97 protein-coding genes and 1 tRNA gene (2 of these 98 cut by a window edge) are annotated in these 115,343 nt (G+C 52.2%); 56 read left to right on the forward strand and 42 right to left on the reverse strand.

The features are described from left to right. Positions 1 to 303, forward strand: partial view of a U32 family peptidase gene (locus GZZ87_RS00270; protein WP_162026003.1) — the final stretch only. 2,247 nt of this gene lie to the left of the window's left edge; 303 of the gene's 2,550 nt are visible here — the last part of the coding sequence; the start codon falls outside the window, past its left edge; the stop codon is at positions 301 to 303. 120 nt (positions 304 to 423) lie between these two features. Here GZZ87_RS00270 and GZZ87_RS00275 read toward each other — a convergent pair whose 3' ends face one another. Then, the gene (locus tag GZZ87_RS00275; RefSeq protein WP_162028678.1) at positions 424 to 894 is read right to left on the reverse strand and encodes a hypothetical protein; all 471 of its coding nucleotides are present in this window, start codon (positions 892 to 894) and stop codon (positions 424 to 426) included. 206 nt (positions 895 to 1,100) lie between these two features. On the opposite strand from GZZ87_RS00275, the gene GZZ87_RS00280 reads away from it, so the two are divergent. The 10 genes from GZZ87_RS00280 (at position 1,101) to GZZ87_RS00325 (ending at position 11,557) form a co-directional block, all read left to right on the forward strand. Next, complete coding sequence (locus tag GZZ87_RS00280; RefSeq protein ID WP_162026001.1) at positions 1,101 to 2,072, forward strand: COX15/CtaA family protein; 972 nt, start codon at positions 1,101 to 1,103, stop codon at positions 2,070 to 2,072. A gap of 64 nt (positions 2,073 to 2,136) precedes the next feature. Beyond that, on the forward strand, positions 2,137 to 3,060 hold the full coding sequence (gene cyoE / locus GZZ87_RS00285) for a heme o synthase (RefSeq protein WP_244648178.1): 924 nt from the start codon (positions 2,137 to 2,139) through the stop codon (positions 3,058 to 3,060). A 129-nt stretch (positions 3,061 to 3,189) separates the two neighbouring features. Next, positions 3,190 to 3,615 carry a DUF420 domain-containing protein gene (locus GZZ87_RS00290; RefSeq protein ID WP_162026000.1) on the forward strand — a complete coding sequence of 142 codons (426 nt, stop codon included), beginning with the start codon at positions 3,190 to 3,192 and terminating at the stop codon, positions 3,613 to 3,615. A gap of 165 nt (positions 3,616 to 3,780) precedes the next feature. Next, entirely contained in the window at positions 3,781 to 5,103 is a 1,323-nt protein-coding gene (locus tag GZZ87_RS00295; protein ID WP_162025999.1) for a c-type cytochrome, read from the forward strand. A 9-nt stretch (positions 5,104 to 5,112) separates the two neighbouring features. Then, positions 5,113 to 7,098 carry a cbb3-type cytochrome c oxidase subunit I gene (locus GZZ87_RS00300; RefSeq protein ID WP_162025998.1) on the forward strand — a complete coding sequence of 662 codons (1,986 nt, stop codon included), beginning with the start codon at positions 5,113 to 5,115 and terminating at the stop codon, positions 7,096 to 7,098. A 59-nt stretch (positions 7,099 to 7,157) separates the two neighbouring features. Further along, positions 7,158 to 7,763, forward strand: coding sequence for a heme-copper oxidase subunit III (locus GZZ87_RS00305; protein WP_162025997.1), 606 nt, complete (start codon positions 7,158 to 7,160; stop codon positions 7,761 to 7,763). 8 nt (positions 7,764 to 7,771) lie between these two features. Beyond that, positions 7,772 to 8,113, forward strand: a complete 342-nt coding sequence (locus GZZ87_RS00310) for a cytochrome C oxidase subunit IV family protein (protein WP_162025996.1) — start codon at positions 7,772 to 7,774, stop codon at positions 8,111 to 8,113. 94 nt (positions 8,114 to 8,207) lie between these two features. Then, positions 8,208 to 9,014: a cytochrome c oxidase assembly protein gene (locus GZZ87_RS00315; RefSeq protein ID WP_162025995.1), complete on the forward strand. Its 807-nt coding sequence runs from the start codon at positions 8,208 to 8,210 to the stop codon at positions 9,012 to 9,014. 30 nt (positions 9,015 to 9,044) lie between these two features. Then, on the forward strand, positions 9,045 to 10,862 hold the full coding sequence (locus tag GZZ87_RS00320; RefSeq protein WP_162025994.1) for an SLC13 family permease: 1,818 nt from the start codon (positions 9,045 to 9,047) through the stop codon (positions 10,860 to 10,862). 56 nt (positions 10,863 to 10,918) lie between these two features. Then, entirely contained in the window at positions 10,919 to 11,557 is a 639-nt protein-coding gene (locus GZZ87_RS00325; protein ID WP_162025993.1) for a hypothetical protein, read from the forward strand. A 174-nt stretch (positions 11,558 to 11,731) separates the two neighbouring features. Here GZZ87_RS00325 and GZZ87_RS00330 read toward each other — a convergent pair whose 3' ends face one another. Further along, on the reverse strand, positions 11,732 to 12,145 hold the full coding sequence (locus GZZ87_RS00330; protein ID WP_162025992.1) for an Rrf2 family transcriptional regulator: 414 nt from the start codon (positions 12,143 to 12,145) through the stop codon (positions 11,732 to 11,734). 180 nt (positions 12,146 to 12,325) lie between these two features. Between GZZ87_RS00330 and gyrB the strand changes: the two genes are divergently transcribed. Both gyrB and gyrA read left to right on the forward strand, forming a co-directional pair. After that, complete coding sequence (gyrB, locus tag GZZ87_RS00335; protein WP_162025991.1) at positions 12,326 to 14,878, forward strand: DNA topoisomerase (ATP-hydrolyzing) subunit B; 2,553 nt, start codon at positions 12,326 to 12,328, stop codon at positions 14,876 to 14,878. A 208-nt stretch (positions 14,879 to 15,086) separates the two neighbouring features. After that, positions 15,087 to 17,693, forward strand: coding sequence for a DNA gyrase subunit A (gyrA, locus tag GZZ87_RS00340; RefSeq protein WP_162025990.1), 2,607 nt, complete (start codon positions 15,087 to 15,089; stop codon positions 17,691 to 17,693). A gap of 514 nt (positions 17,694 to 18,207) precedes the next feature. On the opposite strand, the gene GZZ87_RS00345 is transcribed toward gyrA, so the two are convergent. From GZZ87_RS00345 to GZZ87_RS00355, 3 genes are all read right to left on the reverse strand, one after another. After that, positions 18,208 to 18,283, reverse strand: a tRNA-Gly gene (locus GZZ87_RS00345). 66 nt (positions 18,284 to 18,349) lie between these two features. Then, a complete protein-coding gene (locus tag GZZ87_RS00350; RefSeq protein WP_162027008.1) occupies positions 18,350 to 19,216 on the reverse strand; it encodes a substrate-binding domain-containing protein in 867 nt (288 codons plus the stop codon). Positions 19,217 to 19,330: 114 nt separating this feature from the next. Further along, positions 19,331 to 20,698 (reverse strand): sigma-54 dependent transcriptional regulator, encoded by a 1,368-nt coding sequence (locus GZZ87_RS00355; protein WP_162027009.1) that lies wholly within the window; start codon positions 20,696 to 20,698, stop codon positions 19,331 to 19,333. A 122-nt stretch (positions 20,699 to 20,820) separates the two neighbouring features. Here GZZ87_RS00355 and GZZ87_RS00360 point away from each other — a divergent pair, with 122 nt between their 5' ends. The 7 genes from GZZ87_RS00360 to GZZ87_RS00390 all read left to right on the forward strand — a co-directional run bounded on the left by GZZ87_RS00360 (position 20,821) and on the right by GZZ87_RS00390 (position 29,096). Continuing rightward, entirely contained in the window at positions 20,821 to 21,819 is a 999-nt protein-coding gene (locus tag GZZ87_RS00360; RefSeq protein WP_162027010.1) for a MoxR family ATPase, read from the forward strand. Positions 21,820 to 21,908: 89 nt separating this feature from the next. Beyond that, positions 21,909 to 22,790 (forward strand): DUF58 domain-containing protein, encoded by an 882-nt coding sequence (locus GZZ87_RS00365; RefSeq protein ID WP_162027011.1) that lies wholly within the window; start codon positions 21,909 to 21,911, stop codon positions 22,788 to 22,790. Positions 22,791 to 22,885: 95 nt separating this feature from the next. After that, on the forward strand, positions 22,886 to 23,446 hold the full coding sequence (locus GZZ87_RS00370) for a hypothetical protein (RefSeq protein WP_162027012.1): 561 nt from the start codon (positions 22,886 to 22,888) through the stop codon (positions 23,444 to 23,446). Beyond that, positions 23,443 to 24,480: a VWA domain-containing protein gene (locus GZZ87_RS00375; RefSeq protein WP_162027013.1), complete on the forward strand. Its 1,038-nt coding sequence runs from the start codon at positions 23,443 to 23,445 to the stop codon at positions 24,478 to 24,480. Before GZZ87_RS00370 ends, GZZ87_RS00375 begins: the two co-directional genes overlap by 4 nt. Continuing rightward, entirely contained in the window at positions 24,477 to 26,537 is a 2,061-nt protein-coding gene (locus GZZ87_RS00380; RefSeq protein ID WP_162027014.1) for a VWA domain-containing protein, read from the forward strand. Before GZZ87_RS00375 ends, GZZ87_RS00380 begins: the two co-directional genes overlap by 4 nt. 19 nt (positions 26,538 to 26,556) lie before the next feature. After that, the gene (locus tag GZZ87_RS00385; protein WP_162027015.1) at positions 26,557 to 28,359 is read left to right on the forward strand and encodes a BatD family protein; all 1,803 of its coding nucleotides are present in this window, start codon (positions 26,557 to 26,559) and stop codon (positions 28,357 to 28,359) included. Then, entirely contained in the window at positions 28,356 to 29,096 is a 741-nt protein-coding gene (locus GZZ87_RS00390; RefSeq protein WP_162027016.1) for a tetratricopeptide repeat protein, read from the forward strand. The genes GZZ87_RS00385 and GZZ87_RS00390 overlap by 4 nt, the downstream gene beginning before the upstream one ends. A 118-nt stretch (positions 29,097 to 29,214) precedes the next feature. On the opposite strand, the gene tsaD is transcribed toward GZZ87_RS00390, so the two are convergent. Together tsaD and GZZ87_RS00400 are read right to left on the reverse strand one after the other, a co-directional pair. After that, the gene (gene tsaD / locus GZZ87_RS00395) at positions 29,215 to 30,237 is read right to left on the reverse strand and encodes a tRNA (adenosine(37)-N6)-threonylcarbamoyltransferase complex transferase subunit TsaD (RefSeq protein WP_162027017.1); all 1,023 of its coding nucleotides are present in this window, start codon (positions 30,235 to 30,237) and stop codon (positions 29,215 to 29,217) included. A gap of 81 nt (positions 30,238 to 30,318) precedes the next feature. Continuing rightward, positions 30,319 to 31,617: a S41 family peptidase gene (locus tag GZZ87_RS00400; protein ID WP_162027018.1), complete on the reverse strand. Its 1,299-nt coding sequence runs from the start codon at positions 31,615 to 31,617 to the stop codon at positions 30,319 to 30,321. Positions 31,618 to 31,792: 175 nt separating this feature from the next. On the opposite strand from GZZ87_RS00400, the gene GZZ87_RS00405 reads away from it, so the two are divergent. The 4 genes from GZZ87_RS00405 to hrpA all read left to right on the forward strand — a co-directional run bounded on the left by GZZ87_RS00405 (position 31,793) and on the right by hrpA (position 38,360). Further along, on the forward strand, positions 31,793 to 32,785 hold the full coding sequence (locus GZZ87_RS00405) for an SAM-dependent methyltransferase (RefSeq protein WP_162027019.1): 993 nt from the start codon (positions 31,793 to 31,795) through the stop codon (positions 32,783 to 32,785). A gap of 81 nt (positions 32,786 to 32,866) precedes the next feature. Further along, the gene (gene rpmB / locus GZZ87_RS00410; protein ID WP_162027020.1) at positions 32,867 to 33,097 is read left to right on the forward strand and encodes a 50S ribosomal protein L28; all 231 of its coding nucleotides are present in this window, start codon (positions 32,867 to 32,869) and stop codon (positions 33,095 to 33,097) included. 131 nt (positions 33,098 to 33,228) lie between these two features. Then, positions 33,229 to 34,200, forward strand: coding sequence for an adenylate/guanylate cyclase domain-containing protein (locus tag GZZ87_RS00415; RefSeq protein WP_162027021.1), 972 nt, complete (start codon positions 33,229 to 33,231; stop codon positions 34,198 to 34,200). Positions 34,201 to 34,388: 188 nt separating this feature from the next. Further along, on the forward strand, positions 34,389 to 38,360 hold the full coding sequence (gene hrpA / locus GZZ87_RS00420; RefSeq protein ID WP_162027022.1) for an ATP-dependent RNA helicase HrpA: 3,972 nt from the start codon (positions 34,389 to 34,391) through the stop codon (positions 38,358 to 38,360). 97 nt (positions 38,361 to 38,457) lie between these two features. Here the strand turns inward: hrpA and GZZ87_RS00425 are convergent, their stop codons facing one another. From GZZ87_RS00425 to GZZ87_RS00435, 3 genes are all read right to left on the reverse strand, one after another. Further along, positions 38,458 to 39,420 carry a transposase gene (locus tag GZZ87_RS00425; RefSeq protein ID WP_244652049.1) on the reverse strand — a complete coding sequence of 321 codons (963 nt, stop codon included), beginning with the start codon at positions 39,418 to 39,420 and terminating at the stop codon, positions 38,458 to 38,460. Between the two features lie 322 nt (positions 39,421 to 39,742). After that, positions 39,743 to 40,594 carry a hypothetical protein gene (locus GZZ87_RS00430; RefSeq protein WP_162027024.1) on the reverse strand — a complete coding sequence of 284 codons (852 nt, stop codon included), beginning with the start codon at positions 40,592 to 40,594 and terminating at the stop codon, positions 39,743 to 39,745. Positions 40,595 to 41,353: 759 nt separating this feature from the next. After that, positions 41,354 to 45,025 (reverse strand): glycoside hydrolase family 9 protein, encoded by a 3,672-nt coding sequence (locus GZZ87_RS00435; protein WP_162027025.1) that lies wholly within the window; start codon positions 45,023 to 45,025, stop codon positions 41,354 to 41,356. Positions 45,026 to 45,210: 185 nt separating this feature from the next. On the opposite strand from GZZ87_RS00435, the gene GZZ87_RS00440 reads away from it, so the two are divergent. Beyond that, positions 45,211 to 45,648: a hypothetical protein gene (locus GZZ87_RS00440; protein WP_162027026.1), complete on the forward strand. Its 438-nt coding sequence runs from the start codon at positions 45,211 to 45,213 to the stop codon at positions 45,646 to 45,648. Here GZZ87_RS00440 and GZZ87_RS00445 read toward each other — a convergent pair. From GZZ87_RS00445 to GZZ87_RS00455, 3 genes are all read right to left on the reverse strand, one after another. After that, positions 45,608 to 46,570 carry a 2-dehydropantoate 2-reductase gene (locus GZZ87_RS00445; RefSeq protein WP_162027027.1) on the reverse strand — a complete coding sequence of 321 codons (963 nt, stop codon included), beginning with the start codon at positions 46,568 to 46,570 and terminating at the stop codon, positions 45,608 to 45,610. The genes GZZ87_RS00440 and GZZ87_RS00445 overlap by 41 nt on opposite strands. A gap of 238 nt (positions 46,571 to 46,808) precedes the next feature. Further along, positions 46,809 to 48,314: an ATP-binding protein gene (locus GZZ87_RS00450; protein ID WP_162027028.1), complete on the reverse strand. Its 1,506-nt coding sequence runs from the start codon at positions 48,312 to 48,314 to the stop codon at positions 46,809 to 46,811. Next, positions 48,311 to 48,985, reverse strand: a complete 675-nt coding sequence (locus tag GZZ87_RS00455) for a response regulator transcription factor (protein ID WP_162027029.1) — start codon at positions 48,983 to 48,985, stop codon at positions 48,311 to 48,313. Before GZZ87_RS00455 ends, GZZ87_RS00450 begins: the two co-directional genes overlap by 4 nt. 156 nt (positions 48,986 to 49,141) lie before the next feature. On the opposite strand from GZZ87_RS00455, the gene GZZ87_RS00460 reads away from it, so the two are divergent. The 3 genes from GZZ87_RS00460 (at position 49,142) to GZZ87_RS00475 (ending at position 52,965) form a co-directional block, all read left to right on the forward strand. Then, positions 49,142 to 49,414, forward strand: coding sequence for a hypothetical protein (locus GZZ87_RS00460; protein WP_162027030.1), 273 nt, complete (start codon positions 49,142 to 49,144; stop codon positions 49,412 to 49,414). A gap of 169 nt (positions 49,415 to 49,583) precedes the next feature. Next, on the forward strand, positions 49,584 to 49,748 hold the full coding sequence (locus GZZ87_RS00470; RefSeq protein WP_162027032.1) for a hypothetical protein: 165 nt from the start codon (positions 49,584 to 49,586) through the stop codon (positions 49,746 to 49,748). Between the two features lie 379 nt (positions 49,749 to 50,127). Continuing rightward, entirely contained in the window at positions 50,128 to 52,965 is a 2,838-nt protein-coding gene (locus GZZ87_RS00475) for a DUF748 domain-containing protein (protein ID WP_162051274.1), read from the forward strand. A gap of 233 nt (positions 52,966 to 53,198) precedes the next feature. Here the strand turns inward: GZZ87_RS00475 and GZZ87_RS00480 are convergent, their stop codons facing one another. Then, entirely contained in the window at positions 53,199 to 54,401 is a 1,203-nt protein-coding gene (locus tag GZZ87_RS00480) for a PDZ domain-containing protein (RefSeq protein ID WP_162027034.1), read from the reverse strand. Between the two features lie 899 nt (positions 54,402 to 55,300). On the opposite strand from GZZ87_RS00480, the gene GZZ87_RS00485 reads away from it, so the two are divergent. Continuing rightward, a complete protein-coding gene (locus GZZ87_RS00485; protein ID WP_162027035.1) occupies positions 55,301 to 56,401 on the forward strand; it encodes a redoxin domain-containing protein in 1,101 nt (366 codons plus the stop codon). A 491-nt stretch (positions 56,402 to 56,892) separates the two neighbouring features. Then, entirely contained in the window at positions 56,893 to 57,138 is a 246-nt protein-coding gene (locus GZZ87_RS00490) for a type II toxin-antitoxin system RelB/DinJ family antitoxin (protein WP_162027036.1), read from the forward strand. A gap of 364 nt (positions 57,139 to 57,502) precedes the next feature. On the opposite strand, the gene GZZ87_RS00495 is transcribed toward GZZ87_RS00490, so the two are convergent. Next, complete coding sequence (locus GZZ87_RS00495) at positions 57,503 to 57,655, reverse strand: hypothetical protein (RefSeq protein ID WP_162027037.1); 153 nt, start codon at positions 57,653 to 57,655, stop codon at positions 57,503 to 57,505. A gap of 1,054 nt (positions 57,656 to 58,709) precedes the next feature. Between GZZ87_RS00495 and GZZ87_RS00500 the strand changes: the two genes are divergently transcribed. The 3 genes from GZZ87_RS00500 (at position 58,710) to GZZ87_RS00510 (ending at position 60,377) form a co-directional block, all read left to right on the forward strand. After that, on the forward strand, positions 58,710 to 59,138 hold the full coding sequence (locus tag GZZ87_RS00500; protein ID WP_162051224.1) for a hypothetical protein: 429 nt from the start codon (positions 58,710 to 58,712) through the stop codon (positions 59,136 to 59,138). Between the two features lie 537 nt (positions 59,139 to 59,675). Further along, on the forward strand, positions 59,676 to 60,128 hold the full coding sequence (locus GZZ87_RS00505) for a hypothetical protein (protein WP_162027038.1): 453 nt from the start codon (positions 59,676 to 59,678) through the stop codon (positions 60,126 to 60,128). Positions 60,129 to 60,155: 27 nt separating this feature from the next. After that, positions 60,156 to 60,377 carry a hypothetical protein gene (locus GZZ87_RS00510; protein ID WP_162027039.1) on the forward strand — a complete coding sequence of 74 codons (222 nt, stop codon included), beginning with the start codon at positions 60,156 to 60,158 and terminating at the stop codon, positions 60,375 to 60,377. Between the two features lie 484 nt (positions 60,378 to 60,861). Here GZZ87_RS00510 and GZZ87_RS00515 read toward each other — a convergent pair whose 3' ends face one another. Genes GZZ87_RS00515 through GZZ87_RS00530 form a run of 4 tightly spaced genes read right to left on the reverse strand, consistent with a single transcriptional unit; the run spans position 60,862 to position 65,962 of the window. Next, entirely contained in the window at positions 60,862 to 61,992 is a 1,131-nt protein-coding gene (locus GZZ87_RS00515) for a lipocalin-like domain-containing protein (protein WP_162027040.1), read from the reverse strand. After that, positions 61,989 to 64,580, reverse strand: coding sequence for an ABC transporter permease (locus tag GZZ87_RS00520; protein ID WP_244648159.1), 2,592 nt, complete (start codon positions 64,578 to 64,580; stop codon positions 61,989 to 61,991). Before GZZ87_RS00520 ends, GZZ87_RS00515 begins: the two co-directional genes overlap by 4 nt. Next, positions 64,577 to 65,245, reverse strand: a complete 669-nt coding sequence (locus GZZ87_RS00525) for an ABC transporter ATP-binding protein (RefSeq protein ID WP_162027041.1) — start codon at positions 65,243 to 65,245, stop codon at positions 64,577 to 64,579. Before GZZ87_RS00525 ends, GZZ87_RS00520 begins: the two co-directional genes overlap by 4 nt. 45 nt (positions 65,246 to 65,290) lie before the next feature. Beyond that, on the reverse strand, positions 65,291 to 65,962 hold the full coding sequence (locus GZZ87_RS00530; RefSeq protein ID WP_162027042.1) for a haloacid dehalogenase type II: 672 nt from the start codon (positions 65,960 to 65,962) through the stop codon (positions 65,291 to 65,293). A 302-nt stretch (positions 65,963 to 66,264) separates the two neighbouring features. On the opposite strand from GZZ87_RS00530, the gene GZZ87_RS00535 reads away from it, so the two are divergent. Together GZZ87_RS00535 and GZZ87_RS00540 are read left to right on the forward strand one after the other, a co-directional pair. Beyond that, complete coding sequence (locus tag GZZ87_RS00535; protein ID WP_162027043.1) at positions 66,265 to 67,005, forward strand: hypothetical protein; 741 nt, start codon at positions 66,265 to 66,267, stop codon at positions 67,003 to 67,005. 81 nt (positions 67,006 to 67,086) lie between these two features. Beyond that, on the forward strand, positions 67,087 to 68,160 hold the full coding sequence (locus tag GZZ87_RS00540; RefSeq protein ID WP_162027044.1) for an alkene reductase: 1,074 nt from the start codon (positions 67,087 to 67,089) through the stop codon (positions 68,158 to 68,160). On the opposite strand, the gene GZZ87_RS00545 is transcribed toward GZZ87_RS00540, so the two are convergent. From GZZ87_RS00545 to GZZ87_RS00570, 6 genes are all read right to left on the reverse strand, one after another. Further along, positions 68,142 to 68,861, reverse strand: a complete 720-nt coding sequence (locus GZZ87_RS00545) for a hypothetical protein (RefSeq protein WP_162027045.1) — start codon at positions 68,859 to 68,861, stop codon at positions 68,142 to 68,144. The genes GZZ87_RS00540 and GZZ87_RS00545 overlap by 19 nt on opposite strands. 12 nt (positions 68,862 to 68,873) lie before the next feature. Beyond that, positions 68,874 to 72,080, reverse strand: coding sequence for an efflux RND transporter permease subunit (locus tag GZZ87_RS00550; protein ID WP_162027046.1), 3,207 nt, complete (start codon positions 72,078 to 72,080; stop codon positions 68,874 to 68,876). Positions 72,081 to 72,099: 19 nt separating this feature from the next. Then, entirely contained in the window at positions 72,100 to 73,290 is a 1,191-nt protein-coding gene (locus GZZ87_RS00555) for an efflux RND transporter periplasmic adaptor subunit (RefSeq protein WP_162027047.1), read from the reverse strand. After that, positions 73,287 to 74,672 (reverse strand): efflux transporter outer membrane subunit, encoded by a 1,386-nt coding sequence (locus GZZ87_RS00560; RefSeq protein ID WP_162027048.1) that lies wholly within the window; start codon positions 74,670 to 74,672, stop codon positions 73,287 to 73,289. Before GZZ87_RS00560 ends, GZZ87_RS00555 begins: the two co-directional genes overlap by 4 nt. Next, entirely contained in the window at positions 74,669 to 75,310 is a 642-nt protein-coding gene (locus GZZ87_RS00565; RefSeq protein WP_162027049.1) for a CerR family C-terminal domain-containing protein, read from the reverse strand. The genes GZZ87_RS00560 and GZZ87_RS00565 overlap by 4 nt, the downstream gene beginning before the upstream one ends. Before the next feature lie 178 nt (positions 75,311 to 75,488). Beyond that, a complete protein-coding gene (locus tag GZZ87_RS00570) occupies positions 75,489 to 76,166 on the reverse strand; it encodes a hypothetical protein (RefSeq protein ID WP_162027050.1) in 678 nt (225 codons plus the stop codon). Between the two features lie 155 nt (positions 76,167 to 76,321). Here GZZ87_RS00570 and moaC point away from each other — a divergent pair, with 155 nt between their 5' ends. From moaC to GZZ87_RS00645, 15 genes are all read left to right on the forward strand, one after another. Next, positions 76,322 to 76,801, forward strand: a complete 480-nt coding sequence (gene moaC / locus GZZ87_RS00575; RefSeq protein WP_162027051.1) for a cyclic pyranopterin monophosphate synthase MoaC — start codon at positions 76,322 to 76,324, stop codon at positions 76,799 to 76,801. Further along, the gene (locus GZZ87_RS00580; protein ID WP_162027052.1) at positions 76,798 to 77,385 is read left to right on the forward strand and encodes an NTP transferase domain-containing protein; all 588 of its coding nucleotides are present in this window, start codon (positions 76,798 to 76,800) and stop codon (positions 77,383 to 77,385) included. Before moaC ends, GZZ87_RS00580 begins: the two co-directional genes overlap by 4 nt. A 71-nt stretch (positions 77,386 to 77,456) precedes the next feature. Further along, on the forward strand, positions 77,457 to 77,696 hold the full coding sequence (locus GZZ87_RS00585) for a MoaD/ThiS family protein (protein WP_162027053.1): 240 nt from the start codon (positions 77,457 to 77,459) through the stop codon (positions 77,694 to 77,696). 77 nt (positions 77,697 to 77,773) lie between these two features. Beyond that, the gene (locus tag GZZ87_RS00590) at positions 77,774 to 78,259 is read left to right on the forward strand and encodes a molybdenum cofactor biosynthesis protein MoaE (protein WP_244648160.1); all 486 of its coding nucleotides are present in this window, start codon (positions 77,774 to 77,776) and stop codon (positions 78,257 to 78,259) included. 143 nt (positions 78,260 to 78,402) lie between these two features. Then, positions 78,403 to 78,864: an MOSC domain-containing protein gene (locus tag GZZ87_RS00595; RefSeq protein ID WP_162027055.1), complete on the forward strand. Its 462-nt coding sequence runs from the start codon at positions 78,403 to 78,405 to the stop codon at positions 78,862 to 78,864. An 18-nt stretch (positions 78,865 to 78,882) separates the two neighbouring features. Then, on the forward strand, positions 78,883 to 79,044 hold the full coding sequence (locus GZZ87_RS00600) for a hypothetical protein (RefSeq protein ID WP_162051226.1): 162 nt from the start codon (positions 78,883 to 78,885) through the stop codon (positions 79,042 to 79,044). Positions 79,045 to 79,229: 185 nt separating this feature from the next. Continuing rightward, positions 79,230 to 81,317, forward strand: coding sequence for a TonB-dependent siderophore receptor (locus GZZ87_RS00605; protein WP_162027057.1), 2,088 nt, complete (start codon positions 79,230 to 79,232; stop codon positions 81,315 to 81,317). A 138-nt stretch (positions 81,318 to 81,455) separates the two neighbouring features. After that, a complete protein-coding gene (locus GZZ87_RS00610) occupies positions 81,456 to 82,517 on the forward strand; it encodes a PepSY-associated TM helix domain-containing protein (protein WP_162027058.1) in 1,062 nt (353 codons plus the stop codon). Between the two features lie 35 nt (positions 82,518 to 82,552). Further along, positions 82,553 to 83,317 carry a DUF3450 family protein gene (locus GZZ87_RS00615; RefSeq protein WP_162027059.1) on the forward strand — a complete coding sequence of 255 codons (765 nt, stop codon included), beginning with the start codon at positions 82,553 to 82,555 and terminating at the stop codon, positions 83,315 to 83,317. After that, a complete protein-coding gene (locus GZZ87_RS00620) occupies positions 83,317 to 84,708 on the forward strand; it encodes a MotA/TolQ/ExbB proton channel family protein (RefSeq protein WP_162027060.1) in 1,392 nt (463 codons plus the stop codon). The genes GZZ87_RS00615 and GZZ87_RS00620 overlap by 1 nt, the downstream gene beginning before the upstream one ends. A gap of 12 nt (positions 84,709 to 84,720) precedes the next feature. Beyond that, positions 84,721 to 85,353 carry a MotA/TolQ/ExbB proton channel family protein gene (locus tag GZZ87_RS00625; protein WP_162027061.1) on the forward strand — a complete coding sequence of 211 codons (633 nt, stop codon included), beginning with the start codon at positions 84,721 to 84,723 and terminating at the stop codon, positions 85,351 to 85,353. 6 nt (positions 85,354 to 85,359) lie between these two features. Then, on the forward strand, positions 85,360 to 85,767 hold the full coding sequence (locus tag GZZ87_RS00630) for a biopolymer transporter ExbD (RefSeq protein WP_162027062.1): 408 nt from the start codon (positions 85,360 to 85,362) through the stop codon (positions 85,765 to 85,767). A gap of 5 nt (positions 85,768 to 85,772) precedes the next feature. Further along, positions 85,773 to 86,441: an energy transducer TonB gene (locus GZZ87_RS00635; RefSeq protein ID WP_162027063.1), complete on the forward strand. Its 669-nt coding sequence runs from the start codon at positions 85,773 to 85,775 to the stop codon at positions 86,439 to 86,441. Positions 86,442 to 86,465: 24 nt separating this feature from the next. Beyond that, positions 86,466 to 87,827 carry a tetratricopeptide repeat protein gene (locus GZZ87_RS00640; RefSeq protein WP_162027064.1) on the forward strand — a complete coding sequence of 454 codons (1,362 nt, stop codon included), beginning with the start codon at positions 86,466 to 86,468 and terminating at the stop codon, positions 87,825 to 87,827. Between the two features lie 22 nt (positions 87,828 to 87,849). Continuing rightward, the gene (locus GZZ87_RS00645) at positions 87,850 to 88,839 is read left to right on the forward strand and encodes an AraC family transcriptional regulator (protein WP_162027065.1); all 990 of its coding nucleotides are present in this window, start codon (positions 87,850 to 87,852) and stop codon (positions 88,837 to 88,839) included. Between the two features lie 150 nt (positions 88,840 to 88,989). Here the strand turns inward: GZZ87_RS00645 and GZZ87_RS00650 are convergent, their stop codons facing one another. From GZZ87_RS00650 to GZZ87_RS00660, 3 genes are all read right to left on the reverse strand, one after another. Then, positions 88,990 to 89,859: a hypothetical protein gene (locus GZZ87_RS00650; protein ID WP_162071421.1), complete on the reverse strand. Its 870-nt coding sequence runs from the start codon at positions 89,857 to 89,859 to the stop codon at positions 88,990 to 88,992. Positions 89,860 to 90,002: 143 nt separating this feature from the next. Beyond that, on the reverse strand, positions 90,003 to 91,958 hold the full coding sequence (locus tag GZZ87_RS00655) for a TonB-dependent receptor (RefSeq protein WP_162027067.1): 1,956 nt from the start codon (positions 91,956 to 91,958) through the stop codon (positions 90,003 to 90,005). A gap of 286 nt (positions 91,959 to 92,244) precedes the next feature. Further along, positions 92,245 to 93,423: a PepSY-associated TM helix domain-containing protein gene (locus tag GZZ87_RS00660; protein WP_162027068.1), complete on the reverse strand. Its 1,179-nt coding sequence runs from the start codon at positions 93,421 to 93,423 to the stop codon at positions 92,245 to 92,247. A 945-nt stretch (positions 93,424 to 94,368) separates the two neighbouring features. Between GZZ87_RS00660 and GZZ87_RS00665 the strand changes: the two genes are divergently transcribed. Continuing rightward, entirely contained in the window at positions 94,369 to 94,563 is a 195-nt protein-coding gene (locus GZZ87_RS00665; RefSeq protein ID WP_162027069.1) for a 4Fe-4S binding protein, read from the forward strand. A gap of 76 nt (positions 94,564 to 94,639) precedes the next feature. On the opposite strand, the gene GZZ87_RS00670 is transcribed toward GZZ87_RS00665, so the two are convergent. The 6 genes from GZZ87_RS00670 to queG form a co-directional block, all read right to left on the reverse strand. Continuing rightward, positions 94,640 to 95,272 carry a DUF3793 family protein gene (locus GZZ87_RS00670; protein WP_162027070.1) on the reverse strand — a complete coding sequence of 211 codons (633 nt, stop codon included), beginning with the start codon at positions 95,270 to 95,272 and terminating at the stop codon, positions 94,640 to 94,642. 243 nt (positions 95,273 to 95,515) lie between these two features. Further along, positions 95,516 to 97,054 carry a methionine--tRNA ligase gene (gene metG, locus GZZ87_RS00675; protein WP_162027071.1) on the reverse strand — a complete coding sequence of 513 codons (1,539 nt, stop codon included), beginning with the start codon at positions 97,052 to 97,054 and terminating at the stop codon, positions 95,516 to 95,518. Positions 97,055 to 97,122: 68 nt separating this feature from the next. Next, positions 97,123 to 98,634: an endonuclease/exonuclease/phosphatase family protein gene (locus GZZ87_RS00680; protein WP_162027072.1), complete on the reverse strand. Its 1,512-nt coding sequence runs from the start codon at positions 98,632 to 98,634 to the stop codon at positions 97,123 to 97,125. Between the two features lie 102 nt (positions 98,635 to 98,736). After that, positions 98,737 to 99,255, reverse strand: a complete 519-nt coding sequence (locus GZZ87_RS00685) for a hypothetical protein (protein WP_162027073.1) — start codon at positions 99,253 to 99,255, stop codon at positions 98,737 to 98,739. 342 nt (positions 99,256 to 99,597) lie between these two features. Then, entirely contained in the window at positions 99,598 to 100,401 is an 804-nt protein-coding gene (locus GZZ87_RS00690; RefSeq protein WP_162027074.1) for a mechanosensitive ion channel domain-containing protein, read from the reverse strand. 174 nt (positions 100,402 to 100,575) lie between these two features. Next, on the reverse strand, positions 100,576 to 101,592 hold the full coding sequence (queG, locus tag GZZ87_RS00695; protein ID WP_162027075.1) for a tRNA epoxyqueuosine(34) reductase QueG: 1,017 nt from the start codon (positions 101,590 to 101,592) through the stop codon (positions 100,576 to 100,578). Between the two features lie 110 nt (positions 101,593 to 101,702). On the opposite strand from queG, the gene GZZ87_RS00700 reads away from it, so the two are divergent. Genes GZZ87_RS00700 through GZZ87_RS00710 form a run of 3 tightly spaced genes read left to right on the forward strand, consistent with a single transcriptional unit; the run spans position 101,703 to position 104,845 of the window. Further along, on the forward strand, positions 101,703 to 102,503 hold the full coding sequence (locus GZZ87_RS00700) for a hypothetical protein (RefSeq protein WP_162027076.1): 801 nt from the start codon (positions 101,703 to 101,705) through the stop codon (positions 102,501 to 102,503). Between the two features lie 18 nt (positions 102,504 to 102,521). Further along, positions 102,522 to 103,661 carry an SPFH domain-containing protein gene (locus tag GZZ87_RS00705; RefSeq protein ID WP_162027077.1) on the forward strand — a complete coding sequence of 380 codons (1,140 nt, stop codon included), beginning with the start codon at positions 102,522 to 102,524 and terminating at the stop codon, positions 103,659 to 103,661. 53 nt (positions 103,662 to 103,714) lie between these two features. Continuing rightward, on the forward strand, positions 103,715 to 104,845 hold the full coding sequence (locus GZZ87_RS00710; protein ID WP_162027078.1) for an SPFH domain-containing protein: 1,131 nt from the start codon (positions 103,715 to 103,717) through the stop codon (positions 104,843 to 104,845). Between the two features lie 70 nt (positions 104,846 to 104,915). On the opposite strand, the gene GZZ87_RS00715 is transcribed toward GZZ87_RS00710, so the two are convergent. The 3 genes from GZZ87_RS00715 to GZZ87_RS00725 form a co-directional block, all read right to left on the reverse strand. Next, positions 104,916 to 105,467: an MOSC domain-containing protein gene (locus GZZ87_RS00715; protein ID WP_162027079.1), complete on the reverse strand. Its 552-nt coding sequence runs from the start codon at positions 105,465 to 105,467 to the stop codon at positions 104,916 to 104,918. Between the two features lie 20 nt (positions 105,468 to 105,487). Continuing rightward, complete coding sequence (locus tag GZZ87_RS00720) at positions 105,488 to 106,414, reverse strand: tyrosine recombinase XerC (RefSeq protein ID WP_162027080.1); 927 nt, start codon at positions 106,412 to 106,414, stop codon at positions 105,488 to 105,490. 64 nt (positions 106,415 to 106,478) lie between these two features. Continuing rightward, positions 106,479 to 107,276 (reverse strand): ParA family protein, encoded by a 798-nt coding sequence (locus GZZ87_RS00725; RefSeq protein WP_162027081.1) that lies wholly within the window; start codon positions 107,274 to 107,276, stop codon positions 106,479 to 106,481. Positions 107,277 to 107,705: 429 nt separating this feature from the next. On the opposite strand from GZZ87_RS00725, the gene GZZ87_RS00730 reads away from it, so the two are divergent. Both GZZ87_RS00730 and GZZ87_RS00735 read left to right on the forward strand, forming a co-directional pair. After that, complete coding sequence (locus tag GZZ87_RS00730) at positions 107,706 to 108,164, forward strand: hypothetical protein (protein ID WP_244648162.1); 459 nt, start codon at positions 107,706 to 107,708, stop codon at positions 108,162 to 108,164. Positions 108,165 to 108,295: 131 nt separating this feature from the next. Then, complete coding sequence (locus GZZ87_RS00735) at positions 108,296 to 109,537, forward strand: pyrophosphate--fructose-6-phosphate 1-phosphotransferase (RefSeq protein ID WP_162027082.1); 1,242 nt, start codon at positions 108,296 to 108,298, stop codon at positions 109,535 to 109,537. A 241-nt stretch (positions 109,538 to 109,778) separates the two neighbouring features. Here GZZ87_RS00735 and GZZ87_RS00740 read toward each other — a convergent pair whose 3' ends face one another. From GZZ87_RS00740 to GZZ87_RS00760, 5 genes are all read right to left on the reverse strand, one after another. After that, complete coding sequence (locus GZZ87_RS00740; protein ID WP_162027083.1) at positions 109,779 to 110,600, reverse strand: ABC transporter ATP-binding protein; 822 nt, start codon at positions 110,598 to 110,600, stop codon at positions 109,779 to 109,781. Positions 110,601 to 110,641: 41 nt separating this feature from the next. Beyond that, positions 110,642 to 111,574, reverse strand: a complete 933-nt coding sequence (locus tag GZZ87_RS00745; protein ID WP_162027084.1) for an ABC transporter ATP-binding protein — start codon at positions 111,572 to 111,574, stop codon at positions 110,642 to 110,644. A gap of 42 nt (positions 111,575 to 111,616) precedes the next feature. Further along, positions 111,617 to 113,245, reverse strand: coding sequence for an ABC transporter permease (locus GZZ87_RS00750; protein WP_162027085.1), 1,629 nt, complete (start codon positions 113,243 to 113,245; stop codon positions 111,617 to 111,619). Between the two features lie 122 nt (positions 113,246 to 113,367). Beyond that, complete coding sequence (locus tag GZZ87_RS00755; protein WP_162027086.1) at positions 113,368 to 114,717, reverse strand: CmpA/NrtA family ABC transporter substrate-binding protein; 1,350 nt, start codon at positions 114,715 to 114,717, stop codon at positions 113,368 to 113,370. 48 nt (positions 114,718 to 114,765) lie between these two features. Beyond that, positions 114,766 to 115,343: the 3' portion of a CmpA/NrtA family ABC transporter substrate-binding protein gene (locus GZZ87_RS00760; protein WP_162027087.1), read on the reverse strand. Its footprint extends 508 nt past the window's final position; 578 of the gene's 1,086 nt are visible here — the last part of the coding sequence; its start codon lies beyond the right edge, outside the window — the gene reads right to left on this strand; its stop codon occupies positions 114,766 to 114,768.

Raw genomic sequence — 115,343 nt, forward strand, 5'->3', positions numbered from 1 at the left:
ACGCATCAAGTGCAGTTGAAAGACCGCGTCGGTGCACTGCATCCATTAAAAGCCGATGCTGGTTGCCGCAATACACTGTTCAATTCCAAAGCCCAGACCGGCGCTGAGTTCGCACATGACATGGCGAAGCATGGCGCAGCCGCGTTCCGCATCGAATTCCTCAACGAAACCGGCGACGAAGTGCGCCGCACGATGGAACACTACGAAGCATTGCTTCGCGGCGAAATGAGCCCCGACACACTGTGGCAGGAATTGAGACTGATCAATCAGCTCGGAGTGACGCGCGGAACGTTGGAGCGGTAGGAATTGAAACGCAGTCGAACGTAGGGTCTGTCGCTTGCGCAGACCGCTGCAGAACCTCGGTGCTTAACCACTGCCAATTGCACCCCTCGGCAACGCGCAAGCGACGAGCCCTACACGAATCTACTCGATCGCCAGGATCTCGCCGAACTTACCTCTGGGCAGGGCAAACGTCTCGCCGACTTTTAATCCGCGTAGCTTTCCGGCTAAAGGAGACTGAGAGGTGATCACAGTGACCTCCATGTTCTCCATTTTAATGACCTGACCACCGGCCACACCTGCAAAGAAATACACCTCTTCGGTGCCACCGAAGTCACACTTAAACAACGCTCCGAGTGACACGGTTGCATTTGGCTTCAATAAATCTTCACGCTCGGACTGTAATTCTTCCACCGCATCGGCCCACTGCTGCGCTTGACCGGCTTGGCCAGCTGCGAGGTATGAGGCTTCAAGCCCTTGCGTGTCCCATTGTGATTCGGCACGCGATTCTTCACTCGTGGCATACTCTGCTGCGTCTTGGGACGCTTTGATAGCATGCATGGCCTCCTCGCGGAGCGTATCGAGTAAAGTATTAAAAAAGAGGGTCTTGTTCATGAGGTAAGCGCGCAGTGTCGCCCCTTGATAGAGAGATTTCAAATCAAATTATACCGATCATAAGCACAGACCAGGCCAGACTTGATTTCACTAGTCGAAAACGACACATACAGTGACGCATGTCCTGCGCCGAACTCTAAAAACAGAATCAAACTTCCGCTTGATCCTACCACCGAACGAGACACAGTCTGCCCTCCTCGACTACCATGACCACTCTTACATCCAAACGCACTGACACGTATCAACCGTGGCTCTTCGCTTTCTGCGTCTTCGCACTTTGCTGGATCACACCGCTACTCTTCGCTGGTGGGTTTACCACCAGTATCCGTGCGGGTATGGCCTTTCTCGATTGGCCCCTCTCCAATGGCTCACTCAACCCGACTGACTGGACCGTGCAATCCGACATGCGCGCGGAACACAGCCACCGCCTACTCGGCATGATCGTGGGCTTTCTCTCGCTCGGACTCTTACTCTTCACCTGGCTGCGTGAAGAGCGCTCATGGATGCGTGTTTGGGCACGCGTGCTGGTGCTGGTCGTCGTTTTGCAGGGAGTGCTCGGCGGCGCGCGCGTGCGATTTGATGCGCTCAATACAATGGCCGATCACAATCTGGTGGCGCAAAGTTTCGCGGTGGCGCACGCCTGTGGCGCAATGATCGTGTTGGGAATCCTCGTGGCACTGACAATCGGCAGTTCACGCAAATGGATCGAGCACAACGGGGGGCTCACTCGAGCGGTGCCAAGCTCAATCAAGCACTGGGGGATTGCCTGCACCGTGACGATTTTCCTACAAATTCTGGTCGGCGCGATCATGCGACATGCCGAGGCGGGACTTGCGATCGCACAATTTCCAATGGCACAACCAGGCAGTTTGCTACCAGCCTATTGGAATTTTGACGTCGCCATTCACTTTGCACACCGTGTCGGAGCGGTCATAGTAACAGGAGTGCTACTGATATTTCTCAGTCAACTTTGGGCCAACAATACGACACGTAAGGCCTTTAAGATTGGGATATTAGCAATTCTTGGGCTGCTCATCCTTCAAGTTTACTTGGGCGCACTCACGATCTGGACAGTAAGAAATCCTTATGTCGCAACAATTCACCACCTAATTGGCGCTTTTCTACTTGCAAGCACGTGGGGCATTACTTTTCTAGCGCATCGTCCAGGAAAAGCATAACGCATACTACCTATCAGTTAAGCTTATCTTGAGCGAGCGTGCCATACTCACTCTCTACTAACCATTGAGTCACTCATCTACACAGTCTTCTAGTATTACCGGTTCTTCGGAGTCGGCGGTTTCATGGCGCGATCGTGCTGAAGATTTTTATGAGTTAACAAAACCACGGCTGAGTTTTCTCTCAGTTGTCACTGCGGTGGCGGGCTACCTTTCCGCCGATCCGGAACGTGACCTTGGGGTGCTGTTCAGCTTGCTGATCGGCACCTCTTTGGCCGCTGGCGGCGCAGCGGTGCTGAACCAATGGCTGGAGCGTGAAGCCGATGCCAAAATGGTGCGCACCAAAGACCGAGCAATCCCTGCCGGTCGTATCGCTCCGATGCATGCATTGATTTACGGCCTCGGGCTGAGCATCCTCGGCTGCTTCCTCTTATATAAAGGGGCGAATCTTTTGGCAGGCACATTGACCGCCGCCACGATCGCCTCCTACGTGCTGCTATATACACCGCTGAAACGGCTGACGACTTGGAACACTTTAATCGGAGCGATCCCAGGCGCATTGCCACCACTCATCGGTTGGGCCGCTGCCGAAGGCCAAATCACGACGCTAGGCTGGATTCTTTTTGCAATTCTCTTCCTTTGGCAGATGCCGCACTTCTTCGCGATCGCATGGACGCACCGCAAAGACTACGCGCAAGGCGGCTTCGTGATGCTCTCCAATGCAGACAGCACAGGCCACAAAGTTGCCGTGCAGTCCTTTGCCTTTTGCCTCGCATTGATCGTCAGCACCTTACTACCCGTGCTCTTGGGCTATGCGACATGGATCTACGGAACCATCGCCATCGCCGCTGGCATCTACATGCTACGCCCTGCGATTGCATTTCTCAAAGCCGAAGAACGCGACGCAGCTGCGCGTAAACTGTTCTTCGCCTCGATTTTCTACCTGCCCGCGCTGCTCTTTCCGCTCGTGCTGGATCTCTGGTTGCTCTAAGCACTCTAAGCGGGGCTTAGAGAATAGCTAATTGTTAATGAATGATGGCTAATCTGAATGTAAATGAGCTATCACTAAATACCGATTAGCCATTACCAATTAGCCATTACCTATTACCCATTTGCATTAATGTCTTTCACCGAAGCACTTCCCACGGTTAACGCACTGCTCAATGGCACTGCGACGGTGCTCCTGACGGCAGGATTCATCTGCATCAAAACCGGCCGCGAACAAGCACATCGCAAGTGCATGCTGAGCGCCTTCTCGGTATCGATCATCTTCCTGATCTTCTACGTGCTGCACAAATACCTAGTGCAAGGCGTGCACACACCGTTCGCCGGCGAAGGCGCATGGCGCACCTTCTACTACATTATGCTTGCGACGCATATCGTGCTAGCCATGGCAATCGTGCCGCTGGTGCTCACGACTCTGACGCTGGCGATCAAGGGTAAACGCGAGCGACATCGCGCTTGGGCGCGCTGGACCTTTCCGATCTGGTATTATGTCTCAGTGACCGGCGTGCTGGTTTACTGCTTCTTATATCAGTGGTTCTGAAACCAGAACTGAATCAAAACGACTGCCTTGTCGTTTTTATCAGATCCGCTAATTTCAGCTATCAGCAAAGATTATCTTGTCAGCTTGTATTAGCACGCGTAACACCTACCCTTTGATTCTCGAATCATACCGCCTTTCTATCTAACTACCTACCAACTACTACTAGTGAAGAACGCATCCAGCGGACTCCGCCGTTTCATCGCACTCGCATCCTCGTTGATCGCAGTCACCCTACTGGGTGGTTGTGATTTCAACACCCGCATGTCGACCTTCGACACCAAGGGACCGATCGCAGAGACTCAATACGACCTTTTCATGGTGACCGTATGGGTGACTGGCTTCATCTTCGTGATTGTTGGAGCCGTCTTCCTCTACGCGACGATCAAATTCCGCGAACGCAAGGACGATGACCGCCCACTACCCGCACAAGGCCACGGCAATCCACTGGTCGAGATCGGCCTGATTGGCGCATCGATCCTGCTACTCGTCATTGTGGCAGTGCCAACACTGAAAGCGATTTGGTATACCCATGACTTCCCCATCACGGAAGAAAGCAAGCTCGGCGCATGGTATGAAGGCGACGACCTCGCCGCTGCCGAAGAGGACAATGTTTTGACCATCCGCGTCGATGGCTACCAGTGGTGGTGGGCATTTGACTACCCGCAACTCGGTATCACCTCTGCCAATGAGATGATCATCCCAGCTGGCAAAGCGATCCGCCTAGAGCTCCGCTCCAAGGATGTGATCCACTCCTTCTGGTTGCCACGTATCGCAGGTAAGGTTGATTTGATCCCAGGTCGCGCCAATGGCATGTGGATTCAAGCCGGCGACTCAATCGAAGACTGGCAGGCAAAGACTGGAGCGGAAGGCACGGACGAAGAACTCCGCGCAGCCTACGCACTTTACCTACAAGAAGAGATCAACGATTACTACTACGGCCAATGTGCTGAGTATTGCGGTGATTCCCACGCGCGCATGTTGTTTCGCGCAACAGTCGTAACCGACAGCGAATTTGCTACATGGGTCTCTGAAATCAAGACCGGCCACAAAGCACCAGGTGGCATGGATTGGGACAAGTGGTATGAGACCAACTCCGAAAACCCAGAACTATTGACTGGCGATGAAAACGAAGGCCTCCAGCTCTTCATGGGACGCGGAAAATGTGCGACTTGCCACACTGTCAATGGCAACCCGCGCGCAATCGGCATGGCTGGCCCGAGCCTCACAAAGGTCGCCGCACGCCACTCCATCGCAGCTGGCTGGCTCAACCACCGCGCCGAAGACGGTTCAGTTGACCTAGAGCAACAATACGAGAACTTCTACAAATGGATCAAAGAGCCCGACGTCGTAAAACCCGGCAACCTGATGTGGAAAGCCAATGGCGGCGGCATCGGTGAACTCACAGATCCAGAAGATCCTGAGAAACTCAAACTACTGACAGACGACGAAGTCCGTAAAATCTCACTTTACCTGCAAACCCTCAAGTAGATCTCTACCATGAGCAGCACACTTACAGAACCTACCGCACCCGCGACCACGCACGACGATCACGCGCTCAAGCCCGAGAAAAGTAATCTCGGACTCAAGCGCCCCGACCATAGCAAGAGCGTCATCATCGACTGGCTCACCACGGTGGACCACAAGAAGATCGGCATCATGTATGGTGCGATCGCACTCTTCTTTCTGCTTGTCGGCGGTGTTGAAGCGCTGATCATTCGCGCACAGCTCATCGTGCCAGAAAATGACCTCGTCTCTGCAGAACGCTACAATCAACTGTTCACCATGCACGGCACCACGATGATTTTCCTCGCGGTCATGCCATTGAATGCCGCGTTCTTCAATTTCCTCGTGCCCCTTCAGATCGGTGCGCGTGACGTGGCATTCCCACGCATCAATAGCTTCAGCCTGTGGACCTTCGTCGCAGGTGCGCTCGTCCTCAACTTCAGTTGGTTGATGCAAGCATTTGGCGAACTCGGCTGGTTCACCGCCTCTGGCCCCACAGCCGGCATGACGGACTTCGTCCCTGGCATGGGTTGGTTCGGCTATGCGCCATTGACCGAGCGCCAATTCACTGGCGTCGGCACCGACTTCTGGATCATGGGTCTGCAAATCCTCGGGATCGCCTCGTTGAGCGCGTCGATGAATTTCATCGCCACGATTATCAACATGCGCGCACCGGGCATGAAGATGATGCGCCTACCAGTCTTCACTTGGATGACCTTGATCGTCTCCCTACTGATCGTGTTCGCATTCCCTGCGATCACCATCGCGCTGGGGCAGCTCATGTTCGACCGCGTCTTTGACACCAGCTTCTTCCAGATCTCCGAAGGTGGGCAGCCGATCCTCTGGCAGCACTTGTTCTGGATTTTCGGTCACCCCGAAGTGTATATCCTCGTGCTCCCTGCCATGGGTATCGTCTCTGAAGTCCTACCAACCTTCTCAAAGAAGCCACTGTTCGGCTATTCCATCGTGGTATTCTCCGGCGCAGTGATCGGCTTCCTTGGATTCGCAGTTTGGTCGCACCACATGTTCACGACTGGCTTGGGCAAGGTCGCAACGGCCGCTTTCTCGCTGTTGACGATGGCCATTGCGGTGCCAACGGGAGTTAAGATTTTCAACTGGATCGGCACGCTCTGGGGTGGTCGCGTCCGTTTCGATGCGCCGATGATTTTCAGTGTCGGTTTCATCTGGATGTTCATGATGGGCGGTTTCTCTGGCATCATGCACTCTGCGGCTCCTGCGGATGCGCAGCAGCAAGACAGTTACTTCGTGATCGCCCACTTCCACTATGTGGCGATTGGCGGCATTTTGTTGGCATCGATCAGCGGTCTATATTTCTGGCTACCGAAGATGCTCGGCAAAATGTGGGCAGGTAAGCTCAGCACATGGGTCGCTATTTTTGCAACGATCGGCTTGAATGTAACCTTCTTCCCGATGCACTTCCTCGGATTGATCGGCATGCCGCGCCGCACACACACGTATCTTTCCGGATTCGGATGGGATGGCTACAACATGATCTGCACCATCGGCGCATTCATCTTGGGCTTCTCCATTCTGCTCTTCGTAATCGACATCATATTACTCATGACAAAGGGCAAGCCAGCCGGCAATGACCCCTGGAATGCACGCACGCTGGAGTGGGCAACCACCTCGCCCCCTCGCTGCTACAACTTTGCCAATACGCCCATCATCCCTGCACGCGATGCACTTTGGGAGCACAAGCACGGCGCGGAGAACCGCAAGATCACATTCCTCGACGAAGCGAAGCACGGCATCCATATGCCAAGCCAGTCATGGATGCCAATGGTCGCCTCATTCGGCTTCATTCCGCTCGGCCTCGGACTCTGCTTAATGCAAGCCGGGGTGCCATACATGGGCTACGTCACGATTAGCGGACTCGTAATCATCACGCTCGGCGCCATCCTATGGGCGATCGAAGGCCCTGGCGGCTATCACCTCCACCCGAAAGAAGACGAGATCTAAGCCACTGATTTTAGTATTTCAGCATCTCAATATTTCAGCATTTCAGCATTTCTTACACAATGAGTGACGCCAAACCCGCCCACAACGACAGCCATCACAAACTGATGGTCGACAACAAGAAACTCTTCATGTGGTTGTTTCTTGGTTCCGACTGCATGTTTTTCGGCACCATGATCTCCACGCACCTGATATATCGTAAGTTATATCCAGAGTCGTTTGATCCGACCTCCCTCTTCAGCCTCGAGCTCACCTCCTTCTCGACTTTCATCCTGTTGATGAGTTCGGCGCTCATGGCATTCGCAGTATCCGCGATGCATAAGGGCAACATGAAGAGCTTCCGCCGCAACACACTCGGCGTGATTTTCTTCGGCCTGATCTTCCTAGCCTGCCAAGTCTATGAGTTCACCGAATTCACCCACGCGGGACTAACACTCAAGAGTGGCACCTTCGGCTCGACCTTCTACATGCTGACTGGCACGCACGGAGTGCACGTTGCAATTGGTGTCTTCTGGCTGATCTGCATGTATTTCTACTCACACACAGGAAAAATGGATCCGCACGAAAGTGCCGTCGATGTTGAAGTCGCGGGGCTTTACTGGCACTTTGTTGATATCGTCTGGATTATCATCTTCACCGTGATCTATCTGATTGAATTCATTCAATAATACGCACCATGTCTGATACACATTCTACAACACACGCCGACCACAGCGGCGAAGCACAAAAGCATCACACCTTTATCAATCTCGCACTCGTGCTAGCCGCGATCACTGGGATCGAGTTGGTGCTCGTTTACTTGCCCATCCACGAAGCCGTCGTCTTCAGCTCGCTGATTGCCCTGTCGCTGTTCAAATTTTTCAGCGTCATCGCATGGTTCATGCACCTGATTTACGATAAGATGTTACTGACACTCGCCTTCGGCACTGGCCTAGCGATCGCCTCCGGCACCGTCGTCGCCTTGATGTTCATCATGGATCGCAGCTTCGTCGACTTTGAAGCAATCTCTGCGTTCTAGCATAAAATCAGAGTTGAGATTTCTAAGGACGACAGGAAACTGTCGTCCTTTCTTTTTGCGACTATCAGCAATTCGCCATTATTCATTAATCACAATGCAACTACACTGGCATACCGAGCCCCTGCTACTGATCACACTCTTGATGGTCGGCTGGCTCTACGCGCTCGGCGTCGGCCCCTTGCGTGAGCGAATTGCCCCCGGCACCCTATTTCCGCGTGGCAAAGTCATCTTATTCTACCTAGGCCTGATCATCGTGTATCTCGCCGTGGGCTCGCCCCTGGATCAAATCGGCGAGCAATTCCTTTTCTGTGCCCATATGACGCAGCACATGCTGCTGATCTACGTGTGCCCCGTGCTCTTCATCTTCGGCACGCCCGCATGGTTCATCGACTGGCTGCTCAAGCCTGAACCGCTGCGCAAACTCATGCATGTGCTCACCCACCCTGCCTGTGGTGGCCTGCTGTTCACCTTCGTCTACACAGCGTGGCACATTCCTGTGCTCTACGAAGCGGCACTTCACGATAAACGTATCCACGTGCTAGAGCACTGGACGATGTTTTCGCTCGGAATACTGATGCTCTGGCCCTACTTGACCAACTCGACACGCGTGCCACGCCGCAGCTACGGCGTTCGCATGCTGGCAATATTCCTGCTCATGGTCGGCCAACTCCCCGTCTTTGCCTTCCTCACTTTCGCAGGTGAAGCCATTTACCCAACCTATGCGTGGGCACCTCGAATCATTGACCTCGACCCACTCAACGACCAGATCCTTGGCGGCATCATAATGAAAGTCGTAAACATGGGTTTTTCCCTTACAATTTTAGCAATATCCTTTTACCTTTGGGCTCGAAGTGAAGAACAGGACGACCTTCCAGCGACTAGCCCAGTCGCGCACTCCTAAGTTCGATCTTCCTTTTTTTCTTTTTACTCAATGACTTGGGAAATTTATTTCGTTTTTGCACTGCTAATCTTCGCGATCGTAAGCTTCATTTGGGAGCGTATCTCGGCGGACCTCACTGCAATCACTGTCTTCGGTGTGCTGATTTTCGTCAGCATGATCAGCAAGAGCGAAGAGCTACCGAACCTAGAATCAATGCTCGGCGTGTTCGGCAACTCAGCACCACTGACCATTGCCGCAATGTTTATTGTCAGCGGCGCCCTCGAGCGCACTGGCGCAATTGACCTGATCACTAGCTACCTGCGTCGCATGGTCAAACTCCCCTACCGGAGCTTCATCTTTATCATGGTGATTGGTGTGGCCGGTGTTTCCGCGTTTATCAATAACACACCCGTCGTGATCGTATTGATGCCCGTCGTGCTCACGCTTTCACGAGAAATGGGAATCGCCTCCTCCAAACTACTGATCCCACTCTCCTACGCCTCGATCTTTGGCGGCACTTGCACCCTACTAGGCACCAGCACCAACCTACTCGCCAGTGGCATCCTCGTGGACTCTGGCCACGAGCCGATTGGTATGTTCGAGCTCGCAGCAGTTGGCCTGCCCATCCTCGCATTCGGCTCCCTCTACCTCGTGCTCTTCGGCAACAAGCTGCTGCCGCACCGCGAAACCCTCACCTCCATCCTCAGCGATGAAGAGCGCAAAGAGTTTATGACCGAAGCCTTCGTCCGCCTCGGCTCCGAACTCAAAGGCCAAACCGCGCTCGAAAGCGGCATGCTCAAAGGCCGCGGCATTCGCCTACTCGAAATCGTGCGCCACGGTGTCGCCGTCAAGGGTGACCCCAAGCGCACTAAACTTGAAATCGGCGACCGACTCGTGCTCGCCTGCCGTCCGTCTGGTGTAGCCGAAGCCAACTCGATCAAAGGCATCGCCCTACATGGCGAGATCTCTGCAGGCCTGGAAACCATTGCGATGGACGAAGGTGCCATCGTCGAAGGCGTCGTCGGCCCGCACGCCACGATCCTGGGCAAGACGCTCGGCGAAATCAACTTCCGCCAACGTTTCCGCATGGTCGTCGTCGCCGTGCACCGCAAAGGGCACAATCAACGCGACCGCCTTGATAGCCTGCGCCTACAACCGGGCGACACTCTACTCATGATGGGCTCCACCAAGGCGATCAACTCCCTCTCGACCAGCGAAGAGATCATTTTACTCGACCGACCGCGCCTCCCCGCCCGCAGCGTCCGCGCAAAGATGCCCATCGCGATCGCGGTCACCACGACCATCGTCACCCTCGCCACACTCAACCTCGTGCCCATTGTCGCAGCCGTCACACTCGGCGTCGCTATTCTGATGCTCACCGGCTGCGTAAAACCGAAAGACGCGTATGCCTCGGTCGAATGGAGTATCTTGATGATCATCTTCGGCATGCTCGCACTCGGACAGGCCATGGACTCCACAGGAGCCAGCCTGATGATCGCCGAAAATATGATCGGGCTCGTGCAAAGCTTCGCACCCGAGCACTTACAAAACGTGCTAATGCTCGCATTCGTCTACATCATCACCTCGACCTTCACTGAATTTCTCTCAAACAATGCCGCTGTCGCACTGATGGTGCCCATTGCGCTCGGTATCGCAGCGACACTCGGGATCGACCCACGCCCGTTCGTCGTAGGGGCATGTATCGCGGCCTCCGCGAGTTTCGCGACACCGATCGGCTACCAAACCAACACCTACGTCTATGGCGTCGGCGGTTATCGCTTCTTCGACTTCACCAAAGTCGGCCTGCCACTAAATATCATTTGCTTTATAGTGACCGTCGCCGTCGTGCCACGATTCTGGAGCTTTTAAATAGGGCGCCGGGACACCCTCGTATCGGTCGGAATCACATAGTAGAACGTAATTCGATGAAAAAACTTCTCCTGCTACTACTCATCTGGATAACATCCGTTTTCAGCGGTCATGCGGAAGAAATCACCTTGAAGTGGACAACACCTCAACTCCTTCAGATTCGAAACCAAACGAAACAACCGATCTACTATTTCGGGCACAAAAGCCTCCCATTCCATAAAATAGAATACCGAGATGACAACAATTGGTCAGAAGGCGCGCCCCTATTTTGGTGCGGAACAGGCACAGGCAAGTTCGAAATAAAACCAAACGAAACTTTGGAATTTAGCCCCAGGAAATCAGGCTACTCACTCAAACGATATCGTATTTGCCTAGAAGTGAGCTCTTCTCTCCAGAAAAAACACACTCTATATGCAGAATTGAAGATTCCAGAGGATGCACATAAAATCCGGCAGAGACTCGAATTTGAAGAGAATCAAGCAGCAAGACTGGAAGAAGTCACCAAAATCAAGAACTTCAAAGAGCAAGAGAAAGCGCTCGTCAGCTACATCAAAATGAAGCCCAACCAATACTTTATAGATAAAGCGAATTCAGAGCTGAAACTCACTAGAAATTACATACTCATGGGATTTACAGGCAGAGATGAAAATGGAAAGTTAATCAAAAAGAGCACAGAAGCCGCTACAGGCGAATAAATGCACAAGTGTCCATCCGAGGGAACCTCATTAAATCTTAACCTTACTCTTTATCCGCACAAAAGCGCGCAGGAGATTAGGATTAAGAGTATCACCACTCCTCACTCTCACCCGCCACAGGCGTCACTCTCAGCGAAGCTGAGCCCTCACTACATCTAATTCAGCTAAGCTGAATTAGATGTAATACATATCATTGGAGTCCTCCACGACAAAGGCCTCCAGCGTGTAGCTACTGATTTTTTTCTGAAATTCGACGCCGATCTCGCCCCAGATACCTGCGACGCGCTCGCCCGAGTGCCCTGCTTCGTCAAAATTGCGCTCCAATAGCTCGCCATCGACCGCAGCGACAATCTCATCTAAACGAATGCGTTCCGGCGCACGTGAGAGCGCATAGCCGCCCTGCTTGCCGCGCTTACTGATAATCAGCCCCGCATTGCGCAATTCATTCAGAATCTGCACGAGGTAATTCGCCGGGATTTTTTCGGCATCAGCTAATTCATCGATATGAGCCAAAGTCTCCTGCCCATGGGAACGGGCAAGTTGGGCCAAAACGCGGCAGGCATATTCAAGCTTATGAGAGAGTTTCACAGCGCTTAAGTTAGGCTCTTGACTCAAGAAGTAAACTTAAAACTAAGCCCCCAGAATAAGCCACCGACAAAAAGCACATAAGCCACTCTTTATCATAGCGATAGCGCACACTAAAAAAAACTATATAAATGTCACTTTTTAGTGGTCAGAGGCTTGATTCACGAACATAAATACGCGCTTATGTCAGAACAAGAAAAGCCTGAAGATTTACAGCCTCAAAAGCCTCGAAAAGATGTCGCCGACGACGCCCCTAAGGACGTCTATGACTCTTCCAAGATTCAGAAGCTTGAGGGACTAGAAGGTGTCCGTAAACGCCCCGATATGTATATCGGCGACACCAACGAACGCGGACTCCACCACTGTGTGTTTGAGATCGTTGACAACTCGATCGACGAAGCCCTCGCCGGCTACTGCTCGCAGATTACCGTCAGCATCCACAACGACGGCTCCTGCTCCGTTGAGGACAACGGTCGCGGCATCCCGGTCGACATCCACCCGAAGTATAACATCCCCGCCCTTGAGCTGGTGATGACCAACCTGCACGCAGGTGGTAAATTCGGCAAAGGCGCCTACCAAGTCTCTGGTGGCCTCCACGGCGTCGGCGCGAAGTGCGTGAATGCGGTCTCCGATTGGTTCGAGGTCGAAGTTCGTCGCGATGGTAAAGTCCACAAGATGGAGTTCTCGCGCGGCAAGACGACTTCCAAGATGAAGATCATTGGCGAGACCAAGCGCAACGGCACACGTATCGCATTCTCCCCTGACCCTGAGATCTTCGAGACAACCCGCGAATTCAAATCCGAACTCCTAGGCAAGCGCCTACGTGAGCTCGCATTCCTGAATCCTGGCATCCACATCACTTTCGTCGATGAACGCAGCAACAAGAGCACCAACTTTATCTTCAAGGATGGTATCTCTGAATACGTCAGCTTCCTGAACGAAAACAAGAACGTCGTGCACGAGGATCCAATCAGCTTCCACGGTGAAGCACCGACTCCGAATCCCGACCTCGACGCCAACATCGTCGTCGACATCGCGCTGCAATACAACGACAGCTATAACGATCAAATTTACGCTTACGCCAACTCGATTCACAATATCGAAGGTGGCACGCACCTTTCTGGTTTCCGCACCGCACTGACCCGCGTGGTCAATGCTTACGCAAAGCAGAATAACATGATCAAGGAGAAAGACCCTAACCTCAGTGGCGATGACACGCGCGAAGGTTTGACTGCGGTTATTTCCGTTAAAGTCCCAGAACCACGTTTCGAAGGACAGACCAAGACCAAACTCTCCAATGGTGAGGTTGACGGCATCGTTCAAAAGATCACTGGCGAGCAACTCAAATACTATTTTGAGACGAATCCGCAAACCGCCAAACGTCTCATCGAAAAGTGCCTTCACGCCGCTCGCGCTCGTGAAGCCGCACGTAAGGCTCGCGAAACCGTCCGCAAGGGCGCGCTCTCCGGAGGCGGCCTCCCTGGCAAGCTAGCTGACTGTTCTTCTAAAGATCCAGCGATTTCCGAGATCTATATTGTGGAAGGTGACTCTGCGGGTGGTTCCGCTAAGCAAGGTCGTGACCGTGCGACACAAGCGATTCTCCCAATCCGTGGTAAACTGCTCAACGTTGAGAAAGCGCGCTTGGACAAGGTGCTGAACAACAACGAAATCCGCAGCCTGATCACCGCAATGGGCACCGGTATTGGTGACCACGAAGGCGATGGAGCATTCGATGCATCCAAAGCGCGTTACCACAAAATCATCTTGATGACCGATGCGGACGTCGACGGCGCCCACATTCTAACGCTACTCCTCACCTTCATCTTCCGCCAAATGCGCGGACTGATCGAATCAGGATACGTTTACATCGCGCAACCGCCGCTGTATAAGATCAAGCGTAAGCGTCGCGAGCAATACATCGACAATGATGCACAGCTCAATCGCATCCTACTCGAGCTTGGCACTGAGGACGTGAATTTCGTCCGCCTTCGCGACAACAAGGATCTCGACAGCGAAACCATCGAAAAGATCGTCCAGATCCTCTCTCGCATGGAAGTCGTCGGCCGCGGCGTCTCACGCTACGGTTGCGAATTTGCGACTTATCTCGATCAGCATCATAACGAGACACACGAACTACCGCGCTACATCGCTCGTATCCGCACAGGTAACGTCGAAGAGTTCCGCTATCTACGTAACGACGACGAACGTGCAGCCTTCCACGAAGAATTCGGCCTAGCCGATGCCGACGCAAGCGACACGCTCAACCGCGAAGTCGTCAACGACGCAGGCGTCACCGTGCAGCAACGTGTATCACTTCACGAAATCTACGAATCCACGGAGATGACGAAGCTACTACGCGACCTCGCTGAGACTGGTATGGATATCACCACATTCACAAAGACTGAGGAAGCGCGCTATCAGTTGATCGAAAATAAAGGCGATCCAAAGAAGGAGAACATCATTGAGCTCGGATCCATCATCGAACTCATCGAAAACATCCGCGCGATTGGTCGCCGCGGCCTAAGCATCCAACGATACAAAGGTCTCGGGGAAATGAATCCGAAGCAGCTCTTCGAAACCACCATGGATCCGAAGACACGTAACCTGCTCAAAGTCAGCATCGCCGACGCCGCAGTCGCCGACGGCATCTTCTCCATGCTCATGGGTGAAGACGTTCCTTCCCGCCGCGCCTTCATTGAAGATAACGCGCTGAATGTTTCATATCTCGATGTTTAAACATAGAGATAGCAAACATTCAGAAATTACGAATTAAGAATTACGAATTAAAAGTTAGCATTACAAATCGCTAATTTGAATTATCAATTAAAAGAGAGAGAGTTAAAAAAATAGAAATCTAAAGAATACAGAGAGCAGCTTTACCGCATTCCTAATTCTTAATTCCTAATTTTTAATTCTTTTTAAAACTCCGTTTTAAAAAAAGCTCATGTCCGAAGAACTCCCACCAGAATTCCCACCAGAAATTCCAAACGATGCAGATCGCGCGGAAGTCACATCGATCATCGATATTATGCAGACCGCATACATCGACTATTCGATGTCCGTTATCGTCAGCCGTGCATTGCCCGACGTTCGTGACGGTTTCAAACCCGTGCAGCGCCGTATTCTCTACGCAATGCTCCGTGAAGGCCTCCTCCACAACCGCAACTTCGATAAGTGCGCCGGTGTGGTCGGGGAAGTTCTAAAGAACTACCACCCACACGGTGACTCCTCAGTTTACGACACGCTCGTGCGTCTCGCTCAAAACTGGGTCATGCGCTACCCGCTGATCAAACCGCAAGGTAACTTTGGTTCGATCGACGGCGATCCCCCTGCTGCCTATCGTTATACCGAGTGTAAACTTGAAGCGATTGCAGAGGACATGCTCAAGAACATCGACGAAGATACCGTCGACTTCGTGCCCAACTATAAGGAGAGCACCACCGAGCCTTCCGTCCTCCCTGCCGCGTTGCCCAATCTTTTGATGAATGGCTCGACTGGTATTGCAGTCGGCATGACCACCAATATCCCGCCACACAATCTGAGCGAGATTATCGACGGCGCTTGCGCGATCATCGACAATCCAAACATCAGCTTGGATGAACTCATCGAGATCATCCCCGGCCCCGACTTCCCTGGTGGCGGCTTCGTGCACGGCACCGCCGGCATCCAAAGCTATCTCCGCACTGGTCGTGGCATCGTCCGCACCCGTGGTATCGCTGAAGTCGTCGAGACCAAGGGCAAGGAAGAGATCATCATCTCCGCCATCCCTTACAACGTGAACCGCGCCTCACTCGTGATGCGCATCGCGGAGCTCATCACCGATAAGTCCATTGACGGCATTGCTGACCTGCGCGACGAGTCCACCGAGACCACACGTATCGTCATCGAGCTGAAACGCGGTGCGATCCCTCGCGTCATCATCAATCAACTCTACAAGAGCACCGCACTGGAAAGCTCGTTCGGCGTCATCTTACTCGCACTCGACAACCGTCGCCCGAAGCAGATGAACATCAAGGAAATGATCGCTTGCTACATCGATCACCGCCGCGAAGTCATCTACCGCCGCACACAGTTCAAGCTGCGTAAGGCAGAAGCGCGCGCGCACATCCTCGAAGGCTTCCGCATCGCACTCGATAATCTCGACGATTTCGTTAAGATCATCCGCGCATCGAAGAACCGCGACGAAGCGAAGACAAACTTGATGGCGAAATATCCCATCTCCGAGTTGCAGACCAATGCGATTCTCGAACTCCGCCTCTACCAGCTCACTGGTCTCGAACGCGGCAAGATCGAAGAAGAGTATGCTGCACTCATGGAGCTCATTGCTTACCTACGCGACATTCTCGACAACGAGCACCGCCTCTTGGAAGTGATCAAGGAAGAGCTGCAAGAAATGAAGGAGAAATACGGCAACGCACGCCGCTCCGAAATCCTCGCAGTCGATGGCGATCTCAGCATGGAAGACATCATTCCAAACGAAGGCTGCATGATCACCATCACACACAAGGGCTTCATGAAGCGCACCTCCCTCGACGAATACCGTTCACAGAAACGTGGCGGCAAGGGCGTCATCGGTTCCGGCCAGTATGACGACGACTTCGTCGAGCACCTCTTCACTGCATCTACCCACGACAATATCATGTTCTTCATGAACAATGGCCGTGTGTATGTTGAAAAGGTCTACAACCTGCCAGAAGGTTCACGTATTGCTAAGGGTCGCGCACTCGCCAACATCCTGGAGCTTCAAAAGGGCGAACAGATTGCAGCAATGATTTGCGTCGACGGCTTCGAAGAGTCCGAGCAACGCATCGTCCTCGCCACCGAAAAGGGTGTCACCAAGAAGACCATGCTCTCCGACTATAAGAACCACCGTAAAGGCGGCCTGATCGGCATCAACATTGACGAAGGCGACAAGCTCATCGGCGCACGCCTTACCACAGGCGGCGACGACATCATGCTCGTTACTAGCAACGCGCAATCCATCCGCTTCCCTGAAACCGATCTCCGCGATCAAGGACGTGCCACACGCGGCGTCCGCGGCATCAAGCTCAAGGGCGAGAAGGATAAAGTCGTTGCCATCGAAATCGTCGACGACGAAGCCAAGCTCCTCATCGCAGGTGCCAACGGCCTCGGTAAGCGCACCGACTTCTCCGACTACCGCGTCCAATCACGTGGTGGCTCTGGTATCATCGCAATCAAGTCCGACAAGGTCGCAGGCGCACTCAGCGTCACCGATGCCGACGAGATCATGATGTTCACCAAGAAGGGTCAAGCCGTCCGCAGCCCAATCGGCGATGTTCGCATCACCGGCCGTGCCGCAAGCGGTGTCAAACTCGTCAACCTGGCAGCCAGAGACTCCCTCATCGGCATCTCCAAGGTCATCGCCTCTGACGAAGAGGAAGCTGGCGATGAAGCAGTCGAAGTGATCGAAGGCGAATCACCTGCAGCAGATGCAGCAACGGAAGCTCCAGCAGCTGAAGCCACTCCAGAAGCACCCGCAACTGACGAGCTAGACCTCTTCTCCGAATCGGACGAGGATGAGAAAGCATAAGTAACACGCCTCCAAGCATTCCAAACAAAGGCCGTTCCGCAAGGAACGGCCTTTTTTGTGATGAATTCGCAGGGTCACAATTCACCACGACTGCTCATGGCACCCGCGTTCCACAGGAGAGATGAACCTAAATACGGCAGTAGGCTTAAGTTCAATTTTAGAAACCACGAATTGACACGACGTAGGTCTGCGGCACGACTGAGCTCGCCGAAGTCCGGAGATGGCGAAGCAATCTGACAGGTCGCCAAAATGGCGAAGAGCTTCTTACCCTTAGCTCACATCCATGAGCTATATAAGTATTTGTGAGCATGCGCTTTCTGGGATTTATTCGCGTGGATCTGCGTAGATTGCTACGCCATCTACGGCAGACCTCCGTCGTAGTTTTAACTCACCTTTTTAGGTTTATTTAGGATGAACTGAACTCCCCCTCCCGCCGATAAAGGCGAGTAAGCCCAAGCCTACCCTCCATTACACAGAAAAGCCCCCAGTCGATTAGGACTGAGGGCTTAAAAAATGGAGCGAGCGAAGAGGTTCGAACTCTCGACATCCACCTTGGCAAGGTGGTGCTCTACCAATTGAGCTACGCTCGCTTCTTTGGAAGAAGTCGCAAAGAATTCTAAATTCGCGGCTCCTGTCAATGCGTTTTCAAAAAAAAATTATTTTGTCAGATCTAAATCAATTGTCAGCTTACGGCGCACCGTATCTGGCAACGCAAATAAGTTGTTCTCACGCAACGCATCAGCGATCTCATCACTCATTAAGACACGGTGTAATTCTTGGACCCGTGCTTCGTCGCGAGCGTTATAAATAATATAGAATGCCAAGCGGATCGGATAGTCACCATAGTGGACATTGTCATCTGTAGGCCCAAAAGCGGGACCGTCAGCCTCGCTAGAGATCATCAGCGCTTTGACCTTCTTGTTCTTTGGCAAACGTGGCATAATTGCGATCGATGCCGCATCGGAAACCAATAACTCTTCCACCTCGGCATCTTTCACCTCGGCGACTGTCGTTTTCATATGCCCTCCGCTAAGAACCGAAAACTTAAACAATTCGAGCGATATACTCTCTTCGGTCTGTGCGGCAAGTGGCTTAATCGAGCGATTCCCCCAACCGGAAAGCCCCATATCTCCCCAAGATGTGTAGTTAAACTCTTCGTCGGAACCGAAAATACCACCAAGACGCGCCATGCTCATTTCATCAATCGGATTACTCTCATTGACCGCAACGACAGCGACATCATAGGCAAAAGGGAATACCTTAAACTCGTCGCGCGGCACCACTGCATTTTCCGGCACCGCGATAATAGCCACATCAATTTCGTCAGAACGCAACTGATCTAGCGCAGGCAAACTTCCGATACTATCGATCTCAAACTTGATCGTGTGCTCTGCTCCGTAAACTTGTAAGGGCTCAGTAATAAAATCAGCCAACAGATCGGAGGCCGCGATACGGATTTCTTCGGCACCAACGGGTGCCACCACAGCAGCGGCTAGAAAAAAGAAGGAAAGACGTGATAGCATAATTAAAGTCAACGAAACAGAGGGGACTAATAAAAAACGAGGTATTCACATTTCTGACGGACACTGAAACAGAGTCAAACTCTAAGCTAAATCACTGAGAACGCGCCAGAGCCGCTATTTATCGACGTCCAATTCAGGCCACTGCGTGAGCTTACGATGCAAGGTGCGTCGACTGATCCCCATCAACTCAGCAGCACGCGTGCGGTTGCCGCTGGCTTTGATGAGCGCGTTGCGCAACAGCCGTTTCTCGTTATCCTCTTTGCTTAAGGTGACACTGGAGGTGACAATCTCAGAAACCATTGATTCACCCTCTTGGACTTGATACTTCGGGTCTAGATCATACTCGGTCACTTCACTGCCGCGCTTGAGCACCACGATATTCTCACAAAAATTACGCAGCTCGCGGATATTACCTGGCCAACGATACGCGCGCAGCACGTCGAGCGCCCCCTCAGTCAAACGAACTGGCTCCACACCATTTTCTTCGCTAAACTCCTGAATATAGTGGTTCAGCAAAATAATGAGATCCTCCTCACGGTGCCGCAGTGCAGGTAGATGAATCGTCACCACATTGAGTCGATACAGTAAATCCTCACGAAACTCGCCGGTTTTCGACATCGCCGTGAGATCACGGTTCGTCGCACACACCAGACGCACATCGATATCCACCGTTTTAGAGCTGCCAAGGCGCTCAAAACTACGTGTCTCTAAGAAACGCAGCAACTTAACCTGCGTGGAGGCATCAATCTCCCCGATTTCATCAAGAAACAAGGTGCCGCCATCCGCAGCCTCGAAGCGGCCGATCCGTCGCTCAGTCGCACCAGTAAACGCGCCCTTCTCATGACCAAAGAGTTCACTCTCCAGAAGATTCGCTGCCAGCGCGGCACAATGCACCGGCACAAAAGGCTTACGCGCACGCGTGCTGTTTTGGTGAATTGCCTGTGCGACCAACTCCTTACCTGTGCCCGTTTCACCTTCGAGCAATACAGTTGCCCGCGACGGTGCCACAAGTTTCACCTTATCTAAGACATCGGTGAGCCCCGGCGAATTGCCCACAATCCCACCAAAACTGTATTTCTTATCTAGGCGCTCATGCAGCACCATATTTTCGGCCTCGATCGTCCGTGATTGCAGCGCGCGCTTTATAATAATCTCCAGCTTTTCCAAACTCACCGGCTTGGTCAAAAAATCAAAGGCCCCACGGCGCATCGCCTCAACCGCAGTTTCGACGTTGCCATAGGCCGTCATCATAATACAGATCGGCCGATTCGGCAGCGCAATAGCATAGTCAATCACCTTCAAACCTGACTTTCCGGCCATCCGTAGGTCAGTCAAAACAACATCAAACGTCTCAGCCTCCATTAAGTTAAACGCCTCTTCGGCACCAGAGGCCAAATACACCTCATAGTCCTCCTCGAGCGCGAGGCTCAGCCCCTCACGGGTGTTCTTTTCGTCATCGACTATCAATATCGTTGCAGGCATATGAGACAATAAGGCACAGTTCATTTCAAAATGCAATTTCTCATTATTTTCTAGGAAACCTCTTGCACGATACCCTGTCATTGATCTCCTACCGCTACGCGTTTTTTCCGTTAATTACCATTATGAGTTCAGAATCTTCACCCACTCCTCCAACCAACGAAGCTTTAGAAACCGCCATCGCGTGGATACCGACCCTACGCCAAGAAATCAGCCGCGTCATCGTCGGGCAGCGCTACTTGGTGGACCGGCTGCTCGTCGGTCTACTCGCGAATGGCCACGTGCTCCTCGAAGGCGTCCCTGGCCTCGCGAAGACCTTGAGCATTCGCACACTCGCCACAGCAACAGACGCCGATTTCAAGCGTATCCAATTTACCCCCGACCTGCTACCAGCTGACGTCATCGGAACGCTCATCTACAGCCCGAAGGACAGCACCTTCCACACGCGCAAGGGGCCTATTTTCGCCAACCTCGTGCTGGCCGACGAAATTAACCGTGCTCCCGCAAAGGTGCAGAGCGCGCTACTCGAGGCCATGCAAGAGCACCAAGTGACCATCGGTGATACGACTTACCCGCTGCCAGAGCCGTTCCTCGTGCTCGCCACCGAAAATCCGATCGACCAAGAAGGCACCTATCCACTGCCTGAAGCGCAGGTCGACCGCTTCATGTTGAAGCTCAAGGTCGGCTACCCGAGCAAGGAAGAAGAGCGAGAGATCCTCGACCGCATGTCCTCGACGGATCCAAATCTGACCGTCGATGCCGTCACCACTCTCGAGGCAATCAGCCAAGCGCGCAAACATGTGAACGAGGTCTATGTCGATCCGAAGATCCGCGACTACATTGTGAATCTGATCCTCGCTACACGTAACCCAGAAGATTTCAATTTAAAGCTCGGCCAATACATTCAATTCGGCGCCAGTCCGCGTGCCACGATTAGCCTCACCCTCGCCTCCAAAGCTTGGGCATTAATGCAAGGCCGCTCTTACGTGATCCCGCAAGACATTAAAGAGATTGGCATGGACGTATTACGCCACCGCGTGATCCCGAGCTACGAAGCCGAAGCCGAAGAAATCACCAGCGAAGACCTCGTGTCATCGATCTTCGATGCCGTGCCAGTGCCTTAGAGAATTAGGAATTATCAATTAAGAATTAGGAGTTTCCACATTCCCAGTTTTCAGCCTTTCAGCGTTTCAAAATTTCAGCGTTTCAAAAAGTGACTCCAGCAGACATCATCAAAAAAGTCCGTCGCCTTGAGATCCGAGCCCGTCACCTAGTGACGGAAGCGGTCACAGGTGCTTACTACAGCTCATTCAAGGGCCGTGGCATGGACTTTGAGGAGGTGCGCGAATATGCAATCGGCGACGACGTGCGCACGATCGACTGGAATGTCAGCGCCAAGATGGATCGTCCTTTCGTAAAAGTCTTCCGCGAAGAACGTGAGATGACCTTGATGCTGCTGATCGATTTAAGCGCTTCAGGCGTCTTCGGCTCCGTCGAACAAAGCAAACGCGAACGCGCTGCAGAAATCGCCAGTGTGCTCGCGTTTTCTGCCACGCAAAACAACGACAAAGTCGGCGTGCTCCTTTATACCGACGAGGTCGAACATTACATCCCACCGAAAAAAGGCCGCCGCCACATCCTTCGCGTCATTCGCGACATCTTGTTCTTCGAGCCCAAAGGTCGCCGCACTTCACACAAGGCGGCACTCGACTATCTCAATCGTGTGCAACGTCGTAAAACCGTCGTCTTCATGATCTCCGACTTCCTCGACGAGCCCACCGAACTCTTCGATACACTGGCACTCACCAATCAGCGCCATGATCTGATCAGCATTGCACTCAGTGACCCACGCGAAATCGAGCTCCCCGAAGTCGGCCTGATCACACTCGAAGATGCCGAGACCGGAGAAATGGTCGAGATCGACACTGGCAACAAAAACACGCGCCACCGCTACGCCACACTCGCCCGCAAGCGCCAACAAGACTTCAACTCCCACATGCGCAAGAAGGGACTCGACTGGATACAGGCCAGCTCCGACCAGCCCTACCTACCCGAATTACGTAAGCTTTTCGCACGTCGCGCCAGCAGACACTAGGAGAATTACGAATTAAGAATTAAGAATTAAGAAAAAAAACCAAGGACGGGCTGCTTTAGCTGCCCCACTCTCCACTCTCCACTCTCCACTCTCCCATGCCAGCACAAACACCACAGCTTCCCGATCTGCCGCCTGGCCCGTCGCTGGATCATGTGCGCGGTCCGATTGAGATCCCGCCCTTTGAGCCTTGGCAGCTCGGCGTCATGATCGCGCTCGGCCTCATCGCCTTGGGACTGCTAATTTGGGGCATCGTCCGATTCGTCCGTGCTCGCAAAAACCGAGCCGAACAACTGCAGCCACATACCACCGCATTCGCCGAGCTCAAGACTGCCGCCAAATGCACCGCTGGCGACGACGAGCGCTTCGCCGTCCTTTCATCGCTTGCGCTGCGTCGTTACTTTGAAACTGGCAAAGGCATCCCCACCCTCGGCCGCACGACACTCGAATTTTTAAAAGCACTCGATGGCCATGCACTGCTCAACACCGAAGCCCGTGCCTCGCTCGCGACCTTTTTAGAACACTGCGACCGCGTCAAGTTTGCCCAAGCCGCACTCACCGAAGACGAGCGCAACGCACTCACCGAGTCAGCCATCACACTCATTCGTCAATCCGAGCAAAGCGCTGACGCTCCTATACCGGAGGTCGCACAGCCATGAGCTTCTTTCAATTCCAGAACCCCGAGTGCTTTTTGCTACTCATCCTGCTACCAATCATCGCATGGTGGGCAGGGCGCATGGGACCAGAGGCAGCGATGCGCTTCTCCAGCACCTCACTAGTTAAAGCAGTCAGTCGTTCCCGTCGCAGTCTTCCAGGGCGCTTTTTATTCGGCCTACGTATTCTTGCCTTGGCCGCACTCATCACCGCACTGGCTCGCCCACAAATGGGCAAGATGAATGATACGACCGACGCCGACGGCATCGATATCGTCGTCACTCTCGACCTTTCTGGCTCCATGCGAGCGCTCGATCTTTCCACGCGTGAAAACGTCGTCACCCGCCTAGATGCAGCCAAGAAAGTGGTGCGCGACTTCATTGAGAAACGCCCCTACGATCGAATCGCACTCGTTGCCTTTGCTGAAGATGCCTACGTCGTCAGCCCGCTCACACTCAATCATGACTGGCTTAAGAAGAATCTCGACCGCCTCGAACTCGGCGAAATCGACGGCGGCGGCACCGCGATCGGCACCGCACTCGGAGCCAGCGTCAATCGCCTGCGCGATCACGAAGCCCGCAGTCATATCGTCATTCTCCTGACTGACGGCGAAAACAACTCTGGCACCATTTCACCCATCGGCGCGGCCGAAGCCGCTAAAAGTTACGGCGTCAAAGTTTACACCATTGCAACTGGACAAAAAGGCCGCGTGCCCATCCCGGAAATGACGCGCGACAACCGTGTGATGCGTGACAAAAAAGGCAGCCCGATCTATCGCGGACGAGCTGAAAATTCAAACTACGACGAAGCCGAACTACGCGAAATCGCAGAAATGACGGGCGGGCTCTTCTTCAAAGCGACCCAAGATGGCGACCTCGAACGTATTTATGATGAGATTAGCGAGCTCGAAACCACTACCATCGAGTTGCGCTCCTACGCCACCTTCACCGAGTATTTCATTTGGCCAGCAGCCCTCGGGCTCGCACTTCTGGCCTTAGAACAACTTTTGCGCAACACGCGCTACCGCCGCCTACCATGACCTTTGAGAATCATATTTGGCTCACCGTCACTCCGCTCATCGTCTTATTATTTGGGGGACTGTTCGTATTTGGCCTGCGCCGGCGCGAGGCACTACTCAGTCGTTTCGCCGCAGCGCGGCTACTCGATCAACTCACCGAAAAAGCCAGCCAGCAACGCACACTCCTTAAAGCAGGACTGATCCTCCTCGCCTTTGCGCTGATCGGCGTCTCCCTCGCTCGTCCACAATACGGTGTCGATTGGATCGAGCGCAAAGCGCGAGGCCTCGACATCGTCTTCGTCCTCGACAGTTCAAAAAGTATGCTGGCCACCGACCTGCGCCCGACCCGCTTAGATCGGGCGAAGCTGGCCATCATCGATCTAGTCAAACGCTTAGAGAGTGACCGCATCGGACTCGTCGTCTTTGCGGGCAATGCTTTTCTACAAACTCCCCCAACACTCGACTACTCGGCATTCCGTGAAAATCTAGATGCGATCGGGCATACCAGCCTCTCACGTGGCGGCAGTGACATCGGCCGAGCGATCCGCGAAGCCGCCAAGGCTTTCCCGAAGGACAACAACTTTAAGGTCGTCATCCTCCTCACCGACGGCGAAGACCAACAGCAGCAAGCCATCGAAACCGCCCGCGAAGTCGCCAAAGACGGCATCAAAGTCTATACCATCGGCATCGGCACACCCGAGGGGGAGTATCTGAAAATTCGCAACGCACAAGGCACCGAAGAATTCATCCGCGATTCCAGCGGTCAACCCGTGCGCAGTCAACTCGACGAAGGCACACTTCAAGAAATCGCACAACTCACCGGCGGTAGCTACAGCCGCTTGAGCGATCAATCCCTCAACACACTCTACAATTCGGTGCTCGCCACACTGCCTCGCGAAGAGCGCGAGTCTGAACTGCAGGAAGCACGCATCGAACGCTATCAATGGACGCTCGCGGTCGCCTGTGTGTTTCTTGTATTGGAAATCTTCATACGCCGACGCGGCAAAGCATCCATTCAACTCGCTCTAGCAATCGCCGCAGGCACCTGCTTGCTCCCCTCGCCCAGTAAAGCTCAAGACATCCCTGAAATACCCGAGTCCACTGAGCCACTCGAGTTACCACTTCCCGATGGCGAGGAAGCACCCGAGGCAATCATTCACGACCGCCCCACCGATCCACGCATCCTCTATAATCAAGCACACGAGCAGCTCACCGCAGGCAACTACGCCGATGCCACACGCCTCTACGAAGAAGCGATTGAGCTTAGCGAAGATGTCGAACTCGAACGCGATGCACTGTATAACATGGCACATTCCACCAATCAAATCGGAGACGCCGCCTTTCAAGCGCAAGACTTCGAAGCCGCCATCGAAACGTGGAAACAAGCCGAGGCACTCTTTAAATCCGCCAACGAGATCGACACCTCCGACAGCCGCAGCATCGAAGATGCCTCCTCCGTAGAAGCACGCCGCAAAGCGCTCGAAGAATTCCTGAAGCAACAAGAGCCACAGGATCAGGAAAACCAAGACCAACAAAACCAAGAAGAGAACGACGAGGAACAGGAGCAAGAAGAGTCTGAAGACCAATCTGAAGACGGCGACCAAAGCCAAGACTCCGAAGAACAAGGCGAAGACGAGCAGTCAGAAGAAAACGACGAGCAATCCGGCGACGAACAGTCTGGCGAGCAAGGCGAAGACTCTGATCAAGGAGAGGACGGCGAACAGCAATCCGATCAAGAAGGCTCCGAAGGCGAAGAAGCTGGCGAAGAAGAAAGCCAAGAATCTACTGGCAACCCTGCAGAAGACATGGAGGAACAAGCCCAGGAAGACGAGCAAGCCGGCAGCGAAGGCGAAGAATCTGCTGAGCTAGGCGAAGAAGACGGCCAAGCCCCGCAACCCATCGAAGGCCGAGAAGGTGAACAAGGCGAAGCGGCTGAAATGATGCTCGAAGGCATGAGCATCTCCGAAGCGCAAGACCTTCTCGACAGCCTCCGTAGCTCCGAACGACTACTCCCATTTTCCGAACCTTCCGAGGAAGCACGCCAATCAAACCGCCAAGGAGAGATCCGCGACTGGTAACGTCCACTTTTAGAGTCACATGCACCTACGTAACCTATTCTTAATATTCGCCATCTGCGCAAGCTCCGCGCTCAACGCAGAGATTCAAGTCAACGCACGCTTCGAACCGGCACGCATTGCAGCCGGCGGCACGTCCAGATACATCGTTGAAATCGTGGAATCCGACACCAGAGTGATGCCACAGACTGAACGTGTCACCTCGTTGCCAATCCCCCAAATTAACAACCTCACGATGCGCAATGGGCAAATCATGGCAGGGGCAAAAAATACACTAATTACCAACGGTGCGCGCGAGTATAGCAATTCACAGCAACTCATCATCGACACCACCTCGAAGATACCAGGCAGCTATACGATACCTGCATATATTTTCGAATACAAAGGCGGACGCCTGCAAGCCCCTGCTGCCACACTCACCGTCGTCGAGCGCTCAGCGAATGCCGCCCCCACCGTCGATGAGCTGATCTTTCTAAAAGCCGATGCACCACGGCAACTCTACGTTGGCCAAACCACACCGATCACGCTGAAACTCTACATTTCAAGCAACGTGCAGCTACGCGGGCTCAATGCCTTTGAACGCGATGCCGATGGATTCACCGTCAGCGACCTACCCGATGAATCATCGGAAAGTATCGAGATGCACAATGGCAGTCGCTACCGCGTCTATAGCTGGCCGCTCACGATCACGCCAATCAGTGCAGGCCCACAGGATCTTAATTTTCAATTCACACTATCCGCTCAAATGCCGGATCAGCGACAGTCACGCAACTCACCGTTTGGGGGTGGAATGTTTGACAGCTTCTTCGGACGCTCCGAGCGCTTCAACATCTACACCGAGCCGACTCAAATCGACGTGCGCACACTCCCAACGGAGGGCAAACCGAAAAGCTTCTCAGGCGCCATTGGCAACTTCAGCATGGTCGTCAGTGCTGATACCGATGCCACACGTGTCGACGAGCCGATCATGCTCTCTCTCAAACTCAGCGGCACTGGCAACTTCGATCGCATCAAAGGACCCGAGATGCCAAAGACTCGGGGCTGGCGTAACTATAAGCCCGAGGCCGATTTCGAAGCCAGCAACTCGCAACGGCTCAAAGGCCTGAAGCGTTTCGACTATGTCTTCATCCCGGAAAAGGAAGGCTCACTCAAACTGCCTGAGGTGCGCTTCTCATTCTTTGACCCAGAAGTCGAAAAATACGTGGAGCTCAGTAGCCCAGCGATCAGCGTCGAAGTCGCGCCCTCGCTCCGCCCAGCGCTGCCGACACCACCAACCACGACAAACGAGCAGGATATCAACGCACCCGAAGTCACACTCACCAAGCCACTCAACCCCGAAGAGCTACTACTCACACTCGACTACCGTCCAAGCACAGGACGCAATATTCAGAAGCACCTCTGCTCAAGCCCACTCTGCTACGGCCTCAACGCTGCTGGCCTACTCATACTCACCGGAGCAGGCATTTGGATCTACCGCAGAAAACGCCTACATCAAAACGCTGACTACGCACTCGCGTATGCAGCCAAACAAGCGCTCAAAGCGACACTCAAAGCATCTCAAAGTAGCGAAGGCGCAGAGTTCTACCGTAATGCGCAAGAAGCCGTTCGACTCGCCGCAACCGCTCGTATGAAACGCAACTTACGATCCGCCGACCTCGCCGAACTCGAAGCAGTCTTCCAGCAAATCAATCTATCAGACGACGTGATCGCACAGACACGCGCACTGTTCGAAGCCGCCGATGGTCACCGTTTCTCAGGCCAAAGCCAGAGCACAGACCTGCAAGGCGCCCGCACACAGCTCAACACTATTTTGAAAGCACTATGAGTTCCCTTCTTCGCATCGCACTCCTCTACATCGCCACCGCAGTCGTCGCGTTTGCAGCGACCAGTGACGCAACCGATCCCTTTCAATCCGGCATCGAAGCGTATCAAAATGGCCAATACAAAGTAGCCAAGACACAGTTCACCGCCGCGCTTGAAGTAAACGAAACCGCAGCGGCGCGCCACAACCTAGGACTCGCCTATTTCCAACTCGGCTCACCCGCCGAAGCGGTCTGGCAACTCGAACGCGCCCAACTCCTCGCCCCGTTCAACGCCGATTACCGATTCAAACTCGGCGCCGTTCGCCAAGAACTAGGCCTCTTCGCAGGCGCACCGAGTTGGACAATCCTCGCCAGCCAAGCACTGCCCACTCAGAGCTGGATCATCATTGCTTCCGTTTGCTTCTGGCTACTATTGGCAGCATGCATTTTACCGCGTTTAAGCGGCATGAAGCCGGGGCTCTGGACGAAGTCGCTCCGCGTCCTTACCATCCTCACACTCATGCTCTCACTGCCAGCGATCTGGTTGAATCTTCGCCTCCTGCAGTCAGGGACAATCATCACCGACGAAGCCGTCGGCCTGCACGCAGCCCCCGCCAGCGCCGCACCCGAAAGCGGATCCGCACGTCCCGGCGAACGCGCACGCATCCTCGATGAATACAACAATTTTTACGAAATCGAAACCGAAGGCCTAGCAACTGGTTGGATCTCGAAAGATGAATTCCGCCCATTGGCGGATTAACAGGCGAAAGGTTAAGATTAAATACTTAAACAGGGATCGGCATCAAGATACCGCCCCCTGCAGCTGAAACGATACTACAGTTTCAGCTTTCCGTTTTTCAGCATTTCAGCTTTCCAAACTACCCCAACCGCAGCGCTGGCTCGATGCTAATTGCATCATGACTCGTGCCTTCGGGATCAGCGAATGCGGCGAACGCAATCATCGCGGCGTTGTCGCCCGTGTGCTGAGGCTCGGCAATAAAGCATGGCATCCGGTAGCGCTTGGCGAGCCGTTGCATCGCGGCACGCAGCGCCTTGTTGTTCGAGACTCCGCCAGAAAGCCCGAGGCTCTTGTATGTGTCCGTTTCTAGAATATGCTTCGTCTTACCAAAGAGTTGGTCGATCACTGCGCTTTGATACGATGCGCAAATGTCAGGCATCGCGGCTTCAAGCTCGGCATCGTCCATTTTCTCGATGCGATAGCGCAGGCTGGTCTTGAGTCCGGAAAAGCTAAACCGACGCTCATTGCGCGGTGCGATCGATTTTGGAAAATCAAATGCCTTAGCGTTCCCGGTCGCAGCGATCTTTTCAACATGTGGCCCTCCGGGATAAGGTAGCCCAAGAAGCTTGGCGCCCTTGTCGAGCGCTTCGCCAGCAGCGTCGTCAACCGTCTCCGCGAGCACGGTAAGCTGCTTCGCCTTGTTAATTTCAAATAGGATCGTGTTGCCTCCGGAAACCACCAGACCGAGATGCGGTAGCAGGTCATCCAACGCATCGGCAAACCCAGAGGGGTCGGATTGATGCAGTGCAACGAAAGGCGAATACGCGTGACCGCGCAGGTGATTCACGCCGCAGAGCGGCAACTTCCACGCGAGCGCGAGGCTCTTAGCAAATGCGATTCCAAGCGCAAGGCAACCAGCGAGTCCTGGCCCCTGAGTGACGGCGATGCTGGTAATCTCTGACTGGCGCTCAACGATGTTAGTCGCTTCCAGCAGCGGGAAGAAATTCTTCAAATGCTCACGACTCGCGAGATCCGGCACGACGCCGCCATATTCTTTATGTAGGCTGATCTGACTGTGCACCCACTCGCCTTCGACTCCCTTTTCAGGATCGAACAGTGCGAGTGCGGACTCATCGCAAGAACTTTCAATGGCTAGAATCATGTTTGAAAAACTTCGAACATCGAACGCTCAACGTCGAACATCGAATTATATTAGAATACAGAAAATGTGATTAAGACATACTCAACGTTCGATGTTCGAAGTTGGATGTTCAACGTTCAAGGAGATCAGCGCATCGAGCATTTGCTGGGCGACGAGCCGTTGCGTATCTTCCACTGGCGCGAAACCGAATGCTTTGGTAAATGCCTCTGCACTCATATGACGCAGATGATGCGCCTGTAGTGTGAGCAAAATCGCTTCTTCCGCAGTTCGCTCGACGGTGACATTTGGATAGACACCGGTGCCGTTGATCGCTTCGCCATTCGGCAGCAAGTAGCGGGCACTCGTGAGCTTCAGTCCATCGCCATCGGGAAACGAATAGACGCTTTGCACGGAGCCTTTGCCGTAAGACTTTTCACCCACCAACAGCGCCCGCTCATGATCTCTCAAAGCACCGGATAGGATTTCGGAGGCGCTCGCGCTTTGACCATCGATCAAGACGATCAGCGGCTTTTGAAACTGATCAACCGAGGCCTTCGCATAAAAGACCTCTTCCTCTCCACGACGCGATTGCACGATCAGCACTTTTTGCCCTTCCTGCAAAAAAATCTCAGCCATCTTCACCGCAATATCAAGACGCCCTCCCGGATTGCCACGTAGGTCGAGAATCAACCCCTGCATGCCTTGCGCGTTGAGCGCGTGAATCGCGGAGGCCAATTCCAAATCGGTCTCGTCGATGAATTGCCGCACACGCATATAGCCTACAGTGTCGGTGGCCATCTCGATATCGACGACAGAATCCAGCGCGATCTCGCGTCGCTCCAATTCAAACGAATGCGCCTGCGCAGTGATTGCCCGCTCAATCGCTAGCGTTACCAGCGAGCCAGGCTCTCCACGAATACGGTCAATCACTTCACTTAAAGATTCCTCACGCGTATCGACCCCATCGACGCCGACAATGAAATCACCCGCCAAAATACCACCGGCAGCAGCACTGCCTTGCTCAAATACCTGCGAGATAATGATGCGGCTCGAAAATTGACCGATCTCGATACCGACGCCGACGTATTCTTGATTGGCCGCCATATTGAAATCCTCGTAATCGTCTGGCGTCATGTAGCGCGAATAGGAGTCGAGCGAACTGACTGCCGACCGCAGTGCAATATCCGTCAATTCTGGAAAATCGACCTCATCGGCATGCACAAACTCAGACTCCACGATCCGCAGCACTAAGCCATAGCGAGCGAGACTCTGCCAATAATCCAGTGACAACATCGCCCGCCAATCCGCCCGCGCCGCGAATTGCGAAGCGAGCACCGCCAATAAGGCAACGGGGATCACCCAGCGCAGCGTATATTTGTCCATGTAGCGCACTGTGGGCACCTCTCAGCCGCTTGTAAATATCTTCTCTCCCCCTCTGGCTTCAAAATCTTACTCTTACTCTGAGCCCTGATTAGGATTAAGAGTAAGATGATGATTAAGAATCGATGAAAGGCCTTCGGCACTTATTTCGCATTTAAACTCGACTCGCTGCCGCATGCTTCGTTGATCAAATACTATGAACGGGGCCGACAAAGAACTATGGAATCAACTCCAAACGAGCTGTGCCAACGGCGCGATCAGCTATCGCGACTATATTGACCTCGTCCTCTATGCGGATGACTGTGGCTACTATACGCGAGATCGTGGGCGTGTCGGCCGCAGCCCAGACCGCGATTTCTATACAGCTGAGAGTCTCGGCAAAATTTTTGCCCGACTCGTCACCACCGCCGCACACGACCTACTCGGCGCCGAGACAGCCGCGCGCTCGACTTTTATCGAGATCGCAGCCGAACCGGGCACAGAATTGCTGAGCCATGTGCCAGCGCATCCGTTCGCCGATAGTCGCGTGATTCGCCAAGGCGACCCGATCTACGCGGATGGCCCCGTCGTGATCTTTGCCAATGAGTGGCTGGATGCCCTGCCCTTTCACCGGCTGATCTTTAGCGAAGGACAATGGCGCGAACGCGGCGTGCGTCTCAATGGCGGGCACTTAGAAGAAGTATTCTTGGACGTGCTCACTCCAGAAGTCGCGGCGATCCGCGAGCGACTGCCAGAACAAGCGCTTGAAGGCTACGAGATAGATCTGCCGCTCGCAGCCGAGGCTGCAGTCGCCGACCTACTCGCCCAAGACTGGACGGGTATGTTGCTCTTCTTCGATTACGGCAAGACTTGGCAGGCTTTGTCCACGGACTGCCCCATGGGCACCGCACGCACCTTCCAGCAACACACCCAAGCGAACGATTTACTCGATCAGCCAGGAAAAAAAGACATCACCTGCGACGTCTGCTGGGATCCGCTCGCCGACTTATTGACCGAAAAAGGACTTAATTCCGTCACTCTTGAGACACAAGAATCCTTCCTAGTGCAACGCGCCCAACGCGCTGCAGAGGCGATCATCAGCGATACCGCGGGCGCTTTTAGCCCTGATCGTCAAACACTTATGGAGCTAATCCACCCCGCACACATGGGTCGCCGCTTTCAAGTGCTATGGGGACGACGAGCCAATTAACTTTTTTACAGAAAAAGGCTTGCTAGGTCGCCACAGACCCCTACTTTCCTGCCCTTCATAACTTTAATCGAGGAACACATCATGTCACGAATTTGCGCAATCACAGGTAAACGCCCCCATAAAGGTGGTATCATCATCCGTAAGGGTCTCACCAAGAAGAGTGGTGGTATCGGAACAAGTCTTGTTAAGAACACACGACGTCGCTTCTGCCCAAATGTTCAACGCATCCGCGTTAAGCTCCCTAGCGGTGAAGTAAAGCGCATGTGGGTCTCCGTTAAGGCGATCAAGGCAGGCCTCGTTACAAAGGCATAGTCCGAAGCAAAACGCTTACATTTTTTTTAAAAGCCTCGGTTAATCACCGAGGCTTTTTTGTGTCCAGATCGCCACAACGCCGCTAAATAGCTTGATTCCGCGCATATCTGACTGCTCACTTTCTTCAACTTATGGCATCTTCCATCATACGGCGACATTACCCCATTACGGACCTCACCTTCCGGGACTTTTGGGATATCTGTAGTCGGTTCCAGACGGTCAATCCCGAATACAAATATGTCTATTTTACGGTGGATGGCTTCGACTCGTTCCTAGTGCTCGATGAGCCCGACGTGTCAAAAGTCCTTAAAAAGCTGAAAGGCAAAGAGCGCCGCGTCCGTAAATACTCCGCGCGTTTCTACACCAGCCGCACACAACACGCCGAAGGCTACGGTGTCTCCGAGCTGCAATATCGCCCACACACCTACGAGCGCTACCTCCAAGGACTCAACTTTTACAGCGATTCGGTCAACAAGGTCGACTACTACCAGTTCGAAGAAGAGATCACCATCAACTATCCCTTCAACGAGAACACCGAACCCGAAGTCGAATTTGGCAAGCCCTGCGAAGTGCTTGCGCTCATCATCGACATTCGCGGCTTCAGCCTTTTCTGCGAAGCGCCCAGCATTGAATCGACCTACACCTGTGGCCTCATGTCTGCCTTTTACCACATGGTGAATCGCTCGCTGCAACGCTTCCCACCCGATATGACCAAATTCCTCGGCGACGGTGTGCTTGCCATCTGGGAAACCACTCCAGCTGACCGAGAAATTGCCGTCAACGTTGCCCTCGAAGCAGCACTGAGCCTACGCAACCAATGGAAAAAGCTGCAAGACAGCCCACACTTTAGTCACGGTGCTCCTAAAGCACTCGGCGCAGGCATCTGTTTCGGCCTAGCAGGGCATCTCGAAGTCGGCGACGACTACATCGGCCGCCCCATTAACATCGCCAGCCGCCTCTGCAGCGTCTGCCCGGGCGATCGCGTCTATGTCGACCGCTCCGTGCCCAACATCCCACTTCACCTTAAGAAGGAAGAACTCGTCGCGCATATTAAACCCTATGGACGCCACAACATCTGGGCCTTCATCAATAAAGACGCCTGAGGAACTTCGAACGTTCAACGTCGAACTTCGAACGTTGAATAAGTCTAGCACAGTGCACCTGACTCATTCGTTTACTATTCGAAATTAGACACTGAGCGTCCGCCGTCCCAAGTTCGACCTTCACCTTTAATCTTAAACATTCAACGTTCGAAGTTCGTCGTTCAACGTTCGACGTTCACTTCAGTTCAATGCCCACCCTCCTAAAGCCGACCTACACCGAAGACCTCCCGATCCATGCACGACGCGAGGAGATCATTCGCGCCATCAAGGAGAACCAGATCGTCGTCATCGCCGGTGAAACAGGCTCGGGTAAAACCACCCAAATCCCGAAATTCCTGATCGATGCCGGCCTCGGGCAACGCGGCCTAATCGGCTGCACCCAACCGCGCCGCGTCGCCGCCCTCTCCGTTGCGCAACGCATTGCCGAAGAGCTCGGCGTGCAATACGGGCACGAAGTCGGCGCCAAGATCCGCTTTACCGACCAGACCCGCAAAGATACGGCGATCAAGGTCATGACCGACGGCATCCTGCTCAATGAGATTCAGGACGACCCGATGCTGCGCGCCTACGACGCCATCATCATCGACGAAGCCCATGAGCGCAGCCTCAACATCGACTTCATCCTCGGCTGCCTACGCCAACTCGCCGATCAGCGCAAAGACCTCAAAATCGTCATTACCTCGGCCACCATCGATACCGAGAGCTTCTCCAAAGCCTTCGACGGCGCGCCCATCATCGAAGTCTCCGGCCGCATGTTTCCGGTCGACACGCACTACCGCCCCTTTGATGAGAACGAAGGCGACCTCACCTTCATCGAAGCCGCCTCCGAAACGATCAACGAGATCCTCTACGACAATCGCCAAGGCGACATCCTCGTCTTCCTCCCTGGTGAGCGCGATATCCACGAACTCCGCCGCGAACTCGAAGACAGCCCCGCCCGCACCTGCGACATTCTCTCACTCTACGGCCGCATGGCCAATGCCGACCAGCAGCGCATCTTCCACCCGCAAGGCCGACGCCGCGTCATTCTTTCGACCAATATTGCCGAGACCTCGCTCACCGTGCCTGGCATCCGCTACGTCGTCGACACTGGCCTCGCACGTATCAGCCGCTACAGCGCCACCTCCCGCACACAACGCCTACCAATCGAGCCCATCGCTCAATCCAGCGCTGATCAACGCAAAGGCCGCTGCGGCCGTGTCAGTAACGGTGTCTGCTACCGCCTCTACTCCGAGCAAGACTTCCTCGGACGCCCGCGTTTCACCACGCCGGAGATCCACCGCTCGAATCTCGCCTCCGTCATTCTCCGAATGCTGGCCTTCCGCCTAGGTGATATTCGTAGTTTCCCCTTCATTGATCCGCCGTCCGACACAGCCATCCGCGGCGGCTACCGACTCCTCGAAGAACTGGACGCCGTTTACAGCGACCACCGTAGCGACAACGAAGACGACTATCGCCTCACCAAGCTCGGTCTTCGACTCGCCAAGATCCCAGTCGACCCCACCGTCGCCCGCATGCTCCTTCAGGCGCACCAAGAAAATGTGCTCGAGGACGTGCTCGTCATCGCCTCCGGCCTCTCGATTCAAGACCCCCGCGAGCGCCCCGCCGAGCTAAAGAAAGAAGCCGACGAAATGCAAAAGCGCTTCGTTCACAAAGAGTCCGACTTCCTCACCATCCTCAACATTTGGAACGCCTACCACGACGAGATGGATCGCCTCACGCAGGCAAAGCTTCGCAAATTCTGCAAGCAGCACTTCGTCTCCTACCAACGCATGCGCGAATGGCGCGACGTGCACCATCAGCTAGAGAGGATTCTGAAGAACCTGAAGCTGCTTCCCTCTGGGAAGGGGGATGAACGTCGAACATCGAACGTCGAACGCTCAACTTCGAATAAGAAAGCGAAGCAGCCTCAGAACAAAAGCACTCAAAGTTCAAAGTTGGACGTTCGACGTTCGAAGTCCCCCCACTCTCCACTCCCAACTCCTCACTCCTCACTTGGCAGTGAAGCTGCCACCTACGCCGCAATCCACCGCTCCATTCTCTCCGGCTTACTCAGTAACATCGCGGTCAAAGAAGAGGAGCACAACTACCGCGGCCCGCGTAATCGCAAGGCACTCCTCTTTCCTGGCTCCGGACTCTTCGATCACGAAACCGCCAAGAAGCAACGTAAGGCCAGCTACGCCAAGAAAGCGAAGCCAAAGCCCGCCAAAACCACTGCCCCCGCATGGATCGTCTGCGGCGAATGGATGGAAACCAGCCGCCTCTTCGCCCGGACTGCCGCCAAGGTGCAAGTGCAATGGATCGAAGACATGGCCGGCGATCTGCTCAAACTCAAGCACTCCGAACCGTTCTGGAGCACCAAATCCGCTGCCGCGCTTTGCAAGCAACGCAAGGTGCTGTTCGGCCTAGAGATCGGCCGCAGTAATGTCAGCCTCAGTCGTATCGACCCCGAGCAATCGACCGACATCTTTGTCCGCAACGGCCTAATCGAGCTCGGCATTCGCGAGCGCCCGAAATTCATTGAGCACAACACCGAAGTCGCCGCGCGCGCCGAGTCCGAACTCGCCCGCCGCCGCCTAGGCTCTGGCTTCGCAGTCGAAGACCGGCTCTACGATTTCTATCGCCAACGCCTCGACGCCGTCGGCTCCTATGCCGAACTGCGCAGCTTCGCGAAACGTAAACACAAAGGCAGCCTCGATTTCCTCAACGCCTCCATCGACGACCTACTCCCAGAAGAGGAGCAACACGACACCACCGAAGCATTTCCGAAATCGCTCGCCATCGGCGGCAGCGAATTGCCGCTGCGCTATCGTCACGAACCCGGCGGTGAGGACGACGGCGTGACCCTGCACGTGCCACTCACACAGATCGGCGCGATTCAGCAAGGCACCCTCGACTGGGCAGTGCCTGGCCATTTAGAAGAAAAGATCGAGAGCCTACTACGCGGCCTGCCCAAGCAAATCCGCATACAGCTCCACCCGCTCAAAGAACGCGCCGCGCAACTCCGCCAACAGCTCAAGCCGTCCGCCCGTTCACTGCGCGATCAACTCGCCGACACCCTCCGCGAGCAATACCAGATCAACACTTATAAGGACGACTGGTCGAAGACCGAAATCCCCAGCTATCTGCAACCACGTATTCAAATTGAGAATACAAAAGGTGACATCCTCGCCGACGGCCGTGACCTCGACACACTGCGCGCCAGCCTCGAGAGCACAGCAAAGGAAGTCTCCACCGGCAGCGGCCTCGACGCCATCCCCGCGTGGCAAAAAGCCACAGCCCAATACGAACGCGAAAATTTAAATAGTTGGAGCTTCGGCGACCTACCACTGGAAATCGATCTCAGCGGCGACTCCGGCCTTCCGCTCAAAGCGTATCCAGCGCTCGTTAAAGAAGGCGAACGCGTGCACCTGCGCCTCTTGCCTGATGCCGCCGCCGCACTCGAAGCCACCCGTCACGGATGGCCCGCACTTGCCACCATCGTCATGGGCCGCGACATCGCATGGCTGCGCAACGATCTCAAAGATCTCAAGCAACTCGGTGCCCTACTGCTACCACTCGGCAACTTTGACAGCATCAAAGCCAGCGCATGGGGACACCTACAACGCCACCTATTCCGCTGCGGCGAATATTTGCCACTCAAAGAATCACGCTTCAAAAAAGGCCTCGCCCGCGCAGACGAAGAGCGTCGCGGCATCGTCACCCAACTCTGCGATCAATTACGCGCGCACCTAGACGCCCGCCAGGAAATCAACCTGCTACTAGAGAAAAAGAAGACCGCCAAAGCCTTAGTCTATCCAGGCATGCGCGCGCAGATGGAAAGCATCTCACCCGCAGATGTCTTGGAGCGCTACAGCTTCGCCGAGCTTCCTCACCTCACCCGCTTTTTAAAAGCCATGCGCCTACGCGCCGAGCGCGCCAAAGACAGCATCCAGCGCGACATCGAAAAGTCCAAACGCATCGCACCCTACGAAACCCGCAGCGCAGCACTCAGCAAACTAGCCAAGACCCCAGCCCAGCAAAACGAGTTCAAAGCGTATCGTATACTATTGGAAGAATTCAAGGTCTCGGTGTATGCCCAAGAACTAGGCACTGCCCAAAAGGCCTCCGAAAAGCGCCTAGACAAACTAGCCGACGACCTCGAACGGAAATTGAAGTAAGAAGTGATACAGGCATTGCTTCGCCATCTCCGGCAGACCTACGTCCTGCCAGTCTTCTTTTTTCCGCGAAGCCAGATGCCACAATAAGATAAGCAACTCATCCAAAGACCTGCCGTCGCAGTCCTTGAATCACAGCGAGATCGCCCCAACCCGAACCACGCACTTGATTGACTTTAGGAGGGTGCCGACGCTCACGCTCCATTTGCCAAGCAGCCGTAAAGCCACGCACAAACTCAGCAGAGCCCAAGATCGCCCCATCGGTAAAATACCGCACACGGCACCGCAGCATTACAGCTTTCGGCAACTGCCCGTCCGCCTCCAACACTTTTAAGGCCTGCTCACGCGTCAGCTCTGACAAGCCTGCCTCTGACGCGCGCTTACCAAAGATCAACGAACGATGGGCCCTCAGGGCTGAATCAATCCGTTTTGCACCAGAATTCGACCAAATCGCGACCAAGCCCTGCTTTGCCGCGCCCCCACCAGAAACTGCTTCTGCGTAGCCACAAAACCGGTAATCCTTAGGGTCTTCGACCAATCCAGCCCGCACAGGGTTCAAATCAATATAAGCCGCCATCGTTTGCAGCGGATTCCCATGTCCCTCGACAAGCACCGACTTAAAGCGATCCGCCCACAGTGTGCCATAGCGACCATGGTTGCGGTTATACCAAACCGAGAAGCGCTGTTTCACGGTTTTCATATACTCAGAAACATCTCCCATCCGAGCTCGGAGCTTATTCCGAATATCATCCGCCTCTTCACCGCTCGCTTCAAGTTGAGCCTCAAGCACCTTCGTCGAGGCAGATTGAAACTTAGTCGGCTTAGGATACATCACCTTATAGCGCCGCATCAGCTCAGTATCTGACAAATCCCCCTGCACCGGAATACGCAGTAACACATGAAAGTGGTTCGACAAAATACAATAGGTTAAAACCTCAGCACCGCAGAACTCAGCCACTTGCCAAAGCATCTTACGCAGCACCTCCTTCGAGCGATCATCAAACAAAAACTCACCATTTACCGTGCGAGTCATGCAGTGATACACCGCAGATGTCCCACTCACCTTTGTCCGCCGCAATCTCATACAAGACAACAAAACCAACAAACACAAAAAGTCCAATCGATCTATCAACTATAGCCTGACACTTAATTTCTTATGACACTTAATTTCTTAATTTCATTCTATGGGAAGACAATGAAGTCTATAACGAGGGTGTGGCAGGCAACCACAACCGCACATTGGCAGGCGGCATTGTCGGGCAATATACTGGCTCAGCTCATATTAGCAGCACAACGATCGCGTCGCTATATGATATCGGTTATGCTGTTAGGTTTTATGCACTCGGTCCATGAGAAGGGGGAACCTAATCAATGACTAAAAACAATTATTCGATCGCCCTAACAGTATTGAAATGAACCCTGGTAAAAGCACCATCGCGATCCATCACAGTCAGATTGGTGGGAACATTGAGCTTACCAATCCTTCTATAGTCAGAATAACGATAATGACTATAGCTACCATCAATAAAGCGATCCTCACGTCTAATGAGCGCTAGATCTGAACGACGAATTTTTAACTGTGTCTCTATCCCAGAATCAGTTGAGCGAAGAGCTACCACCATGACCTCAACCCCCAGATCTAGTCCAGGCGAACAATGGATGAACTCTGTTGAGGAGCCAACATGACACGCAAGTAGTTTATCTTCCATCGCTCGAACAAACTCACGAACTCGAGAAATCTCCATCATAACATCATCCCCACCGTGCTCTAGCTCTCCTCCTTTAAACACAAATCGACCAGAATCATTGGCCTCCAAAAGGCCAAACGTAGCATTACTACAAAAATCAGCAACGCCCGAAAAGACATACACACCAAACTCATCCGAGTAGACTCCCTCCAACTCTAACTGGGTCGACAGGAGAAGCTCCGCCCCCCCATTCTCCCTTATATATCCAGTTAAAAACTCATCCCTCACTTTAGCGGAATCTTCCCCCCGATCAACAGTATCAGCTTCGCCCACACTAGCTTCCGAATCCACATAAAATCCAATCGCCACACAGATACCGAAAACACAAATCCCCAAAAAAACTACAACCGGCATCACGAAATACCAAAAAGCACCAAAACGCCGACGCAACACACTTTCAGACTGATCCTGACCATAATGAAACTCACGAAGCGGACACTGTCGAGCACTCGAATCTACCTTCACTCTATTTTGAATTTTACCTTTCATAAAAAAAGCGATCCAAGATCAGCATTACGAACTAGGATGAGCAATGAGACTAAGGTGACACGACACCTTAGTCACTCGCGACATACACTAATTAACAATACTATTGTTAATTATTAGCAGAACCATTCCAAGCGCTAAAAAGCGTTAATTTCCCAAAAGATTAGTCAACATATCTTTAAAAGGTCACACCGTGAACTTAATCGATTGGCCAGCAAAAACAATAAGAGTAAACGCAACAAATACAATGATCAGATTTATGCCACTGGAGCTAGAATCGTTGCAAAGTGGAATTAGCTCGCCTCTAAATTCTAGAGGCGGGAATCATATTTCACGCAGTTTACTTGCACACCGCTATAAAAGCCGGCTTCGGAAGGGGGACACCTTCAAAAGCGCCGAGAATACTGTCGCCACTTTGAATAAATGCCCTGTGGCGAGCCATTATACTTATTCGGGCGATCAAGTTGCTGTTCACCTCTTGCAATCAACAACGCAAAGAGTCTCGGTAAGACATTACCACTAAAAAATAGGACTTAGGAGGGAGTAGTTAGAAGTCAGCGGCTGACAATCAGTGTTTTATCGAACAGGCGAATTAAAGCATACACGCTATTGGATAAAGCAGTAGAACCGATGGCGCGGAAGTAATTATGGCGCACTTACTCAAGTCTCCAAAGCCACAGCAACGAGAGATCTACAAACACTCGCCAAAAGATGAGTTGAACGCGTTGGGCGCCGAAGCTCTTCGCTACAAAGTCATCCCGCCTACGGCAGATACCAATAGCCAAAGAGGTCTTCCTCGTTGCGAGGGCCGCGTTGCTTGAGCGATTCACTAGGCATCCAGCCGTCTTCCATTAACATGCCGAGCACAAAGATCGTTGAACTATTCGTCTCGTGAATCGTGAATTCGTTTTGTGCGACGTTCAGTGACGGATGCGCAGACCAACGACGGAATACTGGATAATCATCGGGCATTTGGTAGAAAGTCGCAAAGTCTGCTGCATCGTTGCTATTGAAGAGCGGCTTACCATCACCGTCTTTACCAATAGGGTAGCTCCACACACGACTCCTTAGCTCGGGGTAAACATGCGATGACGTATTGCCATAAATCGTGATCCCAGGATACGGATCTAGAATACCATCATCCATACTACTTTCATGCTGAATCGCACACGGATAGGCCAGCCCGATACCAGTCGTCCAGCTCATTCCCATGGGGTTGGCGCCGAACATGTAAGCGAGGTTTAATTCGGCAGACCGGACAAGGTCATCATTCGGTGCGATCTGATTACCGATCATGATGACCTTCGCCCGATTGGTCATATCGCTGGCGCCCCAGCTCATCCAATAATCCTGCTGACGCGGCCAAGACATCTGATACGGCATACTATCATTTAAGACGGCATAATTAGTAGCCGCACCCACCAGGCCCGAGGCGACTTGTGTCTGCGTGGCAATGGACACGTAGCTGGTTTGCTGAGTCACCTGCGGATTGTAAGCGAGATCGAAATAGAGCCATGGCGAAAAATCACGCTCCGTGTAAGGCCAAACATAAGGCGCTGGAGAATTGGCATACAGCGCATCCACACCATCTAGATAATTGAGATCTTCAGTTAACAAGTAGAGTTGCACACGTGCCATCAGCTCGAACTTATCATTATAATCTGCGGCCTCGGTAAAAGTTAAAGTATAGGCATTGCCCGCGCCCCGATTAGCGGCGGCGTCAATAGTCAGATCGAACAGACTGTTCTGCGGATCGACTCCAAAGGCATAAGCCGAGAGCGAGGAAGTCGCGTAAGTTTGCGCAAGAGCGGCATCAAAGGGCTCCAAGGCTCGCGACAGCTCCGCCGCAGCCGCGGCGTAGATCAAGCTGGACCAGCGCGTGCGTTGCGCAAAACTCCACTGATACGTATCATCATCGATGGTCGGATGTGTCGAGGTTTCCACCATCCCAGAAACTCCGCCATCTGCATGTTGACTATGCTTCCAAATCCGCAGGCCATACTCCACTTCATCGAGTAGGTCGGGTATGCCATTGCCCGACTCTGGAATATTCAATTGACCGTCCGTGTATTTCTGCGGTGCGAATTCGTAGAGTTTTAAAAGATCGAAGATCAAATTATAGTGATACAGGTTTCGATCATAGTCAGCCGCATCATACCAACCGCCATCCACGACAGTCGTGCTGACATCCGTCACCGTTGTCGCGCCAATGATATCGAAACGAGGCCAGACGACTAGCTCCTGAGTGCTATCTTGAAGCACCTTTGTCGCGTCTGCCCAGTAAGGGAGCATTTGCGATTCATAGATAGGCTCAGTGTGATGACGAGGACGCGTCCAAGCCGTATATTGCTTTTCGAGTGCAAAGGATGCCCGCTGATGATATAGCCCACGCATTGCGGTATAAAATGCCTCACCATAAATATCTTCATTCACTCGAAAAGGCCACGAGCGCCCCACTCCAGGAACGCGAATGTAGTAGGTTCCAGCGGTATTGAGCCCAGTCAGATCGAGTTGGTAAAGCGTCTCTCCATTCATCCAAGGACGAACCGAGACATCGTTGGCATCCTTTGGATCCATCCGCGATGCATCTTCACGCAGTGTGATTTTACCATCCGCCACACTCCCCTGATAAACGACAGCACCTGAATTGGCATCGACGACATCGAAACTTACAAGTTGATCGAGTGGTAGAGCACCAAACTCCTGCAAGTAGGCACCCACATAAGCAAAACTAGAAGACCTTCCGGGCTGATAACCGATTTGGTTGATCTTGATACTGCGTGCAACAGTCGCATCGTCATCGTATAGGAAGCTGACGTATTTACCATCATCCAGTGTAATCGTATAGGACTTCCCATCCTGCATCGCTACCGGCATTTCAATATAAGCATAGATACCATAGCGCACGGCATCGTAGCCTGGAGCCACACCATGGTCGTTCGAAATAAGTGCGGTAGTCACACGGATCGGCTCCAAGGTGGGCGCGTAATCTGGATCGTCCACACTCGACACCGTATAGAAATCGGGATTTCGCATCAGCGGCTCACTCGTATTTTGCCGAGCGGCCACCAAATGATCCCAGCGCATCTGCTCTAGCTTCGCACGATGCACCCAAGCATCGGTTTCATGGTTTCGCTCAATCGCATCTTCCACATCCGCAATCGATTCGGAGTATTCCCCACTGGTCAACAGATCCATCTGACTAACAAAATCATCGAACGGATCAACCACTACAATGACCCACTGATTCGAGAGCACCAGCAACTGCTCCACTCCACTGCATAAAGGACGCTCAATCGGGGCATTTCCCTCTAACTCTTCCAGCCACGCCTCAGAGGTATACGGAATCAGCGGTTCACCCTCATTGCCACCAGAATCAACAGGAGGCACCCAGCTCTCCTTAAACACCCTCACATCGGCGACATCGATCGTATGATTGGCAAGGTCTGAGCCAAAATACAAATATTCAAGTGACTCAAGCGAACAGCCATTCGCCATCAGATCAGCTATGGGCACCACTGCCTCTCGCCACTCGGTATCAAGCACCCCTCCCTCGATGTAATTGGCAATCGGAAGCGAAGCACTGCCTCCCATATGCCAACCATAGACTGAAAAGTGATGTGTAGTTCCGACGACCGAGGCACGCACTTTGAAACGAATCTCATCCGCCCCTAAAAGGTCCGCGCGCCAAGCATCCCCTTGCAGTTCAATACCAGGCGCATGCCATGGGTCAGGGGACCCCTCAAAATACCAGCCGCTCTCCTGAGTCGTATCGGCGACAGGGACACCGTATTTAAAATTAGTCGGATCATTTTCACCGACTCGCGACCCGCTCCACAAGATTTCACCAATCAGAGCATTCGAATCGTCAGACGGTTGAGACTCCACAGTCACAGCCCAAACTTCATCAATATCGAAAATATGCTCAGACGGAGCAGAACCAAAATACAAGGTTTCAACTGCTTCCAGCGAACAGCCATTGGCCATCAAATCCGCGACAGGTATCACAGCTTCGCGCCACTGCGCATCTAATATCCCTCCCTCTACATAATTGGCGATCGAAAGCGAAGCACTGCCTCCCATATGCCAACCATAGACTGAAAAATCATGCGAAGCGTTCGTAACCGAACTGCGCACCAGGAAATGAATTTCATCAAACCCCGAAAGGTCCGCCCGCCACACATCGCCCTGCAGCTTGATCCCAGGGCTATGCCAGGGGTCAGGAGTGCCCTGAAAATACCAACCGACCTCCGGCGCTTCAGCCGAAACTGCTGCACCATAAACCAAGTTTGCGGAATCGCTCTCACCTGAGCGTTCCCCATTCCACAAAAGAAGTTCGTCCGCGCTCACGTAAGAAGAGAAAAAGCCCCCCAGCGCAGTCAATAACAAGACAGCGTAAAGGAGTCGAACAATCGGTATGTATGTCTTCATCATTCACCTCGGGGGAAGTTAATTATAACTATAGTCCATAATCTGCAATTACGATCTCAATATAGATAAACCTAAAAAGATGAGTTGAACCACGAAGAGACACAAATCAGAATTCATAAACACCTCATATACTGCGCATTAGATCTCAAACCTATCAAAAAAAACAAGGCGAGCGCAATGGCTGGTAGGTGCAAGGCTTCATCGAAGGAGTCGATGGCGCAGAGGGCTGGCAATACATCAATCTACATGAGATGTCAGATGCTCCAAGTATGGGTGAAGATCGCCCTGAAATCTTAACTTATTTAGAACGTGTCGGTGATGGCAGCGAATTTCGCAACAACACAGAGATGCTCGAACTCTGGTTCAATGAAGACGGCACAGTCAATGAGGCAAAAGTCCTCGCAGCGGAAAACGCGCACGTGCTCATCACGCCGAGTCGGGCGCGCGCCCTCAAGCTGAACAAGGCCTACCGTGCCATTGTGTTGGAGCAAGATTACATCTACGGTCGCGATGCAACCTGGACACCACCTCAAAACATACACCCTGAAATCAATAACGAGGCAGCACAAACACTCCCCGAGCAATTCACCTATCCTTACGACATTCGCTTGAACTGGCAGCAGTGAGTGCCCCAGCCCCTGCTGCCCGTAATTTCAATGTGCTGTAGATGAATTGATTGGCTGGAGTCGGGACTCCCAATGTTTTGCCTAGACGGACGACTGTCCCATGCATGGCATCCAGTTCCAAGGGGCGACCGCGTTCTAAGTCCTGTAGCATTGAGGCCTTTGCTACGGCGGGATATGAGTCAATCTTAGCCATTAACTGAGCCTGCGTATCGGCAGGCAACGTGATACCAGAATCCTTGGCCAGCACTGCGACTTCGCCCATGCACTCAAAATACAGGGCACGCGTGTCGGGATCCTCACGCGTCTCGCCAAAGCCTTGCCCCGCTACGGATTGCACGCCCATCGTGCCGATCGTCAGTATAAACTTCATCCACAAAGCGACGCGTATATCGGTATGATGCTCAACAGCAATGCCTGCCGCATGCAGCACGGCATAGGCCGTAGCCGCCGCGTCTGTATCGTTCGCATTGAGCGCTCCCAGCAGGATCGGCTTTTCCTCCCCTTGCTGGCGCACGACTCCGGGCGCACTCACAGTCGCGGGTAAATAGGTTAAACCGCCGAGTATCCCCTTCGCCTCTGTTAAGGCACTCAAGCGCTCAGCACTATCAATGCCATTTTGCAGAGGCAGCACAATCGTCTCGGGGCCTTTGAGCGCACGCAAAGTCGAGCCAAGCGAGTCGAGATGATAACTCTTGGTGGCGACAATCACTAGATCCACGACACCGACCGTGGACGCATCGTCGGTCGCATGTATCTCCGTCACAGATAGCGTTGAATCATCGCGCTGCACCGTGAGTCCACGTTCCTGGATCGCCTCCAGTGTCGCTCCACGGGCAATCAAATGCACGGTATTTCCAGCCAATGCCAACTTCGCACCGTAATAGCCGCCGAGTGCCCCCACTCCGATGATTCCAATTTTCATAATGACTAAATCGAAGCACGCTATTTTACAAATCAGATGTGCCTGCTATCGTTTTTAATAATCTCTCAGTGATTGTTGTCAATTCGCACAAGGCAATCAGCACTTGTATTACCGCCGTTGGCGTTTCGAGATCACCTTCGCGAGACTTAGCGAGAAAATTCATTTCCCATCCAGAGATCTAGATCGTAATAACAAAGAAAGCCACTTGCAGGTGCGCGGTCTTCGCGAAGCAAAGCCCCTACAAGAAATCGCTTGTCGCTGGCAGAGTCAGTGTAAACGAAACCATACCATCCTGATAATCAGCCAATGCGAGATCCCCGCCATGAGCTCGGGCGATTTCGCGAGCGAGGCTCAAACCCAATCCAGAGCCTGCCCTCGTGCGCGATTTATCAACGCGGTGAAAGCGATTGAAGAGCAAGGCGGCATCGTCTTCAGGTATGACTGGCGATGTGTTACTGAGCGTAAAAGCAATCATCTCGCCACGCGGTTCTAACCTGAAACGCACATGCCCATCGTCCGATGAATACTTCGCGGCATTCGATGTCATATTGCGAACCGCTTGATTGAGTAAGGCGACATCAACAGACGCATCTATCCCATCTGGAACACACATTTCAACCCCCAACCCCGGACCCATTATTTCGAAATCTTCACCTGCCGAACGAATCAATTCACTCAGGTCAACGGTCTGCTTATTGAGCTTAAGCCGCCCTTCATCGGCATGCGCTAAGATGAGTAATTTCTGAGCAACTGATTTCAGGTTACTAAGCTCCCCCAAGAGCATGCTATAGCGCTGCTGCTCTTCAGACTCGTCTTCAGATGCTTGTATCGCGTTATCAAGCTCCCCCTGCAAAATCGTCAATGGCGTCTGTAGTTCATGCGCGGCATTTGCACTAAAGTTAATCGCCTGCTGGTAGCTTTTCTCCAACCGTTCAAGCATACCGTTGAATACAACAACAAGCCGCTCGATCTCGGCATCCTTCGCAACGACAGGAATTCTCTGGCTCAACCCCTTCGCGGTGATTCCCTCCGCCGTATCGGCAATCATCGAAACTGGCCGCATAGCGCGTGCCGCAAGATACCATCCAGACAAGGCCAATACGATCAATCCCATTGGCATAGCGATCATAAACGTGCTTTGAAACTGATGGATGTCCTGATAAAACACCTCCATGTCCATCGCCATCAGCACGGTCATCCCAGGCACACGAAAAGTGCCAACACGCCAATCCCCACTCGCCGTTTCCAATATCTGAAATTCGAGCTCTTCGATCTCCACAGGCATCACATGCCTTGGCGGTGGGCGCCCGCCCCGACCACGTCCAGGGTTATAGAGTTCGTCATCTCCGCGCGTATCAGACCGATCACGAAAGAGATCTCGTTCGAAAGGATCATTCCTCTCCACTGGTATGACCTCAATTTTAGATAGCAGCGCTACGAGCTCAGGTGGTGCATTTTCAGAACTGAAAGAGACACCTTGATTCGGATCAGACACCGCTACTGTAATACGAGAGGATGCCTGCTCGCCGTAAATAAAGTTCAGGGACTTATCGAAATTCTCCCAATAATCTGGAGGCGTCCCCCCACGCAATGACGATTCAGCAAGTGTGCGAACCTCGGAATCCATACGATCAAGGCCTGCATTATATGCGTATGCAAAAAACAGTAAGCCAAAAGCCGACAACAATGTGCCGGTAATAAGCAGCGAAATAAGTGCAATTTTAGATTTAAATGATAGTTTCACGGTATCTGTTTTAGACGATAGCCGACCCCACGCACGGCCTCAATCAATGAGCCACCCTCGCCTCCGTCGATTTTCCCTCGAACCCGGCGAATATACACATCGACGACGTTGGTCTGAGGGTCAAAATCATATCCCCAGACATGCTCCAAGAGTTGCGTCCGCGAATACACTCGACCTGGCGATCGCATCAATAGCTCGAGCAAGTTAAACTCTCGGCTCGTCAACTCTAGGATCTGTTCTCCGCGCAGCACTTCCCTAGTAATCAAGTTCAACGTTAGATCTCCGTGTTTCACCATGCTTAGCTGCTCACCACTGGCGCGGCGACTGACAGCGATAATACGCGCAATCAATTCCTCCATAAAAAACGGTTTGGCTAGATAGTCATCCGCCCCAAGGTTTAAACCCTCAACACGTTCATCGAGCCCACTCCGTGCAGTAAGCAAAATGACTGGCACCGTATTCTTCTGCTCACGTAGTCCCCGTAAGATACTCAACCCGTCGCGCCCTGGTAGCATAATATCGAGCAGCACGACATCGTAGCTTTCAGTCGAAGCGAGATCGTAGCCCGCATCCCCCTCATTGCAGACATCGACCACGTAACCGCTCTCCTTCAGTCCTTTCTTAATAAAGGAGGCAATTTTACGATCATCTTCTACTACCAGTATTTTCATGCTCTATAGTTACCAGATCCACCCCACGAGCTGCGATTTATTAATTATTACAATTCAGTCATTTTCCAACGACGTTTCCTGTCATTTTCACCTGTTGTAATGGTTCTCGTCTAAAGGAAAACCAATCAACGATAACCCCAAAAAAAGGACACACTCATGAAACTAAAAATCACCACACTACTCTTTCTCAGCGCAATCACAGCATTCGCTGCAACAGATAATGACGAGCGAGGCAGAGGCGACCGTAAACCACCTAGCCCAGAAGAATTCATCGAACGACTGGACGCTGATGGTGACGGCAAAGTCTCACAAGACGAATTTGACGGACCCGATGAGCACTTCACTAAATGCGACTCGGATGGAGACGGTTATATCACCGAAGACGAAGCTCCTTCGGGACCGCCACCACGTGGCAAAAAAGACAGATAGATAGGCAGAGAAGCAAGCCCGCCCATGGATGAGAATTTAGAGGTATTTACTCACCGTGGGCGGGCTCTTTTTATGAGGGAGGAGATCATTATGGGAATTGAACGAATCGACGGATGTATCGGCTGCGGCTCCTGCGCATTGGCGTGCCCGACCGACGTAATCCGTATCAATGAAACTACGCACTTCGTTGATGCGCAAAGAATCACGCGGCAGCCACTACCGCGAGGACTACCCCGACCGCAATGACAAGGATTGGCTCTGTTGGATTAAGATCAAACAAGCCCCCTCAGGCAGCATGGAACTCATCAAACACCCGATTCCTACAACCGCCTAGGGCTGTGCCAATTTGGAGGCCGCTGTTTCATTCTTAAAAGAGTAGTTAGACGGAGGTCTTCCGTAGATGGCGAAGCAAGTCAGGAGGGAGGAGTTAGAAGCTGAGCATCAGTGTTTTATGGCGTCTTAGACGCTCGCTAAATGGCTTCGCCCTTCCACCTTCGCTTGACAAGCTACGGCGGACAAGTCGGTTGCACCCAAGGGCATAATAAAGTGTCGCTGCGCTCGGCAAGCGGCTATAGGAGAATCTACAAAGGACTCATAATCAAAGACTAACTCCTGACTCCTAACTTCTAACTCCTGAATCTAGGTTCATCTAAGAAACATTTCATTTTCCATGCACCTCCTTATCGCATTTCGGCGCATATTGTGCTTATATAATGAGTTCTAGAATCAATCTTCGACTCATCGACACTATGCGCAAAGCACTGAAAATTTCCGGCATCCTCTTCATCCTCTATGTTCTCACTGGATTTCTAATTCTGCCGTTTGCGATCAAGTTCTTCGGTCAACGCGCCTTACAAAAGCAATTTGGTGAATCAGCAGCGATCCAGAAGGTGACAGCCAACCCTTTCACTTGGAAACTCGCCATCGAAGGGCTCACCTTGAATGACCCTGCCGAGCAATGGTCACTGCAACTCGCAAGTGCTAGCGTCGATGTCAGCGCCGCTACGGTTTATAAATTCCACCCAGTCTTTGATGCGATTGTCATCGACACTCCAGACATCGGATATGTGCGCACTCAATCGGAGCCAGAAGAAACTCCGACCATCGAAGAAGAGCCCGCAGGTGATTGGCGCGAGGCGCTGGCCGACATCAATACCCTTGAGCTCCCTAAGATCCAAATTGACCTCTTTCAAATCCAGCATGGCAGCATCGACTTTCGCGATGAGTCCAACGCCGAAGTCTACTCACAGGTGATCACACCGATCAACTTAACGCTCCACGAGTTCACCACCGCAGTTGAAAATGAGGACGTCATCCGCTTCTCAGCAGAAACAGAGCAAGGCACCGCACTGCAATTTGAAGCCACCTTGACCGAAAACCCCATGACCTTAAGCGGCTTGATCGAACTGTCAGGATTCGACATCAGCCGCCTCTCCCCTTACTACAAGCAATACACACAGTTCGAACTAGCCAGTGCCGTCTTCGGCATGCGCTTCGATTACCGAATCGACCTCTCTGACCTCGATCATTTGCTCGTCCTCTCTGCTGGCCGACTCGAACTCACCGACATCCTCTGTCGTCCACTCACCGGTGAAGATCGAGTGATCTCACTGAACACCGCTCGGCTCGACGGCATACAGTTCAAATTCCCGCAACTCGACCTACAAGTCGACAAAGTCACCCTACAAGACGGCGAAACACGTATCGCTCGCAGCGCCGATGGATCAATCAACCTACTCCGTCTCGTTGGCAGCGCCGAAGCACCAGTCGCAGACGAAGCACCAGCTCCGACGACGAGCGAGCCTACAGACGAAGCAACCGCACTGACCTACCACTTCGACAGCATCGAAATCCTCGACTACCAAATCGCATGGGCCGACGCGCTCACCTCTGGCGAAGCCAACGTCACCATCGACATTCCACGCGCCGAGATCAAAGGCGCGTCCTCTGACCTATCTTCCCCCTTCACCGTGTCAGCCGATTATGGATTTGGTGAAACGGGAAGCGCTCATATCGAAGGATCCGTCATCCCCGAAGGCGCTCAAATCGACCTCGATCTAGAAGTTTCCACCTTCCCGCTCACCCTGCTCGCCAACTACGCACAGGAATTTGGGCAACTCACACTCAAGAGCGGCACAGTCGACTTTGACGGTAAATTACAAAGCCAACCTGACGACCGACTACAAGTCACAGGTGCCGTTAACGTCACCGACTTTGACATGGCGACAGAAACGCCCAACGACCTCCAAGCGGGTTGGCAAGCACTCGACATCACAGGCATCGACGTGATGACGAATCCCATCGCCGTAAAAATCGAGCAGATCACTCTAAATGCGCCGAAGAGTCAGCTACGCCTACCAGCGACATCCTCTGGTGCCGAACCGCAAAGCACAGAATCAACCGAAAGCGCATCGACCTCAGAGTCGGCTCCTCTGGATCTACTGATTAACAATATCAACATCCAGTCTGGCTCATTCACCTTGATCGACGAAAGCGTGCAACCCGCAGGTGAATTCAAGATCGAGCAAACCGAACTGAAATTAGGCCACCTCAGCTTCAATTCCCCGCAACCCACAGCACTCGACTTAACAGCTTTGGTAAACCAGAGCCATCTCACTGTAAAAGGGCAGCTCTACCCCGCTAATCCGAAACAGGACTCCACTCTAAAAATTAATATGACCGGGCTGACATTGCCTACATTCTCATCCTATTCGGGCAAATCCGTCGGCCGAAAAATCGACAACGGCGTCTTCGCTCTCGATGCCCACTGGACCATCAAAGACAGCAAACTCAAAGCCAGTAACAAAATCCTGATCGATCAAATGAGCTTTGGCGACAAAGTCGACAGCGACACCGCGGTAACCTTACCACTCGATCTGGCGATCACCCTGCTGAAAGGCGTCAATGGCGAGATGGATCTCTCACTTCCACTATCGGGTGACCTTAGCGACCCCAAGGCCAGCGTGTGGCAAATCGTGCGCACCGCAGTGGTGGGTCTCGTTACCAACGTCGCCGCGGCACCCTTCAAACTACTCTCCAACTTAGTCGGCTCTGAAGCTGATCTCTCGCAAGTCCTCTTTGAACCCAACAGTAGTCAACTCAACGCCGACTCCATCGAGCGCCTCAATGCAATCGCCAAGGCACTCAAAGCACGTCCCCAAATTTCGCTCAGTCTAACGCCCACGCTCTCAAACGAAGACGACACTGAACTGGCCAAAGAAGCGTTACGCGCTAAGCTACTCGCCGACTCTAAGGACACGGACGACGCGACTTATCAGAAGCACGTCGCAAAAGCTTACAAAGCAAAACAAAAAGCCAGCGGGACTACATCAGCCCACGAGACTGCTGAACCCAGCCTCACACAAATGGAAATTAGCCTACTAGCCGACACCGAAGTCCCGTCCAGCGCCCGCAAACAACTCGCGCAAGCCCGCGTCGCTGCGGTAGAAAGCTACCTAAGCACCACCAGCGAGATTGAAGATGAGCGTTTATCTAGCCAAACCTTTGATCCTGAAAATCAATCCGCCAGCGTGCAGTTTGAGTTAAAATAAGTGGGCCACATCGTGATTCGTCAAAAGTGCATTCCATATATTTAGCGCCTCGACCGTAGGGGCTTTGTTTGTCCCAGACCATGAGCTTGTCGAATTGGCGAAGACCGCGCAAAGGCCACACGCGCACGAGGTTCCGCAACGCCCCAACCGCTCGCGAGTGCCGCAAGCAGCACCCCTACAAAAATTAGAGCCCGTCAAGGCGCACGATTCTCAATTCGCAGCAGCCGTGGACCTCAGTCGAAATACAATTGCTCGCGTGTGATCACCGTTTCGACCTGCGTGACGTCCGTGCTCTTATTGCCACGTAGCACTTGCACGGTCACCTCCGTGCCGGGCTCACCTCTGATATACTCCACCACGTCTTCCAAACTGCGCCCAAAGGTATCAATCGGCTCTCCACCGTTTTCAATCACACCAACAATCCGATCCCCTCGCCTCAGGCCATTACTAGAGCGAACGACATTCGCGACTTCAGGGAACCCATCCCGACTAGTAATGGAGACACCGATACCACGCGGCGTCATCTCATAAATCACATCGTGTGCCAAAGCCTGCTCTTCAGGAGTCGCCAACGAATCCGCCCACTCTAAAGCCACCTCCGTATTCATGACACGCCGAGCGGCAAGTGCCTCAATTGCCCCCGCACGAAGCTTCGGGTCTTGGATGTCTGAAAGGGCTTGCTCTAGACCCCTGGCATCTGAGCGTGAATATTGAGTGAACAACTCACGAATGGCACCCGCGCCAAAAGACTCCGGGTTCGCCATCCCCCACTCAACGGCAGCATTCAAATCACTCTGCGCCATCGTCGTCAGTAACGTATCGCTATATTGCGCCCGCTCCCAAGGCGTCCACCCCGCAGTTGCTAACAATAAATCATCAGGCGAATGCTCAGCGAGCTCTGCCGCGGCCAGCTCCGAAAAGATCGCTGCCCGCATCGGGCTATCCGTGTTCGACGCTTTCCATGCGTTGCGAATCTCTGGATTAGACAGTTGCCCGATCACCTGACTCAGCGACACCTCCTGTGGGATGCTCCCCCCTTGCAAAGCACTGATCTGAACTACGTTAAACAACTGCTCCTTTTCAGAATCCGACAAACTCGAATCATCCTCAATCCATGCCAAAACCATGTTTTGCAGCTCCTCGGTAAAGCGGCCCCGCTGCTGGATCTGTTGACAATTAAAAATCGCTTCTGAAGGTTTCATCAGTTGAGCCCCTGAGGCCGCCTCGATTTCCAATGTCGCGGGCTCGACGATTTCAAGCTCCACTTCTTCGAGCTCCACCAGAGGCTCAATCACATCAACAGACATAGCTGCCTGCTCTCTGGCCCCTGGCACACGCACCACGGTCTCAGCTGGTGAACTAAAGAAACCACGCAGTCCAAAACCAAGCATGAAGCACACGAAACCAACGATCGCGAATGGGAAAAACTTCAACATCCCAACAAAGAAGCATATCACTCCATACGATACAAACACTAGTGCCTTAACTCTCGCGCCATGTCGTATTTATCTGTTTCTCGAAAGACTTCGAATAGCTGAAGTATTTTGGATTTTGGTCGGCATGAACGTCGAACATCGAACGTGAAACGTCCAATTTTGAATAGAAATCCGCGTTTCATTCCAATGTGCATAGGACGTTCGATGTTAAAATTTCAAAGTTCGATGTTAGTAGCCAAACCATAGGATTTGCGAAGTCTTGAATGTTACAGGCTACTATACTGGCGCTCATCATTATTTGTGATTTTGAATGCGAAACAAAACCGTTGATGGGATATGCCAAAATACAAGCGTATTGGAGACGCAGGTTTAACTTATAATCCTAGATTCGGCAGCTGGCATGAGCTCTGATTCTTAAACCGTTAATGGACATTTATTAACGTCAATCCGACCCACTGTAAAAATGGCGAATGGGCGATGCCTAGTTAGAGACGTCACGCAAGTATTTAAACAGTATGTATTTAAGGTCTCAGATTAACATGCATTCACGTTTATTAACGGTTCAACTCATCTTTTTAGGATAATATAGCGATCATACCCGACAACTGCACCAGAGCCGCTGCGCGGGTCCGCTTAACGACGCTTAACAATCACACTGAGTTCAAAAAACAGAAAATTAGTCTGGTTAAGGACACATCAGAGTGGTTAAGCGTCGTTAAGCGGACTAAATGGCAGAGCATCAGTCAGTGTCATTTTCACTAATTATGATGCGCGTGAGTATAGTCGTCACTCCTGGATTGCACAGAAACAGCACAGTCACGATCGACGCTGAAACTTTAAAGAAACGGACACGATAGGAGCAACAGGCCACTGATGGTCTATAATTCAAACGTTTCCCCATGACCACTTACTTTTCTTATTTCGTTGCTCTGTTTTCCCTGCTGGCACTGACCTGCCTTAATAGTCAGGCGCAACCAAGTAACAACGTCTACCGCGGCACATTACCGGATTTGAATGCAGTCTTGCCCGACGGTTCCCCCATCAAGCTTCGAGAACTCACTCAAGGGAAATACACGGTTCTTTCAGCAGGCTGCCTCACCTGCCCCGAATTCCACAAAGCCTACCGTGAAGTGGAAGCAGCAGCGGCCGATTACACCCCCAAAGGCGTGCAATTTTTCTTTGTCTATAAATCACTACGCCACCCCGAGCATAGCGGATACTTACAACCTCAAAATATGCCAGAGCGACTCTTGCAGATGGAAGCTGCCAAGCAAAAGCTCGAAACCACAGTGCCTTGGATCGTCGACACAATGGACAATGAGATGCGCGAAGCACTTGGTATCGGAGCCAATTCGGTCTACCTCATTTCACCCGACGGCGAAGTCGTCTATGCCTCCAGTCGATTAAAAGCGGAGAGCCTACGTAGCGCACTCGTCAAACATGTCGGAGCGATCAAACAGGTCACATCCGCAGACGACCTAAACTTGCCACGTATCTCGCGCCCCAGTCGAATCGTGAATGAAGATAACGACCTACAGGTGAAACGCCCTGATGGCTTAACGATCCTTAAGATCACCCCAGAAAAACCAGAAGAGACCTACTACGTAAAGCTACGGGTCGAAGCGGAGAAAGAGTTACTAGAGACGGGCACTGGCCGTCTATTTCTAGGCTTCTACCCAGACCCCATCCACGAGGCACACTGGAATAATCTGACTGAGCCGATGCAATACACACTGACGCTACCCAACGGGGTCGAAGCAACGCCTGCCAAGGATCAAGCCGTCAAAGGCCCTGGCGACACGGATACACAGCCGCGCCAATTTTGGGTATCAGTGAAAGCCGACAAGCCCATCGACAGCATTCAACTGAAGTTAGATTACTTCGCCTGCACCGATTCGCTCTGTCTTGCGTTAACGCAATCCTATACGATTCATTTCGAGCCGATCAACGATGGCTCACGCACCTTCGGCATGAATCGTGGGTCAAAGAGGAAAAAGTGAGAGCGTGAACGGATTGAGGAGCAGAGCGAAGCCATTCAATTGTAGGGGTGTTGCGATTCGACGGTCTCAAAAATACAGGATTAAGATTATGAGTAAGATTACGATTATGACGTCGAAATCCTTTTATCTCTATTTGTGAGACTGTCTCCGATGCGACGCGTCAGCCCGACTCACAAGACGAAAGAAGGATTCACCACGAAGGTCACGAAGACACGGAGGTGAAAAACTGCGAACAAGAGCAGAGCAAACGCTCAGAGCTATAAAAGTGATACAGACATTGCTGCGCCATCTACGGCAGAGCTTCGTCCTGTCCGTCCACAGCACCCAAGTCACTACCCCCAAGTGTAGCGGCCCCCGAACCTGTCAGGGCGCAGCTTTTTCGGAGCAAGATATCAACCCATCCGAGTTCTTCACTTCATAAATCGACATTGTCCCTCTTGACGTTTCTCCTAAATGCCTGCAAGTTCATTACATATTCATTATAATATGCAATGAAAACACTACAAGTAAGAATTTCTGATGATTTACGTTCGAATGCCGATGCCGTTCTCAATGAGATTGGCTTGGATATGCCAACGGCAATTCGTCTTTACTTGAACAAGATCGTTCAGACGAGAAGCATCCCTTTTTCCCTCGAGGCGCCGAATGACGTTGCTGTTGAAGCAATCAGCGTGGACGCGAGCACGCAAAAGAAGATGGATTCAGTCGCGAGCGGCTGGCGCAAGGCCAAGGTCTAATGTCACTCATCATTGGAGATTCCATTCGTCAGAGGGAATTCGGCACGGAGATTCCAGAGCCAGATCGCGAAGTGATCATTCGGTCTGCGAGAGTCGATCTGACGAGGGCGATTTGTTTCTACTTTTTTATCGAAATAAGAAGGATGCAGTCGGGGCAAATATGACGATTCAGAGCAAAGCATTCAAAACACAGCTTGATAAGCATCTAAATAGTCTAAGAGATGACCTCGACTCTGGTAACTTCGAAGTGGTTGATCTCTGAACGCTCCGTATTCACTTTTCCACATTTTCAGCGCCTGGATCATATCAATCGCAAACATAACGACATGACCACATTTCCATCCTTTGACCACATTTCCATCCTCTACAGGCGTGGGCTTGAGGTGCCATACTTAGCCTCAAAGTCCAAGAAATACCGAACCCACTTCACATAATGCGGCCGCTCTGGACTCGAAACACCCAAGACAGTCAAACGAGCCTGATACAAATTAAAGGTCTCCAGCGGGAACTTAATCATAGTATAGAGAATGACATATTACCCCATCTAGAACAATATCTCTGTATTAATTTCATTTTCTTTAGCTAAAATACGTTTGACATGCGCCTAACTGGAATAATATGTAGAATGACATAATAACTTGTTCGGCAAAAGAATGAAACTAATTTACATACTGGCTTTACTTTTACCATTCGTTCTATCGGCGGAACATCTATTTCGAGAAGTGAACGCTTCGTCTGAGACGTGGCAGGTTCAATTTCAAGCAGAGGGAATCAAATACAGAATCAAAGTAGACGGAGACTTCAGAGGGATTTCAGACTACCTCCAAATCCTATCGCTGAAGAAAACGGAAGAATTGAAGCTGACCGACAAACATCAGAGCATTTTAGCGAGATGGTCAGAGGAGAAAAATGGAATTGAGCTCACGGTAGCGCATAGAGCCCCTAACACTGGAGAGATGAAGATTTCGAAAATATTTGAGCCAATACACAAATCCAACCAGCCGAACCAATCGCAGTGAGCAATGTCGCTATCGCGCCATCGCTCATGCTCGACGTTAGGCGAATGAAATAGAAAAAATGCAACCTCTACTGAAATCCATAAAAGAGCACTGGACAACATGGTTGGCGGTAGGAGTGTGGACATTTATTGCCATCCCATCACTAAACTGGATGGTGGCGTTCCTCCAAAGTGAAAAAAGTATAGCAGAGACATGGGGACTATTGCTGACAATCTTGCTCTCCACTTGCCTGAGTGTGCTGTATGTCGCAAAGTTAATAAAAGAGAAGTCTTCATGTTTAGAGTTTAGGGAGAATTTATACTGGAGAAAAGGAGACTTAGATCCATTTTGTCCAATATGCAGAGACAAGGACGGCGCGAATAGAAGACTCTTAAATACATCGAGGGATACAGATAAATGGATCAAATATGAGTGTCATACTTGTAAGAAAAACTTTGAAAAATCTGATGGAGCAAATCGATACACAGTTCACAAAAACAACCACGCCTAACAAGGCAGGATAGGACAATTCCGTTCGTGCCTCACTCCATGCCTACCTTTGACGTTCGATAGATGGAAATTAAACGACACCTAAGCTGGCTGATTCTCCTAGCATCTCTGACTGTTTTCCCAGGGTGCGATAAGCAGAAAGAAATTGAAGAAGCACCACGTCCAACAATTTCAGGATCCTATGGACAAGGTGAATTTGTTGTTACGTCTTTATCGATAGGAGGCACCGGAATGAAACTATCCGATGCAGGCGGCGAGAAAATATATACAAGGATAATTGAGGTTCGTTTTGTTCAGCCAGAGACTCTATATAGGGTAGAAATTTCCATCAGATCTATAAAAACAAAAGACGAAGGATGGCACGATTTATTCTACTCAGACATTGGAAGTCGTTACGTTTTCTCGAAAGCACATTTCCGAATGGAGTCGTCGCACGGTGGCTCTATCATATACACCGAAGACTTTACTGACTTGCTAGCTAACTCTAACTAACCAATCATCTATCCAGTCGAGCGACTCAATAGATTTCGCTGGCGCTCATCTATTAGTCCTCTCACCGTTCTACAGATAAATGAAAGGAGACCACCTACTTCAGAAGCTGAACCCGTATGCTGTTGTATTTTGCCTATATGGACTGTCAGTCTTACTAAGTTATGTGATCACGATGGGACATCCTCACCATGAATACTATTCTGCAGCAACAGCTTATCTTTTTGGATTTTTCTATCTCCCGGGTTCATTCGCCTCTTGTTTTTCCGCACTAGGAATTAATAAAATAATAGGTCTATCCATGCTTATAGCCTACTGGCCAGCCAACATATTCCTAACCTATAAATATATCAAAAACAGAGAACTAAAATGGCTGCTCCCCTTAATACTAATAATCATACTACCAGCGATAAAAATAGGAGAATGCTTCATCAACACTATGAGTGTGTAATAACCAAAGGGTAGAACCAGGCGATCGTGGACAACTCCGTTCGCTCGTCCCTCACTCACTCCGTGCCACATCTTGACGATATGCAGAAAATGAATTACGAATTTACCCCGCACATTGGAGCAGGACCTATCAAGTTTGGCATGTCACCAAAAGAAGTGCACGCAGCACTGAACGAGAACCCCACACGCGCAAATGAACGAAACAGCGGGCTTCGAGAGGATTATTCCGAGCTAGGAATTAACTACGACGAAAACAGAAAGGTCGCTGAAATCTGCTTTTTTCCAGAAACGAAAGTAACCTTCAAAGAACAGGATTTGCTCTCTTCAGATCCCAACGTCATAATTAAAGAATACGACAATAAACAAATAGAAATACATGGTTTCCTCGTGTATCCGAATATCGGCGTCAACACATGCGGGTATCATGACGGAGACGATTCCCAGAGAGCATTCAACGTGTTTAGATCGGGTTACTGGGACAATGCACTAAAAGCATATCAAGACGGTGCTCACAACTCCGGGGGCTGCGCCCCCTCCGCGTGAGACCTCGACGTTGTCGGAGAATGAAAAATGAAAGAATCGATTAGAGATGCCTTCCGTTACTACGCTCCGGGGGCGATATCTTATGACCAGATATTTTCCTTTTTAGACTGGCAGAACAAAACTGCGCAGAAAGATGAAATCAGAGATATCTTAGATGTGTTACTGAAAGAAGAATTCATCTGTCGAGTTGGAGAAGGCTTTCAGATTTCTAGTGCTAACCGAGATTTCCTTGATAGAAATAAACAATAATGAAGCAGTCATTGACCACTGAACTAACAAGAAAAACACACGACAACCAGTCGAGTGACTCAATAGATTTCGCTGCGCTCATCTATTAGTCCTCTCCACGTTCGCTATGAAACCAGAAATGGGGTCATGTCATTACCTTTGCATTGCGCGATTTAAGTAAGTAGAAAACCAGAAATGGGGTCATGTCATTACCTTTGCATTGCGCGATTTAAGTAAGTAGAAAACGAGTCAACTGATCGCCTAAGATCAGAATCGAAAAGAAAAACGAAACGCAGAATGTATCGTTAAAACCAGAAATGGGGTCATGTCATTACCTTTGCATTGCGCGATTTAAGTAAGTAGAAAACGAGTCAACTGATCGCCTAAGATCAGAATCGAAAAGAAAAACGAAACGCAGAATGTATCGTTATAAGACCTCAAGTGCCCCCAGTCCGTCCACCGATCAGCACCGCACGAATGGCGACTGCCATGAGGCAGTCGCGGCCTAATTCAATTTCCCACTCAAACCACCGCTGTAGCCTGCGAGTTCCAGGTATGCGACGCCGATCCGTTCACCGGCCGCATTGAACACCTCACATGCCCCTTCCCAGTAGGCATTATCGGCATCGTTGCCGATGAACTCCTGCTTCGCCAGTAAGGGTCGGAGCTCATAGACGCATTCCGTGCCCGTCGCGGGATGCTTTGCTCGAATGCGAACGCGGGTCGGATAAACGACGCCCGTCTCGGGACTCCGCCAACGATCGAGCGCTTCCCAGGTAAAATCTTTGGCATAGACCGAAGTCACCTGGGCATCCGCATCGATCCAATACACCGCGGACCACGGGTCACTTTGTTCATTCGGGCCACGTAAGCGGTAGGCTTTCACTTCGGTGCCATCGTCGAGTTGAATGGCAGTCCAATCCCAACCCACCAGTTCGCTGCCGAGTTGACTGGACGAGATCTCGTGATCCATCCACGCCACACCTTCGAGTGCAATCGACTCCCCTGCTCGCTGCAAGGTGCCCGTCACTTCAATCCGTGTATAGGTCCAATACCAACTCACCGCAGCGGGATCGCTGCCTTTACGGGAAACACCCCGCTCGCCAAAACGCACTAGCGGTTTCGTTGGGCGTAGTATCAAATCGAGACGCACCCCATCCGCATAGCGCACGGACATTTGCATCCCGCTGCCGTCGTCAAGCGCCTGAGCCTCAATCGGCCCCACTCGTAGACCCAATTGATCGAGAGCAGCACTCGCTTGCCAGCCTTCACGATAGACACGTTCTAGATGATGATAGCGCTGCTGCTCCAAATCGCTCAACGCGGCATGGCTCATATAAAGCTGCTGATTACCAAAGCTCTCGGATGCCAATGGCTCGCCCTCGCCCGCCAGTCGAAACACCGTGGACTGAAAGCCAAAGCGCTCGCCCGTCTCGACCGCCTGCAAATGCCCCACCCAATACCACCACTCAATCCCGTAGTCAGGGTGTGCCCCATGCGCGCCCGGTAACTGCGGCACCACATCTGGCTGCGGCACCGGCTTGCCTGACTCGGTTTGCAAAGGCGGCTGTATCCACTCTCCCGATACCGAGGTAACCATCCACGCGAAAACAACTATGTATATCCAATGCTTCATTTCCTAGAATTCCGACGATTCCACATCATTCCGGCACACAGGCCGCACACGTAACCAGCAACGATTAGCAATGCTCCAAACAAGAGCAGCGATCCATAAGGAATACGCCACAACAAGGTCCAACCAAACGACTGCACATTGATCACCGCGATTAACAACCAGCCCAGCGCCAACCCCACCACAGTGCCACTGATCCAAGCGGCCAATGCAATCCCTGCGCCCTCTAAGCCAGCCGTCAGCAATAAACGCCGACGCCCGAAGCCCAAATGATTCAAGGTCTGCCAGGTGCGAGTCGATTCCTCAAAAATGGCGATCAGTCCAAGTAACAACCCGACCATCGCCACCACGATCCCGATGAGGTTCAAGGCCCCCGTCACACGAAAAGTTTGATCAAAGATCCCTAAAGCCAAGCGGCGCAACTCCTGTGCATTGTTGACCTTCAAACCAGGGTATTCGATGCGCAAGCGATCACGCACCGCATTCAAGTCTTCTCCTGCGTTCAAGTAGAGGCTGACATTCAACGGACGCTCTAAGCCGGTCCACTCACGCCACACTGGCACATCTACCACGGCCGAACCAAACTCATTTCCGTAATCAGCAAAGATCGCAATCGGCGACACCACAAGCGAGCCCATCGGCGTCTGCAACTCCACGACACCGCCTTGCATCACATCAAAGCGCCGCGCAAAGGCCTCGCTCACATATGCTGGCTCCGCTCCCGCGGGTGCCTGCCACTCTCCCGGCGCTTGAATCCATATTTGCTTCAAATCCTGCGTTACCCACACGTCAAAATCAACACCCGCCAAAACCGTCACCCCCACGGGCGCATCCACCTGCGTGGTATACAGCGCATCCAGATAGGCCAATTCGGGGAGCGCCTGGAGTGATTGCATCACCTCGACTCGTATTCCATTCGCGCGATGCCCACTACTGCCCTGCTCAGAGATATACAATCCTGCCTGAAAGCGCACATCAAACCACTCCTCGATCGTGCTTCGAAAACTGCCGACCATTTGAAAGATGCCTGTCACCATCGCGACGGCCACCACTAGCCCCGCAACCGCCAAACGATGGCGGCTCGATCCATCCGCCAAACGACTCAGTGCCAGGCGCCATACCGCACTCGGCGAGCAATTGCGTAGTGCCTTCGCCAATACCACCAAGGCCTGACCGGATAACAGCGCCGCTCCAAAAATCCAACAGCCTGCCGCTAGGAAGCCACCCAGCGCCATCTGCGCACCACCTGCCATCACCGGCGGAGGAATCAGCAGTGCCAACGCTCCGAGCAATAAAAAGCCGATGCCTAAGAGCGGACGACGTAACCAAACAAATCCGGGCGACCAATCTTCGCGCACCAAGACTTGAGCCGGGGGCGTCAACATTGCATCGCGCGCGGGCAGCCAGCCTGCCAACAAGCTAAATAGCGTCCCTAGAACCATACCGATCCACCAATCCGACGCAGTCAGCTGTATCTGCTCCGCTGAAGTCGCAAAATAAATCGCGTTCACCGTATCCGCCAACGAATGCACCGCGCCCAGCGCTAATAAATACCCCACTCCGACGCCTACAAATGAGCCCAGCACGCCGAGCAACAAGGCCTCGAATAAGCACATCGCAAACAGACTCTGCGCCGACACACCTAAGCTGCGAAGCGTCGCCAGTTCATTACGTCGCCGCACCACTGCCGCATCTAACGCCTGCAGTATCAAATACACGCCAACCAGAATAGCGATCAGCGACAAAATCATCAGATTCATACGAAACGCCTCGGTCATACTCGCACGCTCCGCCGCACGAGCTTCCGCTGGCGAAACCGTATACGCTGCTGGCAGCAGATTCTGTATCCGCGTTTGCAATACAGCCAAATACTTCGGATCGGCACGCCGCTCACGATCCGCGACGACCAACTCGATACGATCCAACTGATTCGGCCGCCCCAAGATGGCTTGTGCTGCAGGCAAGTCACACAGAATTAAATCGTCAGGCAGCCCCGACTGCGCGTCGCCAATCACATCCGCAATCTGCAAGGTTTTAGCCACCCCACCGGTCACGACTTCGATACGATCTCCGCGCTCCAGCCCAGCGGCCTCCGCCAATGTATACGAAATCCACACGGCATCCAACGGCCCCAACCAATCATACCACTCATCTTCTGAATCCCCGAGTGAGAAGCCCTGCTCCACAAACCGTGGCAAATTACCTAGGCTCACCAAATCTAAACCGACCATGTGCAACTGCCGCAGCTGAGCGCCCTGCAGATCTAACTGAGTCAGGCCGCCCTCAATCACAGGCACTACATGCCAATCAGGATCGGATGCCAATTCCCCGAGCGCACTTAGATCCGCATCCGACAACTGTCCTGGCTCACGTTCGAGCAAGAAATCACTACGCCCGGACACTGCCTCGTTGAACAAGCCAAAATTAGCCGACGCCGCACGGCTTGCTTGCCGTATGCCATTAAACGCACCGACGCCGACGGCGATGATCGCCAGCAGCACCAGATAATTGCCCCACGCCATACGCCAATGCCGCAGCGTTGACTTCAGTAAGAGCAGCCATGCAACACGTAACTCGCGAAACTGCATCATAGCTGAGGATCGATACAGCCATCACGCATGTGCAGCACACGATCACAAATACGCGTTGAATCGGCATCATGCGTGACCAACAGCAAGGCGATCCCATGCTCAATTGAAAGACTTTCCAATAAATCCAGCACCACACCCCCACTCACCGAGTCCAAACTACCAGTCGGCTCATCTGCTAAAATCAATTGCGGACGATGCATCACCGCACGCGCCAGGGCTACACGTTGACGCTCCCCGCCGCTCAGCGCATCCGGCAGATGCCCTCGACGATCCGCCAAGCCCACCGACCGCAACAACGCCAGCGCGCGCGCTTTGCGCAAATTCGCTGGCATATCGATTAACAAGCCCGGCAGTTCGACGTTTTCAAGCGCAGAGAGCGTCGGCAATAGGTGAAACGACTGAAAGACATAGCCGATCCACTCACGACGAATACGATCCATCTGCCCACGCTGCGAGTGATCATACACAAAGTCGCCTAACTGAATAGTGCCTTGATCCACCTGATCGATACCGCACAAACAATTTAGCAAGGTGGATTTACCGCAGCCACTCGGCCCCATCAGTGCAACACGCTCCCCTGCAGCAATATCAAAATCGACTCCGCGTAGCACCTCGACGGCACCATACGACTTACGAACAGCTGAAACCTTTAAAATTGTTGTCATGTGATAGAGAGAACGCGTAAGGAAGCATCAACTTACTAAAAAGACTCAAGACAGCACTTCAGCCAGTTGCAACAGATCCTCAACGACATGATCCGGCTGCTGTGCGAGCGGATAACCGATCGCCCCCGGACGCTTCACAAAGGCGGTCTGCAGGCCGACGTTCTTGGCACCCATTAGATCCCAAGCATGCGCGGCCACCATCAGCACTTCGTGCGGCTGCACCCCGAGATCAGAGAGCACCCCGTTATAAACATCCGGGTGTGGTTTGTATTTTCGAACGCTCTCGACGCTGTAGCTCTGCTCCAAGAGATCTATCAGACCTGCGTTGCGCAAGGCCGCGCTCGTTTCATCCGACGACGAATTGCTCAAAGTCACTAATCGACCCCCTTGCGCTGCCAGTGCTTTGAGCCCCGCCACCACATCTGCATGCGGCGGCAACGATTGAAGCGCTGGAACGATCGATGCCGTTGCGCCTTCGCCGCTCAACTCAATACCATGCTTCTCAGCCAGCATCCTTAGCGCGGCCGAACCGATCTCACCGAAGCCGTGATAGCTTCCGGACAAGGTCTCCACCAACGAGTAATGCAGCATGGTCGAAAACCACAGCGGCAACAGGTCTTCCCGACCGCCAAGCGCTTTGCCCACCGAAACTTTCAGTGGAGTTAAATCGAGCAGCGTCTCGTTCACATCGAATACGATTACTTTGGGTGTTGGCATGTTTTTGTTGGTTCTAGATTCGAATGAGTCATTTATAAGTCGGTGGCTTGCTTAAGCTGGCCTCCCGCCTAGAAAAAATGAGATCATTGGCCGTGTCGGTCGAGCATCTAAAGAAACTCGACTACGGAATAAAACTAAAGGTTCCCAACCACTCGATGTTCTGCTTTCATCGCACTATGCCTGTTTCCTATCGCTCGTTGTTTAAGTGCATACTCACCTGCTGTTTACTATTACATTGTGTTACCATTTCACTGACAGCAACAACACGCTCACTGGCAGTGACAGCCAAGGAGAGGTCAGACATGAGGCAACTTGCCTTTGCATTCGCCGAACAGACAGCGACACGACCACAGTCATATGATCCTGAACACTTCCAACAGATGGAGGATTTCTTGGCATTTATCGCCGCCGCAGGTGCGATGGATACAGACTTGGTTCTAGATTCCCTTGAAGTCGACTCTGATCAGCGCCCGAAGCCACCATTAGTATTTGCACGCATCACTCCAAACCATACGATCCAGGTCGATCCCACTATTTTCGAGTATCCGATCGGTATATCAGTTGCCATCTATCCAAACCTCGATCGACCAGCCTCCTTAACTCCGCTCTTCTGGACACGTGGCCTGCAGCAGTTCCGCTCATTTGATAAACCCTATTTGGGGCATGTCGCGTTCCTAGATGGTCATATCGAAACCTTCGGAGGAGAACCTGACGCTCATGATCCTGCTTTGTTACAGCTATTTCCAAACGATAATGGCTCCCCAACAGAAGCAGTCCGAACCTTAGAGTCCATCCCTCGCAATTCAACGGCACGGAATGCGCAACCACTGCCGACTCACTTACCAGAGTTAATCAAACAACGCCAAGAGGATTGGCAACGTCGGCGAATGATTCGAGGATGGATACTGTTTACACTGCCGGCACTGATCGGTGGATTCTTAGCAGGATACGTTAAGAAAGGACCACTCTCAGAGAAGTTATCCAGAGCCACGAGCGTAGCACTCACCATCGGGATATTAACGCTCATAGTCATCAGCATCTAGCGCTCTAGAAGCAACCAACTCGTGCCACATCCCTTCAAATTCATTTGAAATAAAACGCGCCCTCCAAGACTCCAATTGCACATGACAACATCATCAACCACGTCTTCGCCCCTTCACACTCCCGTCCAAATCGGTGCATGGGATTTGCCAAACCGTATGGTGATGGCACCGCTCACGCGTTGCCGTGCCAGTGAAGGCCGCGTGCCCAATGCACTGATGGCTGAATACTACGCGCAACGCGCGAGTGCAGGACTCATACTTTCCGAAGCGACTTCGGTCGACCCGATGGGCGTCGGCTATCCCGACACGCCTGGCATTTGGTCGGACGAGCAAGTTGCTGGTTGGAAACTAGTAACCGAAGCGGTGCATGCCAAAGGCGGCCGTATCCTTTTGCAGCTTTGGCACGTTGGGCGCATTTCTGATCCGATGTATCTCGACGGCAAACTGCCCGTGGCACCCAGCGCGATTGCACCTGCAGGCCACCCGAGCCTCGTGCGCCCGATCAAACCCTTTGTCACGCCACGCGCACTGGAGCTCGACGAAATACCCGCCATCATTGAAGCCTACCGTAAAGGCGCTGAAAATGCCAAAGCCGCCGGCTTTGACGGCGTGGAAATCCACGGCGCCAATGGCTATTTGCTCGATCAATTCCTGCAAGACTCCACCAACCAACGCAACGACAGCTACGGTGGCTCACTCGAAAACCGCGCACGTCTGACGCTCGAAGTGGTCGATGCTGCGATCTCTGTTTGGGGCGCTGACCATGTCGGTCTACACATTGCACCCGACTGTGATGCACACGATATGGGTGACTCCGCCCCTGAAGCCACTTTTGGTTATATATCGGAAGCGATGCGCGCACGCGGTATCGCCTTTATCTTTGCCCGCGGCCAGCAGACGGAAGGCATGGTCGGCACGAAACTGAAAGCGATCTTCCAAGGCCCTTTCATCGCCAATCAACAACTCAGCCCAGAAGCTGCCGCCGAGCTGATCAACAAGGGAATCGCCGACGCTTGTGCCTGGGGGCAGCAGTTTATAGCGAACCCCGATCTGGTTCGGAAATTCAAAGAAGGCCTTGCGCTCAATGAAATCGACAGTGACAGCTTCTATAGCGGCGGCGTCAAAGGTTACACAGATTACCCAGCAGCGGATTGATCTGATTGATGGCGGATGATAAAAATCATCAATATACTAAAAGCAGAGTTGCCGAGCAGAAAGAGTGGAAACTGTAAGGCAGCAGGCAGCGAATAGACGATTAACAGCATGATTGGCCAAAAGCTAAGAGAGGTCGCCCAGATCGGGAGCACTCGATCTCGAAGCACAGGCAAGCTCACGGATGCACAAAACCGCGAGGGACTGTAATTCGTTTCGCGAACTAGAAACCAAAGCGTAATAAAAGGCACACAGAGGAGTGGCGTAAATACAAGTTGATCCATCACCACCTTGATCACCAGCGTTGTGACGTCGTTGCCATGACCAAACACCATGCTCTGCAAGGTATAAAAGCGATCGACTAGCATGCCAACAATCGCCCACATCATGAACTGATGGACGAGTTCTCCGAAGCTAGGTGCTGGGCTGCCTTTGGGACGGAACTTCCGCTTCAACAGTTCAGGAAACACGCATCCACTAAAGGCGGTAGTCACAGCCGCAAAGGTGATCCCCAGCTCTACCTTGAGCTCAGCGATACGACCGAAGACTGCCTGTGTCGATGGAATCCAATAGTAGCTTAATACCAGGCAAAGAGAGATGCCTTGGATCAGTAGGATCGCTGGCCAATAGGCACGCAAAGCCTGCAAGGTCGGAGTGATGACCTTTACTAAGTAAGCGAGTGGAGTTCTATGTTCGTTAGACACGGCGACTTCGAATCAGAGTTCGGTGATATGAGCCGAATCATCTGCTAAGCGCTTGCGAGGCTCACTACGGAACAGATCCATAATATCCTCCAAAATCACATAGAAGCATGGCACCAAGATCAGCACCACGATGGTCGCAAACAAAATACCGAAGCCGAGCGAGATCGCCATAGGAATCATGAAGCGGGCTTGGCGTGACGTTTCTAAAATCATCGGAGCTAGGCCGCCGAAGGTGGTGAGCGTCGTCAAAATGATCGCACGAAAACGCGCCACCCCCGCCAACTGAACGGCCTCACTCGGCGACTTCCCTTCTTCGCGTTGGCGGCGATTTGCGAAATCGATGAGCACGAGCGAATCATTCACCACCACACCCGAAAGCGCAACGATACCAAACAAGCTCATCAGACTCAGGTTGTAGCCCATGATTATATGTCCAAACACTGCACCGACTAAGCCAAATGGTATACAACACATAATGACCAGCGGCTGGTAGTAATTGTTAAACGGAATGGCCAGCAGCGCGAAAATACAAAAGAGCGCCATTAGCAGCCCCATGATCAAGGAACTCATACTCTCGGCCATATCCGCCTGCCGCCCCTCGAACTTCCATGTAAGCCCAGGAAACTCCTGCATCAGTTGCGGCATCACTGTGGCGGATAAATCCGTCATAATCGGTCCAACATCGCCAGAGTCTTCCGTCTCTGCGGACACCTCAATCACACGTCTTCCATTGTTACGCTCGATTCCAGTAAACGCACGCCCGCGTTTCACTTCCACTGCATCGAGGATCGGAATCTCTCCACCCTGCGGAGTCATCAAAACTAGATTCTCAATATCATAGATCGATGCACGCTCCTCAACGGGCAGGCGCACCATCGTCTTCACTTCGTTACGGCCACGGAGCTGACGTAATGCCTCAGCACCATAAAAGCTATGTCGAATCTGCAGAGCAATGCTGCGTGCATCTAAACCAAGTGCTTGCGCTGCAGGCTTCACCGTAAAGTCAAATTGCTGCTTACCTGGCTGCACACCATCATCAATATCCTTAATCTGCGAAAACAGCCGCAAGCGATCCGCCAAGGCAAGGCTGGCGGCATCCAATGTATCCACATCTCGATGACTCAGCTGCAGCGTGAGTCCCTTTCGGCCTCCGCCAGGCCCACCACGGTCTGCTTGAAAATTGAGCGTATCCACACCTGCAACTGGCCCAAGTGCTTGACGCCATTTCGAAGTGAAACTCGCAGTATCAACGGGGCGAATTTCAGGTGCGGTCAAATAAACGCGCATATCGAAATTATGGCTACCACCATTCCCCATATTAACAAACACCCCTTCCGCCTGTTTTAGCCCACCATTTTCGGCGACGGTCTTTTGAGCGGCTTTAGCCATTCTTAGAGCGACCACTTCGGTATCAGCAATCGGTGAACCAATCGGCAAACGAGCAGAGGCATACGCATAGTCCGAATCCGGGCGCTCGATCTGAATCACACGAATGCGGCCACTTTGCACATAGCCGAGTGTGATCAGCAGCACTGCGATACCGACTGCAACCACCAAATAACGAGCATTCAGTAAGCGCCCAATAAACGGCCCATACTTATTGTTCACCATGCCCGTAAACCAACGACTAAAACGCTGTTGGAACGCGTGTAAACGACCGCCGATACCAGAAGGGTGAATGTCTTTCTGATGTGACAGGTGAGCCGGTAAGATATACAATGACTCAATCAATGAGATGGCGAACACCGAGATGACCACAATTGGGATCGCGACAAAGAACTTGCCCATCATGCCGGGCACAAACATTAGCGGCATGAAGGCCACAATATTAGTCAACACACTAAAGGTAACAGGCATCGCCACTTCCTTCGTGCCAGCAATCGCTGCTTCATGAAACGGTAATCCCTTCTGGTGCCAGCTGTAGATATTCTCGCCGACGACAATCGCATCATCCACCACAATCCCCAAGGTAATCAGGAATGCGAACATACTAATCATGTTAATGGACGCGCCGAAAAGCGGCATAATCCAGAACGCGCCGAGGAATGAGATCGGAATACCCAGCATCACCCAGAACGCCAAGCGCGCCTCTAGAAATAAGCCGAGCACACAAAGCACGAGCACTAAACCGTAACCGGCATTGCGCATCAGCAAATTCGCACGATCCTGAAACATGTCCGCCTTGTTGTTCATGATCTCGGCATGAATGGTTGCTGGCAGTGTCTCATTGAGCTCCTCAAGTGCTTCTTCGACAGCAGCGGAGACCTTCCCTGGCGTCTGGTCACCGACACGGAAAACATCGATTTTCAACGCGTTTTGAATGTCGATCGTCGTCTCTCCGCCCGCACCTTCTACAAAGCGACCATAACGTGCATAGCGATCCGACTCTTCAAAACCGTCGATCACTGTCGCGATGTCACCCAAATAGACACGTGATCCATCCGAGTTGGTAATGATTGGAATACTCTCAAACTCAGATGCCCAATCACGCTTCTCAGTCACACGCACGAGAATTTCACCGCCAGACGTCTTCACGCCACCACCGGGTAAATCCACTGCAGCGTTACGCACACGCGCGGCGACTTGGCTTAATGTTAATCCATATTGACGTAGCGTTTGCCGATCCACCTCAATGGTGACTTCATAGTCACGCACACCAACTAACTCGACCTGTGTAATCTCTTTGCTCTGCAAAATTCGGTCACGAATCACCTCTGCCGCATCGCGCAAAGTCCACTCATCGTGCGAACCGTAAATCACCAGATCCAGCACATCACGCTTATAACTAGCGATACGAACCTTCGGCTCTTCAGCCTCATCGGGAAAGGTGCGAATGCGGTCGATCTCATTCTTAATATCCGCGTAGAGTTGCTGTATATCTTCACCTGCGGCCACTTCGGCGCTGACACTACCGCTGCCCTCACGCGCATTAGAGACCACTTCTTCAATACCATCTAAAGTTTGGATCGCCTCTTCAATGGGCAAGACAATGCCCTCTTCCACCTCTTCGGGCGAAGCGCCTGGATAGCTAACAGATATACTAATTACATCTGGATCCGACGCAGGAAACATCTCCTTAGTCGTCTGCATTCCAATGATCAGGCCACCCACGACCAGCACCAACATCAATAGATTCGCAGTCACCGAGTGGCCTGCCATCCATGCGATCGAGCCCTTCTGTCTATGGAAGGAGCTCGTTGAAGATTTTTCAGTATTCATAGCAGTTGTTAGTTACTGGTTATTTCGCAGCGGAGGCAGGCCCCTTCTTCTTCCCCTGCGGCGCCGCGTCGCCTATCACCGAGACGGCCATGCCATCTGCAGCAAAACTCAGCGGCGATGTAATTAGCCGCTCCCCAACATTTACCCCCGAACCAACCACAACTGTATCACGGTTTTTCCAGATAACTGAGACTGGACGAATCTCCAGTTTCGATCCTTCGCCAACGACCCAGACATTGTCCCCATTGTGCAAAGTATTTCGCGGAATCGTAACGGAACCAGGCAATTCGTGGCCGACCAACTCGACCGCAACATACGAACCGAGTAACAGCTTCGGGCGTTCATCATTCTCTGACTCTAGACCGAGAGGATCTTTCACTTCAACTAGCACACGTGCCATACGACCATCAGGATCCAGGTCACCTAGGAGACTAATGACACGACCGGGCAATGGTGTATCCGCGCCGTCAATACTCACGATCGCCTCCGCTCCAGGAATCTCTAGCACCGATAGCTTACTCACTGGCACTGACACGCGCACATGAAAGGCATCTGTTGAAACCAGCTGAGCCACCTCGCCCCCCATCCCTGCCATCGAGCCGACTTCCACCGACTTGGAAAGCACCAGTGCATTAAACGGTGCAACAATCTCGGTGCGCGACAAGTCGAGCTTCGCTTGGTCAAGCGCCGACTGCGCGCTACGCTCCATCGCCTTGGCTTGTTTCAACTGCGGCTCACGTAATGCTAGTGATGAACTCTCCGCCATGACATCGTCTGAGTCGCCAAGTAGCTCCCACTCGCGAGTTGCGACTCGTTGAAAGCCCATCTCCAAGTCCAATTCGGCGCTGCGTAGCTCCAAAGTGCTTGCAGCTTGCTCCAATTTCAACTCGTAGTCATCCCCCTCGATCTGCGCGAGCACTGTGCCCGCATCGACATGTAGTCCTTCTAATAAACCTGGGGCGATCTCAAGCACACGCCCACTGACCTGAGCCTTTAATGTGACTTCTCGCGCGGCTACCACGAGCCCCATACCTTCGATCCGCACACCTGCATCGGATTGCTCAATCGGCATGGCATCGACCAGGACTTGCATGACTTTGGGCTGGCGTTTCTTCGCTTCAGGGCCAGTCGCCTTGAGCACTTTCATGCCCACCACTCCGGCTCCGACGACTACGATAAACAATACAAATATTAAGAATTTAGACTTCATAGTGAGAATTCAGGAAGTTGACCGCCGAGTGCTTTGTGTAGAGCGATTCGGGCTTTAAATAGATTGGCAATTTGGGTGATTTCGTCGCGCTCGAGTGACTGCACTGAGATCAACGAAGAAGTAACATTTAAATAATCGGAAAGTCCGTTGGCGTAGCGGTTACGCGCGGCGGACAGTGTTTGTCGAGCAAGTGCCAGCTCGTTACGCAATGCTTCGAGTTGATCCGCAACCTTGTCTTCGAGCATCAGCGCATCTTCCACTTCCTTGAGCGCGGTCAGCACTGTTTGACGATATCCAGCCAGCGCTTCATCCACGACTGCCTGTTGTTTTTCGACTTCCAGTTTGCGACGTCCGCCATCTAGCACCGGCGCTACGATTTGCCCCGCAAAGCGTGCGAGCCAATCATCAAATAAATCTTCAAAACGATCCGCCCCCGTCGAACCACTCAGTCCGAGTGTCACACTCGGCAAACGATCTGCCTTTGCAGCCGCAACATTCCAATCTGCCGCTTCGATACGTCGGAGCGATGCGCGCACGTCGGGACGTTGTTGTAGTAAATCGCTCGGCACACCGGTCGATGGCATCGGCGGAAGCTCAGGCGCGTGTTGCCAGTTGATCTCCTGTGGTTCTGTAGCGGCATTGCCCAACAGTAAGTTCAGCGCATAGACAGAGGCAAATAACTCCGCTTCTGCTTTGGGAATACTAGAGCGCGTGCGAGCGACTGTTTGACGTGCCTGATACACATCCAGTGAGTTGGACTGTGAGTTTCGGAAGCGCAGCTCGATCAATTCTAACTGCGTCAAATTCGTTTCCAATTGTTGCTGCAACAGCGCGACACGATTCTCGGCCTCGATGATCTCAATCCACCGACTCGCGACACTTGCAGAAATCGTCAGCGCGGTGCTTTTTAAGTCATCGGCGGTTGCGAGTGCACGCGCCTCCGCGGCACTTTGTGTGGAGCGAATCTTGCCCCACAAGTCGACTTCATAGCTCATCGCCGCACCGACCTCATAATTATTCGATGCCGTATCTCCCTCGTTGAGCCACGTCCGATCATAGCCAGAAGTCACGCTAAGATCCGGATAGAGATCTGCACCCGCTTGTTTGGCCGCCGCTTCGGATTGCCGGAGTCGCGCCCATGCTTGAGCAATATCCAAATTATCCGTAAAGGCAGTTGCTTCGAGTGCATCCAAATCATCGCGGTTAAAACTCGTCCACCACACTGCATCGGGTGCCACCGCAGTGTTTTTCGTCGTGCTGCTATACTGCCCGGGCAAGGTTTGCAGCTCTACGGCCTCACGCTGCGGGGCGGTGTAACAACCGACCAAGACGAGCAACGGGCTCAGGCTAACGATGCCTCTGAATTTTGAAATCGGTCTCATGCGTTTGTTGAGTCCTCCAACATACCTTTTATTCCTGCTAATGAAAATTGATAGATGTGCTCAGCAATCACATCTGATTCCGGCAGAGTGAGAGGCGCGCGTCGACCAATCTCGCGGATCAACCGGTTGAAATTATAAAATTGGAATTGTGCCACCACACTGACCATCGCGAGGTGCATGCGTTGCTCGGAAGCATTTGGCCCAAGCAAGCCCGAAATGGCGCTCCACATGTGCGCACGGTTTTGGCTGATGAGCTCTGAAAAAATCATATCGACGGCGAAGGTGGGCTCTGCGAACTCCTTTGCAACCATGCGGCACAAATACCCAGGCTGCGTCGGGCAAAAAATCTGCGAGATCATCGCATGTATATGCTGCCGTAGTCGTTGCTCTGGGGACGCATCCGCATCGGAAGGCAGCGCGACCGGATACGTTTGATTCGCCAGATTATACGCTGCGCGCAGCGACTCACGGTAAAGCGACTGCTTATCCCCGAAATGATAATTCACCGCCGCCACGTTGGCCTCTGCCTGCGTCGAAATCGCCGCTACGGTGGTTTGCTCGAACCCACGCTCCGCAAAGAGCGCCATCGCCGCTTCCAATAAGCGCGTGCGGGTATTCGTTTGATTCAAAGGTGCCATTACAGATTCAATTACACAATTTAAACGCGCATTTAAATCTTTTGTTTCAATTATTTTCCAGAGAGAATAAATCGCCCACAATTTCACGCAGAACCTTACAGTAGAAGCGGCATCTTGCCGCTTTGCCCTGTTCAAAGAAAAAGCGGCTGGAAGCCGCTTCTACTGAACTCCCCTACCGCTACTTCCGGTTCGTCAAAAAAGCCTGATGCTGCTGAAGCTGCTGATCCAGCGACGATGCCACCACGACAGAAGTCGCGAAAAACATGATCACAGCATTCGAAACCGCGTCACCACAACTTGAATCCTTAATTCGCTTCGAGAAATCTTGATTCAGCCCCTCCAGCACCTCGTAAAGCTCTTTCAAATGGGTCAGCTCCCAGTCCGGCTCACCGCCCTCTAGCTGCACAAAATACTGCTTCGTCAAATACGAGCCCACCGTCCGGTGCAATGTCTCACGCGTTGAACAAAACGGGATATGAAAACTCGCCATTGCCCCCAACTCCTTTAGCACCGGGCACCCACTGGTCGCCATCATCAAGCCCATCAACGAATTGATCCCAACCTGTAAATCGCAGTCATTACTGTATTTGCGTGCCGCAGCCTCGACAGTGACTTGCACACGCTCGGTCGAAGCATCATTAGGAAAGGCATCTAGCAAGCCATGCATCCTGGTGGCCACTGGGCAATATTTACAATCAGCCGTGCTCAGAGGGCAACACGCGCACTGCCGATGCTCCAACCGAGCCCAATCTGGAAATGCCTCGCTCGACTCGAGGTCATGCGGCTCTGTCTCAACGTCAAAGACCACCTCTCGATCCTTGACTTGAAAAATATAGCGCACCACTCCGTCATTCATGCCGTTACAATAAAGGGGCAATTCAAGCACCGTCGATACATCAATGCAGAAACCCGCTCATTTTTCTGACTTATTTACCACAATTAGGTTTTTCACCCCACCCGACAGACTTAAGATTGTGTCCCGAAAGGAGAATCCCTCATATTGCCGCACACATGGAATTTACACATATCGATAAGGACCAACGCCCGACCATGGTCGACGTTTCTGAAAAAAACGTAACGGAGCGCACCGCCATCGCAGAAAGCTTCGTCAACCTCGGCCCAGAAATCATGAGTGCTTTAACCGAAGCAGGTTGGAGCTGTAAGAAAGGCCCCATTCTCGATACTGCGGTCATCGCTGGCACCATGGCCGCAAAAAAGACCTCCGAGCTCATCCCGTTTTGCCACCCGCTCAACCTGAAATCCATCAAAATTAAAATCGAGCCCGTCGATGACTCCCGTCTCAGAATCGAAGCCTTCGTCAAAGTGCTCGACCAGACCGGGATCGAAATGGAAGCCCTGACCGCTGCCAGCGTGGCCGCACTGACGATCTACGACATGTGCAAGGCCGTCTCGAAAGACATCGTGATCGAAGAGACTCGCCTCGTTAAAAAAACCGGCGGCAAGAGCGACTACACACTCTCACAATCATGAACCAAGCAATCTACGGCCTCCTCCTCGTCGGCGGTGAAAGTCGCCGCATGGGCAGTGACAAAGCACTGCTCAGCTACGACGGCAAAACGACACAACTCGAACACACCGCCGCACTTCTGCAAACCGTGTGCCCACGCGTCTTCATCTCGCAACGCGAGGAGCAGCCCTTCCCCACGCCCGCAGGCACCGAAGCGATCTTTGACAGTGTCGAAGACGCCCGCGGCCCACTGCGGGGCATCCTCTCAGCGATGCACGCACACCCCGACGCCCACTGGCTCGTTCTAGCCTGCGACCTGCCCAACCTGACAACTGCCGCACTGGATAAACTGATCGCCGAATTTCGCGCAGCACCGAGCGCAGAGTTGACCGCCTACCGCAGCAGCCATGACGGGCTCCCCGAACCGCTTTGTGCGATCTATCCGGCAGGCAGCGACGCAGGACTCCTCGCACTCGCGCAAGAGCTCGGCAAATCCTGCCCCCGCAAATTACTGATCATCAAAGAAGCCGCCCTCGTTGAGCAAGACGACCCACGCAGCCTCGATAACATCAACACTGCCGAAGAATTTAAGGAGCTCACACAGTAGAAGCGGCTTCCAGCCGCTTTCCTTCAAACTGAAATAAAGCGACAAGAGTGTCGCTGCTACAATCCTCACTCATGCAAATCAAAGTCATCTATTTCGCCCAACTCGCCGACCTCGCTGGAAAAAGCGAAGAAACGCGTGAACTCACCGACAGTTCACCCGCCGCGCTTTACACCGAAGTCAGCGCCGCCTACAACTTCCCGCACGAGTTCACACAGCTACAAGTGGCAATCAACCACCACCTATCGGCCCACGAAACCGAGCTTAAGGACGGCGACACGATTGCCTTTCTGCCGCCAATGACTGGCGGGTGATTTAAGTGAGTCACTTGACATTGCTGTCTGACTGTCCAAGACGAATACAACAGACAGGAATGTCTGTATCACCTACCATGAAATTTAAACTAACCGACACACCCATCAATCCGATGGAGCTGCGTAAAGAACTCCTATCACTTTCAGCCGGCGGCTACTGCAGCTATGAAGGCTGGGTGCGCGATCACAACGAGGGCAAAGCTGTCGCCGCGCTCCACTACCACGGCTATGCGGAGCTTGCAGATGGCATCGCTCTAACAATCATCGATGAGGCCAAAGCAAAGTTTCACATCGAAGACGCCGCCATCGTGCATCGTTTCGGCGCACTCACTACTGGCGATATTGCCGTCTGGGTCGGCGTGACCGCACACCACCGTGGCGACACCTTTCTAGCCGCCCGCTACATCATCGACAACGTCAAGCACCGCCTACCGATCTGGAAGAAGGAAGTCTATACCGACGGCACCGAAGCCTGGATCGAAAGTAACCACTGCGGCTGCACCGACCCGAAAAACCTTGAGCACCATGATCACGATGAACCGCACGAGCATCATCATTACTAAAATGCAGTGCACATAGTTAGCCACGAAGAGGCACAAATATTCACAAAAACTTAAACACAACAAACTCATGCGCTCTAGCGCATGCTGACTAAATTTTCGTGCCTCTTTGTGGCAAAAAATCACCCGACTCCAGATCTCAATCGATGAATATAGAAATCAAAGCCCTCTACATTTCCAGCGGCCACGACTTCGTCGGTCGTCACGGCAAAGGCCGACTCGATCATGGTATCAAAAAAGTGGAGTCAGTCGAGTGCCTCGCAGGGCGCGGTATCCTCAACGACCGCTACCTCGACCATGAAGAAGACTTTAAGGGGCAGATCACTTTCTTTGATTGGGAAGTCTATGACCGCATCCGCACACAGTGCAACTTGCCCGACTTAGACCCCGCCCTGTTTCGCCGCAACGTGCTCACCACCGGCGTGGATTTAAACACGTTGATCGGCCTACGCTTCAAAGTGCAAGGCATCGAATTCGAAGGCGTCGAAGAATGCCGCCCCTGCTACTGGATGGACGAAGCCATCGCCCCCGGAGCCGAAGACTATTTGCAAGGCCACGGAGGCCTGCGCGCACGTATCTTGAATGATGGCGAGCTGCGCGTGGAGTAGTCCGCTGACTTGCCTGACATGAGCCTGCCGAATGTAGCTGGCGGACCGACTGCAACCGACGGCAACCGCAACTCCGACGCGGGCGACTGGCTAAAGCAAGTCGCCTACGGCAAACCGACAGTGCACGTCACTTATCTCATTAATTTATCAGTTTTTTTCAAAAAAAATATGACTAATTAATCAACCGAGATCCGGACACATCGCCAACAATGGTAAACGACTGAAGTGCAGTCGCTTAATAGGATATTGAGACTCAGTTTCATTAGTGAGCAATACTCAAGTCTCACGCCCTTCCAGTGAGACCGAGTCTCAATATCACTTGACGGATACCTTCGCATCTGATTTCGCATTCTCCCATGAACCGAATGCACTCCTTACTATTTGTGGCCTCAGCGACCGCATCACTATCACTCTCTGCGGAAGCCTTGACTGACGCCGAGTATGTCGAAATTGAAGAAACGACACTTCAAAGCAGCTCCGAAGAGGCAGCTGAAACCTATGCGGAAGCACCTGTCGAAATCGGCACAGGGCTCGACCTGAACATCCTCGAGACACCGCAATCGATCACTGTGATCTCACGCGAACAGATGGATGCCTTCGCACTGACCGATATCAATGACGTGCTCGACTACACGCCTGGTATTTCAGTCGAGGCAGTTGAAACCGATCGCACCTACTTCACCGCACGTGGGTTCGACATCACGAACTTTCAAATTAACGGCCTAGGTCTCCCGCTCACCTCTGGCAATATCCAAGGCACATTCAACAGTGTCCTCTACGAAGAAATCCAAGTGCTCCGCGGAGCCAATGGACTCGGCGCGGGAACCGGAAATCCCTCTGCGACGATCAATCTCATTCGCAAGCGCCCAACCGCTGACCTGCAAGGCTCAATCGATGTTGCCTACGGATCGTGGGACACCGTCCGCTTGCAAGGCGATGTCAGTGGCGCACTCAACGACGAAGGCACAGTTCGCGGACGCTTTGTCACATCCTACCAAGACGGCGACTCCTACATCGACCTCTACTCCAAGGAAAACATCGTCCTCTATGGCGTCGTCGAAATGGATTTGTCCGATCAAACGATGCTGACCATCGGGCATAGCTACGAAGAAACAAATTCAGACAGCCCGCTCTGGGGCGCATTGCCCGTCACATACTCAAATGGTAACCCGACAGACTACGATGTCGACACGACCACAGCAGCAGAGTGGTCCTACTGGGACAAGCACATCAACAACAGTTTCCTACGCATCGATCAAATTCTGAGCGACACATGGACAGCACAAGCGGAGGTCTCCTATATCGAAGCCAAAGGAGACTCTGAACTGTTCTACATGTATGGTTCTCCCGATCAAGCCACAGGTCTTGGACTCTTCGCATTCCCGAGTGCATATGAGTCGACAGAGCGTCAACTGCTCACCAATTTACAAGTAAATGGTCTCGTAGATTTGTTCGACCGTGCACACGAAGTCACTGCAGGCTTCAGTTATAGCGAATCGACACTACACGAAAAGTCTGACTACGGACAAGGGATCGGCACGCCAATCTCCGTGCCACTCGAAGACTGGAAAGGCAAATATCCAAAGCCGTCATTCGACGCAGCCACGGCCGGCAGCAACTACACCTACGAAGAAACCAGTGTCTATGGCGCCACGCGTCTCAACCTAGCGGATCCGCTCAAAGTCATACTCGGCGCCCGCGTCGTTTGGGGTGACACCGATGGTTACTCATACGGGGCAAAGGGTAACAAAGATCAATCTTACGACAGCGAATTCGTTCCCTATGCTGGTGTCCTCTACGACATCAACGAAACCTTCACCGCCTACGCCAGCTACACCGAAATCTTCACACCACAATCTGAAACGGATATCAAGGGTAGCACACTCGACCCAATCGATGGCGAAGCTTACGAGGCAGGTATCAAGGCCAACTTCTTTGAAAACAAGGCATACGCTAGTCTCGCAATTTTCCACATTGAGCAAGACAACGTCGCCGAAGCCGCAGGCATGAATGGTGGCATGACTTACTACGAAGCAGTGCCCGGCCTCACCAGTGAAGGCATCGAATTCGAAGTCGCTGGCGAACTCTTCCCAGGATTCAGAGTCCTCGCAGGTTACACATACCAAGAGATCCGCGATGATGATGACGACTTTGCGAAGCTCTACACGCCGAAAAACCTCTTCAAGGTCTCCACCACCTACCTGATTCCCAATACGAAGTTAACCGTCGGTGCAGCAGCACGCTGGCAAAGCGAGACTAAGGGCGGTGGCATCACACAAGACGACTACACCATCGTCGACCTCATGGCGAAGTATCAGTTCAACGAGCACTGGAGCGCGCAAGTGAACATCAACAACTTAACCGATGAGAAATACTACAGCAGCCTCTACTGGACACAGGCTTTCTACGGCGCAGAGCGCAATGCCGAGATCAGCATGAACTACAGTTTCTAAAAAACGACGTCCCGAACCAAAACGACCGATTATTTAGTCAGCCAGCCCGCAAGGCGTATGGGTTGAGCCAAGCGCTCGACTCATACCCTTGCGGATTTTCTGCCTTAATCAGCAAAGAGACCACCTAAGATCAACAAAATGAAAACCAAAACCATTTGGAAAATCCACTCATGGCTAGGACTCCTAGCAGGCATACCGTTGATAATCATCGCATTCACAGGCAGCCTCCTCGTATTCAAAGACGAGATCAATGCCCTCATCGCACCAGAACGTGTATTGGTGGAGCCACTACAATCAGGAAAAGCACCGCTCGAGCTTCGACTGCAGAAGCTCGAAGAAGCCCACCCCGGCCACGAAACGGCTGGCATCGCATTTTACGACATCGCCGACCGAGCCGACTTCGTCTATGTCGTCCCGCACAACACCGCGGATTGGCACTATGTCTTTCAAAACCCATATACCGGTGAGGTCTTAGGCGAACCGAAGGCAACCGATGCTGAGATCATGGGTTGGATCTTGGAGTTACACTATACCTTGCTCGCGGGGCACACCGGCATTCTCGTCTGCGGAATCATCGCCCTGCTCCTCTGTGCACTCGGCGTTAGCGGGTGCTTCCTCTATCGAAAATTCTGGAAAAACTTTTTCACCTTTCGCTGGAAAAGCAGCGCTCGTGCGCTCACAGGCAACCTACACAAACGTGTCGGCGTGCTGTCCGCACCGGTCTTTCTAATTTTAGGACTCACTGGTGCAGTATGGAATCTGCTACATATCGCAGAAGAGTTTACGCACGATCACCACGATGAAGTGCCCCCTGCCCGTCACCACTTCTACAACGCGGAACTATCGTTCGACTCCATGGCCGAACAATGCCGCACCTACATACCAGACTTCGCGCTTCGCTACCTCAGCCTCCCATGGGAGGCCGGAGTGCCGATCAGATACTATGGTGAATTCACCAACCAAAGCTCCTTAAGAAGTCCCTACCATAGCACGATCAGTTTCGACGCAGACACAGGTGCCTACATGGATCATCAGCGCATCAACGATGCCCCGATTCTCACGCAAATTTACGACACCTTCACCCCACTCCACTTCGGCACCTTCGGCGGTCTATTCACACGTATCCTATGGTGCGTGCTAGGCTCCGCGCCCGGATTCCTCGCCCTCAGCGGCTTCTTTATTTGGCGCAAACGCAAATAGTCCTCCCGACACATTCACACTTCATATCAAGTCTCATGCATCACTTGACCACATTACTCATCTCCATCGGAATCGCCTCAGCGGTTGTCCATGCTGACAGCGTCGATAGCGCACGCACATCCGTCAGCGACTGGGTGCAAACCGAACAAGCCATCTCACGCGAAGCACTCGACTGGCAAGCCGACAAGACCCTCTTGCTCGACATGATCACGATCGCAGAGAAACGTGTTGCCACGCTAGAGCAGCAAGTCAAAGCACACGAAACATTCAACAGCCTCGCCCAAGAAGAGCGCCGCAGTCTGATCGAACAAGACGCTGAGATCGCTGAATACACGAGCGCAGTCGATGCCTTCCTGAAGCACGCAGAGCAAGCGATACGCGAACTCCTACCACGGCTCCCCGATCCGCTAAAAGACGAGTTGGCCACCGAGTTGAAACGACTTCCCGATGGCGACTCAACACTGTCTACGAGCCTCAACGAGCGCACACAAACCATCACCGCGATTCTAACTCAGATACGAGAATTCGACGAGCAGGTAGCCATCCACCAAACCATACGCGCACTGCCCAACTCAGACAACGAAGTCGCCGTGCGCACCATCTGGGTCGGACTCGGCCAGGCATATTACATCGCACCCAGCGACGCAGGATACGGACTGCCCAGCGCGAACGGTTGGACATGGCACTCTGCACCCGAACTGAGCAACGCAATACAAGATAGCATCCAACAAATCGAAGCGACTGCGAGCACTCCGCAACTCATCGACCTTCCAATACAGATCAAGGGAGGCACACTGTAATGAAATACCTAAGACGCATCACACTCATCGCTCTGCTATGCCCGCTACTCACAGCGCATGCAGTATCCATCGAGCAAGTCGCTCAAGCGCGTGAGGCCAAATTGGAAGCATCCCTCCAAGACCTCAGACAGCTACGCGAAACCATCCACAACGAACGCCTACCACTCGCTCAAAAGCTTCAGTCGCTCGACGCACAAGTCAGTGAACTCGAAAGCGAAGTCGCCAAAGTTCAAGGCCTCAAAGACAATCAAGACTTAGAGCTCAGCTCGCTACGCGAGAAAGTGCAGCATCGGCAGCGATCGATCGATTACATCACTCGCACCTTAATCCCCAGCCACATCGCAGACATCGACGCGAGCCTGAGCATGGGGCAACGCCAACACTTCGGCGAACAGATCCGCAGCTACAACCTAGAGATCGAAAACATCAATACCACTGAGCTCGAAAAGCTACAGCAAAGCCTCGCCTTGATCAAAGCCTCACTCCCTGAGCTCAACGAGGCACTCGGCGGCCATGCCTATGCGGGTAAAGCACTTACCCCCAGCAGCACCTTCGAGACTGGCACCTTTTTGGAGGTAGGCCCGCTGCTCTATTTTGCCTCCGATCAAACACCGACCGCTGGTTTGGTCAGTTCTAGCAATCACAACAACGCCGAAGTGCTGCCACTCGACAAACGTCAGTCCAGCGACATACAGGCAGTCGCCAATAACAAGGTCGGCACCTTAGCCATGGACTACACACATGGTGCAGCCCTCGCGATCGAGGCAACGAAAGACAGCATACAAGAGCACCTAGTCAAAGGTGGCATCTGGGTTTACCCGATCCTCGCCTTCGCCTTCATCGCTACGATTGTTTCGATTTACAAAGGCATCCAGATCATGACCATCCGCCATCCGCAGCCCTTGGTCATCCATGATATCATCGCGAAGCTACGCGCCAATAAACAAGACGAAGCCCTGGCGATCGCCGAAGCGCAGCCACAGCCGGCACGCCAAATCCTATCGGCCGCAATCGAGCATTCCAATGAATCCGTAGAGATGGTCGAAGAGGTGATGTATGAGGCAATGCTCACGATTCATCCAAAACTCGAGCGCTTCCTCAACCTCATCGCTGTCACTGCCGCGGCTGCGCCCTTGCTCGGACTCCTCGGCACGGTGACTGGTATCATTAAAACCTTCCGCCTCATGACAGTATTTGGTGCGGGTGATCCTGCTCCGTTGATTTCAGGCATTTCTGAGGCACTCATCACCACAGAGCTAGGCTTAATCTTGGCAATTCCCGCACTCGTCATGCACGCCCTACTCTCGCGCAAAGTCACAGGCACCATGGCGCACCTAGAGAAAATGTCCGTGACCTTCGTCAACGGTCTCTCGCGTCAGAAAATTAAATAGCCACACAGCACAATGAATTCCTCAGGCGATACCGGGCTAGAATCAGCCATACAGATATGGGTCAGCGGCGGCTGGCTCATGCTGCCGCTTTTACTAGTCACGCTGTTCATCTATGGCTCCGCACTGAACTTGTTTTTCAATGTGCACTTTCACTACTTACTTCGCGGCAAAGTGCATGCCATGGATGGCAACGCAATCGCCCGATCGAAGAATCCTGACGTCGTCCTCGCTCGAAAACTCATCCGCTACGAATCACTGACTGCTGAAGATGTGCAGCGACACTTCACCGCCGTGCGTGCGGAGTATCTGCCCTTCATTGATCGACGCATTAAATTCCTCGGACTCGTCATCGCCACCGGCCCGCTCATTGGCCTGCTCGGAACAGTTTCTGGGATGCTCTCGACCTTTGATGGAATGATCGTCGCCGACGGCAACCGCTTTGACGGCATCGTCAATGGGATCTCCGAAGCACTGATTACCACACAGACAGGCCTCATCATCTCGATTCCAGCCATCGTCATTCTGTCTCTCATCATACACCGCCGCCGCACACTCGAACTGGCGATCACACGCCTAGAGCGCTTCAACACACGCTTGGCGCTACGCTCGGACTGCCCGATTCCGAAACAACACCCAGCTCTTTAAATTGCTATGAAACGCCGACGCCTCATTTACGCAACTGAATCGAATCAGCAAGAGATCAATGTCTCTCCATTGATCGATATCGTATTCATCCTCCTTATTTTCTTTATCGTCACCACCGTCTTCGTTGAAGAAACCGGCGTCGAGGTCAGACGCCCCAAAGCTGCGTCCTCGCAAATGCTTGAGAAAAACTCGATCCTCATCGCCATCACCGCAGAAGGCAACGTCGTCTATGGCGGCAACGAAATCGGCGTCGCTGGCGTGCGAGGCACGGTGCAGCGTTTAATCAAAGGCAAGATGATGCCCGTCATTCTCCAAGTGGACGAAACAGTCTCCATGGAGCTCTACACTGAAGTGCATGACGAGGCACTCAAAGCAGGTGCCGAGCGTATCAACCTCGCCACTACAGACGGATAACTCTGATGCAAACGTCACACGATTTTCCGAAGCAGCAATTTAAGTGGGCACGCCCGCTGAGCTTCGCTGGCGCCTGTATTCTCACTGCTGGCCTGTTTTGGATCATTCCGTTGACACAGTTGCTAGATACCCCGACACAGCCCGACGTAATCGTCAGAGAAATGACGATAGGCAAGCCCCCACGCTCTGAAACACCTCCACCGCCGGAGCCCACTCCGCCAAAGGAACAGCCACAACCCAATCCAGAGATCGCTCCCAAGGCTGCGCCCATCGAGATACAACCACTCGACATCGATATCAGCCCAGGCAATGGAGATGCCCTCGCAATGGGCGCTCCGATCAACAGTGCGCTCTCAACCAACGAGTTATTTGAAGATATCGAGCAACTGTTTAGCTTCGAGGATTTGGCTGAAGCACCACGACTCATCAATACGCCGAGCTTCCGATTCCCGACCTCACTCACACGTAGAGGTGTGAAGCGCGGGAAAGTCATCGTCGAGATCGACATTTTGCCCAATGGATCCGCAAAACTACTGCGCATCATCACCGCTTCCCACCCAGAGCTAGAGGCCACCGCGAGACAAATTGTCAGAAGCGCACGCTTCACTCCACCAAAGGTAAATGGCCAGCCACAAACCGTCCGTGGCCGCTTCCCGATTGTTTTAGATAACTAAATTAGAATATCAGCACTTCCAGAAATGAACACCTTGTTACAATATATACGCCCCATCCTCATATGCTTCGGCCTTTGCACGCAGCTGGCATTTGCACAGAGCGCCCCATTCGTGCTGAGTGACACAGGTCCGAACAGCCCGAGTTACAAAGATCGCTTCATGGCGAACTACGGTGTGCACTCTGAAATCGAACCACCGATGGCAGCCACCGATCGGCCGCTCTATGAGAAAGTGTTCCCTCTCATCAAAACGAACCCACGCGCAGCCATTGCGGAACTAAACCGGTCGATGAGCTCAAACGCGAACCCCGCGTTTTTCTTTTTGCTCGGCAGCTTACAGTATCAAACAGGACAACTCTCACAGTCCGAACAGTCACTCAGCAAAGCGATCGATAAATTTCCCGATTTCAGACGCGCCCACCGAACCTTAGGCCTACTGTATGCGCAACAGAGCAGACATGACGCTGCACTGCGCACGTGGCTCAAGGTAATCTCACTCGGCGGCGGCGATGCGCAAAGCTATGGCTTACTCGGCTACACTTACCTTTCTCAGGAAAAATATCACAGTGCGCTGAAAGCCTATGAAATGGCACGCATGTTTCAGCCTGATAGTATCGACTTTCAAAGAGGCGAAGCACAGTGCCTACTCAAAACAGGACAGGCAGACAGAGCCAGCACACTCGTCGAAGAACTGATCAAAGCACACCCTACCTCCTCGGACTATTGGCGCTTACAGGCAAACTGCTTATTACAACTCGGCAACCACGACGATGCCATCTTACACCTAGAAATTGCCAACGACCTCGGCGCCGCCAATGCACAAAGCCACTTCTTACTCGGCGATTTATACCTACGCACCGAAAACAGTCGCCTCGCACAACAGCACTACCTCGCAGCGCTAGAGACCCCCAATCAGCCCAGCCTCACATCCGCATTACGGCCGCTCGAATATCTGATTGCACGAGGATTAATCGAAGAAGCAGACGCCTACCTACAACTCCTAGAAAGCACGATCACAATCAACTCAGACAAGGAGCGCGAACAAATCGCCTTATCGAAAGCGGACATTCGCATGCAGCAAGGCCAGGCAGATCAAGCACTCGACCTGCTTAAGCAGATCGTCGAGCGCAATCCGATCAACGGCGAAGCCCTGCTACTGATCGCGGAGATCGCACACACACGCGAAGATTACATCGAGGCAGAGTTTCAGCTACAACGCGCACGCGCCCTACCTGACACACAAGTCGACGCACTCATCCAGCTCGGCCGCCTCGAAGTCGACCGCAACGATTTCAAGGCCGCACTGGACTATCTCTACAGTGCTCAGTCCCTGAAGCCCAGCGTTCGGATCAGCCGTTACATTGATGCGATTAAGGCCGCGATGTAAGAATCCACTCTACCACCACACCTTGAAACTCACCTCAACAGGTATCGCATTCTTAGATACACAAGACGCCGACAGCCTTGCCTGTCCGTTCCATCCTTCGGAATCTCTGAGCTACAATCAGCATGGAATACAGTGCAACGCTGAGCGTATCCCGATCAAAGTGGGCATGGATTACATCCGCCTAGAACTGACAGTCGACAGTCTAAACACCCCGCAGTTCAAATTTGAAAACCGCCCCCTACTCATCGGCTTCGTATCAAAGGGGTGGGCGAAAATACAGCTCCACAACCAAGATATCATCAAGCTAGAGCCTGGTCAGTGCTTCCTCTACTCAAGCGAGCAACTGCAAATAGATCGCACCTCTCCAAGTGATGTTTGTATCGAACTCATCCGCTGTAACCGTCAGTTCATACAAGCACTGCTCGATTTTGACATGCTGCCCAACCAGCACGCCAAACAGCAACTCAACGCGATCCACAAAGATGGAAACCAACTCCACAACGCCGCGATGCAAACCGAAGCCCTGCAGTGCAGCAGCCAGTTAACCCAAAGCGGGCACGCGCAATTACGCAACCGACTCGGCCTAGAAGCCAACGCCCTCGCATGGATCTCAGCTGTCTTTGACCAACAAGGTGTTGCCAGTTCAACGCAAACACCTGGGATCAGCTTGGCAGACCGTGAAGCCATTCAGAAAATTACCGCACTCATCGACAACGATCCCTGCTACGAATATTCCTTTGAAGAGCTGTGCACATTCGGCGGCGTCAATGAGCATAAGCTCAAAACCACCTTCAAATTGATTCACAACAAAACAGTATTTAATTATCTACGAGAGAAACGAATGATCCTCGCTGCTGAATTGTTACAAAAAGACCGTGATAGTGTGATCGAAATCGCCAACCACGTAGGCTACACCAACGCCAGTCACTTTGCCCGCGCTTTCAAAAACCAGCACGGGTTACTGCCCAAAGCCTACCAATGCTTGCACAGAAAAACATTGGGGGGCGCGTAAACAAGTAGGGGTCGTGCTCCCTCTTACTCCTAATCTTAATCATAATCATAATCGAAGCGTTGCCATAGTAGACATCGAAGATACACGTGAGAGATTAAGATTATGAATAAGATTACGATTATGACACCATGCATCCTATGCAGAAAGCGTCTACAATCCGATCACCCGCTGGAATACGTCATCCACTCCAGCACCTAGCTTCGCTCGCACACGAAACAGCACCCGATCCGCCTGATCGACAAGCAACAAAGTCATACGGCCTTCTTCAAACATGGCATGAACTGTAGCGATCGCAGGCAGGTAGAGACTAAAACTTGCCCGCTTACCCATACACTCGAGCACCCCATTTGACTCACGTAGTCCATCAATCACGTAGCTCTGACGCAGATTCACTTCCGCGGCACAGATCGTAAATTCTAATGGTATACTTTGCGTCGCAAGTTCATCTAGTAATGCCGCAAACGCTTGTCCGCAAAGTTCGAGATCAATGCCGCCATGCGCACGCACATGCCCGCGTAAGAAACCCCGAGCAGGCGCCATCAGACTCATCGGCATAGACATCTTGGAGGTAATCCCATCCACCAATGTCGCCCATTCGATCAAGGACGTCTCGCTCGAAGGTGTCATCTGCATAAACGTGGAGCCGAATTGATTCTTAAAATTCAAGTTGCCCTGCGATCCACAGCACTGGCAGGTCGTAATACGCGCATGCGCATTTGCCCACCCATCATAATCCGAGGCAACGATCAATCCGTTGTATCTGAGTGCATTGGATAGTGAGCGATCATAATCTTTGCGCTTTAGGAACATCGACATACGTGCATGCGCATGATCGACCTGCACAAAGAAACCCGACAACCAGCGCATACGCTCCAAGACGCGCCTCCACTCCTGATCTAAAGGAATATGCCCGTCACGAGTCGTTTGAAATGAATGGACATGGCGGCTCGCTAAAGGAGGCACCACACCTTTCATTCTCATATCTAGGCTATTCATACTGTGACTTAGTTCGTCTCTCATATCAGATTGATCGGTTGATTGTTCTATTTAAGGAGCCACTACTCTAACAAATATATCAATATGATTTCCACTCCATCACGGAGCAAAAAAAGCCGGATGTGAACACGTCACACCCGGCTTCAAACAACAATGAATACTATAACTTAGAATTGGTAGCTTGCGCTCAAACGAAGCACACGACCGGGGCTATTGAGACCATATGCAGTATAAATCGTGTGATCTTGATACTCCTTATCGAACACATTGTCGACGTTCAGCGCCAAGGTCAGATCCTTAAAAGCAGATGGCTTAATGCTAAAATTAAAGTTGTGCAGCACATAGGAGTCTTTCCCTGCGACCGCGGGGAAGCGCCCAAGCGCCTCTTCATCGACACTTTCTCGATACTCGACGAACCAACCAGTGCGCCAGAAAAAGCTGCCATCTGGACGACTAGCCACATAGCCGAAATCACCAATCCAACGACGACCTGCAACGACCATGCCTAAGTCATCGTCGTAGTCGTTATCACCACCATCTGGCTCAGCATACGCGACACCGAGCGAACCATAGTAGCCGTTCTTGCGTGCGCCGATCTTCACTTCATAGCCTTCATTCTCAACATCACCAAATGATCCGTAACCTGTCGGATAGAGGTAGTTATTGATCTCTTGCTCAAAGTAAGAGCCCTCCGCGTAGATGAAGCCGTTATCGTAGTTAAAGCCAATCTTCCAGGTTTCTGCTTCTTCACCATCAGTGCCTGCAGGGTATGGGTTCACCCCTGCGAAGATCGCTTCACGAGTGCTCACGCCACGATACGCCTCAGCATACCCCGCAGTCAGAGTCAGGTGCTCGATTGGGAATATAGATACATTCACATTTGGGCTCACTTCATCCGAATCAAAGTCGTCTCCATACAAATCTTCGTATTCATAATCATCATAACGAGCGCCGAATGAGACTTCAGCATACTCCGTCACTGGCACCGTTGCTTGTGTGTATAAACCAAAAACTTCTGTATCTTCGGTGCCAGAGACTCCGTATGGATCGCCATACACCTTCGCCTCGTCTTCACGATAATCGACACCATACGTGATCGCTACGATTTCGAAATCGCTGGTATTGCGAATATCCAAACCGTAGGTCTCGACCTCTGTGCCAGCATTGGTTTCTGTGCGCTCAAACTCTTGCTTCGTATAGTAGAAGGTATTTTCGAGATCGAGCCATTCTATGTCTTCCGGTGCGACATCATAACTAAGTGTCGCAGTATTACGCTCCGTATTCACCTCTTGTAAGGGGCCCAATGGGCGCCCTGTGCCACCAAGCACATCGTTATTAATATTTACACGATCATACGAATCGAATTCTTCAGCCATATACTCGTAGCTGAGTTCGACTGTCTGTGACTCATCTAAACGCCCCGTCACTTTAGCCAGTGCACTAGTGCGCTCATAGTCGGAGTTCTCAATCGTATCACCATCGCCATCTTCAAAATCATCGCGATCCATATAGGAACCACTCACCAGCGCTCCCCACCCTTCGGCAAACTCACCGTAAGCAGACTGTGATAATTTATAACCATCACCGTTATAATAACCAGTGGCCTTGGACAAAGCACCAAATGTCTCTCCCTCATTGAGAAGATCGTATGCATTGACTGTTTCAAATCGGATCGCACCAGCAAGGGCACCCGCACCATCAAGGGCAGAGCCAGCACCAGAGACGACTTCGACACTCTTAAGCAACTCAGGCTCAATCATGACTGCAGACGCATGATGATACAAATTGGTCGCTTGTGTGGCACCATCAATGGAGACATTGGCCAAGTTCGATTCCAAATTGTTAATAAAGATTTGCTGTGCTTGTGCTTTGCCGCCGTTCACGTCGACCGACAAGCTCTGATCAAACAGAGCAGCCAAATCCTCTGGTTGCTTCGTTTCAATAAAGTCACGAGAGACCGAATTCGAGAGTGTATACTCGATTGTTTCAGCTTCATTTCCTTTCAAGGTTACCTCGTCAAGCTCAACGTCTTTCTGCGCGGGCTCTTGCGCAAGCAAAGAGCTAGACAGCAAGGTCGCCGCAGAGCATGCGCTCGCGAGATATTGGATCGTTTTGTTTTTCATCTGTTTGTTGGTTGGTTGTGTTGTATAAAGTTACACAGCGGATTCGCCTCGTGTAAGCGCACCAAAATAACAAATCAGCGAATGAAATAACTACCCCATGGGGGAGGAAGAATAGCCCAATACAGAAATCTTCGTAGGGGTCGTGCTCGCGCGAACCGCGAAGGCAAGAGACGTTGAAAAACTCCGTGAGCTTAAGGTCTTTCGAGGTCTTCACCAATTCGACAAGCTCATGGTCTGGGACAAGCAAAGCCCCGGCCTCAGACAGAGATGATGCCCGCGAGTATACCTACGATCGCACAGTGCGCTTTTTCCCCAAGAACCGACGATAGCTGAGCGAAAATCCGGTATAGACTAGAAACAACGATGCAGCTGTCGCAATCGTTGCGATCACCTTTCCCACGAAACCAAACGCGGCGCCGGTATGGATAAACCGCACCCACACGCGTGCCTGCAGCCCGGGGCTACGATCTTGTAAGCGGACTGCTTGCAACACATCACTGGTATACGGATCCACCTCGACAGGAATCCAGCCGCGACTTGGCATATAGTCCGGCACATAGACGTCTAATTTCAAAGGCACCAACGGCTCGCCGTCCGATGCCGCCGTAGTCAAAGGCATTCCAATCGTCTCCCAATCAGGAAAGGCTACCTGCGCTCCAACTAGCGACGCTTCATAGCTCAAAAGTTCAGCGCCCTCTTCGGGCATTGGCACTTCCGCGGGAGCGACTGCCATCATACGAAAGTCCCTAACTTCAGGAGCGTCCTCTCCCGAAAGCGTGAAGACCAATTTATGCCCCCACTCGAAAGAGATCACTACTGCAGTGGCAGCTAAAATCACCAATACTGGTAAACTCCAAAAACCAAATACATTATGCCAATTGTAGTCACGCGCCTTGCCCTTTGCCCCGCGCTTAAAAAGTAGAATCGATTTAATTGCGCGCGCACTCCGCTTCTTCGGAAACCAAAGATAAAGCCCAGTCAGACAGAGTCCTAGAAACGCAAGGTTCGATACACCGTTAATCGTCCGGCCGATAATATAATTATCCTCTCCATGAAAGGCCAGGAAGCGATGCCACATCTCAATCTCATGTATCACATCATGCGCACCCGCACGTCGCGAATCACCGATGGCACCAGTATATGAGTTTACATATAAACGTTCATGACGCCCATGCAGAAAGACAAACGCACGCCCATCATCCGCAGGCACTTCAACATAGTTCGCGTCGAATTCGGGACGCTCTAATTCTAGCACTTCCAGCATCTCCGCAATGCCTAACGGAGAGGCCTCCGCAGGCACTTCAACATGGCTCACCTCGCGATCGACCCAATCCAAGATCTCTTCTTCAAAAGCGATCGCGATCCCAGTCGCAGACATAATCGCGATGACCACTCCAGCGACCAAGCCGCACACAAGGTGCACCCAAAATATTGTTTTACGAAATAGACTCCCCTGAACCTTCATTATCAAATCCCTCTTCAATCACATTAAAAATCAGCAAAAAACCGCCGATGACTTCGCTCAAAAGAACGTAAGATGTGATCCCTGATCTGCCCGTAACTGCAGCTCAAACATATTCTCTCGATTACAAAAATGGGCTATTTTCACTCCGGCATTGGGTAGAAATTCGAACAAAAGATGTGCTATAGTTTTCCACGTAAGATCAGCAGTCGATCAAACAGAAGCCCACCATATCCTTCTGAATGTTCATCAGTGAAGGCTGCTGATCTTACGCTAAAGTGTAATAACTCAAAAATAAGATGCACCTATCAGACTATCTGGTAGGTGCATTTTTTTGCTTTCACAGTCAGACATATACTCTCAGTCGATGATGATCGATGAACCTTAAAAGGGTAGTTAGAAGCTAGAAGGCAGTAGTTAGGAGCTGAATATCAGTGTTTTATAAACAATCTTCGATTCGCCATATGGCTTCGCCCTTCGGTTGAGTATCGCTACGCTCGGTAGGCGCCAGCGAACGCGATTGTAAGGGATTCATTACCAAGGACTAACTTCTGACTCCAACTTCTAACTCCAGAATCTAGGATGAAGAGTGCCTGCGATACTACTGCGCATCACGTATTGTGATTTTTAGCAGATCCGTAGACTTTTCACAAATCTAGATGCCCATGAGTCTAATACTGTTTTCTAAAGTGTTTGATCCTTACCAATAAGTCTTTCGTAGCCTAGGTTCTCGGAACCGGGTCGAACCGCCCAGCCCCCGACAGACATCGCTAATGAGACTCAATCTTCAACTCTTGAATGAGACTGAGTCACATCCTCACTAAATAAACCATTAACAACTAATAAACAGCGACTTACAACTCCAAAGCACATCATATCACTTGCAAAAAGAGCATATCATAGAAACATTAGTAGCTCTTCATTTAACCATTAACCGTATTATATATTATGTATCTCATTAAACCAGATCTCTGCGTCATGTGCGACGCTTGCCGCCCCGTTTGCCCACGTAATGCAATTAGTGCACACGCATCTGAAGCCACTTACGTCGTCAATGCAGACGAATGCAACGACTGCTCAAACATGGGTGCAGTGCGCTGCGTGCCTCAATGCCCAGTGGACGCGATTATCAAAGGCCAATAGCCCAACTCATCGCTTCTGAATTTAAGTTTAATCAAAACCGCGCTTTAATCAGCGCGGTTTTTTTGTAGGTGCCTTTCTACAACTCTGCACTACCAGCAACCTTGGACAGCATCACCAATGCGTCACAACGCGCTTTATTAAAACGACCACTGAGCTCAGTCGACTTCTTCAAACAGCCATACACTTGCCAACCACACATCCCTTTACAAGCGGTTGGAAGTAACCCCATATAGCCGAATACATCTTCTAGGGGATAGCCAAGAGCCACACCAATTTCATGTGGTAATTCACCAGTCGCATTCCATCGCAACCGCAATTCAGCCATAAAAGCCCCAGCCTCAAGCGGAGCAGCATAGTTGAGTTTGTCGACCATCACACAATGTGGCGCCTGCTCTAAAGCTGCCTGCAGTCGCTCGGCCTGATAGACTACGAACTTAAGAAAGCCATTGCTCAAATACATCACAGAGCAACTCACACTCCAGATCTCGCTCAAACGCTGAAGGTTCGCCGTCGCGTCTGTTTCCGTCATCGAGAATTCACTTAAATCAATCGATAACAATTCTCCGGTCTTTTCGCTCAGTAAAACCGTCGAGGCATTCAAAAAGAACCATTCGTCAAAGCGTTTCTGACTCTGAGATAAGACAGCAATACCCCGCCTCCAACTAGTGAAGGATTCCGAAGAAAGTGAAGGTGTTGTAAGTAAAGACATCTATTTGATACCGAGTCTCAATATCGAAAACTGGATCCACGCAAGCCTAAATCAAAATAAATGCGCAGTCCGCCTGCTTGCCTGGCATGAGTCTGCCGAATGTATCAGGCGGATCGACTGGAATGAACGCCCCCCTATCCCCACGGCGGGCAACCAGCTAAAGCAAGTCGCCGACGTCCTCTCACAAAAAAACGGGCGATCCGCATTTGCGAATCGCCCGTTTGAATTAAAAATCAGCGAGTGCTATTTCTTTTCCGGTCGTGGGAAGAGAATCGTCTTTTCGCCAAGCGCCTTGCCTTCGAGGGTGTTGCCCCACTCTAGCTGGCCTTCGAGGCTGTCGAAGTTGTCTGCTCCAACGAGAACGCGCACCTTGTCGGAAATTTCCGGCATGACGGGTGTGAGCATCACGACTCCGAGGCGTAGCGCCTCTGCCATGAATGCCAATGATGTTGCCAAACGCGCTTGATCCTCAGGCGCATCCGACTTCGCGAGCTTCCACGGCGCACGTGTTTCGGCGTATTTGTTGATGCCGGAAATGAACGTGAAGATACGATCCAATGCCTTGTGAAACTGGAAGCCTTCGTAGAGTGGAATGAGTTCGCCTTGGGTCTTTTCCCACAGTGCTTTCAGATCTTGCTCGGGTTGCTCATCGACACATGCCGCAGGCACTTTGCCTTCGGAGTAACGACTGCCCATGTTGAGCAAACGGCTGACGAGGTTACCGAGATCATTTGCGAGGTCGCTGTTGTAGCGGCTCATAAACAGATCGATTGAGAACTCACTGTCTTGACCGACGTTCATTTCACGCGTCACGAAGTAGCGGAATGCATCGGTGCCAAACTGCTCGATCAAATCAAGTGGGTCGACGACTTCGCCAGTGCTCTTTGACATTTTCGCGCCCGAACTGAGCCACCATCCGTGGACGAGGAAGTGCTTAGGTAGCTCAATATTGAGCGCCTTGAGCATGATCGGCCAGTAAACCGCGTGCGGTGGCACGAGGATGTCCTTACCGATGACATGGTAATCCGCAGGCCAGTTCTTCTCAAATTCGTCGGTGCCATAGCCAGCTGCCGTAATATAGTTGGTCAACGCATCGAACCACACGTAAGTCACATATTCCGTGTCGAATGGCAGCTCAATGCCCCACTCTAGACGTGATTTCGGACGTGAGATGCAAAGATCGTTCAGCGGCTCCTTCTTGAGGAACTGCATCACATCTGCACTACGGAAGCGCGGATAGATCATCTCAGGATTTGTCTCAATCGTTTCGATCAACCAATCCTGATACTGAGCGAGCTTGAAGAAATAGTTGGTCTCTACGACTTCCTCGACTTCGCCAAAGATCTCAGGCCATTTGCCATCCACCTTCTCTTTTTCAGTGACAAATTGCTCCTGGCGTTGGCTGTAGTAGCCATTGTAGTCCGCCTTGTAGATCTGACCTTCATCGAAGAGTTTCTGCAAAATGCCAGCGACCACCTTCTTATGACGTGGCTCGGTGGTGCGGATATAGTCGTCGTTAGTAATATGCAGGCGTTCGCATAGACCTTGAAATTTCTCGGCATGGCCATCGCAGAATGCCTGCGGCTCAATGTTCTGCTTCTCAGCCGACATCTGCACCTTTTGGCCGTGCTCGTCGAGACCTGTGACAAATTTCACTTGGTCTCCTTGTAGACGACGGAAGCGCGCGACGATGTCCGTCAGCACTTTTTCGTAGGCGTGCCCAAGGTGCGGCGCGCCGTTTGCGTAGTCGATTGCGGTGGTGATGTAGAAGTTCTTGCTCATGGAAACCGAGCAAGTTGGTTGATTTCCCACAGGGGCGCAAGTCCGTAGGCAAGGAGATCGTCAGTCGACTATTTCAGCCCTTCGACAACGAATTGCCGCTTGCCCTTCCAAATGCCGAGCTTAACCACCATCGCTGACGGAGCCTCAGCTCCTTTGATCTCCTTCAGTTGTGCATACACCGCTTTATCCGGCGCATAGGCTGCCCACTGATCGCCACCGACGTCGATCGTCATCGGCCGCAGCTTCAACACCATTGCGTTCACTTGATACAGGTGCCCGACATACGGCCCCAACTCTGCATCTGCTACATCGACTAGAAAAGCACCGTCGTCTAGCTGGAGATCCATCGTCGGCAAATAGCCGAGGGGCATCTCAAAGTCCAAAGCATCATCCCCCGCACTCGGGGTTTCTAATTCAACAAACTCGCCGGCCACTCCACTTCCCACAGAAAACCGTGCAGCAACAGGAAAATGATCCGTGACACCGCCACCCGTCTCGCCGGCGAAATTCCATTCTAGGGGACGCCCTAAAGGATCGGCATTCAGACCTGGAACCATCAACACTTCAAAACTGCCATCGACATAACGAACGCCCGATTGATCATAAAGGCCGCGCGTGATGAGCAGATGCATCAGCGTCCCACGATTCCCCTTCCAAACTTCAGAATAGCGCTGCTCTGGCGGCAATTCAAACCAAAGGTTATACAGATCCACGCCACCGAGCTCGCGAATGGCCAACTCATCACCTTGTGAGCCGAGCACGTCATTGATACCAGTCGTGACATCTGGATATAGAATCGAGTGATTGTAATGCGAGTTGAGGTCGCCGCCGATAATGATATCCGCCATCGGGTCAGCTGCGAGGCGTGCGTCGACTAAGCCGCGAAGCACGGTCGCATTTTGAGCGCGGATCGGCTCACGAGTCGGGCTGGAAGCACCTGACTTCCAGTGATTGACATACACGGTGAGCGGGTGCCCCTCGACATCGAGCGTCACCTCAAAAATATCACGTGCCTGCTCCAGCTCATGGAGCTGAACCTCCTGAATCGGAAAACGTGAAAAGACCGCGTTGGTGTGTGCAATGCCAACATCTTGCGCCTTCGCGGGAGCGACGACGACTGAATAGTCAACGAGTCCCGCATCGCTCAACACCTTCAACAACCACGCTTGCGCAGGCAATCCTGCATACTCAGGCTGCCAACCCGTCGTCAGCATTTGCTCAACAGTCGTCTCACGGTGTTGTTCGAGGAATACATTGAGATCTGCCACGCCGCTCTCCGGCGTGAAGTCTGCTTCCAACTCTTGAAAAAGAATTACCTCGGGACCAGCACCTGCGTTGACTGTCTTCAGAACCGCAGCCGTATTTTGCAGCTTCGTAAGCAACTTAAGCCGCCCGTAGGTAAATGGATCGTCGGGTTCGTCTTGCGTGTAGTCCTTATAAATAGCGATCCCATCGACATCGAATAGGTTCTCTACATTGTAAGCGACCACAGTGAATTCACGCTCCGAAGCAGAACATCCACAGAGCCCGCATACAATAATGGCTAGAAACACTCGAACAGACGCAGGAAATTGATTCATAAGCGTAAACCAATGAATCAAATTCCGACCGTAGACAAGCGAGCAACGCGCCTCACTCTCAATTATTAGAGTGAATCGCAAAAGTCACAAAGCAGTGATTGCCTATGATTCGCCCGCAGTCTCAGCAACCGCCTTCTGAGCATCACATGCGCAATACAACGCCACATCTGGAATATCGATAATCACATGCACGATCATCCGCAGAATAATCACTGCCAACGCTTGAATCCCACCAAACAGTAAGACCGCTCCAGCAGCTGCTGGCACAGGCAGCATAATCGCCTGTAAGAGCGCAACAATCATGATCGCCGCCAAGATCACCCAAGAGAGGACATTCACTAGTAAGCGCTGATCGGCATAGGCAGACTCGGCACGAACTTGTGCGCGCAATGCACCTGAAGCAGAGACCGCCGACGGCGTGTGCATCCCTTGGGAGCTCGACTTCGTTGAACTGCGCCTGCGTGAACTGCCGCTCTTCGAACCCGATGAGCGCCCACCACGCGGATTTCCACGTGCGTTACAATAAGCGGCATAGGCCTGCTGCCACTGATGGTCCGACATCTTACGAGTGCTCGGATCCATCTTCTCACGAGAGGTCTTAAACGCTTCAAAACTTTTCATGCCACGAGTTGTAGGTGTATCGAAGGACATCTGCAACACTAAGGAGAACCCAACAGCACGAGTCGCCCACGCATAAAAAATGTTAATCGTCACTTTCAGTGAGAAGCGCACGCATGGAGAGTGATGGAGCTCGCTACGATTTCTCTGAAGAAATCGGCTGTAGCGATGCGACGCTAGTCGCGTCTACTGTTGGACGGGGCACCTTGCCGCGGTCGACCTCGCTAGCGCGAGTTCGCTACAATCTTTCTGCTTTATGGCACAATCGTTCCCCGTCCTTGACGATGAACCAAAAAAAACCGCCGGATCGCTCCGGCGGTTTTTGAAAATCGAAAAGCAAAAAACTTACGAGGCGTTCTCTTGGAACATGTGCACGTCTTGCTGCGGGTAAGGGATGCTGATGCCTTGTGCATCAAACGCCTCTTTGACCGCTTTAGTGAAGTCGAACTTCACACCCCAGTAATCTGCAGAGTTCACCCAAGGGCGCACCACGAAATCGACGCTACTGTCACCGAGGTTTGCGACTTCAATCTGCACCGCAGGGTCTTTCAACACACGCTCATCGGCAGCAAGCAAGTCGAGCATGATCTGCTTCGCCTTGTTCAAGTCATCACCATATCCGACACCAACGACCATATCGACGCGACGTGTCGGGTGAGCAGAAAGATTAGTGATTGAACCACCCATGATCGCCGAGTTTGGCATAATGATCTTAATATTGTCCGGAGTCTTCAGCTCAGTCGTCAACAGACCGACTTCAATCACGACGCCCATTTCGCCACCAGCTTTGATGACGTTGCCAGCCTTAAAGGGCTTAAACAGAATCAACAACACACCCGAAGCAAAGTTTGAAAGTGAGCCTTGAAGCGCCAAGCCAATTGCCAAACCAGCCGCAGCAATCACCGCAGCAAACGAAGTGGTCTCAACACCGAGCTTACCAATCGCAGCAATCGCGACGAATACGACGATCGCACCGTAAAGCATACTGGAGAAGAAACCGATCAGCGTGGCATCCACCTCTTTCTTAGTCAGCATCTGGGCAAATAATGCTTTAATCTTTTTAGCCAGCCACATGCCGACGACGAGAATAACGATGGCTGCGATCAATCGCATGCCAAGGTTAGTGATGTTAGTGATGATGTTATCCATTATTGATGAATCTCCGGTGATTATATAATCGGGTTAGTTAGGTTAGAAATACAGCACTAAGCTGAATACCCTAGAAACAAGTGACAATCCCATATTAAGCAAATCAGAAGGCCATTTGACTGCGTTTACCACGCAGAACGATTAAGAAACGAACCTCTATAAACTGATTTCCGATTACAAACGTCGCTGAATTTGAGCAATCGCCCACTGCGCGTGCTCTGCCACCATCGTATCCTCTGCGGTTGCCACCACGCTCAACGCGGGCAAATCCTCCACAGTTCCAACATTTCCCAGCACCACACAGATATTACGCCGAAAACGATGCAACTTCACGCGGCGAATCGGCGAGCCAATCATACGCTCACTAAATGTCGCCTCATCCCAAGCCAAGAGCTCACGTAACTCAGGCAGTTCGCGCACCTGAAACTTCACCTCATTCGTCGGCGTTGCCCACTTATTCCATGGGCACACATCTAAGCATGCATCACAGCCGTAGAGCCGATCTCCAATAGCCTCACGAAGCTCGACTGGAATCGCCCCGTCATGCTCGATCGTAAGATACGAGATACACTTCGTCGCATCGAGCTGATACGGCGCAGTAATTGCGCGCGTTGGACAGATATCAATACAGCGCGAACAGCTGCCGCAACGATCCTTCACCGGCTCATCCGCTGGCAGTTCAAGATCTGTCACGATATTTGCCAAAAACGACCACGTGCCACGCTTCGGCTCAATTAAAATCGTGCTCTTCCCTTGCCATCCAATCCCTGCCGATGCCGCGATTGGCTTTTCAAGCAAAGGTCCCGTATCCACATACGGGCGTTGATTGCCGCCGTATTCCTCACGCAAAACGCGACACAGCCGCTTCAACCGGCGCAGCATAAAATTATGATAATCGTCGCCCAACGCGTATTTCGCGATTCGATACGGGCGATCCGGGTTGGGCTGATAATAGTTCAGCGCCAGAACGATGATGCTACGCGCCTCTGGCAGCAGCTGATCCGGATGCAGACGCCGATCATTATTGCGCTCCATCCACGACATCGTGCCATGCTTCCCATCCGCGATCCACTGAGTGTAGTAATCTCGTCGCAATTCCAAGGGCACCGCAGTCACACCAAACGAATGAAAGCCCAAGGCCTGCGCCTCTGCCTGTATCCGCTCGCGTATATCTGCACCGTAATCACCCATAAATCACCAATGGCCTGCTCAACGCGAAGAGTCGAGCCTCCATCAAGCCTCATAGTCCTTGTATGTTTTACAGTGACAGCCGTGCGGTTTCTCCTAAAACCTATTGAGCCATGAGTCATCCCATCTGGCCAGTCGTTACCGAAAACCTCGCCGAGCAACTATCCGCCACACAAAGCGGCATGGTTCATCCGGCACAACTACTCCCCTACCTGCCACTCAGCCTAGAGTGTATTGAGCGCACACTTGATGGACTACTCAGCAGCAATCGCGTCCGCAAAGCGTATGAAAATAGACTCCAGGTCTATGTATTCACTGAATCCATAGACAAGAAACCGCAACGCTTCGCTCCCAAACAGTGCATCTACTCCAATGAACCACTCTCAGAGGATACGTTCAACGTCATCGCACCCGAAGTGCGGGCAACTGTCGAATCCGAGCTCGCCTTACTCGCGACCAACGACCCATGGCCGGCACAAGCCAATTGGCAGCACGAGCTCATCTACCTAGCCGCAAATTTACCTTCCCCTGTCAGCACCAGCGCCATCGCGGGACACTCTCGCCTCTCCTTCAAACGCACAGAGGAGCGCCTGCAAGCACTCCAAAAACAAGGAGCACTCCATTTCGACGGCATGACAAACGCATGGACTTTACCTCCGCTGCGTTATCCACGCACCGTTTATACTCGCAATGATAACTACATCCGACAGTTTCCCGGAGCCATCAAAGAAGAGTTCGAGCTCCGCCTAGTCAAAGCACTTTCGATCTCACTGGGGATCCTAGTCGCCGCAATGCTCTTAGCAGTCACAGCGCGCATCCCCTTCCCGCTCGTCTTCTTCGGCGCTCTCATCATTGCATTCTTCATTTTCATCAAAATTCTAAAAGCACCAGCGAAAACACTGCCCGAGCTATAAGCTGCTCCACTTCAAACCATGCAAGACAACCTCCATAAATTCCAACGGCCCAGTAGCCCGATGCTCAACATGCTAAATACCGTAAAAGGCAAACTCGTCCTGCCCCTGATCGCCCTAGTCGCGCTCACCATTTTCTTTCTAGTCACCTTTCGCGTGCAACGCGTCTCAGGCACCGAAGTCGGCATCAAGGTCAACAACGTGACAGGCGACATCACCGTCATCGCAGAATCCGGCACCAATATCTACAACGGCCTGCTCAGCACCTTCCACCTGCTCGACATGACAGTTCAACGTCTCGAAATGGTCTCCGAATCTGGCCGCGGTCAACGCAGCGGTCGCGACGACCTACGTATTAAGACCGTCGACGGTAGCGATGTCTTCCTCGACCTCACGATTAACTATCAACTCCGCCGCGATATGGTCGAATCCGTCGTCACCACCTCTGGCCTCGAAGACGCCTATAAATATAAGTGGGTGCGCGATTACTCACGCTCAGTCTGTCGTTCCGTCTTTGGCGAAATGACCACCGAGGAATTCTACGACGCCAGCGTCCGCGACCAAAAAGCACAGCTTGCGATGGTCGAGCTCAATGAGTTGCTAAAACCTTACGGCATTGAAGTCTCCAGTGTCATTGCCGAGAAATTCAGCTTCCATAAAGAATACGAAGAACGTATTCGTGCCAAAAAACTGGCCGACCAAGAAGTCGAAGAGCAAGTCTCCAAGGCCAAAGCCGCTCGCCAAAATCAAATCTTCCGCGAAGTGGAAGCCACCAAGAAAAAAGAAGTCGTTCTCGCCTCCTACGATGGTGAGATGCAAAAGCTGCTCGTCGAAGCCACCGCCAACGCCGAGCGCGACATCCGCAACGCCGAAGCCTACGTGATCGACACTCAACTCGGAGCCGACGCAAACTTCTACCAACGCGATAAAAACGCCCAAGCGATCCTCGTCACCGCTCAAGCCGAGGGCGAAGCCCTCACCGCAATGGCACAAGCCTACGAAGGCATCGGCGGCGTCAACCTAGTCAAACGCGCCTACGCAGGCCGACTGATGGATATGAAAATCACAGGCCAGCCCTTCACTATTGAAAATAAGACAGAGCGCCTCTCCTACAAAGACGAAGGTGCCGTCGCCAAGAAAAAGAAAGCGACCTCGAACTAATCCGTCCTAGGAATCCACAACGACGGAACACATCGAACCACCCATTTTTCATCATGAAATTCATTAAATTTTTATCCATCATCATCCTAATTGCAGTCGGTGGCGTATTTTTTGCCGCGCAATTTCTCTTCATCAAGATCGATCTCGGTAAAACCGGCGTCCGCACTCAGCAATACGCCCTCCTCGGCGATAAAGGGGTCGTGCCGGAAGACTTCGGCCCAGGCTGGCACCGAAACCTCCCCCTACTCGACACTTGGAATGTATTCGACGCCACCGTGCAAACCACCGAATTCACCACAGAACAAGAGCGTCAGGAAACACGTAAGATCTACAGCTTCCTCTCATCCGCATCTCGTAGCTATTTAGACACCGCCCCCGTCGGCGGCCCTGGCCAAGTCGAACTTAAATCAAAGGATGGCTACACCGTGCGCCTCGACGTCACCGTCAAATACCGCATCAAGCCCGGCGAAGTGCATCAACTCTACCAAGAGCTCGGCTCACAAGCTCGCTACAAAGGCATCGTTCGCGACCAAGTGCAGCAAGTCATCCGCGGCACCTTCGGCACCATGCGCACCGAGCAATTTTACGATCCGGAAGTGCGCCGAAAGAAAGTCACCGAAGCGACCGTGCTACTCGATACTGAACTGACCTCCAACAGTATTGAGCTGATCGAAATCCTCATTCGTGACATCAACTTCGACCCTGCATACGAGCGTAAAATTCTCGACAAGAAACTCGCAGACCAGGACGTAGAGCTCAATAAATCCCGCGCCCTCGCCGAAGAGAAAAAAGGTGAGACCAACCGCATCGCCGCTGAAACAGAGGCCAAAGTGCGCGTCATTGAAGAAGAACTCAAAGCGAAACAGCGCACCGTCAAAGCCGAGACCGATAAACAGATCGCACAGATCAACGCCGACGCTCGCCTCACAGCGGCAAAGCTCAAAGCCGATGCCGATCTCTACAAAGCCGAGTTACAAGCCAAGGGCACACTCCTCGAAAAAGAAGCCAGCGCCGAAGGCGAAAGCCTCAAAGCCACCGCGCTGAACACTCCAGGCGGCCAGAACTTCGTCGCCTTCGAGATCGTGCAACAACTACAGCTTGGTGAGATCACCGTCTCCACTCAGAGCAACGACTTCCTCGACGTCGAAGCCGTCCTCGAAAAAGTCGGCGCCAGCGCTGAGTAGTTTCAATTCACAGCATTCAACAAAAAAGCGGTGGCTCTCTAAGAGCCACCGCCTTTTTTGTGCGCAACCCTCAATCCTGCCGGTCGACATGAACACGATCACCAATTCGCACACGCCCCGACTGCCGGATCGCACAGAAAATCCCGCGCAATCGAAGCGGCAAGTGCTCGGCTTGGCGCACACATTGAAACGCCTCCACGCCGAAGCGCTGAGCGAATTTCCCACAAGCGTCGTTCTCCACATCGCTAACTTCCAGAATCGCATCGCCAATTTCAATCAAGGAACCAACCGGTAAATGCGCCTCAGTCAGATTAATATCCACATAGAAATTATCGCCACATTGGTAGTGCGAATCAGCATCCTCCCCCGTGAAGGCACGAATGACTCGTGTATTTGTAAGGCTGACCTGCACACGTGGATCTGGCCGCCCGTCAGGTAAGCGCATCCATGCAGTATCACGCCAGCGATCGCCACAAATACCGGTTTCAACATCCAAATACAGTTCGTCGACTGGCACATGCACCCCTTCCGACGGGCGATTCATTAAATACTCAACTCGCCCGATTCCAACTGGTGCCGCACGTGCCAACTGCACTGCTCGATCATACTGTCCGACATTCATACTTTTAAGTTTTCCACGAATTAGGCCCGTGGATGCGCCTGCTTATGCGCCTCCTTCAGTCGAGCGATCGACACGTGTGTGTAGATTTGAGTAGTTGATAAATTGGCATGCCCGAGCAGCTCCTGCACCGTCCGCAAGTCTGCACCATTATCCAACATATGCGTCGCAAAGGAATGCCTCAACTTATGCGGCGTCATATCCAACGGCAGTTCTGCAGCAGCGAGATGTGTTTTGAGCAATTTCTGCACCTGACGCGGTTCCATCCGGCGACCATTGCGTTGACAGATCACTGCTGCATTCAGATCGGCCGACAAATGAAACCGATCAATAAAGTCACTCAAACACCGAGTTGCCACAGGCCCCAGTGGACACAACCGCTCCTTGCGCCCTTTACCAAGCACACGTGCGACTCCTTGCTCCACATCAATCTGCCCATGGTTGAGCCCGCACAATTCACTCACGCGCAAACCACCGCCATACAACAGTTCCAAAATCAAACTATCCCGAAACGCTTCAAACTCACCGAGCTTACCATCCTTCCACAACTTCAGCGGCGCATTCAACAATGCCCGCATCTGAGATTCGGTTAAAAACTTTGGCAGCGGCTTACTCAATTTCGGCAGCGTCACCCCAGTGAATGGGTTCGATTCGACCACCCCCTGCTTGCGCAGATACAAATAAAATGCGCGCAAGCCTGATACATGGTTATGCAAAGTGCGCCGCGCGAGTCGTCGCCCCTCATCGATCAAGTAAGAACGCACATCCAGCGGACGCACCGCTGCGAAATCGTCGGTCCATTTACCACGCCCTGACAGCCAAGTCACAAAGTCCTCCACTGCAGCACGATAGTTGCGAACCGTATAGACGGACACACGGCGCTCCAGCGTCAAATGATCACAGAAATCATTCAGAGCAGGAATATTTGGAGCCGGTTCAGATTTTGCCATAACTTAAACAACCTAACTCACGACCTACCGTTGAAGCGACACTCTTGTCGCTTTTGATTTAGACTTACTTTTTCTTCCTGTTACCCAGCGAGAAACGCTCGATCACCTCTTCGGCAAGATAGCGATACGCATTCGCACCACTGCTATTCGGATCATATTCAAAAATCGATTGTCCAAAACTCGGCGCTTCGCTCAAACGAATGGAACGCGGAATCATCGAGCGGAATACCTTGTCGTCGAAGTGATTACGCACCTCGCCCACCACCTGATGAGCCAAATTCGTGCGTTGATCAAACATGGTCATCAAAATACCACCAAGCGCCAAGTCATCATTCACACCAGCTTCGCGCAATTTATCGACGACCTTCAAAATCTGCCCCAATCCTTCCATCGCCAGATACTCGCATTGCAGTGCGATCAGCAAATAATCCGCCGCAGCCAAACTATTCATCGACAACATTCCCAACGCTGGTGGGCAGTCCAAAATGATCGCATCATAATCACCTGATGCACGCAGCGGCGCTAAGCACTCACGCAATTGCACCAAATAATTGTCACGCTGAATGAGCTCGATCTCGATCGCAGCCATGTCGACCTCGGACGGGATCATGAACAAATTATCGTTGGCACCGACAGGTTGCACCTTTTCAAGCGCCGTGCCTTCACCACACAGTGGTCCATACAAACTGCCGCCTTCGAGCTTCTCCAACCCGAGCCCACTCGTTGCATTTGCCTGTGGGTCTAGATCCACCAACACCGTCCGAACTCCCTGATCTGCTAGGGCATAGCTGAGATTAATCGCTGTCGTCGTCTTACCGACTCCCCCCTTTTGATTCGCAATTGTAAATACCATGGCACACATGCCCACAGTGATAGCTCCCCCTCACTGTCCGTCGAGCAGAAAGAAAAAACCGCCGTAAAATCGCAATAAACGCGACTCTTAACCTCAATGCCATTGCATATTAAAAATGATATAACCGTTAAGCAGAAAACTAGATTGTCATATTTGCAATTTGCATGATTTCTCGTCCCAAAGGGGCAACCTATATCAGCCCGGGGCAACGCCCCGGGAATTTAAGCCCCAGACAGCTAGCCCTGAAAGGGCGCTCTATTCGATAGTCCAAGCCTTTGCGCGATTAAGTCGCCCTTTCAGGGCTCAGGAGGTGGTTGATTCAAATCCTAGGGCGTTGCCCTAGGCTGACATAGGACGCACCTTTGGTGCTACAATTAATATGCAATGCGCTCGACTCTTAACCTTGCGATTTCCCAGTTCTCCCACTGCATTTCAAAGATGCTACATCGACTGCGACACTGCCTCACTCCTCTGATATGCATACTCCTCAGCGTAGGCTGCAAGAGTGACCCACAGGCCTTAAAGGACTTCACAAGTGATGGCTGCTCACTCTTCCCTGACCGCTCCCTCATCAACACAGATGACTGGTGCGATTGTTGCCTAGAGCATGACATCGCATATTGGCAGGGAGGCACCAAAGCGCAACGCCTCGAAGCCGACCAGAAACTAAGAGATTGCGTGCTAGCAAAAACAGGCGATGCCGTTCTAGCCGAAGCCATGTATCACGGGGTGCGTTTTGGCGGCAGCCCCTACTTTTATAATTGGTATCGATGGGGATACGGATGGAGCTACGAGCGCAAATACCAAGCCCTCACGTTGGAAGAGCAACGACTCGTCAGCGACAAACTCGTCAAATACTATCGAGAATCCGAAGGTAAGCCCTCCCCGTGCGACTGAGATCTAATCACCGCCATTAGCCACACGGCAATATGAGCCAATCGGCCGAAACAGGCGATCTAGGTTTGCATGCCACCGGAAGACACCCAACATCTGGGGCTTCTTTTTCATCTCAAAACATCAAGAAAACTATGACTGAAACAAAATCCGTCAAAAAAGTCGCCCTCCTCACAGCGGGCGGCCTCGCACCCTGCCTGTCTTCCGCAGTCGGGGGTCTGATCGAACGCTATACTGAACTGTATCCAGACATTGAAATCATTTGTTATCGTAGCGGATACAAAGGTCTCCTCCAAGGCGACAGCATTCAAGTAACCGAAGAGATTCGCGCAAACGCAGGCACACTGCACGATCACGGCGGCAGCCCGATCGGCAACAGCCGCGTCAAGCTCACCAATGTCGAAGACTGCATCAAGCGTGGTCTAGTCACAGAAGGCGAAGATCCTCTTAAAGTCGCAGCAGACCAGCTCACTAAAGACAATGTGGACGTCCTCCACACCATCGGTGGCGACGACACCAACACCACCGCAGCCGACCTGGCCGCATACTTAGCTGAGAATGACTACGCACTCACCGTAGTTGGCCTGCCGAAGACGATCGATAACGACGTCTTCCCCATTGCTCAAAGCTTAGGCGCATGGACTGCTGCTGAAGAAGGTGCTAAATATTTCGAAAACGTGGTGGCCGAGCATAATGCCAACCCACGCATGCTCATCATCCACGAAGTCATGGGCCGCAACTGCGGTTGGCTCACTGCCGCCACTGCCGATGTATATCGCAAGCGCCTCGACGCAATGGAATGGGCCGATGCCATTGGACTCAGCGCCGCTCGCAAAGAGGTGCACGCCATCTTCATCCCTGAAATGGACGTCGACATTCAAGCCGAAGCCGCACGCCTCAAGGCAGTCATGGATGAGCACGACAACGTAAACATCTTCATCTCCGAAGGCGCTGGCGTTGAAACGATCATCAAAGAAATGGAAGCCGCAGGCGAAGAAGTGCCACGCGACGCGTTTGGCCACGTCAAACTAGACGCAGTCAACCCAGGCAAATGGTTCGGCGAGCAATTCGCTAAGATGCTCGATGCCGAAAAGGTGCTCGTTCAAAAGAGCGGCTACTTCGCACGCGCAGCACCTGCGAATAAGGAAGACATCCGCTTGATCAAGAGCTGCACCGACCTTGCTGTGGACTGTGCCGTCGTTGGTGAAAGCGGCGTTATCGGCCACGACGAAGATGACCGCAACATCCTGCGTGCCATCGAGTTTCCACGCATCGCAGGCGGCAAGCCATTCAACATCGACACTCCTTGGTTCGGTGAACTACTCGATGCGATTGGCCAACCGAAGGGCGCGAACATCGCGAAGGCAGGTCACTAAGCACTGACTAGGACAGAACATTTCCAAGCCGGAACCCGTAACGGGTTCCGGCTTTTTTTTGTGTTGGAACATAGCGCCACGTAGGGGCTTTGCTCGTCTCGTGACCATGAGCTTGTCGAATGGCGAAGACCGCGCAAAGGTCACAAGCCCACGAAGTTATATAACGCCTCCTACGCTCGCTAGTGCCGCAAGCAGCCCCCTTACATCCCATCAGTAGCTGAAGGAACGAACATTTAACCCACTACCCAGCCTTCTGCTTCTTGCGCTGCGCCTTCTCATGCTCGCAGTCGTCGAGGAATGCTAGCAAGCGGCGGCGATAATCGTAAAACAAGTCTGTCTCCACGATCTCGGCGCGATCGCGCGGACGCTCAAAGTCGATCTCCATAATCTCCCCCACTTTCGCATGCGGCCCGTTGGTCATCATGCAAATACGGTCAGACATATACACCGCCTCATCGGGATCGTGCGTAATAATCATGGTGGTAATCTTCTCTTTATCTAGAATTCGTAAGATCACATCTTGTAGCTCCATTCGTGTGAGCGAATCCAGACGACCAAGCGGTTCATCAAGCAGTAACATACGTGGCTTCAACGCAATCGCTCGAGCAATGCCAACGCGCTGCTGCATACCACCCGACATTTCTCGAGGATACTTGTGCATCGAATCCTTCAAACCAACCATGACCAGCGACGCCTCCACCACGGAGTTGCGCTCTGCCTTCGTCGCATGCGGATAGCTGCGCTTCACTCCGAGCATTACGTTTTGAAAGGACGTCATCCACGGCAATAAGCACGGTGCCTGAAACACCACCGCACGGTCAGGCCCTGGGCCGTCAATTTCTTTGCCTGCGACCACGATGCCTCCAGCTGAATAAGGGATCAACCCAGCAATCATGTTGAGCACCGTGGATTTACCACAGCCAGAGTGACCAATAATCGACACGACATCACCGCGTGGCACCTTTAGGTCAAAGCCATCGACGACTTTGATTTCGTCGCCAAAAGGGTTTGGGTAAGCTTTTACTAAATTTGAGATTTCTACGTAACGTTCGTCTAAGTTCATAATGCGTTAATAAGTAATAACTGATCACTGAATCTTCAGTGCTATTTAAAGAATGTGGTCTCACGATCGATGATCTTCGCCACTTTCGCTAAAGCCGAGCGACGACGTCCCTTCGCTGGCTGTAATGGATACACGGAGAAATCGATGGGCATGACATCTGGTAGATCCACAACGTCGTCACTATCACTCAAAGACTTCGACTCCTCGTTTAAGTTTACCATGTATTTGGAGATGTCATTACGCAGGCGGCGAAACTCCGGATTGGTATTCAACGTGGTGCGATTGCGAGGACGCTCTAGATTGACCGGAAACGGAGTGTCGAGCGTCGCACTCGGCCCCATCGTCAATGGCACAATACGATCGGCCATCAACACGGCTTCATCCACGTCATTGGTAATCATCACGATGGTGCGCTTATCGTCTTCCCAGATGCGAATAATTTCATCTTGAATGACGGCACGCGTCAGCGCATCCAGTGCGGAGAGCGGCTCATCGAGTAGCAAGACTTCAGGCTTCATCGCCAAGGTGCGCGCCAACGATGCGCGTTGGCGCATACCGCCGGAGAGCTCCGATGGCTTCTTATCCAATGCCGGCGTGAGGCTCACCATCGCCACATATTTCTCAACATGCTCGCGCAGTTCGGCTTTGCTATAATCGGTAAAGACCTGCTTTACCGCGAGTGCGACATTTTCGTAAACCGTCAGCCATGGCAGCAGTGAGTAGTTTTGAAACATGATCCCCAGACGTGGCGATGGCTCCTTGATCACCTTGCCACCGATGCGGATCTCACCTTTGTCCGGCTGTGTCAAACCAGCCAGCAGTGAAATGAGTGTCGACTTACCAGCGCCGGAAAATCCAACGATTGCGACAAATTCATTTTCCTCGACCGACAGATTCACATTTGTCAGCACCTCGGTGCGATTATTCGGCGGGCCGAATCCAATACTCGCGTTATCTATTTCTAAGTAAGACATTTTCTAAAATTAAGAATTAGGAATTGAGAATTAGGAAATGCACTAGAGTGATGTGCCGCCGTCGTCGAAGGAGACAAAGCGTTGCAGCACGATCATCATACGGTCCAAGAAGAACCCGATGATACCGACTACGAAGCAGGCGTAGATGATGTTGGCAAAGGAGAACGAAGAACCATTTTGATACTCATCCCATACGAACTTACCCAGGCCGTCCGAAGAGGACAGTGCTTCCGCCGCGATCAATACCATCCAGCCCACACCGAGCGAGATACGCAGACCAGCGAATACGAGCGGCATCGCAGAGGGAATGATGATCTTAGTCAAACGCTCCCAGAAGCTGAGCTTCAGCACACGTGCCACATTAATGTGGTCCTTGTCGATCGAAGCCACACCGAGCGCGGTATTAACGAGCGCCGGCCAGACCGCACACATTGCCACCGTGCAGCCGGAGAAGATCAATGCCGGATTGATTCCAAGCTCACTAATAATCGGCAAACTATTAAAGAAGAGGAAGAGTGGATGTGATTCTGGATCGAGGAAGAAAGCACCGATCACGATCTGGAAAATAAGCAACCACACCACAGGCGAGACGGGCTTAAAGATCGAAATGATCGGCGTCAAACAGGCCATCGCGATACGGCTAAGGCCACACAAGATACCGACTGGAATCGCAATCACCGCGGCGACGATGAACCCGACGAAAACTGTGAACAAACTACGCTTCACCTGTAGATAGACAGTCATCGCTTTCGCATACTGCTGACTCTCCAAGCGTTCAATCGAATCTTCAGCCCGCACCACCCGCTTCGCTTCAGACAACGCGGCTTTCGCACTAGTTGCTTCGGCAAGTTTCGCTTCGCTAGCGGCCAACTTCTCATTGGCTTCGGCAACCTTCATACTACGATTCGAACTAGTCAGCATATCGACACGCTTGTTCAAGAACTGCACCTCATCCGCAATCGCATTCACCGCTAAGCGTGCATCTTCTCTCGGCTTATATTTCTCACCTCGGATCACATCGATTTGATCTTTAAGAATTGTCTCCGCGGCACGGGTGGCATCCTTCGCAACAGACTCCGCACGAATCGCTGCGATCAACGCTTCAGACGATCCTGCGCCAGCTTCTATCTTTTCGGCTTCTGCCGCAATTAATGCCTTCTGTTCGGCCGCACTCGCACGGCTCTTCTCTTTAAGCGCATCGAGCTCTGATTGTAGCGGTGCTAGGCGTTTCTCCAACTGTGCGGTATATGCAGCTTCATGCTTTGCTAATTCTTCTTCTCGTTTAGAGAGAATGATCATGTCCGCTTCGATTTTCTCTTGCACGGCAGCAAGTGTCGATTCGCGCTCTTCTCCGACGAGCAGGAAGTCCGACTCTTTGGTATCTTCGCGGTAAGCAAATTGATGATTAATCGCAGCCGAATCCATCACAATATCCGGAGTCGGCACTTCGCCTGACTTTGTCTTATGTTGAGGAGCAACCGTCCACCAGATCCATACGCAGAAGCAGATGAAAAAGATGGGGACGACGATAAACTTCATAATCGCCTCAACCTGCTTCTTCGGCTCTTCCCCAAAGCACAAGCGCACAATGGGGTCGAATACGGCAAAGCCAGTTACATCGAGGAACCGTAAGATACGGTATTTAATTTTATCTGAGGTTTTCTCAGCCATAGTATTTATTGTCTAATTAAGGTGTCTTGTAGTGGAAGCTCGGTGGCTTCACCCAAAAAGCCCCCTTCCCATAGGGAAGGAGGCGGTGGTTAGCTGGTTAGTAGCAGCGTCCTCAATAAGAATTAGTCTTTGTTACCGATCGTATGTGAGTTAAGGTAACCGATTGGATCCTTACCGTCGTATTCGATACCATCAATGAAGTCGCTTGTTGGCGCTTTATAGCCATCAGTCTCCCAAGGGATGTCGCTCTCTTCGATGTAGCCCTCTTCGAGCAAGTGCTTCGCAGCATCTAAGTAAACTGCTGGCTGATACACTGACTTAGCAGTTTCGGCATACCACTCAGCCGACTTAGCTTCAGTGATTTGGCCCCAACGGCGCATCTGTGTGAGGAACCAAACACCATCCGAATACCATGGGTATGTGGATTGGTATTTAAAGAAGACGTTGAAATCAGGCATGTCGCGCTTGTCGCTCTTCTGGAAGTAGAAGTAGCCAGTCATCGATGCTTTCAAAACATCGTAGTCCGCACCCACGTAGTTCTTTTGAGACAAGATACGGCAGGCCTCTTCGCGGTTGACGAGTTTGCCAGAGGCATCTGTCTCATCGAGCCACTTACCCGCACGGATGAGCGCCTTCACGACTGCGATATGTGTGTTTGGATTTTCATCCGCCCACTTCTTTGTCACACCAAAGACCTTCTCTGGATTATTCTTCCATATGTCATAGTTGGTGACCACTGGCACACCGATTCCCTTAGCAACGGCTTGCTGATTCCATGGCTCACCGACGCAATAAGCGACGTTCTTACCAGACTCGAGTGTCGCAGGCATCTGTGGTGGAGGTGTGGTGGAAAGCTCGATATCACCACCGCTGAAACCTTTGATATCAGTCGATGTATACATGCCAGGGTTGATGCCTGCAGCGGCGAGCCAATAACGGATCTCGTAATTGTGAGTGGAGACCGGAAACACCATGCCCATTGGTAAAAGCTTCCCTTCGTCCTTTGCTGCTTCGACAATCGGCTTCAACGAGTCCGCAGTGATGGGGTGTGGCGGGGTATCTGTATCAAGCGCGGGATCGTTCTCCTGCATCTGCTTCCAGATATCATTGGATACAGTAATCGCATTACCATTTAAATCCAAAGTGTAGGCGGTCACGATATGCGCCTTCGTTCCAAATCCGATAGTCGCTGCGATCGGTTGACCAGAGAGCATGTGCGCACCGTCCAATTCGCCATTGATGACGTTGTCTAGAAGCTGTTTCCAGTTTGGCTGCGCGGTCACTTCGACCTGTAGGCCTTCATCTTCGAAATAGCCTTTTTCCTTTGCGATGACGAGCGGTGCGCAGTCAGTTAGCTTGATAAATCCAAATTTCAGTTCGTCTTTTTCGAGATCAAGCATCTCAGCCTGTAGTCCCGTCGAAAAACAGATCGCAGCAGTAGCTATTGATAATTTTGTTAGTATTTTTTCCATTTTTGGTTTGTATCTCTTTTTACTCAGTTTTCGATTTTAGGTAGGTAGTTAGCTTAGGATCGGGTTCATGGCCTGATCATAAATATCCTCCCGATACACACGGGAGCTTAAGGTTCTTGAAACGCTTTGAAGTTTTTCATGTGGCACAAATCTCGAAAGATCGTTGAGCACCTGCTTCGCTCGCGCTTGGTCTGGCCGATTTACATCCTCCCCCTTAAACCGCAGGAACGGACCGTCTGCCGTGCGACCACCGCCCATCGGGAAGGATGACGAAAATGCGTGTGCCAGCACCTCTGGTGTGCAATTCAAATAGTTGGGCTTCGATAGAATATTTAAAATAGCGGTGCGCTGCTCCTCTGCATCACACAGTGCACAGGCCTCACTTAAAACTCCCATAAGACGTAAATAGTCTTCTGGGCGTTCGTGATAAAAACGCTCCGTTGTCGCCAACACTTTCTCTGGGTAGCCACTCGCAATTTGCTCACTCGTGGCAGGGCACCAGCCAAAGCCCTCTTGCACGGCAACAGAGTTCCATGGTTCTCCCACACAGAAACCATCAATATTCGCCGACCGTAAATTACGTAGCACCTGCTCCGGAGGTAACACTGTAATGATCACATCCTTCT

This window comes from Lentimonas sp. CC4, from assembly GCF_902728235.1.
GTDB lineage: Bacteria > Verrucomicrobiota > Verrucomicrobiia > Opitutales > Coraliomargaritaceae > Lentimonas.

Bases quoted from the DNA above. Each gene is read 5' to 3' on its own strand.
- GZZ87_RS00570 (WP_162027050.1), bottom strand. From the start codon at position 76,166: ATGAATGACGGAGTGGTGCGCTATATTTTTCAAGTCAAGGATCGAGAG.
- GZZ87_RS00350 (WP_162027008.1), bottom strand. From the start codon at position 19,216: ATGCTATCACGTCTTTCCTTCTTTTTTCTAGCCGCTGCTGTGGTGGCA.
- metG (WP_162027071.1), bottom strand. From the start codon at position 97,054: ATGAGCAAGAACTTCTACATCACCACCGCAATCGACTACGCAAACGGC.
- GZZ87_RS00550 (WP_162027046.1), bottom strand. From the start codon at position 72,080: ATGAATACTGAAAAATCTTCAACGAGCTCCTTCCATAGACAGAAGGGC.
- GZZ87_RS00370 (WP_162027012.1), top strand. From the start codon at position 22,886: ATGCCAGCACAAACACCACAGCTTCCCGATCTGCCGCCTGGCCCGTCG.
- GZZ87_RS00490 (WP_162027036.1), top strand. From the start codon at position 56,893: ATGAAAACACTACAAGTAAGAATTTCTGATGATTTACGTTCGAATGCC.
- rpmB (WP_162027020.1), top strand. From the start codon at position 32,867: ATGTCACGAATTTGCGCAATCACAGGTAAACGCCCCCATAAAGGTGGT.
- GZZ87_RS00600 (WP_162051226.1), top strand. From the start codon at position 78,883: ATGAGCCTGCCGAATGTAGCTGGCGGACCGACTGCAACCGACGGCAAC.
- GZZ87_RS00610 (WP_162027058.1), top strand. From the start codon at position 81,456: ATGAAAACCAAAACCATTTGGAAAATCCACTCATGGCTAGGACTCCTA.
- gyrA (WP_162025990.1), top strand. From the start codon at position 15,087: ATGTCCGAAGAACTCCCACCAGAATTCCCACCAGAAATTCCAAACGAT.
- GZZ87_RS00360 (WP_162027010.1), top strand. From the start codon at position 20,821: ATGAGTTCAGAATCTTCACCCACTCCTCCAACCAACGAAGCTTTAGAA.
- GZZ87_RS00745 (WP_162027084.1), bottom strand. From the start codon at position 111,574: ATGTCTTACTTAGAAATAGATAACGCGAGTATTGGATTCGGCCCGCCG.
- GZZ87_RS00525 (WP_162027041.1), bottom strand. From the start codon at position 65,245: ATGACAACAATTTTAAAGGTTTCAGCTGTTCGTAAGTCGTATGGTGCC.
- GZZ87_RS00375 (WP_162027013.1), top strand. From the start codon at position 23,443: ATGAGCTTCTTTCAATTCCAGAACCCCGAGTGCTTTTTGCTACTCATC.
- GZZ87_RS00560 (WP_162027048.1), bottom strand. From the start codon at position 74,672: ATGAGACCGATTTCAAAATTCAGAGGCATCGTTAGCCTGAGCCCGTTG.
- GZZ87_RS00275 (WP_162028678.1), bottom strand. From the start codon at position 894: ATGAACAAGACCCTCTTTTTTAATACTTTACTCGATACGCTCCGCGAG.
- GZZ87_RS00530 (WP_162027042.1), bottom strand. From the start codon at position 65,962: ATGCCAACACCCAAAGTAATCGTATTCGATGTGAACGAGACGCTGCTC.
- GZZ87_RS00565 (WP_162027049.1), bottom strand. From the start codon at position 75,310: ATGGCACCTTTGAATCAAACGAATACCCGCACGCGCTTATTGGAAGCG.
- GZZ87_RS00630 (WP_162027062.1), top strand. From the start codon at position 85,360: ATGAAACGCCGACGCCTCATTTACGCAACTGAATCGAATCAGCAAGAG.
- GZZ87_RS00310 (WP_162025996.1), top strand. From the start codon at position 7,772: ATGTCTGATACACATTCTACAACACACGCCGACCACAGCGGCGAAGCA.
- GZZ87_RS00740 (WP_162027083.1), bottom strand. From the start codon at position 110,600: ATGAACTTAGACGAACGTTACGTAGAAATCTCAAATTTAGTAAAAGCT.
- GZZ87_RS00730 (WP_244648162.1), top strand. From the start codon at position 107,706: ATGCTACATCGACTGCGACACTGCCTCACTCCTCTGATATGCATACTC.
- GZZ87_RS00580 (WP_162027052.1), top strand. From the start codon at position 76,798: ATGAACCAAGCAATCTACGGCCTCCTCCTCGTCGGCGGTGAAAGTCGC.
- hrpA (WP_162027022.1), top strand. From the start codon at position 34,389: ATGCCCACCCTCCTAAAGCCGACCTACACCGAAGACCTCCCGATCCAT.
- GZZ87_RS00755 (WP_162027086.1), bottom strand. From the start codon at position 114,717: ATGGAAAAAATACTAACAAAATTATCAATAGCTACTGCTGCGATCTGT.
- GZZ87_RS00615 (WP_162027059.1), top strand. From the start codon at position 82,553: ATGCATCACTTGACCACATTACTCATCTCCATCGGAATCGCCTCAGCG.
- GZZ87_RS00715 (WP_162027079.1), bottom strand. From the start codon at position 105,467: ATGAATGTCGGACAGTATGATCGAGCAGTGCAGTTGGCACGTGCGGCA.
- GZZ87_RS00725 (WP_162027081.1), bottom strand. From the start codon at position 107,276: ATGTGTGCCATGGTATTTACAATTGCGAATCAAAAGGGGGGAGTCGGT.
- GZZ87_RS00625 (WP_162027061.1), top strand. From the start codon at position 84,721: ATGAATTCCTCAGGCGATACCGGGCTAGAATCAGCCATACAGATATGG.
- GZZ87_RS00280 (WP_162026001.1), top strand. From the start codon at position 1,101: ATGACCACTCTTACATCCAAACGCACTGACACGTATCAACCGTGGCTC.
- GZZ87_RS00505 (WP_162027038.1), top strand. From the start codon at position 59,676: ATGAATTACGAATTTACCCCGCACATTGGAGCAGGACCTATCAAGTTT.
- GZZ87_RS00385 (WP_162027015.1), top strand. From the start codon at position 26,557: ATGCACCTACGTAACCTATTCTTAATATTCGCCATCTGCGCAAGCTCC.
- GZZ87_RS00460 (WP_162027030.1), top strand. From the start codon at position 49,142: ATGAAACTAAAAATCACCACACTACTCTTTCTCAGCGCAATCACAGCA.
- GZZ87_RS00660 (WP_162027068.1), bottom strand. From the start codon at position 93,423: ATGAAGGTTCAGGGGAGTCTATTTCGTAAAACAATATTTTGGGTGCAC.
- GZZ87_RS00620 (WP_162027060.1), top strand. From the start codon at position 83,317: ATGAAATACCTAAGACGCATCACACTCATCGCTCTGCTATGCCCGCTA.
- GZZ87_RS00535 (WP_162027043.1), top strand. From the start codon at position 66,265: ATGAGGCAACTTGCCTTTGCATTCGCCGAACAGACAGCGACACGACCA.
- GZZ87_RS00390 (WP_162027016.1), top strand. From the start codon at position 28,356: ATGAGTTCCCTTCTTCGCATCGCACTCCTCTACATCGCCACCGCAGTC.
- GZZ87_RS00415 (WP_162027021.1), top strand. From the start codon at position 33,229: ATGGCATCTTCCATCATACGGCGACATTACCCCATTACGGACCTCACC.
- GZZ87_RS00705 (WP_162027077.1), top strand. From the start codon at position 102,522: ATGCAAGACAACCTCCATAAATTCCAACGGCCCAGTAGCCCGATGCTC.
- queG (WP_162027075.1), bottom strand. From the start codon at position 101,592: ATGGGTGATTACGGTGCAGATATACGCGAGCGGATACAGGCAGAGGCG.
- GZZ87_RS00320 (WP_162025994.1), top strand. From the start codon at position 9,045: ATGACTTGGGAAATTTATTTCGTTTTTGCACTGCTAATCTTCGCGATC.
- GZZ87_RS00435 (WP_162027025.1), bottom strand. From the start codon at position 45,025: ATGATGAAGACATACATACCGATTGTTCGACTCCTTTACGCTGTCTTG.
- GZZ87_RS00665 (WP_162027069.1), top strand. From the start codon at position 94,369: ATGTATCTCATTAAACCAGATCTCTGCGTCATGTGCGACGCTTGCCGC.
- GZZ87_RS00315 (WP_162025995.1), top strand. From the start codon at position 8,208: ATGCAACTACACTGGCATACCGAGCCCCTGCTACTGATCACACTCTTG.
- gyrB (WP_162025991.1), top strand. From the start codon at position 12,326: ATGTCAGAACAAGAAAAGCCTGAAGATTTACAGCCTCAAAAGCCTCGA.
- GZZ87_RS00585 (WP_162027053.1), top strand. From the start codon at position 77,457: ATGCAAATCAAAGTCATCTATTTCGCCCAACTCGCCGACCTCGCTGGA.
- GZZ87_RS00290 (WP_162026000.1), top strand. From the start codon at position 3,190: ATGTCTTTCACCGAAGCACTTCCCACGGTTAACGCACTGCTCAATGGC.
- GZZ87_RS00510 (WP_162027039.1), top strand. From the start codon at position 60,156: ATGAAAGAATCGATTAGAGATGCCTTCCGTTACTACGCTCCGGGGGCG.
- GZZ87_RS00445 (WP_162027027.1), bottom strand. From the start codon at position 46,570: ATGAAAATTGGAATCATCGGAGTGGGGGCACTCGGCGGCTATTACGGT.
- GZZ87_RS00605 (WP_162027057.1), top strand. From the start codon at position 79,230: ATGCACTCCTTACTATTTGTGGCCTCAGCGACCGCATCACTATCACTC.
- GZZ87_RS00455 (WP_162027029.1), bottom strand. From the start codon at position 48,985: ATGAAAATACTGGTAGTAGAAGATGATCGTAAAATTGCCTCCTTTATT.
- GZZ87_RS00685 (WP_162027073.1), bottom strand. From the start codon at position 99,255: ATGAAAAGTTTTGAAGCGTTTAAGACCTCTCGTGAGAAGATGGATCCG.
- GZZ87_RS00700 (WP_162027076.1), top strand. From the start codon at position 101,703: ATGAGTCATCCCATCTGGCCAGTCGTTACCGAAAACCTCGCCGAGCAA.
- GZZ87_RS00555 (WP_162027047.1), bottom strand. From the start codon at position 73,290: ATGAAGTCTAAATTCTTAATATTTGTATTGTTTATCGTAGTCGTCGGA.
- GZZ87_RS00485 (WP_162027035.1), top strand. From the start codon at position 55,301: ATGACCACTTACTTTTCTTATTTCGTTGCTCTGTTTTCCCTGCTGGCA.
- GZZ87_RS00475 (WP_162051274.1), top strand. From the start codon at position 50,128: ATGAGTTCTAGAATCAATCTTCGACTCATCGACACTATGCGCAAAGCA.
- GZZ87_RS00430 (WP_162027024.1), bottom strand. From the start codon at position 40,594: ATGAAAGGTAAAATTCAAAATAGAGTGAAGGTAGATTCGAGTGCTCGA.
- GZZ87_RS00405 (WP_162027019.1), top strand. From the start codon at position 31,793: ATGAACGGGGCCGACAAAGAACTATGGAATCAACTCCAAACGAGCTGT.
- GZZ87_RS00710 (WP_162027078.1), top strand. From the start codon at position 103,715: ATGAAATTCATTAAATTTTTATCCATCATCATCCTAATTGCAGTCGGT.
- GZZ87_RS00520 (WP_244648159.1), bottom strand. From the start codon at position 64,580: ATGATGCAGTTTCGCGAGTTACGTGTTGCATGGCTGCTCTTACTGAAG.
- GZZ87_RS00690 (WP_162027074.1), bottom strand. From the start codon at position 100,401: ATGGATAACATCATCACTAACATCACTAACCTTGGCATGCGATTGATC.
- GZZ87_RS00325 (WP_162025993.1), top strand. From the start codon at position 10,919: ATGAAAAAACTTCTCCTGCTACTACTCATCTGGATAACATCCGTTTTC.
- GZZ87_RS00515 (WP_162027040.1), bottom strand. From the start codon at position 61,992: ATGAAGCATTGGATATACATAGTTGTTTTCGCGTGGATGGTTACCTCG.
- GZZ87_RS00590 (WP_244648160.1), top strand. From the start codon at position 77,774: ATGAAATTTAAACTAACCGACACACCCATCAATCCGATGGAGCTGCGT.
- tsaD (WP_162027017.1), bottom strand. From the start codon at position 30,237: ATGATTCTAGCCATTGAAAGTTCTTGCGATGAGTCCGCACTCGCACTG.
- GZZ87_RS00480 (WP_162027034.1), bottom strand. From the start codon at position 54,401: ATGTTGAAGTTTTTCCCATTCGCGATCGTTGGTTTCGTGTGCTTCATG.
- GZZ87_RS00500 (WP_162051224.1), top strand. From the start codon at position 58,710: ATGGAAATTAAACGACACCTAAGCTGGCTGATTCTCCTAGCATCTCTG.
- GZZ87_RS00355 (WP_162027009.1), bottom strand. From the start codon at position 20,698: ATGCCTGCAACGATATTGATAGTCGATGACGAAAAGAACACCCGTGAG.
- GZZ87_RS00680 (WP_162027072.1), bottom strand. From the start codon at position 98,634: ATGAATCAATTTCCTGCGTCTGTTCGAGTGTTTCTAGCCATTATTGTA.
- GZZ87_RS00655 (WP_162027067.1), bottom strand. From the start codon at position 91,958: ATGAAAAACAAAACGATCCAATATCTCGCGAGCGCATGCTCTGCGGCG.
- GZZ87_RS00670 (WP_162027070.1), bottom strand. From the start codon at position 95,272: ATGTCTTTACTTACAACACCTTCACTTTCTTCGGAATCCTTCACTAGT.
- GZZ87_RS00640 (WP_162027064.1), top strand. From the start codon at position 86,466: ATGAACACCTTGTTACAATATATACGCCCCATCCTCATATGCTTCGGC.
- GZZ87_RS00720 (WP_162027080.1), bottom strand. From the start codon at position 106,414: ATGGCAAAATCTGAACCGGCTCCAAATATTCCTGCTCTGAATGATTTC.
- GZZ87_RS00470 (WP_162027032.1), top strand. From the start codon at position 49,584: ATGAAACTACGCACTTCGTTGATGCGCAAAGAATCACGCGGCAGCCAC.
- GZZ87_RS00495 (WP_162027037.1), bottom strand. From the start codon at position 57,655: ATGATTAAGTTCCCGCTGGAGACCTTTAATTTGTATCAGGCTCGTTTG.
- GZZ87_RS00300 (WP_162025998.1), top strand. From the start codon at position 5,113: ATGAGCAGCACACTTACAGAACCTACCGCACCCGCGACCACGCACGAC.
- moaC (WP_162027051.1), top strand. From the start codon at position 76,322: ATGGAATTTACACATATCGATAAGGACCAACGCCCGACCATGGTCGAC.
- GZZ87_RS00650 (WP_162071421.1), bottom strand. From the start codon at position 89,859: ATGAGAGACGAACTAAGTCACAGTATGAATAGCCTAGATATGAGAATG.
- GZZ87_RS00305 (WP_162025997.1), top strand. From the start codon at position 7,158: ATGAGTGACGCCAAACCCGCCCACAACGACAGCCATCACAAACTGATG.
- GZZ87_RS00735 (WP_162027082.1), top strand. From the start codon at position 108,296: ATGACTGAAACAAAATCCGTCAAAAAAGTCGCCCTCCTCACAGCGGGC.
- GZZ87_RS00540 (WP_162027044.1), top strand. From the start codon at position 67,087: ATGACAACATCATCAACCACGTCTTCGCCCCTTCACACTCCCGTCCAA.
- GZZ87_RS00635 (WP_162027063.1), top strand. From the start codon at position 85,773: ATGCAAACGTCACACGATTTTCCGAAGCAGCAATTTAAGTGGGCACGC.
- GZZ87_RS00750 (WP_162027085.1), bottom strand. From the start codon at position 113,245: ATGGCTGAGAAAACCTCAGATAAAATTAAATACCGTATCTTACGGTTC.
- GZZ87_RS00595 (WP_162027055.1), top strand. From the start codon at position 78,403: ATGAATATAGAAATCAAAGCCCTCTACATTTCCAGCGGCCACGACTTC.
- GZZ87_RS00380 (WP_162027014.1), top strand. From the start codon at position 24,477: ATGACCTTTGAGAATCATATTTGGCTCACCGTCACTCCGCTCATCGTC.